74 protein-coding genes, 1 tRNA gene and 13 pseudogenes are annotated in these 89,251 nt (G+C 40.7%); 57 read left to right on the forward strand and 31 right to left on the reverse strand.

Features of this window, described 5'->3' with window-relative positions; translation table 11 throughout:
- Positions 1-78: 78 nt before the first annotated feature.
- The 12 genes and pseudogenes from DXA05_RS15315 to DXA05_RS15370 all read right to left on the reverse strand — a co-directional run bounded on the left by DXA05_RS15315 (position 79) and on the right by DXA05_RS15370 (position 16,274).
- The gene (locus tag DXA05_RS15315; RefSeq protein WP_128859350.1) at positions 79-756 is read right to left on the reverse strand and encodes a vitamin B12 dependent-methionine synthase activation domain-containing protein; all 678 of its coding nucleotides are present in this window, start codon (positions 754-756) and stop codon (positions 79-81) included.
- The gene (locus DXA05_RS15320) at positions 749-1,759 is read right to left on the reverse strand and encodes a uroporphyrinogen decarboxylase family protein (protein ID WP_128859351.1); all 1,011 of its coding nucleotides are present in this window, start codon (positions 1,757-1,759) and stop codon (positions 749-751) included. Before DXA05_RS15320 ends, DXA05_RS15315 begins: the two co-directional genes overlap by 8 nt.
- 151 nt (positions 1,760-1,910) lie before the next feature.
- Positions 1,911-2,345 (reverse strand): ribose 5-phosphate isomerase B, encoded by a 435-nt coding sequence (gene rpiB / locus DXA05_RS15325; protein WP_004297448.1) that lies wholly within the window; start codon positions 2,343-2,345, stop codon positions 1,911-1,913.
- Positions 2,345-4,354: a transketolase gene (locus tag DXA05_RS15330; RefSeq protein ID WP_128859352.1), complete on the reverse strand. Its 2,010-nt coding sequence runs from the start codon at positions 4,352-4,354 to the stop codon at positions 2,345-2,347. Before DXA05_RS15330 ends, rpiB begins: the two co-directional genes overlap by 1 nt.
- A 142-nt stretch (positions 4,355-4,496) precedes the next feature.
- Positions 4,497-6,041 carry an alpha-L-arabinofuranosidase C-terminal domain-containing protein gene (locus DXA05_RS15335; protein WP_128859353.1) on the reverse strand — a complete coding sequence of 515 codons (1,545 nt, stop codon included), beginning with the start codon at positions 6,039-6,041 and terminating at the stop codon, positions 4,497-4,499.
- A gap of 20 nt (positions 6,042-6,061) precedes the next feature.
- The gene (locus DXA05_RS15340) at positions 6,062-8,464 is read right to left on the reverse strand and encodes a glycoside hydrolase family 127 protein (RefSeq protein WP_128859354.1); all 2,403 of its coding nucleotides are present in this window, start codon (positions 8,462-8,464) and stop codon (positions 6,062-6,064) included.
- 141 nt (positions 8,465-8,605) lie between these two features.
- Positions 8,606-10,200: pseudogene (locus DXA05_RS15345) on the reverse strand (FGGY-family carbohydrate kinase).
- A gap of 106 nt (positions 10,201-10,306) precedes the next feature.
- A complete protein-coding gene (araA, locus tag DXA05_RS15350) occupies positions 10,307-11,836 on the reverse strand; it encodes an L-arabinose isomerase (protein WP_120070904.1) in 1,530 nt (509 codons plus the stop codon).
- 41 nt (positions 11,837-11,877) lie between these two features.
- The gene (locus tag DXA05_RS15355; RefSeq protein ID WP_004309172.1) at positions 11,878-12,561 is read right to left on the reverse strand and encodes an L-ribulose-5-phosphate 4-epimerase; all 684 of its coding nucleotides are present in this window, start codon (positions 12,559-12,561) and stop codon (positions 11,878-11,880) included.
- 5 nt (positions 12,562-12,566) lie between these two features.
- Positions 12,567-13,281 (reverse strand): annotated as a pseudogene (locus DXA05_RS15360) (NUDIX domain-containing protein).
- A 133-nt stretch (positions 13,282-13,414) separates the two neighbouring features.
- Positions 13,415-15,109: a sodium:solute symporter gene (locus DXA05_RS15365; protein WP_004314122.1), complete on the reverse strand. Its 1,695-nt coding sequence runs from the start codon at positions 15,107-15,109 to the stop codon at positions 13,415-13,417.
- Positions 15,110-15,134: 25 nt separating this feature from the next.
- Positions 15,135-16,274: an aldose epimerase family protein gene (locus DXA05_RS15370; protein ID WP_004309169.1), complete on the reverse strand. Its 1,140-nt coding sequence runs from the start codon at positions 16,272-16,274 to the stop codon at positions 15,135-15,137.
- A gap of 377 nt (positions 16,275-16,651) precedes the next feature.
- Here DXA05_RS15370 and DXA05_RS15375 point away from each other — a divergent pair, with 377 nt between their 5' ends.
- Positions 16,652-18,634, forward strand: a complete 1,983-nt coding sequence (locus DXA05_RS15375; protein WP_032855884.1) for an alpha-L-arabinofuranosidase C-terminal domain-containing protein — start codon at positions 16,652-16,654, stop codon at positions 18,632-18,634.
- 119 nt (positions 18,635-18,753) lie between these two features.
- Here the strand turns inward: DXA05_RS15375 and galK are convergent.
- From galK to DXA05_RS15390, 3 genes and pseudogenes are all read right to left on the reverse strand, one after another.
- Positions 18,754-19,907: pseudogene (gene galK, locus DXA05_RS15380) on the reverse strand (galactokinase).
- A gap of 57 nt (positions 19,908-19,964) precedes the next feature.
- On the reverse strand, positions 19,965-21,305 hold the full coding sequence (locus DXA05_RS15385) for an MFS transporter (protein ID WP_004309167.1): 1,341 nt from the start codon (positions 21,303-21,305) through the stop codon (positions 19,965-19,967).
- Positions 21,306-21,356: 51 nt separating this feature from the next.
- Positions 21,357-22,453: pseudogene (locus DXA05_RS15390) on the reverse strand (aldose epimerase family protein).
- Between the two features lie 259 nt (positions 22,454-22,712).
- Between DXA05_RS15390 and DXA05_RS15395 the strand changes: the two are divergent.
- The 4 genes and pseudogenes from DXA05_RS15395 to DXA05_RS15410 all read left to right on the forward strand — a co-directional run bounded on the left by DXA05_RS15395 (position 22,713) and on the right by DXA05_RS15410 (position 26,546).
- On the forward strand, positions 22,713-23,684 hold the full coding sequence (locus DXA05_RS15395) for a type I phosphomannose isomerase catalytic subunit (protein ID WP_004309166.1): 972 nt from the start codon (positions 22,713-22,715) through the stop codon (positions 23,682-23,684).
- A gap of 207 nt (positions 23,685-23,891) precedes the next feature.
- Positions 23,892-24,856: pseudogene (locus DXA05_RS15400) on the forward strand (tyrosine-type DNA invertase cluster 3b).
- Between the two features lie 334 nt (positions 24,857-25,190).
- Entirely contained in the window at positions 25,191-25,769 is a 579-nt protein-coding gene (locus DXA05_RS15405) for a UpxY family transcription antiterminator (protein WP_022199872.1), read from the forward strand.
- Positions 25,770-25,796: 27 nt separating this feature from the next.
- Positions 25,797-26,546, forward strand: coding sequence for a polysaccharide biosynthesis/export family protein (locus DXA05_RS15410; RefSeq protein ID WP_004309163.1), 750 nt, complete (start codon positions 25,797-25,799; stop codon positions 26,544-26,546).
- On the opposite strand, the gene DXA05_RS15415 is transcribed toward DXA05_RS15410, so the two are convergent.
- Genes DXA05_RS15415 through DXA05_RS15420 form a run of 3 tightly spaced genes read right to left on the reverse strand, consistent with a single transcriptional unit; the run spans position 26,539 to position 27,605 of the window.
- A complete protein-coding gene (locus DXA05_RS15415) occupies positions 26,539-26,964 on the reverse strand; it encodes an N-acetylmuramoyl-L-alanine amidase (protein WP_004309162.1) in 426 nt (141 codons plus the stop codon). The genes DXA05_RS15410 and DXA05_RS15415 overlap by 8 nt on opposite strands.
- 4 nt (positions 26,965-26,968) lie before the next feature.
- A complete protein-coding gene (locus tag DXA05_RS26530) occupies positions 26,969-27,076 on the reverse strand; it encodes a smalltalk protein (protein WP_004297473.1) in 108 nt (35 codons plus the stop codon).
- Between the two features lie 40 nt (positions 27,077-27,116).
- Complete coding sequence (locus tag DXA05_RS15420; RefSeq protein ID WP_004307288.1) at positions 27,117-27,605, reverse strand: DNA-binding protein; 489 nt, start codon at positions 27,603-27,605, stop codon at positions 27,117-27,119.
- 220 nt (positions 27,606-27,825) lie between these two features.
- Between DXA05_RS15420 and DXA05_RS15425 the strand changes: the two genes are divergently transcribed.
- Positions 27,826-28,044 carry a DUF4248 domain-containing protein gene (locus DXA05_RS15425; RefSeq protein WP_004297475.1) on the forward strand — a complete coding sequence of 73 codons (219 nt, stop codon included), beginning with the start codon at positions 27,826-27,828 and terminating at the stop codon, positions 28,042-28,044.
- Positions 28,045-28,177: 133 nt separating this feature from the next.
- On the opposite strand, the gene DXA05_RS15430 is transcribed toward DXA05_RS15425, so the two are convergent.
- Both DXA05_RS15430 and DXA05_RS15435 read right to left on the reverse strand, forming a co-directional pair.
- On the reverse strand, positions 28,178-30,010 hold the full coding sequence (locus DXA05_RS15430) for a DUF3987 domain-containing protein (protein ID WP_004309159.1): 1,833 nt from the start codon (positions 30,008-30,010) through the stop codon (positions 28,178-28,180).
- 29 nt (positions 30,011-30,039) lie between these two features.
- On the reverse strand, positions 30,040-30,669 hold the full coding sequence (locus DXA05_RS15435; protein WP_004307286.1) for a BT4734/BF3469 family protein: 630 nt from the start codon (positions 30,667-30,669) through the stop codon (positions 30,040-30,042).
- Positions 30,670-30,822: 153 nt separating this feature from the next.
- On the opposite strand from DXA05_RS15435, the gene DXA05_RS26535 reads away from it, so the two are divergent.
- From DXA05_RS26535 to DXA05_RS15575, 31 genes and pseudogenes are all read left to right on the forward strand, one after another.
- A complete protein-coding gene (locus DXA05_RS26535) occupies positions 30,823-30,969 on the forward strand; it encodes a hypothetical protein (RefSeq protein WP_162487412.1) in 147 nt (48 codons plus the stop codon).
- A 146-nt stretch (positions 30,970-31,115) separates the two neighbouring features.
- Positions 31,116-32,522, forward strand: a complete 1,407-nt coding sequence (locus DXA05_RS15440) for an undecaprenyl-phosphate glucose phosphotransferase (RefSeq protein WP_004309158.1) — start codon at positions 31,116-31,118, stop codon at positions 32,520-32,522.
- A gap of 62 nt (positions 32,523-32,584) precedes the next feature.
- Positions 32,585-33,393, forward strand: a pseudogene (locus DXA05_RS15445) (polysaccharide biosynthesis/export family protein).
- 6 nt (positions 33,394-33,399) lie between these two features.
- Positions 33,400-35,823, forward strand: a complete 2,424-nt coding sequence (locus DXA05_RS15450; RefSeq protein WP_004309156.1) for a polysaccharide biosynthesis tyrosine autokinase — start codon at positions 33,400-33,402, stop codon at positions 35,821-35,823.
- A gap of 122 nt (positions 35,824-35,945) precedes the next feature.
- Positions 35,946-36,947 carry a glycosyltransferase family 2 protein gene (locus DXA05_RS15455; protein WP_128859355.1) on the forward strand — a complete coding sequence of 334 codons (1,002 nt, stop codon included), beginning with the start codon at positions 35,946-35,948 and terminating at the stop codon, positions 36,945-36,947.
- Positions 36,948-36,966: 19 nt separating this feature from the next.
- Positions 36,967-37,308, forward strand: a complete 342-nt coding sequence (locus tag DXA05_RS27745) for a hypothetical protein (protein ID WP_224262794.1) — start codon at positions 36,967-36,969, stop codon at positions 37,306-37,308.
- 559 nt (positions 37,309-37,867) lie between these two features.
- Positions 37,868-38,701 (forward strand): hypothetical protein, encoded by an 834-nt coding sequence (locus DXA05_RS15465; RefSeq protein WP_128859356.1) that lies wholly within the window; start codon positions 37,868-37,870, stop codon positions 38,699-38,701.
- A 20-nt stretch (positions 38,702-38,721) separates the two neighbouring features.
- Positions 38,722-39,420 carry a hypothetical protein gene (locus DXA05_RS15470; RefSeq protein ID WP_128859357.1) on the forward strand — a complete coding sequence of 233 codons (699 nt, stop codon included), beginning with the start codon at positions 38,722-38,724 and terminating at the stop codon, positions 39,418-39,420.
- Complete coding sequence (locus DXA05_RS15475; protein WP_004309154.1) at positions 39,410-40,222, forward strand: glycosyltransferase; 813 nt, start codon at positions 39,410-39,412, stop codon at positions 40,220-40,222. Before DXA05_RS15470 ends, DXA05_RS15475 begins: the two co-directional genes overlap by 11 nt.
- On the forward strand, positions 40,219-41,373 hold the full coding sequence (locus DXA05_RS15480) for a glycosyltransferase family 4 protein (protein ID WP_004309153.1): 1,155 nt from the start codon (positions 40,219-40,221) through the stop codon (positions 41,371-41,373). The genes DXA05_RS15475 and DXA05_RS15480 overlap by 4 nt, the downstream gene beginning before the upstream one ends.
- On the forward strand, positions 41,333-42,370 hold the full coding sequence (locus DXA05_RS15485) for a glycosyltransferase (protein WP_074911503.1): 1,038 nt from the start codon (positions 41,333-41,335) through the stop codon (positions 42,368-42,370). Before DXA05_RS15480 ends, DXA05_RS15485 begins: the two co-directional genes overlap by 41 nt.
- On the forward strand, positions 42,360-43,202 hold the full coding sequence (locus DXA05_RS27750; RefSeq protein ID WP_284515580.1) for a hypothetical protein: 843 nt from the start codon (positions 42,360-42,362) through the stop codon (positions 43,200-43,202). The genes DXA05_RS15485 and DXA05_RS27750 overlap by 11 nt, the downstream gene beginning before the upstream one ends.
- Positions 43,199-43,894, forward strand: coding sequence for a hypothetical protein (locus DXA05_RS27755; protein ID WP_284515581.1), 696 nt, complete (start codon positions 43,199-43,201; stop codon positions 43,892-43,894). Before DXA05_RS27750 ends, DXA05_RS27755 begins: the two co-directional genes overlap by 4 nt.
- Before the next feature lie 49 nt (positions 43,895-43,943).
- Positions 43,944-44,984, forward strand: coding sequence for a dehydrogenase (locus DXA05_RS15495; RefSeq protein ID WP_004309150.1), 1,041 nt, complete (start codon positions 43,944-43,946; stop codon positions 44,982-44,984).
- 2 nt (positions 44,985-44,986) lie between these two features.
- Positions 44,987-45,619 (forward strand): SIS domain-containing protein, encoded by a 633-nt coding sequence (locus DXA05_RS15500; protein WP_004309149.1) that lies wholly within the window; start codon positions 44,987-44,989, stop codon positions 45,617-45,619.
- Between the two features lie 11 nt (positions 45,620-45,630).
- Entirely contained in the window at positions 45,631-46,335 is a 705-nt protein-coding gene (locus DXA05_RS15505) for a nucleotidyltransferase family protein (protein WP_004309148.1), read from the forward strand.
- A 4-nt stretch (positions 46,336-46,339) separates the two neighbouring features.
- Entirely contained in the window at positions 46,340-46,846 is a 507-nt protein-coding gene (locus tag DXA05_RS15510) for an HAD-IIIA family hydrolase (protein ID WP_128859358.1), read from the forward strand.
- A gap of 1 nt (position 46,847) precedes the next feature.
- Positions 46,848-47,843 carry a glycosyltransferase gene (locus DXA05_RS15515; RefSeq protein ID WP_004309146.1) on the forward strand — a complete coding sequence of 332 codons (996 nt, stop codon included), beginning with the start codon at positions 46,848-46,850 and terminating at the stop codon, positions 47,841-47,843.
- On the forward strand, positions 47,840-49,366 hold the full coding sequence (locus DXA05_RS15520; RefSeq protein WP_004309145.1) for an aldolase catalytic domain-containing protein: 1,527 nt from the start codon (positions 47,840-47,842) through the stop codon (positions 49,364-49,366). Before DXA05_RS15515 ends, DXA05_RS15520 begins: the two co-directional genes overlap by 4 nt.
- Positions 49,367-49,444: 78 nt before the next feature.
- Positions 49,445-49,861, forward strand: coding sequence for a hypothetical protein (locus DXA05_RS27760; protein WP_284515582.1), 417 nt, complete (start codon positions 49,445-49,447; stop codon positions 49,859-49,861).
- 20 nt (positions 49,862-49,881) lie between these two features.
- A complete protein-coding gene (locus DXA05_RS27765; RefSeq protein WP_284515583.1) occupies positions 49,882-50,130 on the forward strand; it encodes a hypothetical protein in 249 nt (82 codons plus the stop codon).
- Positions 50,127-51,167, forward strand: a complete 1,041-nt coding sequence (locus tag DXA05_RS15530; RefSeq protein WP_004309143.1) for a sugar kinase — start codon at positions 50,127-50,129, stop codon at positions 51,165-51,167. The genes DXA05_RS27765 and DXA05_RS15530 overlap by 4 nt, the downstream gene beginning before the upstream one ends.
- 5 nt (positions 51,168-51,172) lie before the next feature.
- Positions 51,173-51,955 (forward strand): hypothetical protein, encoded by a 783-nt coding sequence (locus DXA05_RS15535; protein WP_004309142.1) that lies wholly within the window; start codon positions 51,173-51,175, stop codon positions 51,953-51,955.
- A gap of 49 nt (positions 51,956-52,004) precedes the next feature.
- Positions 52,005-53,018, forward strand: a complete 1,014-nt coding sequence (locus DXA05_RS15540) for an acyltransferase family protein (RefSeq protein ID WP_347812607.1) — start codon at positions 52,005-52,007, stop codon at positions 53,016-53,018.
- A 29-nt stretch (positions 53,019-53,047) separates the two neighbouring features.
- A complete protein-coding gene (locus DXA05_RS15545; RefSeq protein ID WP_128859360.1) occupies positions 53,048-54,139 on the forward strand; it encodes a glycosyltransferase in 1,092 nt (363 codons plus the stop codon).
- An 11-nt stretch (positions 54,140-54,150) separates the two neighbouring features.
- Positions 54,151-54,680, forward strand: a pseudogene (locus DXA05_RS15550) (putative colanic acid biosynthesis acetyltransferase).
- Positions 54,677-55,666, forward strand: a complete 990-nt coding sequence (locus tag DXA05_RS15555; RefSeq protein WP_224262793.1) for an acyltransferase — start codon at positions 54,677-54,679, stop codon at positions 55,664-55,666. Before DXA05_RS15550 ends, DXA05_RS15555 begins: the two are co-directional and overlap by 4 nt.
- 12 nt (positions 55,667-55,678) lie before the next feature.
- A complete protein-coding gene (locus DXA05_RS15560) occupies positions 55,679-56,578 on the forward strand; it encodes a glycosyltransferase family 2 protein (protein WP_004311441.1) in 900 nt (299 codons plus the stop codon).
- Between the two features lie 42 nt (positions 56,579-56,620).
- Positions 56,621-57,376, forward strand: coding sequence for a glycosyltransferase family 2 protein (locus DXA05_RS15565; protein WP_004311442.1), 756 nt, complete (start codon positions 56,621-56,623; stop codon positions 57,374-57,376).
- A gap of 359 nt (positions 57,377-57,735) precedes the next feature.
- Positions 57,736-58,053 carry a nucleotidyltransferase domain-containing protein gene (locus tag DXA05_RS15570; RefSeq protein WP_117515099.1) on the forward strand — a complete coding sequence of 106 codons (318 nt, stop codon included), beginning with the start codon at positions 57,736-57,738 and terminating at the stop codon, positions 58,051-58,053.
- Complete coding sequence (locus DXA05_RS15575) at positions 58,047-58,445, forward strand: HEPN domain-containing protein (protein WP_004297509.1); 399 nt, start codon at positions 58,047-58,049, stop codon at positions 58,443-58,445. Before DXA05_RS15570 ends, DXA05_RS15575 begins: the two co-directional genes overlap by 7 nt.
- A gap of 21 nt (positions 58,446-58,466) precedes the next feature.
- On the opposite strand, the pseudogene DXA05_RS15580 reads toward DXA05_RS15575, so the two are convergent.
- The 3 genes and pseudogenes from DXA05_RS15580 to DXA05_RS15590 form a co-directional block, all read right to left on the reverse strand.
- Positions 58,467-58,723: pseudogene (locus tag DXA05_RS15580) on the reverse strand (hypothetical protein).
- 3 nt (positions 58,724-58,726) lie between these two features.
- A complete protein-coding gene (locus DXA05_RS15585) occupies positions 58,727-59,089 on the reverse strand; it encodes a phage holin family protein (RefSeq protein ID WP_004297511.1) in 363 nt (120 codons plus the stop codon).
- A 32-nt stretch (positions 59,090-59,121) separates the two neighbouring features.
- Positions 59,122-59,331 carry a YtxH domain-containing protein gene (locus DXA05_RS15590; protein WP_004297513.1) on the reverse strand — a complete coding sequence of 70 codons (210 nt, stop codon included), beginning with the start codon at positions 59,329-59,331 and terminating at the stop codon, positions 59,122-59,124.
- A 200-nt stretch (positions 59,332-59,531) separates the two neighbouring features.
- On the opposite strand from DXA05_RS15590, the gene DXA05_RS15595 reads away from it, so the two are divergent.
- The 18 genes and pseudogenes from DXA05_RS15595 (at position 59,532) to DXA05_RS15680 (ending at position 77,952) form a co-directional block, all read left to right on the forward strand.
- Positions 59,532-60,302 carry an SDR family oxidoreductase gene (locus tag DXA05_RS15595; protein WP_009039349.1) on the forward strand — a complete coding sequence of 257 codons (771 nt, stop codon included), beginning with the start codon at positions 59,532-59,534 and terminating at the stop codon, positions 60,300-60,302.
- 115 nt (positions 60,303-60,417) lie between these two features.
- Positions 60,418-60,912, forward strand: a complete 495-nt coding sequence (locus tag DXA05_RS15600; RefSeq protein WP_004311445.1) for an SPOR domain-containing protein — start codon at positions 60,418-60,420, stop codon at positions 60,910-60,912.
- Positions 60,913-61,163: 251 nt separating this feature from the next.
- A complete protein-coding gene (gene cysQ / locus DXA05_RS15605) occupies positions 61,164-61,988 on the forward strand; it encodes a 3'(2'),5'-bisphosphate nucleotidase CysQ (protein ID WP_008644080.1) in 825 nt (274 codons plus the stop codon).
- A gap of 11 nt (positions 61,989-61,999) precedes the next feature.
- Entirely contained in the window at positions 62,000-63,553 is a 1,554-nt protein-coding gene (locus DXA05_RS15610; protein WP_009039350.1) for an SLC13 family permease, read from the forward strand.
- Between the two features lie 12 nt (positions 63,554-63,565).
- Positions 63,566-64,174 (forward strand): adenylyl-sulfate kinase, encoded by a 609-nt coding sequence (gene cysC / locus DXA05_RS15615; RefSeq protein WP_004297522.1) that lies wholly within the window; start codon positions 63,566-63,568, stop codon positions 64,172-64,174.
- Between the two features lie 7 nt (positions 64,175-64,181).
- Positions 64,182-65,090 (forward strand): sulfate adenylyltransferase subunit CysD, encoded by a 909-nt coding sequence (gene cysD, locus DXA05_RS15620; RefSeq protein ID WP_004297523.1) that lies wholly within the window; start codon positions 64,182-64,184, stop codon positions 65,088-65,090.
- A gap of 12 nt (positions 65,091-65,102) precedes the next feature.
- Positions 65,103-66,563, forward strand: coding sequence for a sulfate adenylyltransferase subunit CysN (gene cysN / locus DXA05_RS15625; protein ID WP_128859361.1), 1,461 nt, complete (start codon positions 65,103-65,105; stop codon positions 66,561-66,563).
- An 82-nt stretch (positions 66,564-66,645) separates the two neighbouring features.
- Positions 66,646-67,751, forward strand: a pseudogene (locus tag DXA05_RS15630) (sulfotransferase).
- 25 nt (positions 67,752-67,776) lie between these two features.
- On the forward strand, positions 67,777-68,745 hold the full coding sequence (locus tag DXA05_RS15635; RefSeq protein ID WP_055235430.1) for a PCMD domain-containing protein: 969 nt from the start codon (positions 67,777-67,779) through the stop codon (positions 68,743-68,745).
- A 317-nt stretch (positions 68,746-69,062) separates the two neighbouring features.
- Positions 69,063-70,201 (forward strand): annotated as a pseudogene (locus tag DXA05_RS15640) (OmpA family protein).
- Positions 70,202-70,275: 74 nt separating this feature from the next.
- Positions 70,276-70,692 (forward strand): Holliday junction resolvase RuvX, encoded by a 417-nt coding sequence (gene ruvX, locus DXA05_RS15645; protein WP_022199530.1) that lies wholly within the window; start codon positions 70,276-70,278, stop codon positions 70,690-70,692.
- Between the two features lie 44 nt (positions 70,693-70,736).
- On the forward strand, positions 70,737-71,291 hold the full coding sequence (gene def / locus DXA05_RS15650; RefSeq protein ID WP_004297529.1) for a peptide deformylase: 555 nt from the start codon (positions 70,737-70,739) through the stop codon (positions 71,289-71,291).
- A 76-nt stretch (positions 71,292-71,367) separates the two neighbouring features.
- Positions 71,368-73,396 (forward strand): annotated as a pseudogene (locus tag DXA05_RS15655) (tetratricopeptide repeat protein).
- 82 nt (positions 73,397-73,478) lie between these two features.
- Positions 73,479-75,419, forward strand: a complete 1,941-nt coding sequence (gene thrS, locus DXA05_RS15660; RefSeq protein WP_004297531.1) for a threonine--tRNA ligase — start codon at positions 73,479-73,481, stop codon at positions 75,417-75,419.
- Positions 75,420-75,491: 72 nt separating this feature from the next.
- Complete coding sequence (gene infC / locus DXA05_RS15665) at positions 75,492-76,103, forward strand: translation initiation factor IF-3 (protein ID WP_128859362.1); 612 nt, start codon at positions 75,492-75,494, stop codon at positions 76,101-76,103.
- Positions 76,104-76,171: 68 nt separating this feature from the next.
- Positions 76,172-76,369, forward strand: coding sequence for a 50S ribosomal protein L35 (gene rpmI, locus DXA05_RS15670; RefSeq protein ID WP_004326827.1), 198 nt, complete (start codon positions 76,172-76,174; stop codon positions 76,367-76,369).
- A 98-nt stretch (positions 76,370-76,467) separates the two neighbouring features.
- Positions 76,468-76,818, forward strand: a complete 351-nt coding sequence (gene rplT / locus DXA05_RS15675; protein ID WP_004297540.1) for a 50S ribosomal protein L20 — start codon at positions 76,468-76,470, stop codon at positions 76,816-76,818.
- A gap of 357 nt (positions 76,819-77,175) precedes the next feature.
- Positions 77,176-77,952 carry an EFR1 family ferrodoxin gene (locus DXA05_RS15680; protein WP_128859363.1) on the forward strand — a complete coding sequence of 259 codons (777 nt, stop codon included), beginning with the start codon at positions 77,176-77,178 and terminating at the stop codon, positions 77,950-77,952.
- On the opposite strand, the gene xpt is transcribed toward DXA05_RS15680, so the two are convergent.
- From xpt to DXA05_RS15715, 7 genes and pseudogenes are all read right to left on the reverse strand, one after another.
- Positions 77,939-78,511, reverse strand: a complete 573-nt coding sequence (xpt, locus tag DXA05_RS15685; protein WP_004307242.1) for a xanthine phosphoribosyltransferase — start codon at positions 78,509-78,511, stop codon at positions 77,939-77,941. The genes DXA05_RS15680 and xpt overlap by 14 nt on opposite strands.
- An 89-nt stretch (positions 78,512-78,600) precedes the next feature.
- Entirely contained in the window at positions 78,601-79,908 is a 1,308-nt protein-coding gene (locus DXA05_RS15690) for a phenylacetate--CoA ligase (protein WP_004297543.1), read from the reverse strand.
- Positions 79,909-79,922: 14 nt separating this feature from the next.
- Complete coding sequence (locus tag DXA05_RS15695; protein ID WP_004307241.1) at positions 79,923-80,504, reverse strand: indolepyruvate oxidoreductase subunit beta; 582 nt, start codon at positions 80,502-80,504, stop codon at positions 79,923-79,925.
- Between the two features lie 3 nt (positions 80,505-80,507).
- Positions 80,508-82,098: pseudogene (locus tag DXA05_RS15700) on the reverse strand (thiamine pyrophosphate-dependent enzyme).
- Positions 82,099-82,181: 83 nt separating this feature from the next.
- Positions 82,182-83,219 (reverse strand): endolytic transglycosylase MltG, encoded by a 1,038-nt coding sequence (mltG, locus tag DXA05_RS15705; protein WP_004297546.1) that lies wholly within the window; start codon positions 83,217-83,219, stop codon positions 82,182-82,184.
- A gap of 458 nt (positions 83,220-83,677) precedes the next feature.
- Complete coding sequence (locus DXA05_RS15710) at positions 83,678-84,556, reverse strand: DNA/RNA non-specific endonuclease (RefSeq protein WP_004311464.1); 879 nt, start codon at positions 84,554-84,556, stop codon at positions 83,678-83,680.
- A gap of 27 nt (positions 84,557-84,583) precedes the next feature.
- A complete protein-coding gene (locus DXA05_RS15715; RefSeq protein ID WP_004297549.1) occupies positions 84,584-85,165 on the reverse strand; it encodes an epoxyqueuosine reductase QueH in 582 nt (193 codons plus the stop codon).
- 212 nt (positions 85,166-85,377) lie between these two features.
- On the opposite strand from DXA05_RS15715, the gene DXA05_RS15720 reads away from it, so the two are divergent.
- Both DXA05_RS15720 and DXA05_RS15725 read left to right on the forward strand, forming a co-directional pair.
- Entirely contained in the window at positions 85,378-87,420 is a 2,043-nt protein-coding gene (locus tag DXA05_RS15720; RefSeq protein WP_004311467.1) for a DUF3352 domain-containing protein, read from the forward strand.
- A gap of 108 nt (positions 87,421-87,528) precedes the next feature.
- Positions 87,529-87,601, forward strand: a tRNA-Thr gene (locus tag DXA05_RS15725).
- A gap of 221 nt (positions 87,602-87,822) precedes the next feature.
- Here DXA05_RS15725 and DXA05_RS15730 read toward each other — a convergent pair.
- A pseudogene (locus DXA05_RS15730) lies at positions 87,823-89,030 on the reverse strand (ROK family transcriptional regulator).
- Positions 89,031-89,251: the final 221 nt, after the last annotated feature.

Below are 89,251 nucleotides of genomic sequence, written 5' to 3' on the forward strand. Positions count from 1 at the left end.
CCACAGAGACGCAGAGGACGCAGAGATTATTATCTAATAATAAAAAGACTCCGTGTCTCTGCGTCCTCTGTGGTGAAACTATTTTCTACGAAAGCAATTTTCGTACGTACACAGCCCGCAAGTATATTCCAGCTTACGGACATGAGAACCCACTCCAATAATACCACTTACAGATTTGATGGGAATCATCAGGCTGGAATCTGTCAACTGAATACCACAGGGCGAAGCGACCGGAAATAAGGAGAATAGTTTTTGTTGTTCCGATACGTGCCATCCGCAATAACCGGGGCTGTATCTGTTAGTGTGCTTCCAACCTCTCTTTTCGATAAATGTAGCCAACTCCTCTTCCATGCAATCAGCAGTCTTTTCTGCAATGATGCTCCCCAATGAGTCTGCTATATATACTTTCACCATGTCGTCCTCTTGCTGAAGCAGATGTTGAAACTTCTCAAATTCAACTCCCGCAGTGGCGGTAAAAAAGGCAAAGGCTTCCGAACCCCGTAGTTGGCGGGCAATGGTTTTACCGATTGTGAGAACCGTATCTTTTACAGTCAGTGTTGCTTTTTCAATGTTAAGCAGTCCGTCAGTGAGGAAAAAGAAAAAACGGGGACGAAGAAGGGGAGTGATACGGTCAAGTAACGTATTTATTTCTTCTATGACCATTCCATCCGGCATAGAATCTTTATATCCCATCGCCTCGTAAATATCGGACGATGGGATTTGCAGTTTCTGGTAAGTAAGTTCCTGTTCAACCATTATTGAACTCTTCCAATGCGGTATAAAGTGCGTCTATATTAACAGAAGGCGTATGTGGCGGAATATCACAACCACTTGACAATACGAAGTTCGGATATGCACGGGTAGCCTCCAATAGTTGCAAAGTCGCTTCCTTCATAGTCTCCGGACCTGCCATCTTGAAAAGGCTCACCGGGTCCAGATTTCCCATTGCCAGTGCATCGGCCGGAACCTCTTTCAACGCTTCCTCCATCTTAATTTTATTCCCGAAGTGATAAGCAGCTGCACCGGTATAAACCATCGCTTGCGTGCAATTCCCTGTGTTTCCGCAATTATGAAGTACTACGGCAAAGTGATTATCCTGTACCTTCTCTATTATTTCTTTCACGAATAAAGAAGAATATTGCAGGCAATCTTCGTTGGATAACAGTCCTGCAGCAGGTTCAGCCATGACTACACCGTTCACACCAGTTGCTTTCAATGCCATGCAATAGCGGGTGATGAAGTCACTGCATTTTCTTAATAACGTATTGGCTGCATCGGGATTAATATAAATCAGCATCATGATCTCCGACATATCATACAAACGTCCGGCCAGCGAATAAGGACCGATGCAACCGGCAAAAACCGGACGGTCTGTAACATTTCTGGCTGTCAGCATATTTGCTTTAAGGTATTCAGGGATTCTTCCTTTATTCAATGCCGGAACTTCCAGCTTTTCAATAGCAGCTTCATCCGCCAGTAAACGGCCGGACACACTGGGCACCTCATTTTCCGGAAAGATAATCTCTGCCCCGAAAGCTTCCGCTTCTACCGTCAGATCCATGATAACGGTTGCTGCCGCAGCCGGATACTTGTCACAAAGAGCTTTGATAGCCTCATAATGAACCTGTCCGTTTGTTACCGCATCATGCACCGTTTTCCCGATAAATTCGATACCCGGATGTGTCATGATCGGAATTGCAATCGTTTCCTTACGCTGGATCGTTTGGCTGATCCATTCTTTCATATTCAGTTTACCCATAATTTCAGTTTTTTAATATCGTCTTGTAATAAAGACGAAGTTGCCCTTCTTTTGTAATCTCGTATATGATAAAATCTGATACCGGTATAAAAATAAAGCTGCTCTTCTTTCTGAAGGGCAGCTTTACACCTATTTGATTTATCTTCGAGCTTTATTTTACCGGAATCTTATCAATACGATTCTGATGACGGCCACCGTCAAATTTGGTAGAGAAGAACTCTGTCAAAATCATGTCCGCTTCTTCAGTGCTGATGAAGCGTCCCGGCATAACCAGTACATTAGCGTCATTGTGCTGACGAGCTAGGTGTGCGATTTCTGCATTCCAGCAGAGAGCAGCACGAACCCCTTGGTGCTTGTTCAGCGTCATATTGATTCCGTTTCCACTGCCGCAGATAGCGATACCGGGATAACATTCTCCCGATTCCACTGCAAGAGCCAGCGGATGAGCATAATCCGGATAGTCTACGCTTGCGGTAGAGTTAGTTCCGAAATCCTTGTAAGCCCAGCCTTTTGCTTCCAGCCAGCCGCGAACATATTCTTTCAGTTCAAAACCGGCATGGTCGCATGCTAATCCGATTGTTTTCATTAGAGCATTGCTTTTACTTGGTTATATACGTTCTCGGCAGTAAATCCAAGTTTCTCATCCAATACTTTATAAGGAGCAGAGAAACCGAAAGATTCCAATCCCCAAACTTTACCGTGGCAACCTACCAGACCTTGAAGAGTGACAGGCAGGCCGGCAGTCATACCGAAAATCTTCGCATCTGCCGGAAGGATAGCTTCCTGATATTCTTTCGGTTGGTTGCGGAACAGACCTTCAGACGGAGCAGATACAATGCGTACCTTCACGCCATCTTTGCGAAGCAACTCTGTGCCGGCTACCAATGTAGACACTTCAGAACCTGAAGCTACCAGGATAACATCCGGATTTTCGTCGGAACCTGCTACGATATAAGCACCCTTGGCTGCTTGTTCGTAATCTGTTCCTGCCGGTAAATTGACAATATTCTGGCGAGAGAAGATCAATCCTGTCGGAGTAGACATATTTTCCATAGCAAGTTTCCAAGCGATGGTTGTCTCTTCTGCATCAGCCGGACGAAGTACCAACATAGAGTTGTGTCCCTTATGATTTTTCAGTTTTTCCATCAGGCGGATTTGTGCTTCCTGTTCTACCGGTTCGTGAGTAGGACCGTCTTCACCTACGCGGAATGCGTCGTGTGTCCAGATGAATTTCACCGGTTGTTCCATCAAAGCAGCCATACGTACGGCAGGTTTCATGTAATCGGAGAATACGAAGAATGTACCGCAAGCAGCGATCACACCACCGTGGAGAGACATACCGATACAGATACAAGCCATTGACAATTCAGATACACCTGCTTGGAAGAATGCTCCGCTGAAATCACCTTTCTTGAAAGAATGAGTCTTTTTCAGGAAACCGTCAGTCTTGTCAGAGTTAGAAAGGTCGGCCGAAGCAACGATCATGTTTTCTACCTGTGTAGCAAGTGCGCCCAATACGGTTGCAGATGCAGCACGAGTAGCGCTACCTGCTTTCTGTTCGATAGCAGCCCAGTCCACTTTCGGAGCTTTGCCCGAGAAGAAGAGTTCCAGTTTTGCTGCCAGTTCCGGGTTTGCTTTCGCCCATGCAGCTTTCTTTGCATACTTTTCAGCAACGATCTTCTTCAGTTCTTCTGCACGTTTTGCATACAGTTCGGCTACTTCCGGGAATATAACAAACGGGTTAGTAGGATCACCACCCAGATTCTTGATTGTATTTACATAAGCGTCGCCACCGAGAGGAGCACCGTGTGTAGCGCAGTTAGCTTCATAGCTGCTGCCGTCTGCCTTGCGTGCACCTTTACCCATTACGGTTTTACCGATAATCAGTGTCGGACGTTCTTTTTCAGCTTGTGCTTCTTTGATTGCCACACGGATTTCGTCAGGATCATTACCGTTGATATTAAGTACGTTCCATCCCCATGCTTCATATTTCATGGCAGTGTCTTCAACGGTTACGTCTTTCGTTTCTGTAGAAAGCTGAATATCGTTGGAGTCATAGAACATAATCAGGTTGTCCAATCCCAGTGCACCGGCAATACGTCCGGAACCTTGAGAGATTTCTTCCTGAATACCACCGTCAGAGATGTAAGCGTAAATGGTCTGATTCATCACCTCGTCGAAACGGGCTTTCAAGAATTTGGCAGCGATAGCAGCACCTACTGCAAAAGTGTGTCCCTGTCCCAGCGGACCGGAAGTATTTTCGATGCCACGCATGATGTCCACTTCAGGATGTCCCGGAGTAGGGCTTCCCCATTGACGGAATTCTTTCAGCTCGTCCAGCGTGAATTTTCCTGTCAATGCCAACGTAGAATAAAGCATCGGAGACATGTGGCCCGGGTCGAGGAAGAAGCGGTCACGTCCTTCCCAACGGGGATTTTCAGGATCGTATACTAGAAACTCAGAGAAGAGTACATTTACAAAATCAGCACCACCCATGGCGCCACCCGGGTGACCGGAATTGGCTTTCTCAACCATTGAAGCAGCAAGAATACGGATGTTATCCGCTGCACGATTCATAAGTTTGTTATCGTTCATATCATTAAAATTTAATTGATTTCTGTCAGATTGTTCGCAAAGATAACTCTTTATGTGGATTTAACAATCCAAAAGAGCTATCTTTTTTATCGACAATTTTACGGTCTTCTTGTTTGTGATACAATAAGTAATTGCTCTAAAATTACTGTAACTCTAAAGTAACAATGGACTTAGCAGGAAGTTTTACCTTCATTGTACCTTTATTGATTTTTACCTCTTTGAAAGGTGCCGGTTTTACAATATTAGGTTTTTCAAAAGAATTGTAATCGGTCAGTTTGGAAGCGGTCAGAATCTCTCCAATAGCTTTCTTGGCTTTCGTATCACTCAGATTGATGGTGATTTCCTGCGCTTCATCAGCATCTACATTGGAAAGAGAAATATGGATCACCCCATCTTTGTTTTTGGAAGCTGTGGCGCTCACCATCGGTACAGTGCGGTTATCACGTACACTTATCTTTTCGCAAGTCAGGTCGATAGGAAGATAAGTGGCATCCTGGTGTACTTTATACATCTTGAAGACATAATAAGTAGGCGTTAACACCATTTCTTTGTCTTTCGTCAGAATCATCGATTGAAGTACGTTGACAATTTGTGCGATATTTGCCATCTTCAGGCGGTCTGTATATTTGTGGAATACATCAAGACTTAAAGAAGCCACGAAAGCATCACGCAACGTGTTCTGCTGATACAGATGTCCTTTGATGGTTCCGGGTTCCTCATCCCACCAGGTTCCCCATTCGTCCAGTAAAAGAGCGATTTTCTTGTCCTTGTCATATTTGTCCATGATGGTACAATGTTTCTTGAGTACATCTTCCACTTCCAGACATTTGCCCATCGTCCAGTAATAATCATCCTTGTTGAATTGAGTGGCTGATCCTTTGCTGCCACTCCATCCGGTTACGGTATAATAGTGCAGAGAAAGACCGTCCATCCGGTGTCCTACGCGATTCATCAATACATCTGTCCATTTGTAATCATAGTCACTTGCGCCACTGGCAATCTTGAACAGACGGTTGCCGTCATAATTGCGGCAATAAGTAGAATAACGACGATATAAGTCTGCGTAATATTCCGGACGCATACTGCCACCGCATCCCCAGCTTTCATTTCCTACGCCGAGATATTTCAATTTCCATGCTTTGTCGCGACCATTCTTACGGCGAAGGTTGGCCATAGGCGAGTCTCCATCAGAAGTCATATATTCTACCCATTTGGCAAGCTCTTCCACTGTGCCGCTACCTACATTTCCACTCACGTATGGTTCGCAACCCAGCATTTCGCAAAGATTCAAAAACTCGTGCGTTCCGAAACTGTTGTCTTCAATGGTTCCGCCCCAGTTGTTGTTCACCATCTTCGGACGGTTCTCTTTCGGACCAATGCCGTCCATCCAGTGGTATTCATCGGCAAAGCATCCGCCCGGCCAGCGAAGAACGGGAACGGACAAGTCTTTCAGTGCATTGAATACGTCTGTGCGATATCCCTTGATATTAGGAATATCCGAGTTTTCGCCTACCCAAAGACCGCCGTAGATACATGAACCCAGGTGTTCGGCAAACTGGCCGTAAATTTCCTTCGGTATGATTTCTTTGCCTTGGTCGGCATGTACGGTTATGGTAGCACTCTTTTGTGCAGAAAGAGATACAGATGCTGCCAGAAAAGCCGTGCTGACTAATAGTTTTGCTTTCATAAATGGTATTTGTTTAATGATTATTTTAGTAAACGAACTTCATAAACGGCAGAGGTCCATTCCGTCCCGTCAGGGATAAAACGTATCGGACAACTACCCGTATTCAGTTTTTGAGGCAGAACATAAGAAAGAGTAATGAAACCGTCTTTATCTGCTTCACTGATAGTCGGATGAACAGCCAACTTTTCGTTATTCAAAAGAATAGCCACTTTATTGCGGTCATCTTTCCGTATTGTAATCAGTATGCGGCTTGCTTCCTCTTTCACTTTCAGCTGATAGCCGAACCAACCTTTGGCGCGACGGAAATGCCGGTCTTTATTCGTTCCTGTTTCTGCCTGCTCATACTGGATGCCATGGTCAGACTCCGGTTGCTGTTCACCGGGGAAGATAAGGTCAATGGTTTGATTAGCCAATTCCGTTGCTTTTCGTTCAGCCGTTGCCATCTCTTCCTGGATCGCTTTAAACTGCTCTTCGCTTGCCTGCCGGAAATAAACGGCATAACGGGAATTGTGCAGGCGGAAGAACGGAACGAGTTCCAATGCCTTGTCTTGTGCAGGATAAACCTCTCCGTTATAGCTGAAAGTAATCCGGCTATTCTGTTCTTTCTGAAGAGACTTGCAGATTGAATCTGGATTTCCTATCAGCATCGGAACTTCTTGCAAAGGAATTTGTTTGCCATGAGCGATATGTCCGCCACGGCTGTCATCGGCATATAAACCATCAAGATGTTCAGTGCCTGTGGAAGCTGCAAGAACGATTGGACCATATAAGAAAGCATAATAATCTTTCTTGTCGGGAATCTGTTCCACGCTGACTTTCATAGGCAAGTGGAAAGTAATGACATCCCCTTTTTTCCATTTGCGGGAGAGAGGAAGATATTGGTTACCTTTTGCCATAACGAATATTTTTCTTTTTCCATTGATGTTGACGCTATATCCTTTGGATTGGTTCGCCCATTCCGGAATACGTATCATTAAAGTACGTTTTTTCTTAGGCGCTTCATCTATTCGCAAAGTTACCTTGTCGTCATCGGGGAAACGGGTTTCCTGTGTCAAAATAATGCCTTGCTCTTTCCAGGTCAGTTGTGAAGGAATGAAGAGATTGACATAAAGAGTGTCTTTCCGATACGCATAGATAAATTCGCCGTATTTGGTATGGTTCTCCAAGCCTGAACCTACACAGCACCACATGGATGTTTCCGGTTGTGAGTACACACGATAGTGTCCCGGACGCATAGGAGTGAAGTAGACAAATCCACCTTTATCCGGCTCTTGTGACGCTAGAATATGATTGTAAAGCGCACGTTCGTAATAGTTTACGTAGTTGGGATCAGGTTCGTTTGTTTGATTCGGATTGTGAGAATTCTGATAAAGCATTTTAGTAAGACGGAGCATGTTGTAAGTATTACAGGTCTCCGGTCCTTGAACGTCGTTCAGCATGGACGTGAAGTTATCCGACGGATGGAAATGTTCGCGGACGCTATTTCCTCCGATGCAGACAGAACGGTGATTGACTACCGTGTTCCAGAAAAAGCGGGCGGCATGATCCCATTCTGCAGCATGATTCCAAGTCTTGTCGTCTTGTGACACTTCGGCTATTCGCTTGTAGCCGATCACTTTTGGAATCTGTGTGTTGGCGTGCATTCCCGTCAATTTGTCTTCCTCTTTGATAAGCGGGTCTAAGATAAGCTTGTGAGAGAAACGGCGTGCCAGTTCCAGATACTTCTTGTCGCCTGTGATTTCGGCCACGTCAGCGAACGTTTCGTTTAATCCGCCATGTTCGCTACGAAGCATATCCTGCATTTGTTCGTCGCTCAAGCCGGAAGTGATATCGATCATCCAATCTGTAAAAGCGATAAGCATTTGGCGTGCAAGGTCGCTTCCTGCATAGAGGTATGCATCCCGCAATCCGGCGTAAGTCTTATGTATGTTGTATAGAGGCACCCATTTGCCGTTAAGGTCGAAACCTCCGGCACGGATCTTTCCTGCTTTTATATCTTTCCAAAGTTGAAGGCTTCCCGGAGTTCCTCCGATGAATCCTGTGCCGACAGTTTGCTGTGCCCGGTTCAACTCATTCAGCATGTAGTTGAGGCGATTATAGACTGCGGTATCTCCGGTGGCGGCATACATCATGGAAAGTGCGGATAAATAATGTCCGCCGATATGTCCGTCCAATCCGGTATTTTCCCAATTGGTGTAGCTGGGGGCTTTAGGCTGTAACCCTGCTTCGCGGAGAAAAGGAGCGAGCAGACGGTCGGGATCTAATGCAAGTATGTAATGTAAATCAGTCTGTTGAGCTTGCAGAAACGGACTATCCAATAGTTTCACATTCTGTAAAGGGAAGTAAGACACTTGTGGGGCGTTTTGAGCTTTGCCCAGTAAGGTGGACAGGACAAGTGCAAGTATGAACGAGGTGGTTTTCATGATAATAGTCTCCCCATCTCCCTCTCCAAAAGAGGAGAGGGGTGGAGATAATTAATGTTTGTACTTAGTTAGAATTGACTCTTGATAAACAGCGATTTATCGACAATCTTTGATGAACAACAATGGATTGCCGACTGTCAATTATTTAAATTTGACTGCTGCCTCTTCGATAGGCAATCCTGCCTTATAGTTTTCGATGTATGTATTGAAGCCGGCTACATCTTCGGGCGTAGGTGATACCTCGATACCCGCGTCACCGACAAATACACTTTCATCCAGAAAATCGGCAAGAGATTGTTTCTTTTCATTGTTCACGAGGTAAGAACCTAACAGGGCAATACCCCAGGCACCACCTTCGCCGGCTGTTTCCATCACAGAAATAGGCGAGTTGATAGCTGCAGCAAGTATTCTTTGACCTACTCCTTTGGTTCTGAATAATCCTCCGTGACCAGTAATTCTGTCCACTTTGATTTTTTCTTCGTTGAACAGGATATCGTTGCCAATCTTGAGTACTCCTACTGAAGCATACAGGTGAGTCCGCATAAAGTTTGCCAGGTTGAATTTGTCATTTGCCGAACGTACAAACAACGGTCTTCCGTCAGCAAATCCAGTTACAGGTTCGCCTGAAATATAATTGTATGAAAGCAAACCTCCGCAATCGGTATCACCGGTGAGCGCAATATTGTAAAGTTTGCTATAGATTTCATCCATATTTACAGGTATGCCCAGAAGCTCCTGATATTCCTTGAACAGGTTGACCCATGCGTTGAGATCAGAAGTACAGTTGTTGCAATGCACCATGCTACCAGACTTCCGTCAGGAGTGGTCACCATGTCAATCATTTCGTATGGCTTCGACAAATCTTTCTCCAATACGATCATAGAGAATGAAGAAGTACCTGCCGATACATTTCCGGTGCGTTGTTTGACTGCATTGGTTGCCACCATTCCGGTACCTGCGTCTCCTTCCGGCGGACAAACCGGTATTCCTGCCTTCAAATGACCCGATACATCGAGCTTTTTACTTCCTTCCGGAGTAAGGACACCAGCATTTTCACCTGCCGACAATACTTTAGGCAGAATATCTTCCAGTTTCCAGCTATATTCTTTCGGAGCAATCAATTTATCGAACTTAGCCACCATTTCAGCCGAATAGTTGTGGGTTGTCGGATCGATAGGGAGCATACCCGATGCGTCACCGATACCCAATACCTTTTCGCCAGTTATCTGCCAATGCACATAACCTGCCAGAGTAGTCAGGAAATCAATGTCATTCACATGTGCTTCATTGTCCAGGATAGCCTGGTACAAATGAGAAATGCTCCATCGCAGCGGAATGTTGTAGACAAACAGTTCTGATAAGGCTGCTGCTGCCCGACCTGTATTCGTATTTCTCCAAGTGCGGAAAGGCACGAGGATTTCTTCTTTTTTATTGAACGGCATATAACCATGCATCATGGCGCTGACACCGATAGCAGCCAGCGTCTCAATCTCTATGCCATATAAGTTCTTTACGTTAGCGCGAAGGTCAGCATAGCAATCTTGCAGTCCCGACCAGATAGCTTCAATATTATAAGTCCAAAGTCCGTCAACTAACTGGTTTTCCCAAGTGTGGCTACCTTGAGCAATAGGCTTGTTTTCTTGGTCAATCAAAACTGCTTTAATTCGTGTTGACCCCAGTTCTATACCAAGAATGGCTTTGCCTGCTTCGATGGTTGATTTTGCATCTAATTTCATGTTGAAATCAATATTTTAAGGTATAACGATAATGATAGAAAAAATCAAGTTTCGCAGGTACTTAATAATTGGATTAAGCTCTTGCGAAACTTGAGAGATCGGCTTTTTAGCAAAGCGCTTTATTCAACATGTAATACACTTCGTTCATGCGCAGTTCTTTCTTGAAGCAGCTGATCGTAGTATCCTTGTTGATATGTACCATTTCGATACCTGCGATTTCAGCATAATCTTCCCAATATTCTGCTGTCAGGTCGTAAGAGAAGCAAGAGTGGTGAGTTCCACCAGCCAGGATCCATGCACCTGCACCTACTTCGAGGTTAGGCATCGGAATCCAGAGAGCAGAAGCAACCGGCAACTTAGGCAGCGGTTTCGGTTCGATACATTCCACATCGTTCACAATCAGACGGAAGCGGTTACCCATATCTACTACTGTAGCAGTGCATCCTGCGCCTGTCTTTGAAGTAAATACCAATCTTGCTGTCTGGCTTTTGCGGATACCTATACCGAGGAAGTGTACTTCCAGGCGAGGTTTGTTGGCTGCGATAAGCGGGCAGATTTCCAACATGTGTGACTGCAGGATAGAGCTGTTGGCACCGTCGAAGTTCAGTGTATAGTCTTCCAAGAATGAACAACCTTTGGGAAGTCCCTGATTCATTACCCATACCGTACGGTAAAGAGCAGCCGATTTCCAGTCTCCTTCAGCGCCGAATCCGTAACCTTCCGCCATCAGACGTTGTGAAGCAAGCCCCGGGATCTGATCGAAACCATTGTATTCGATGTCGCCCAAATCGTCGAAGTTGGTCGTAAATCCTTTAGCACCTTTAGCTTTCAGGATAGCACGCATGGCAAGTTCTGCTTTAGCGGCATTCCATACTTTTTGATAAGCTTCAGTCGATTTGTCTTCCAAAGAAGCATCGTGGTCGTATTCTTTGAAGTAGGTAGCTACCAACGTATCTACATCTTCATTCTTGATTTCTTTGTGGTATTCCATCAATTCGCTTACCGGGCAATAATCTACATGGTAACCCATACGTTGTTCAGCTTCCACTTTATCACCGTCGGTTACAGCTACATTGTTCATCTGGTCGCCGAAACGGATAATCAGCATATCTTGTGAGTCTGCCCAACCGGCACAAACACGCATCCAGACAGCGATCTTGTGCAAAGTGTCTTCCTCTTTCCAGTAACCTACCACTACTTTACGACGGATGCGCATACGGGTACAGATATGTCCGAATTCGCGGTCACCGTGAGCAGACTGGTTCAGGTTCATGAAGTCCATGTCCATTGTATCCCAAGGAATTTCCTTGTTGAACTGTGTGTGCAGGTGTAACAATGGTTTCTTCAACTGTTGCAGACCATGAATCCACATCTTAGCAGGAGAGAAAGTATGCATCCAAGTGATTACACCGATACATTTTTCATCGTTATTGGCTGCTTTGAATACAGTTTCCACTTCTTTAGAAGAGTTGGCAGTACCTTTGTATACCACCTTGACAGGGAGTTTACCGGATTCATTCAGTCCGTTTACCATTTCATTAGAATGTGCGTCTACTGCGATTACTGCGTCACCTCCGTACAGAAGCTGTGCTCCTGTTACGAACCATACTTCATATTGATCAAATACGTTATTCATAATGTTATTGCTTTAATTTTTAATATTTGTTTTTTTAATTGTTACTGTCCATAATAAGCATTCGGACCATGCTTGCGGCTGAAATGTTTTTCTACCAGCAATGGGTTCATTGTTAAATTCGGGTTTACCGCATAAGCGATACTTGCCATTTTGGCTACCTGTTCCATTACCACGGCGTTGTGTACAGCATCGTGCGCATCTTTTCCCCAAGAGAAAGGACCGTGATTCTTCACCAATACTCCCGGTGTATGTACAGGATTCAATCCTTCAAAACGTTTCACTATCACATTACCGGTTTCCAGTTCGTAAGCGCCTTTCACTTCCGCTTCCGTCATATCTGCCGTGCAGGGAATGGCGTCATGGAAATAATCCGCGTGAGTCGTTCCGATGTTCGGAATGTCGCATCCCGCCTGTGCCCAGGCAGTCGCATAAGTAGAGTGGGTGTGTACCACTCCGCCAATCTCCGGAAATGCTTTGTAAAGTACTACGTGAGTAGGAGTATCCGAGGATGGCTTCAGTCGTCCTTCAACGACCTTGCCATCCAAATCCACTACTACCATATCTTCGGCTTTCATATCATCATAACTTACACCACTGGGTTTGATTACTACCAATCCGCTTTCACGGTCGATAGCAGAGACATTGCCCCAGGTAAAGATGACTAATCCATGCTTTACCAATTCAAGATTGGCATGAAATACTTTTTCTTTTAGTTCTTCCAGCATAATGATTATATTTTAAATTTCGGGTCTTTGCGGTAAGCCTTGCCGTTGAACTTATACAAGGCAGCGCCCCGTTTGGAACCCAGTTTATCAATTTTATCAGTCTTTTCTATATATCCATTTCAGCCACTCTTTTACGGAAGTTCCGTTTATCCATTGTTTCACCGTAAATGGCCTCATATAACTTTGTAATTGGGATAATGTAAAGAGTTTCGGAAGCAGATTGAATCCGATAGGTTCTACGGATGCTTTCTGTTTCATCAGTTCCCGTGCTTTTTCTACCATTTCAGGATGGTCGAAGATAAGCGGGGGAAGTTCGTTCATATTCACCCAGTAAGCATTGTGCTTCTGAACCAGTTTTCGGTCATACTCATTGATGTTAATCAATGCATAGTAAGCCACGGAGATAACCCGTTCACCCGGATCGCGGTCGATTGCTCCGAAAGTTCCTACCTGTTCCATGTAAACGTTTTCCAGTCCGGTAAGCTCATGCAATACACGTTTGGCGGCATCATCCACACTTTCATTGTTTTGCACAAATCCTCCCATCAGTGACCATTCACCCATTGCCGGCTCGAAGTTTCTCTTCAACAATAGCAAGCTGATTTCCCCTTCGTTGAAACCAAAGATGATACAGTCGATGCCGACATAAAAGGTGGGATTCGAGCTATAATAAGCCTCCCCCCGGTTCTTTCCAAAAGAGAGGGAGTTTGAGCTTATCATTGACTCTTGTGAATTATCTTTATCCATTTAGATTGTGATTTTAGTTATAATAAACCAGTCTTTCCGTTGGCAAGACTATTTTTAGCTTCCTTCAACCTTTCCCAAAGAGAAGATTGAAGGAAGGGCTTATTTTTTACCAGAAATACCAGTAGAAAGCACCTGTAATAGCCAGGATAATTACAGTATGAATAATATCCCAGTGATTCCAGCTAGCACGTGTAGCAGCTTTTTGTTCTTTGGTAGCCGTACCGAATACCAGTCCCTGAATCTTTTCTGCAGTCGGAGCTTTGGTTGCCAGGCTGACTACGATTACTACAATAATGCAGAACAAGAACATCCATCCACAGAAGAATAACCAATTCATATCATAGAACAAATATTTGAATGTAGAATCTGCTACTTCACCTGCATTGCTATAATATACTTTTGCACCGAGGCGAGTTAAACCGATTACCATACCAGCAATCAATCCCCACATACCACCCTGGGCGGAAGTACGTTTCCAACAGATACCCAGTAAGAAAGCCGCAGCGATACCTGGTGCCAGTACGGATTGAACGTCCTGCAAATAAGTATAAAGTACATCGCCTACACTACGCATGATAGGAATCCAGAGAATACCTAAAATAACGATTACAACCGTTGCAACCTGACCGATACCTACCAGTTTCTTCTCCGGAGTTTCCGGTCTGAAACGTTTGTAGAAGTCGATAGTAAACAGCATGGCTGACGAGTTAAACAGAGATGCAAGAGAACTCATCAAGGCGGCAAGAATACCACATACTACCAAACCTTTCACACCGGCAGGAAGTAATTTGGCTACTAATGTCGGGAAAGCGGCATCAGCATTTGCTGTTCCGTTGGCCAGCATCGGCAAGAAACCTTCGCCACCGGCACCGATATATTTTTGATGTAATGCAAATGCGATCATACCAGGAATCAAGAAAAGGAATACAGGCAACAATTTCAGATAAGCACCGAAAATAGTACCACGACGAGCTTCCATTTCATTTTTACCTGAAAGTACACGTTGAACGATGAACTGGTCGGTACACCAGTACCAGAAACCGATAATAGCCGAACCGATCAAAGCGCCCAACCAAGGGAAGTTTGCATCATCATTGCTACGGATCAGGTTAGTCATTGTATCACCGTAATCATTTACGGTAACAGCCCCACAGACTCTCATCATTTCGTCCCATCCACCTAATTCTTTGAAGCCGAGTACCAGAATTATTAATGATCCTAGCAGTAGGATAGGGGTTTGAAGAACAGAAGTGTAAAGAACTGATTTCATACCACCGAAGATCGTATAAAGTGCAGTTAACACTACCAGACCGATAGCTGCAATCCAGAAGAAATCAATTCCCCAAAGCTCTTTGATACCGAATACTTGTTGGAATACAAGACCACCGGCATATACAGTCACAGCTACTTTGGTTAACACATAACTTACCAAAGAGATGACCGACAGGATGGTACGTGATTGAGGATTATAGCGGCGTTCCAGAAATTCCGGCATTGTATATACCATGCTTCGTGTGTAGAAGGGTACAAACACCCATCCCAGAATCAAGATCATCCATCCCTGAATTTCCCAGTGTGCCATAGCCATACCACTGGATGCACCGGCTCCTGCCAGTCCGATCAAGTGTTCCGAACCGATGTTGGATGCGAAAATAGAGGCACCGATCGCAAGCCATGTTGCGTCGCGTCCGCCCAAGAAATAATCTGCCGAGTCATTTTGTTTTTGTCTGACTACCCAAACAATAATACCGATCAGAGCCAGAAAAAAGACTCCGATTACTAGCCAATCTAATGCTTCCACAATAAATATGATTTATGAGTTAATATTATTTCTCTACAGAGAATTTGAAAATACATTCACTATTATAAGTTTGTCCCGGTTCCAGTACAACAGAAGGCCAGTCTGCCTTGTTAGGGCTGTCAGGATAATGTTGTGTCTCCAGACACACAGAAGCACGTTGGTTGTAAACGATGCCTTTCTTTCCGGTTACGGTTCCGTCGAGGAAGTTTCCTGTGTAAACCTGTACACCCGGTTCGTTGGTATATACTTCCAGAGTAATACCGCTTTCAGGTGAGGTGAGTTTTGCAGCAACTTGCGAAAGATCTCCCTTTGTGTTGAGTACCCAGTTGTGGTCATATCCTTTTCCGTTCTTCAGTTGAACGAAATCGTAGTTGTCGATCTCTTTACCTACAGCTTTCGGAGTGGTGAAGTCCATCGGAGTGTCTTTCACCGGAGCGATTTCGCCTGTAGTCATAAAGGTACTGTCTACCGGAGTATAATAGTCTGCGTTCACATACAATATATTGTCGGTTGAAGCTTTTGACGGATCACCTGCCAGGTTGAAGTAAGAGTGGTTGGTCATATTGATGATCGTCTTTTTATCGGTAGTTGCGCTATATTTGATGTCGATAGCGTTGTCTTCAGTCAGTTTGTAAGTCACTTTAGCTGTCACATTACCCGGGAAGTTTTCGTCTCCGTCCGGTGAGACAAGTGTCAGTTCCAGCGTTGTCGGATCAATCAAATTAGCTTCATAAACTTTGTATTGCCAACCTTTCGGACCTCCGTGCAGGCAGTGGCCGAAATTGTTTTGCGGCAGTTGGATCGTGTCACCGTCCAATGCGAAACGTCCTTGGTTGATACGGTTTGCATAGCGTCCGATAGAAGCACCGAAGTCGCTGGGTACATTAATATAGTCAGCAATGCTGTCAAAGCCTAAAACTACATCTTGCATCTTACCGTTCTTGTCGGGTACCATGACAGACACGATACGTCCTCCGAAGTTAGTGATACATACTTCCATGCCTGCCTTGTTCTTTAAGGTGTAAAGAGCTGTTTTGGCATTGTTCACTTCTGTTTGAAATTTTACCGGGTCAAGACCGGACAAGGTCAGCTCGGAAGCCGGCTTGTTATTGCACGCAACCAGCATCAGCGCGGCAAATCCTGCAAGTAGAAAATGTTTTTTCATGGTTTTATTTTTAATGTAAATGAGATATTTATCTTATTTTGGGTGTAAAAGTAACACTTTTGTTTGGTGTATCAAATACACTCTTGTATGTTATGCAGCATAAACGGTATATTTTATGATTTCCCATACACCTTATTATATATATAAATGTACGCTTTCCATCCGTTTATTTTTCATATAATAGAGCGGGTTAATAGGTGTTTTTTGATCTGGTTTCGTATTATAAATATCAGATACGGATGGAAAATTGTGCAAATGAATGGAATTTGATCCTTTTTGACCGATATACACCTGTTAATGATAAAATCGGGTACGGGGAAAATAGAGAATCTGATTATCTTTGCATTTTAACTATATATAATTTTTTATTGAGAACCATGAGAAGATACGCAAATTTATTGGCAGTATTAGCCTTGTCTACTAACCTTGCGCTTCATGCGCAAACTAATGAGTTGGTGATACAGACGAAGAAGCTGGGTGCAGAAATCCAACCTACTATGTACGGACTCTTTTTTGAGGACATCAACTATGCTGCCGACGGCGGACTTTATGCCGAACTGGTGAAGAATCGTTCCTTTGAATTTCCACAACACCTGATGGGATGGAAAACGTACGGAAAAGTATCCTTAATGAATGATGGCCCTTTTGAACGCAATCCACATTACGTACGTCTTTCTAACCCCGGACATGCACATAAGCATACCGGATTGGATAACGAAGGTTTCTTCGGTATCGGTGTCAAGAAGGGGGAGGAATATCGCTTCTCCGTTTGGGCGCGTTTGCCGCAAGGAAGTACGAAAGAAACATTGAGGATCGAACTTGTAGATACCCAATCAATGGGCGAACGCCAAGCACTTGTTGCAGGGAATCTTACGATTGATTCTAAGGACTGGAAAAAATACCAGATAATCTTGAAGCCCGGCAGTACTCATCCGAAATCCGTACTTCGTATTTTTCTTACTTCCAAAGGAACAGTAGATCTGGAGCATATCTCTCTTTTCCCGGTTGATACTTGGAAGGGACACGAAAATGGTCTTCGTAAAGATTTGGCACAAGCATTGGCGGATATTCATCCTGGAGTCTTCCGCTTTCCCGGTGGTTGCATTGTAGAAGGTACCGACCTGGAGACTCGTTACGACTGGAAAAAATCAGTTGGCCCGGTAGAGAACCGTCCCTTAAATGAAAATCGTTGGCAGTATACTTTTACTCACCGATTCTTCCCTGATTATTATCAAAGCTATGGATTGGGATTCTACGAATATTTCCTGCTGTCTGAAGAAATGGGTGCGGCACCTCTGCCGATTCTGAATTGCGGACTTTCCTGCCAATATCAGAATAATGATCCGAAAGCTCACGTAGCCGTTTGTGATTTGGATAACTATATTCAGGATGCACTCGACCTGATTGAGTTTGCTAATGGAGACGTGAATACCAAATGGGGAAAGGTACGTGCCGATATGGGACATCCTGCTCCGTTTAACCTGAAGTTTATCGGTATCGGTAACGAACAATGGGGAAAAGAATATCCCGAACGTCTCGAACCGTTTATCAAAGCCATTCGTAAAGCTCACCCGGAGATTAAAATAGTAGGTAGCTCCGGTCCGAATTCCGAAGGAAAAGAATTTGATTACTTGTGGCCTGAAATGAAACGTCTGAAAGCCGATTTGGTGGACGAACATTTCTATCGTCCCGAAAGTTGGTTCCTGGCACAAGGTGCCCGCTATGACAACTACGATCGTAAAGGTCCGAAAGTCTTTGCCGGCGAATATGCCTGCCATGGAAAAGGAAAGAAATGGAACCATTATCATGCTGCTTTGCTCGAAGCTGCTTTCATGACCGGATTGGAACGTAATGCTGACATCGTTCACATGGCTACCTATGCTCCGCTTTTCGCTCATGTGGAAGGATGGCAATGGCGTCCTGATATGATTTGGTTCGATAACCTGAACTCTGTGCGTACCACTAGCTATTATGTACAACAACTGTATGCGCAAAACAAAGGAACAAATGTACTTCCCCTTACCATGAACAAGAAAAATGTAACGGGAGCCGAAGGACAGAACGGACTCTTTGCCAGTGCTGTTTACGATAAGGATAAGAATGAACTGATTGTAAAGGTTGCCAATACCTCCGCCACAGCTCAACCGATTTCCTTGAATTTTGAAGGATTGAAGAAACAAGATGTACTGTCTAATGGTCGTTGTATCAAACTTCGTTCGCTTGATTTGGATAAGGATAATACACTTGAACAACCTTTTGCCATCGTTCCGCAGGAAACTCCGGTATCTATTGAAGGCAATGTGTTTACTACCGAATTGGAACCCACTACGTTTGCAGTATATAAATTTACGAAGAAATAAGTAGAACTAATTAGATGTTATTAGATTAATAGATTTTAGATTTTTGTTAATTGTAAAAAGTAAGGGCGGCTCCCATCACGGAAGCCGCCCTTCTTAATTATTTAATAACGAATAAATTCTTATTCCAGTCTACGAGAACCGTCACCGATTACTACGTCATACACTTTCGGGCTTCTGCCGAATTTAGCTTTGAAAGCAGCTTTTGTTTTTTCAACGAAGTTATCGTACAACTCATCCTTAACAAGTTGATAGTACAACCACCGAAGCCGCCACCCATAACGCGTGAACCGGTTACACCGTACTCTTTAGCGCAGTCATTCAGGAAGTCGAGTTCTTCGCAGCTTACTTCGTACAACTTGCTCATGCCGTGATGAGTTTCGTACATCTTCTTACCTACAGTTTCGTAATCATCCTTTTCCAATGCCTCGCAAACATCGAGTACACGTTGGATTTCTTCGATTACATATTCTGCACGCATATAGTCTTCAGCGCTGATATCAGCTTTCGCTTCTTCTAGCATAGCCATTGTACAGTCGCGCAGGAATTCTACGTGCGGATGTTTTTTCTGGATAGCGGCAACAGCAGCTTCACAGCTTTGGCGACGCTTGTTATAAGCAGAAGAAGCCAATTCGTGCTTAACCACTGAATCCATCAGAACCAGACGATAACCTTCCGGATGGAATGGGAAATACTGATACTCCAGTGAACGGCAATCCAGACGGATCAAACTACCTGCTTTACCGAATACGGAAGCAAACTGGTCCATAATACCGCAGTTCACACCACAATAGTTATGTTCTGTAGCCTGGCCAACTTTAGCCAATTCGAACTTATCTATCTTGTTTTCACCAAACAGTTCGTTCAGTGCGAAAGCATACGTACTTTCCAAAGCAGCAGAAGAAGACATACCTGCACCCAGAGGCACATCACCTGCGAAAGCAGTATTGAATCCCTTCACATCAACGCCACGTTTAATCATTTCACGGCATACACCGAAAATATATCTTGCCCAGCTGGCGCGTGGAGCATCTTCTTCATTCAAACCAAATTCTACATAATCCTTCAAGTCGATAGAGTAAGCCTTTACTTTGTCAGTACCGTTAGGTTTGATTTCAGCAATCATCCCTTTGTCTACCGCTCCCGGAAAAACGAATCCACCGTTGTAGTCAGTGTGTTCACCGATCAGGTTGATACGGCCCGGAGAAGCATATAAAAATCCAGTAGTTCCGTCAAAGTGTTTAATGAATCGACTTCTTACGTATTCTGTATCCATGATATTTATATTTTAAAGGTGAATAAATTGAATTCTATTCTATTCTATTCTATGTGATTATTCCACAGGAATATCCTTATTTACATTCTTGCAACCTACCAAACCGTAGAACAACAGGTAAGCCAGAGCAGCGATAATCAACCAGTAGCTAGCCATATAACCTACAGAGTCAGAGATGCTTTGTTGGATCAACGGCAATACACCACCACCAACAACCATCATCATAAAGATTCCGGAAGCCTGTGCTGTATATTTTCCTAAGCCTTCTACTGCAAGGTTGAAGATACCACCCCACATTACAGAAGTACAAAGACCGCAAAGTACAAGGAACAAGGCGCTTACAGGAACCTGTGCCATCATAAAGCCTTCGCCTACAGTGTAACCCGGCATTGAAACCGTTACATCTTTCGGAGTGAAGATAGCGATCAATACGAAAATGATAGCAGTAGCAGAAACAGCGATCAACTGTGCACGGCTGGAAACCTTACCACTGATAGCACTACTTGCAGTACGCCCCACAAGCATCAGCAACCAATAGATAGCAGCGATAGCACCACCGATAGCAGCACCGTTCATCATGATACCGGCACCTTTATCGCTTGAATCGGCAAGATAGAAGTTCAGTGTACCCGGGATACCAATTTCAATACCTACATAAATAAAGATACCGATTACACCCAGTAAAGTGTGACGGAAGCTCCATGGACTGTGAGAGAATTTTTCTTTCTTCACTCCACCTTTCTGAAGGTGTGGTTCAGGAATAGCAACAAATGAGATAACGATAAATGCAGCAACGAATACACCCATAGCAACGAAGAGCAGAGGAGCAACGTCAGACATAGCAGTACTTGAAGTAACAGTACCGATCAAAGCACCTACGAAAAGCGGAGTCAATGTACCAGACAAAGAATTAAGAGCTCCACCAGTCTGAATCAACTGGTTACCTTTGTTACCACCGCCACCGAGAAGGTTCAACATCGGGTTTACCACTGTGTTAAGCATACAAACGCAGAAACCGCAGATAAATGCACCAAGCAGATAGATTACAAAGTTTAATTTGATAACATACTCACCGAATGCGAATACTTCAGCACCTGCTCCGAATAAGCTGGAAAGATACTGTGTGAACAAACCGAGGAAACCTACTGCCATTGCAATCAAAGCAGTCTTCTTGTAACCGATCTTAACGAGCATGTTACCGGCAGGAATTCCCATAAACAGGTAAGCCAGGAAGTTCATCATATTTCCCATCATACCTAAAGTGTTCGAACCCGCATATTCATTTCTCCAGATTGTTCCGAATGGAGCAGCGAGGTTTGTTACGAAAGAGATCATCGCAAAGATGAAGAACATCGTGATAATTGCGACGAGATTACCGTTCTTTTTTTCTTGTGTCATGGTTCAAAAAAAATGTTAGTTTATAAAATTAGGTTAGTTATTTTTCAAGTCTTATTCTTCTACCGTAAATTTGTAGACAGTGATCTGTTGGTATTCATCACCCGGCAGCAAAGTGGCCGATGGGAAATGCGGTTTGTTCGGAGTATCCGGGAAACACTGTGCTTCAAAGCAGATAGCGCTTCTGGCAGGGAATGTAGCTCCGTGTGCACCTTCAAATCCGTTGAGCCAGTTGCCCGTATAGAGTTGTACACCCGCTTCGGTGGTATATACTTCCATGATACGTCCGCTTTCCGGATCCTTGCAAGTGGCAGCCAGGTCGAGCGAACCGCTTTCCATCTTGTTCAGTACATAACAGTGGTCATATCCTGCACCGAAAATCAGTTGCTGGAATTTGTCGTCGATACGTTCGCCTACAGTGTGTGGAGCACGGAAATCCATCGGAGTACCCTCTACTTTGGCAATTTCACCGGTAGGGATGGAACTTCGTCGATAGGCGTATAGAAATCAGCGTTGATCGTAACGATGTGGTTGTTAACGGTAGGAGTAGGGTTGGAAATACCGGCGAGGTTGAAGAAACCGTGGTTAGTCAAGTTAACGACTGTAGCTTTGTCGGTGGTAGCGCGGTATTCGATAGTCAGTGCATTTACTTCATTTTCCAGGCGGTAAGTCATTTCCACTTCCAGATTGCCGGGGAATCCCTCTTCACCGTCAGCAGAAACATAGTTGAATTGCACTGTGCTTTCATCAATCTGGACAGCATCCCAAACACGGGCGTGGAAACCGGTAGGTCCACCATGCAGAGAGTTAGGTCCGTTGTTAATCGTGAGTTCATGTTCTTCGCCGAACAAGGTGAATTTTCCTTTCGCGATACGGTTGCCGTAGCGTCCGATAGTAGTGCTTAGGAAAGGTTCCGGGCTGTTGATGACGTGGTCGATGCTGTCGTGTCCGAGGATTACATTAGCATACTTACCGTTTTTGTCCGGTACCATGATAGAAAGAATGGCGCATCCGTAATTGGTTACAGCTACTTCCATTCCCTTTGTGTTTTTGAGGATAAATAAATCAGTTTTCTTATCATTTATATCCTTTTGGAAATCTTTCCGGCTGAGCCCTGATAGATTCCCTTCTGTTGGGAATGTGTTATTCATGTCTGGTATTATTAAAAATTTCCTGCAAATAAAGGGAAATTCTTTCTTACTCACAAATTATTCCGACTAAATATGACAGGTGCTTTAGGAAAGTTTAGCTTTATTACTTCATCTTCTTTGGATGCAAGGACAAAAGATGATTTCTTAAATGAATTTTCATCCTCCTTTTCTTAAAAACTGAACTATTTTTTGTATGTTTGTTCCCGGATTGTAACAATCCGAGCGAATTTAATCTAAGTTTATAACAAGAAAAACAAAAATGTATCCATTAAAATTCGAACCTATTCTGAAGCAGACGCTTTGGGGGGGCGACAAAATTATTCCGTTCAAGCATTTGAATTCAGACTTGAAAGGAGTAGGAGAAAGCTGGGAGATTTCCGGTGTTGAGAACAATGAATCCGTAGTGGCTAATGGCCCGGATAAAGGTTTAACCTTGGCCGATATGGTAAGAAAGTATCGTGAGGAACTGGTTGGTGAAGCGAATTATGCCCGTTTCGGCAATAAATTCCCACTGCTCATTAAGTTCATCGACGCCAAACAGGATTTGTCAATCCAGGTACACCCAACAGATGAGTTGGCGAAGAAACGCCACAATTCGATGGGAAAAACCGAGATGTGGTATGTGGTAGATGCCGACAAAGGAGCTAAATTGCGTTCAGGATTCTCTGAACAGATTACCCCGAAAGAATATAAAGAACGCGTGTTGAACAATACGATTACCGACGTATTGCAGGAATATGAAATTCATCCGGGTGATGTATTCTTCCTTCCTGCCGGACGTGTGCACAGCATCGGGGCAGGTTCTTTCATCGCCGAGATTCAGCAAACTTCTGATATAACTTATCGTATCTACGATTTCAACCGTAAAGATGCGAATGGTAAAACCCGCGAACTTCACACCGATTTAGCCCGTGAAGCCATCAACTACGAAGTATTGGATGACTATCGTACTAAATACGAACCGTTGAAGGACGAACCGGTAGAACTGGTTGCCTGCACTTACTTCACGACTTCTCTGTATGACATGACTGAAGAAATCAGTTGTGACTATTCCGAACTCGATTCATTCGTGATCTTTATCTGTATGGAAGGATCATGTACAATGAGAGACAATGAAGGTAATGAACTGACTGTTAGTGCAGGAGAATCTATCCTGTTGCCTGCTACCACGCAAGATGTCACTATCACTCCCGAAGGAGGAAGTGTGAAATTGCTGGAAACATACGTATAAGATAATAGCGTACAAAATGAAAGTCATCCGACTTTGTTTCATCCTCATGATGGGCAAAGCCGGATGACTTTTTTTATTACTAATAGAATAAAAACGGCAAAAAACTCTTTAACTATATTTATTAAAAAGTTTATCTGGAACACACAAAAAGATTCGTTCTTTTGCCGCTTGCCAAATGGCATAATATATAAAATAACTAGTGATGTAATGAGGAACAAAAATGGATTTAGCCGATGTGCAGAGTTCTACATCGGCCGTTTGCGAAAGGAGGGACGCTATTCTACGGCGCATGTCTACAAGAATGCCCTCTTCTCTTTCAGCAAGTTTTGCGGCACGCTCAATGTGTCGTTCAGACAAGTCACCCGGGAAAGTTTACGACGCTACGGGCAGTATCTTTACGAGTGTGGCTTGAAACCCAACACGATCTCTACGTATATGCGTATGCTTCGTAGTATTTATAACCGGGGAGTAGAAGCGGGCATTGCGCCTTATGTGCCGCGACTGTTTCATGATGTTTATACCGGTGTCGATGTTCGCCAGAAGAAGGCCCTGCCTGCTGTCGAATTGCATAAGCTTCTGTATGAGGACCCCAAGTCGGAGCGTTTGCGTCGTACACAGGCTATTGCTGCCTGATGTTCCAGTTTTGTGGAATGTCGTTCGCTGATCTGGCTCACCTGGAGAAATCAGCTTTAGAACAGAATGTGTTGCGATACAACCGTATCAAAACTAAAACCCCGATGAGTGTGGAAGTACTTGATACAGCCAGAGAAATGATTAACCAGCTTCGCAATAGGGAAGATGCACAACCCGATTGTCCGGATTATCTGTTTGACATCCTTAGCGGCGATCAAAAACGTCTGGATGAAAGAGGGTACCGGGAATATCAGTCCGCTCTTCGCCAATTCAATAATTGTTTGAAGGACTTGGCAAGAGCCTTGCATTTGCAATCTCCAGTCACTTCCTATACACTTCGCCATTCTTGGGCAACGACAGCGAAGTATCGGGGAGTACCTATTGAAATGATTAGTGAATCATTGGGCCATAAATCTATAAAAACCACACAAATCTATTTGAAAGGCTTTGGACTTAAAGAACGTACAGAGGTAAATAAAGGGAATTTATCTTACATTAAAAACTGTTGTGTAGGCAGGGTGAAAAGTGCAAAGTATTAGTATTCAGAACTAAAGTATGTGTGTTACTTCTTAGGTAACGGAACTTAAATTTGACGCAAAGATAGACAAAAACATAAATAGTAAGCAAATATTCTTCCACTTTTTTTCGTTTTATCTGAAATATAGGAAAAAAACTATCCGAACATGAAATAACTTTATTTTCATGTTCTAAACTTTTTATTGCCTAATCTCTGGATTTTTCCTGTTGAGTATTAGGCAGTTCCTTTCTTGTGCCCTATTCCTATATGTGATTTCCATTTTTATAGAGACGCGCGCCTTGTGTGTGTATTGTCCGTTACCTAAGAAGTAACGGAATAACATGGGGTAAAAAAACATGATTTTAACAAAACCAAAATCACTTAGTGCTGGGCCTAGCGATGGGACAGGGGAAGGCGTAGCACACTCTAAACGCTGGTATGTTGCTCTGGTTCGTATGCACCACGAGAAGAAGGTAGCCGAACGTTTAGACAAAATGGGGATCGAGAATTTCGTCCCTGTCCAACAAGAAATTCATCAGTGGAGTGACCGGCGCAAGGTAGTTGAGTCTGTCCTTCTTCCAATGATGGTGTTTGTGCACGTAAATCCGAAAGAACGCAAAGAAGTTCTGGGTTTTTCTACAGTGAGCCGTTATATGGTGATGCGTGGTGAGAGCTCTCCGGCGGTGATTCCAGATGAGCAGATGGCTCGTTTCCGTTTCATGCTCGACTATTCCGAGGAAGCTATTTGTATGAACAGCTCTCCTTTGGCACGTGGTGAGAAGGTCCGTGTTGTGAAAGGACCTCTGACCGGGCTGGTTGGTGAACTGGTCAATGTCGATGGCAAAAGCAAGATTGCCGTCCGGCTGAATATGCTGGGATGCGCTTGCGTTAATATGCCTATTGGTTATGTCGAGGCTATCTGCGAGAAAAACTAATCCCGTCATCATTTATCCACCATTTACATGAATACGAAATTATCCGGTGCTTTTGCACTGATATTCTTTTTCTTCTTTCTCTCGGCTTGCCAGTCCTATAAGAAAGTGCCTTACTTGCAGGATGCGGAGATTTTGAAACAGGCGAATACGCAAGTTGCGCCTGTTCAGGACGCAAGACTGATACCGGGTGATGAAGTTTCCATTCTTGTTTCCACTTCCGATCCGGTTGTTTCGCAGCCTTTCAATGCGCAAGGCAGTACGTTTCTATTGGACGATCAGGGAAATATCAATTATCCGGTTTTAGGTAAACTTCCTTTGAACGGTTTAACAAGTCGTGAAGCTGAAAACCTGATAACGGATAGACTGAAATCTTACGTGAAAGAAAGACCTACGGTAGTAGTCCGTATGTCCGGTTTTAAAGTTTCCGTTTTGGGCGAAGTGGCCTCTCCCGGTGTTTATCCGGTAGTGAATGAGCAGATCAATGTGCTCGAGGCCCTTGCCATGGCAGGAGATTTGACTATTTATGGTGTTCGTGATAATGTAAAACTAATCCGCGAAGACAGGAATGGGCATAAACAGTTTGTTACACTCAATCTGAACGACGCGGATTTGTTATTATCTCCTTACTATCAGTTGCAACAGAATGACATCCTGTATGTCACTCCTAATAAAACCAAAGCGCAGAGCGCAGACATCGGAACAAGTACGACGATGTGGGTTTCGGGATTTTCCATTCTGGTATCTATTGCCAGTTTGCTGGTCAATATACTTAGATAATACCATCTAATTCTCGGTACTCCTCCGTACAATTAAAACACGGACACTCCTTCATCGGATTCAAATCATGATGGCCTACAATCAACGTCTTAGGAAATATTTTCCTCAATTCGCGGAGCAGACCGAGCAAAGAAGCCCGTTGTGCCAATGTACGCGTGTCTTTGGGACGTCCCGCCATATCCAGCCCTCCTTCGTAACAAATACCTATCGAATGGGTGTTATGGTCACGGCAGTGTGCCCCGACCTTTTCCAGAGGACGGCCTTGGTAGATTTCTCCATCCCGGGTGATGTAGAAATGATAGCCGATGTCACGGAATCTCCGGTGAAGGATATGATCTTGACGGCAAGCCTCCGCCGAAAGGGACTTTCCTTCCGGCGTGGCACTGCAATGAATGATAATCAGAGTGATGGTACGCATAAGGCTACATACAGCTCTGTACTCCGATCAGACCTCCGATAGCGGTGGCAACGGTGATAATCACTTTGATGATGAAGCTCCATACGGAGCGGGGAGAAGATGAATTACTCATGATGTTACTTTTTTAAAGATTAAAAATAAAGGATTTAGGATTAAGCAGCCGGATCAGGCGCTTCACCGCCACCATCCGGTTTCGGATCAGGGGTATCACCCGAATCAGAACCTCCTCCGGCAGTTGTTGGTTTCTGATATTCGGCCTGCTGTTTCAACTGGCTGTCGAGTTTCAGGTTGGTGGTTGACAAATTACCGGTAGCACGGGCTTTCAGACGCATACCAGTGATGTTTTTCTCCAATGAGAAATCTTCCAGCGTATCAGCTGCCTTACTGCGGATGCCCACACCAAAGATGGCAAGGTCGTCGATTTTCACACATTTGCCGTCGAGCAGCAGTTCCTTGATGCAGTCTACCATGTCGGAAAGCACACCTTTGATGACACCACCGGAATACGGTGAATTGTGTTTTGACATGTGTTCGGCAAGCTTAGCCAAATCAAACGTCTCGTCGCTTACCGCACGGGCGAACCACTTGCCTGCATTCAGGCCTTTTTGCTGTTGGTTTTGATAAATTTTGTAACGAATCATAAAACAATAAATTAAAGGGTTAAACATTGTGTCCGGGGGATTCTTTTCCCTTTCGACGATACAAAGATACAACCCTGAAACCCGCAGAAATCAATAGTCTACAGTTGCACGCGATTGTTGTCAATTATGCGCAGTAACGGTCGGTTATTCAATGGAAAAACGTAGGATATGTGAATATGTTTTGTTATTTTTGTAATTGTAAATCAGAAACTTATTCATCATGAACGAATTCAAAATACGCGCCTACGGTCGCATGGAACTGGCTCAACTTTATTCTCCGGAACTAACTGACATTGCTGCATATCGAAAGATGAAGAAATGGATCTCTTTATGTCCCGGACTTCTGCAACGCCTGTACGACTTAGGTTACGAATCAAAGCGCCGCTCATTCACCCCGTTGGAGGTGAGAGTGATTGTAGATGCCTTGGGAGAACCTTAGAAGAGCGGAAAAGTAAAGCACCGCTTTAGCAATCGTAAAGCTATGCTTTACCACTTCTAAAGCGCCGCTTTAGGATTCATGAAACGTCCTGTTGTTATATAAATGCAAAAAATGCACTTTTTCCGAGGGTTCCCTAACACACGCACACATGCGTACGCGTATAAACGCCTTTATCGTCTGTATTGATAAGCAATCCTTTTTTTATCAGACGGTTCAGCCAGCTAAGAGCAGTGTTAGGTTTGATTTTCATCTTTTCAGCCTGCTCCAACAACTGTGCGCGGGTGAACTGGTTGCCCATTATTTCAAAAAGTGCATCCCGGTCGGCATTGGCTCTATGTTTGACCTCTGTGGAAGGAAGAAAAGATAAGATATGTGTGGCATGACGATAGAGCGGAGTTACAAGTTCCAGCACCGCATGGAAATCTTCAGCGGTGATTGTCACATCCCAACGGGTGATAATGCCGTCTTTGATATTATCGGCGGCAATCTCCTTGTCAGGAGTCAGCAGAGGGGTGGAAGAACCCTTGAACTGATAAGGCTGGTCGCATTCCAATGCACGAATCATAGCTATTTCTGCCATGATACGGCATGTATTGACAGCCAGTCGGGCTATGGAACTGCTCATTTCGTTATCGTTGGCAAGTCCCGAGCGGAAAAACAGATCGGCAAAGAGGGCATTGAACTCTTGCTTTTGCTCATCAGTGAGCCGGAGCGTATGAAGCCCGTGTGCTTTCATCAGGTCCAGTTGCTTTTTCCATTCCAGGCCTATGCCTGTGAAGATGGCTTCCAGATCGGTTTCGCCACTTTCAAACTGGTTGATCCATGTCCATATACCGTGCATATAATAAAACAGCTGGCGCGAGAAAAGACCGTTCTCTGTCGAGGGAATGAGTGGTTTTACTTGTGCGGGCGTGCCGGAAAGCAGGAGGGAGAGATAGCTTTTCTTTACTTCCCGGTATTCCTGGTCGGTGCGCCGGTTGTACGACAGGCGGTCGTGGTCGAATGCTTTGCGGAGTGTATCGCTCCAGTGTCCGTATTCAGAACCGATAGCAGCGGAGATGGTATCCGCTTCGGTTTCGCAGATAAGTCCTGTGCCGTTGGCATCCATGATATTTTGCAGAATACCTGTTCCGGTGTTATTGCCCGAGATGAGAAACATTTTATTCTTGGGCATTTGAGGAGCTTCCACTTTGCAGCGCTCCTTTCCCATAGTATCATAGGCGGCTTTCTCTTTTTTGTAGGCCTTGACCTCTTCCGCTACTTTTTGGCGGATCTCGTCATGAATAGGCTCTACAAGCAGCCGGATGAACGAAAGAATTCCCTTACCCGAGGCGGAAGGGGCTACAATAAAACTTTGCAGGCAAGGAGACTGGAGTTTGCCGGCGTATGGACATCTCACATATCGCTCCATGCTGGCACCTATGGCGGTCAATGCTCCGAGCAGCATGACATCGCGTTGTGTGGGGCTGGTGGCATAACTCATGATGAGCAACAGGATTTTCGGCCAGTCCGCTTCGGTGAAAGAGGGCAATGGCTGGTTCGGGTCACTCCCGTCCTGCAGTTCTTCGGATTCGTCCGGTTCTTCATTGTCCACCTTATTATATACATGCGTGTGTGTGAGATTTTGGGACGGTGCATTTCCTGCATTTTTTGCATTTTTCCGGTGGTTCATCACTCCCTCTTTGCAGAGAGTTACACCCGCCCTTTCAGCAAGATGGAATGCAGTGCCCAGATGGACATCTCCATGCCGGGTAGTAAGTGCATTGGAGAATATCCGTTCGGCATGTTCCCGTTCGTACTTGGCAGACACCCGGCACAACCGATGGAAAAACTCGCGTCCCGCTTCTCCGCAATCCGTTGCGATGGCGAACGCCAGTTGTACATATTCAGCATACGTAGGGGCAATATCCGCTCCTGCAGTTTCAACCGCCTCACAGAGGCGGCATAACGATTCAATTTCGTCCATAATTTTAATTTATAGTTTTTAATATCTAATTATTTGTTGTTTCTAAACAACGCTCCCGGATCATGACTAAGAAAACAAGACCTTACAATGTCCTTACCGGAAAAGTCTACCCCTTTGCGTTTTTCTCCGAATGGAGGAGGTGTTTCAGTACCATAGAGCAACACAGTGAACATCATTGCCAGCTTCATATTTTCGATGATACTGTTTGTGTCGTTAGCCATGGGTAAATGATCGTAGGGTACGAATGCTTTTACACCCCGTCCGCTGGGACTGATAAACGTGAGTACAGGATGCAGAAGGTGGTCATTAAACAATGTACTGCGCATTTCCACTGCCTCCTGATAGGAGTCGAGATGGTCGATATCTACCACCACCAGATGTGAAGAAGCTACGAAACATTTGCTGTTGCGACGCGAGAACGTACCACAGGGAGTCACGTATGGCAATAGTGATGCTTTTGCTGTCCGTATATCTCCGGAATTGCGTACTTGTTCGGTCAGAATTTTGAGATTCTCGTTGCAGGTTATCATTTGAAAAACTTGTTCTACGGAGACTTCGCAGGAGGGAATAAGTGTTGCAGGAGTAACAATCCGCCCCAGTTCATTTTTGATGGGAGCAATGGGAGGCATGAAATAAGACATTCTGAAATCGTTTGTCATAACATTTATATTTTTTGATTATCGTCTTGAATTTTCAAAACGCGGTGCGAAGGTAGAAATAGCTTTTAAATATATCGTTCAGACATGTCTGAACAGATATGCATAAAATTAACATATAATACAATGTATTTAACAACTAATAAAATTATAAACATGAAAAAATTTAATCATCCCGTACTGGGCCATTTTATCGCAGAGCAGTTTGAACGTGCTCACTTGTCAATAGAGGCTATGCGTAAAGAAATCCACATGGGAAAACCCACTTATTACAAGATGACATCTGGGGAGATTTACGTCTAAGTGATTTTACCCGTCTTTTTTCCTATTACTATGACAATCTCACAAAAGAAGAGTTTCGAGCCAAAATGGTAGATGGGGAGAACTTTATATTGAGTATAGGGAGAAAAATGAGGATATGGATGAAAATCTAAATCAAGAATAAAGTAATGCAGGAAGTCCAACGTTTTAATAAAGTCCTAAAATCTTTTGTCCTTTCAGGGGACATCATCTTACTGAACTTACTGTTGTGGGTGTTTGGTTCTCTTTGGGGAAACCGTTCTCCTTTTGAGTTTTCCATGCCTCTTTTCCAGAATATGGCTTTGATGACTTTATGTTATCTGGTTTGCAACATTCGTTCTGGAGTGATTCTTCATCGTCCGGTGGTTCGTCCGGAGCAAATAATGCTTCGGGTGGCACGGAACATGATTCCTTTTGTATTGATGGTGCTGGGCCTTTCGTACATATTCCATTTTGAATGTGTTAACCTGCGTCAGCTGGGGGCATTTTATGTAGTTCTCATTATCGTTATTATTTCTTATCGCCTGACGTTTCGTTATATTCTGGAGCTTTATCGTAAAAGTGGGGAAAATGTCCGAAAGGTAGTACTGGTGGGTAGCCATGAAAATATGCAGGAACTTTATCATTCCATGACGGATGATCCGACATCCGGATATCGTGTACTAGGATATTTTGAAGATTTTCCATCAGACCGCTATCCTATGAATATAGCTTATTTGGGACAGCCGTGCGAAGCTGTTGATTATTTGACCCGTAATGCGGGAAAGGTAGATCAGCTTTATTGCAGTCTTCCTTCCGCCCGTAGTACTGAAATTATGCCGATTATCAACTATTGTGAGAACCATCTGATTCGTTTTTTCAGTGTTCCCAATGTCCGGAACTATTTGAAACGGAGAATGTATTTTGAAATGCTGGGTAATGTTCCGGTACTTTCTATCCGTCGTGAGCCACTTGAGTTATTGGAAAATCGTATTGTGAAACGTGGCTTTGATATTATTTGCTCGCTACTGTTCCTTTGTACCCTTTTCCCGATTATATATATCATTGTGGGGCTGGCAATAAAGATAAGTTCTCCCGGACCTGTCCTTTTCAAACAGAAACGAAGCGGTGAAGATGGTCGTGAATTCTGGTGCTATAAGTTCCGTTCGATGCGGGTGAATGCTCTAAGTGATACACTTCAGGCTACAGAACATGATCCTCGTAAAACCCGAATAGGCGATCTGATTCGCAAGACGAATGTGGATGAACTTCCTCAATTTATTAATGTACTGAAAGGGGATATGTCTTTAGTGGGTCCCCGTCCGCACATGTTGAAGCACACAGAAGAATATTCTCATTTGATAAATAAATATATGGTTCGTCATTTTGTTAAACCGGGTATTACAGGCTGGGCACAGGTGACAGGTTTCCGTGGAGAAACGAAAGAGCTTTGGCAGATGGAAGGACGTGTGCAACGTGACATCTGGTATATCGAGCATTGGACGTTTCTTTTGGATCTGTATATCATGTATAAGACTGTGTATAACGTAATCCGTGGGGATAAAGAGGCGTATTAGGTCAGAATTGGAATTTGAATAAAAATTAAATCAATAGTTGTAATTTACATGAGTAGGTGGTTATGAGAAAATTGAAACGATTGACTTTGGGTGCGTTACTTGCTTTTTTGCTGGTATCCTGCCAATCATATAAGAAAGTGCCTTATTTGCAGGATACGGCTTTTGTGAATGATACAGAACAGAGTATTCATCAGACAGGTGTGAAGGTTATGCCCAAGGATTTGTTGACGATTGCCGTGTCTTGTTCTACTCCGGAACTGGCTGCACCTTTCAATCTGGCAAATTCGGGTACTGCTAGTGGAACGGAGGGAAAGACAGTGGGACAAGGAATCGAGTCAACTGCTCTACAGCAATATTTGGTAGATAATCAGGGGAATATCAACTTTCCAGTGTTGGGTGAGATTCATGTAGGTGGATTGACAAAGCTGGAAATAGAAAACCTGATTGTAGATAAGTTGAGGTTTATTTGAAAGAAGCACCGCTTGTAACTGTACGTATTGTAAATTATCGGATTTCGGTATTAGGGGAGGTCACCAAGCCAGGCAGCTTTGTAGTCTCTAACGAGAAGATTAATTTGCTGGAGGCGCTTGCCATGGCAGGTGATTTGACTATTTATGGCATGCGTGATAATGTGAAATTGATCCGGACAGGGCAAGATAACAAGCAGGAAATTATTACTATGGATTTGAATAAGGCTGAAACGGTACTGTCTCCTTATTATCAGTTACAGCAGAATGATATAATTTATGTGACACCTAATAAGACTAAGGCTAAGAATTCGGATATAGGAACCAATACGGGATTATGGCTGTCTAGTACCTCTATTCTGGTTTCACTAGCAAATATATTGGTAATTTTATTAAATAAGTGATTAGTAATGAAAGAGAATTCGTATAACAATAATATGAGTGATTTAGATGAAGAGAAAGTAAATTATCAGGAAATTCTCTTTAAGTATATTATTCATTGGCCTTGGTTTGTTGCTTCCGTTTTAGCTTGTTTGGTTGGTGCTTGGATGTATTTACATTTTCAGACTCCTGTTTATCAGGTTTCTGCTTCCATCATGATAAAAGATGATAAAAAGAGTGGGAGCGGAAATGCTGCTGATATTGAAAGTTTGGGATTAGGTGGAATGATTACTTCTGCGCAGAGTATCGATAACGAGATAGAAGTGCTACGCTCCAAGACAATCTTGAAAGAAGTTATTAATAATCTCGAACTTTATATTACTTATTATGATGAGGATGAGTTTCCTAAAAAGGAATTATATAAGACTTCTCCAGTAGTCGTAAATCTGACGGCACAGGAGGCCGATAATTTGTCGGATGTAGCTTTTGTTAATATGAAACTTGCACCAGAAGGTGGTTTGGATGTAAATCTAAGGGTAGGTGTATATGACTATAATAAACATTTTGATAAACTTCCAGCAGTGTTGCCTACAGATGCGGGTACATTTGGGTTTACCTTGAGAGATTCCTTGTCGAATGGGAGGGTAGAAGGACAAAATACGATACGGAATATCAGTGCTATTGTTAGTCAGCCATTTGTGGTAGCAAAAGGATATCAGGGGGTATTGAATATAGCACCTACCTCTAAAACAACGTCTGTTGCAGTTGTTTCACTAATGAATACAAATATACAGCGTGGTCAGGATTTTATCAATAAACTGATGGAGATGTATAACCGTAATACGAATAATGATAAGAATGAGGTTGCGGAGAAAACAAAGGAATTTATCAATGAGCGTATTAAGATTATTGATGAAGAACTTGGAAGTACAGAAGATAAGCTGGAAGCATTTAAAAGAAATGCCGGATTAACTAATATCGGTAGTGATGCCCAATTAGCTGTTGAAGGAAATGCAGAATATGAAAGGAAACGTGTAGAAAATGGAACTCAAATTAATTTGATTCGTGATCTTACTAAATACATCAATAACCCGTCAAATGAATATGAAGTATTACCTGCTAACATTGGTTTGTCTGATAATGGTTTGACTACTCAGATAGATCGTTACAATGAATTAATTTTCGAACGTAAGCGTTTGCTACGTACTTCTACGGAGAATAATCCGATGATTGTAAATCTAGATACGAGTATTCGTGCTATGAAAGCGAATGTACAAGCTGCTATTGATGGTACTTTGCAAGGTTTACTTATTGTAAAGGCTGATCTGGATCGTGAGGCTAGTCGCTTTTCTCGTCGTATCAGTGATGCTCCGGGCCAAGAACGTCAGTATGTAAGTATTGCGCGTCAGCAGGAAATCAAAGCAGGACTTTATCTAATGCTTTTGCAGAAACGTGAAGAGAACGCTATAACTCTAGCAGCTACCGCAAATAATGCTAAGATTATAGATGAACCGGTAGCTGAAGGTGGACCGGTTTCTCCAAAGCCTAAAATGATTTATATGATTGCTTTAGTGGTAGGAGTGGGATTGCCTGTTGGTGTTATTTTCTTACTTGGTCTGACTAAGTTCAAAATAGAAGGGCGTGGTGATGTTGAGAAATTAACAAGTCTACCTATTGTGGGTGATGTACCTTTGACTGATGAAAAAACAGGCTCTATTGCAGTGTTTGAGAATCAGAATACTTTAATGAGTGAGACTTTTCGTAATGTCCGTACTAATCTACAGTTTATACTTGAAAATGGTCAGAAAGTAATTCTGGTGACTTCAACAGTTAGTGGTGAAGGTAAGTCTTTTATTTCTTCAAATCTTGCGATTAGTCTATCTTTATTAGGAAAGAGGGTAGTAATTGTAGGGCTTGATATTCGTAAACCCGGTTTGAATAAAGTCTTTAATATCCCTCGAAAAGAGCAGGGGATTACTCAATATCTGTCAAATCCTGAAAAGAATCTAATGGATTTCGTTCAGCCTTCGGATGTTAGTAAGAATTTATATATTCTTCCTGGTGGAACAGTACCACCTAATCCTACGGAATTACTGGCTCGTGATGGTTTAGATAAAGCGATTGAAATATTGAAAAAGAACTTTGATTATGTAATTTTGGATACTGCCCCTGTTGGTATGGTGACTGATACTTTGCTTGTAGGGCGTGTAGCTGACTTATCCGTTTATGTATGTCGTGCTGATTATACTCGGAAAGCAGAGTTTACCTTGATTAATGAGTTGGCTGCTGATAATAAGCTTCCCAATATCTGTACCGTTATTAATGGTCTTGATCTTCAAAAAAATAAGTATGGCTATTACTATGGTTATGGTAAATATGGCAAGTACTATGGCTATGGTAAGCGTTATGGCTATGGATACGGTTATGGCGAGCATAAAATAAAGGAGGAGTAAATATCTAAAATGTAAATATTTAGCTTGTTAAGTTCTGATTTTCAAGTAAATCATATTTTTACATTAACTAGGGAATTATTCTCTGTTACTAATCTGATTATTAAAATTTTAAGAACGTAAATATGGAAGATAAATCTATTTCAATTATTATACCTATTTATAATGCAGAGTCCACTTTAAAAAGATGTATTGATAGTATTATTAAGCAATCATATAAGCAATGGACATTGATTCTGATTAATGATGGTAGCACTGATGATAGTCAAACCATTTGCCATAATTATGAAGTACGAGATAATCGTATATTACTATTGAACAAAGAGAATGGAGGCGTTAGTTCTGCTCGAAATCTAGGTATAAGAACTGTGCAAACGGATTATCTTATTTTTGTAGACTCTGATGATTTTCTTGAAAAGAATTGTATTGAGAATCTACTTGTTGGAGCAGATTGTGATATTAGCTTCATAAATACTGCAAGATATAGCCTAGATACTGGAACTGTATGTGGAATGATGACAAATATAGTTGAAAATAAATATTATAAAAGGTTAACGGGGGGGGTAAAATCCAATGATATTTTTTCTGCTGGTATTCCTTTTGCAAAGCTTTACAAAACAAGTATAATAAAAGGACATAATATCTGTTTCGATGAACGCATTAAGAATCATGAGGATCATCTGTTTTTCTTTGACTATTTACTTCATTGCGACTCTATGTATTTATGTTCAGAAATAGGCTATTATTGGACATTTCGCGAGAACTCTAACTCTTTATCACATACCATACCTACAAGTAGGAATATGCTTATAGCTGCAGAAGGGTTTATGCAAAGATATCCTGCCCTTTTTGAACATTTTAATGTCTATGATCAGGATTATATTAGTCGAGTTACTACAGAGTATGGAGTGGGGTCATATCGAGCAGCATGTTATAGTTTGTATTATTATAAAACACCTAAGATAGATCGTTTGACGTTTTTAAAGGAACAAGTGCCGGTTATGAGAAGGCTGTATAATAAGTATGGATATGCTCCCAATAATAAAAAGCATAAACTGATTTTTATCTTTCTCTGTTTACCCATTCCTGTTCATATTAAAGATGTTTTACTTTCTAGAGTCTGGTAACTACTAAAGTATATTTTATATGTTAAACATTTCCCCTTTCTTTGATAGACAATATAAGGTTTATAGTGAAAATGTAAAGAGTAGGAATAAGTTACATTACCTTATAGGACTTTATGTCCGTTGGAAACAGCATTTCAAGTATGAACGTGCTGTTCGTATAGCACGTAAGCATGGTGCGAAGGTTGGTGAAGGTGTTATTATGCCTTTGTCATTGGCTCGTTGTGCAAATTCTAATCTCACAATAGGTAATCACGTTAGCATTCAAACAGATAAGATAGATTTGCGTGCTCCGGTTACTATTGGCAGCCATGTTATTATAGGCTCGGAAACGGAAATCATCACAAATTCTCATAATTATTGACTCTGTTCTTTGGGAACATAAACATTATGGCATTCAGATTGATGATTATGTATGGATACCTACAAAAGTTCTTATCCTTCCCTCTTGTCGGCATATTGGTGAAGGTGCAGTTATTAGTTCGGGAAGTGTAGTGGCAAAAAATGTTGAACCGATGTCGGTAGTAAGTGGAAATCCTGCTAAAGAATTAAGGAAACGTAAGTGTGTGCACTCTGAATTGGTGGTGGAATCGCTGTTGGGAGGGGATTATTTAATATATAAAATGTCTCGCAATTATAAATGAAACAATCACATAATATTTGCACTGATATACGTTGTGATTATACCCGAATCATAGAAGTATCCGTAAGGGTTATCATTGAAATCTCTATAAAAAAAGATTCCCAATTGATAAAATCTAATGTTTTCAGCCGTTTCAAGCATGTAAGTACGTTGAGCATGAAGGGATCAAAATGACTATTTAATTTGGACATTTACTAATGTCGACTACAAAAACATCAAAGGTCTTATAGGTACATAGTGAGTACTCACATGAGTTGTAATCTTTTTAATTTTATGTTTTATGGGATTGATAGAGGGGGGGAATAAACGAATAGCTCAAAATACTCTTTTACTTTATTTTCGTATGCTATTCATGATGGTTATATCACTATATACCAGTAGAGTGATATTGCAGGTGCTGGGAGTAGAAGATTATGGTATCTATAGTGTAGTAGGGGGATTAGTGTCTATGTTTTCGTTAATATCCAACTCTCTTTCTAATTGTATTGGACGTTTTATTGCATTTGAAATAGGACGAAATGATCTGATGAAGTTAAAAAAAACTTTTTCAGTCGCTGTTTCAATATATATCATCTTGGCTTTAGTAACTTTTGTCGCTGTAGAAGCAGTGGCTGTATGGTTCTTGAATACAAAAATGAATATTGCTAAAGAAAATATGATAGCGGCTAATTGGGTTTTACAGTTTTCTTTATTGATTTTTATTGTGAATTTAATTAGTATACCGTATAATGCTACGATAATAGCTCATGAAAGAATGAGTATATTTGCCTATATAAGTATATTTGAGGCTATTTCTAAGTTAGTGGTTGTATATTTACTATTATTATCTTCCCATGATCGTTTGATATTATATGCATTTTTGCTTTTTCTTCTTTCATTGTTTATTCGTATTATATATGGAATATATTGCAAAAGACAATTTGAAGAGTGCTCCGTAAATTTTATCTGGGATAAGCCAATTGTACTGGAAATGTTTAATATGGCGGGATGGAATTTTTTAAGTAGTATGGCTGATATTTTTAAGTCACAAGCGTCGCCATTCTTATTAATTTATTTTTTGGAACATTTGTTAATGCAGCACAGGCTATTGCTCAACAAGTTAATAATGCTGTAAATCAGTTTTGTAATAATTTTATGACAGCAATAACACCGCAAATAACAAAATCTTATGCTCAAGAAAATTATATGCGAGTGGAGAAGTTATCTATGATTGGTAGCAGATTTTCTTTTTATCTTGTTATGTTGTTTTCGCTGCCTATTTTATATGAAACAAACTTCATTTTGGAGTTGTGGTTAGGCGTGGTACCCACTTATACTATAATATTCGTTCAATATGCTTTAATACAAACTGCATTTGAAGTTTTATCTAGAACTCTTATTAATATAATAATGGCTTCTGGCTATGTTCGTAAATATCAAATAGGAGTTAGTCTTTTGTTATTTGCAAATTTTCCCTTATCGTATTTCTTGTTGAAAATGGGTTTTGATGCAGACAGTGTATACATTGTAGCAATATTAATAACAATTTCTACTTTGTTATGGCGATTCTATATAGCACATACCTTGATGCATTTTAATGTTAAATATTATGTGAAAAATGTCTTTATATATCCGATATTAATTGCTGTTATTTGTTCCATTCCATATTCTATTATCGTCTATCATATGCCTATAGGAATATGGCGCTTTGGATTTTCCTTAATAATAGGTATAATTTTTACACTGCTTATTATTTATTTAATAGGAATAAATAGTAGAGAGAGGATGTTTGTAAATTCATTTATAGTTGGTTTACGTAATAAAATATATAGAAACAATAGATATGATACCTAAAATAATTCATTATTCATGGTTCAGTGATGCTCCTATTCCTGAACATATTCAAGAGTTAATGGTTACATGGAAAAAATACCTTCCAGATTATGAATTCCGTTTGTGGAATGGCAAAGCTTTGGCAGAGATTAATTGTCCCTACGCTAATGAAGCTGTTAGTGTAAAGAAATGGGCTTTTGCAGCTGATTTCTTACGTAATTACGTAGTTTATAAGTATGGTGGTATTTGGCTTGATACAGATATTGAAGTTTTTAAATCGTTTGATCCTTTCTTGAACAATAGAATGTTTATAGGAGCAGAGGCTAACTTTCATGGATTACCGAAGAAGCGTTATGTTACTTCTCACTGTTTTGGTGCGGAGGCTGGACACCCTTTTTTGAAGTTGTGTGTAGATTATTATATTAATCGCCATTTTATTCATTCTACGAATGAGGAATTACCTTTAACTTTTCGTTATGATATGCAATTGATTTTACCGGAGATTCATGGCAAAATATTAGTAGACAACTATGGTTATAATGCTGATGGTTATCAAGATCAAGATCAAGTACTAAAAGATGGTATTCATATATATCCGTCTGATTATTTTGATTCACCACGATATAATACTATGAAGAATGTAGTATGTATTCATCGGGCACAAGGGGGATGGAGACCTAACTCCAATGCTGGTGAGTTTGATTATTCATCAACAAATGCTGCAAAGAAGAATTTGTATTATTATATTTTTCAGTTATATGATAAGTTGAACGGTTTTAGTTACAAATATTTAGGATTTGGTATATCAAAAGGTAAGCGATGAAAACTAAGATTAATATACTATCACCAGGAAGATTCCATGTGCTTGATTTAGCTCGGGAGTTAGACAAAAATGGATTTGATGTAAAATTCTATTCTTTTGTGCCCACTAAGCGTGCTATGCGTTTTGGGCTACCTAAGCATTGTTCTGCATCTATTTTTGTATTGATGTTGCCTTTTTTAGCTTTATGTAGAATTTTTAATCGAAGTCAACAGATCAAGCGATTGCGTATCAATGTCCAAGATTACATAACCGCTTGGATCATGCGCAAATCAGATGTGGTAATTGCTATGAGTGGTGATTTTGTATATGCACCTAGAAGAGCGAAAAAAAAGGGAGCATTAGTCATTTATGAACGAGGCTCTAAACATATTCTAGAGCAAAAAAGAGTAATGGAATCTATACCTTCAAATAAAGGGGTGAAACCTATTCCAGATGTGAATGTTAAACGTGAGTTAGAAAGCTATGTGATTGCTGATTATATTGCTATTGCCTCTAAACATGTTTATGAGAGTTTCATGATACATAACTATCCCAAAGAAAAATTGTTCGTTAATCCTTATGGAGTTGAACTTTCAGATTTCTATCCAGATATGACTCGACAAAGAAACTATGACGTAATAATGATAGGAGGATGGAGTTATAGAAAAGGGTGTGATTTAATTATTGAAGCAATAAATAGAACTGGTTACTCCTTCCTTCATGTAGGTGGACTTGTTGATATGGAGTTTCCTAAGATGCCGAACTTTACACATCATGGTATAGTTGATCAAAAAGAGTTGATCAATTATTATCATCAAGCAAAAGTATTTGTTTTGCCTTCAAGGGAGGAGGGATTAGCTATGGTGCAAGCACAAGCTGTCGCTTGTAATCTTCCTGTTGTTGGCAGTAAGGATTCTGGTGCAGAGGATTTAAAAAGATTTGTTGAGCAGCCAGATAATATCATTATTGTAGAAGAATTTACTGCAGAGGCTGTTGTCCATGCTCTACATGAAGCTATGGAACAATATGACAAGCTCGGTCTCACTATATATGCAGGAACAGCCAAGGAACAGTTAACATGGTCTTCTTATGGTAAAAGATATACAGATTTTTTAAAAAAAATATTGAAACATGAGAATACTCTCAATAGGCCCGATGGACGGGTTGAGTAATACTTGTTTGCATCGGCATTGGGCATTGACAAAATATGCTGGCCTAATTGATGTAGTAAATACATCTGGTGTCAAAAGTTCATTATGGTATAAGATATCCTATCACCTATTTTTATATGGTATTCCTATAAGGGTACCGGAAAGTAATCATGAGAATGATAATATCCGTTTTTTAGTGGATAAGAATCTTTATGATCTAGTTTGGGTCGACAAAGGGATTACGATCTATCCTGAAACATTACACTATATTAAGCAGAAGCAACCTAATGCAAAGCTTGTTAGTTATTCCCCTGATAACATGGCGCTGCGTCATAACCAGACACAGCAATATTTAGAAAGTGTACCTTTATATGATTATATTATTACTAATAAATCGTATATTTTAGATGATATGCGGCAGTTGGGTGCTAAAAATATTTATTTTGTGAATAATAGTTATGAAACAACCTTTCACCACCCCCGTGCATTAACAGAAGAAGATTATAAAAACTATGGTGCTGATGTCGGATTTATAGGAGCTTGGGAACAAGAGCGTTGTACCTCTATTCTTTATTTGGTGAATCATGGAATAAAGGTCAGAGTGTTTGGTGGTGGTAAATGGAATGATTATAAAAATTATAACTCAAATTTGATTGTAGAAGGGGCTGGATTAAGAGGTGAGGATTATTGCAAGTCATTACAGGCGACTCGTATTAATCTTTGCTTTCTGCGGAAAATTAATTTTGATCAACAGACCACGCGTTCTGTTGAAATACCAGCTTGTGGTGGTTTTATGATGGCAGAACGAACAGCAGAACACTTGGCCATGTTTGAAGAAGGAAAAGAAGCTGCATTTTTCAGCAACAACGAAGAATTATTGGATAAATGTAGTTATTATTTGGCTCACGAACAAGAAAGAGCAGTTATAGCTGAACTTGGCTTAAAACGTTGTATAGCTTCTGATTATTCTAATAGAGGAATGATTCGTAATATTTTAAAGGCAATTTATGGCTCGTAAAAGTTCGGTACTTTTCATCAAGAAGTGGGGGAACAGGATTATTATTGTTGCCATTATTTTGGAAATGTTTTTTTGGCCTTCTTTGGAGAATCTAGCAGGATGTGGTATGACATGGATTTGTTGGAGTCTATTTAGAAAAATAGGACTCAATGAAACTATTATTAAAGAACACATTTTTGTTTGGCTGGTTTTTTTATCTATGAGTTTATATAGGATACTTCCCCTTTTGGCAACTTTGGTTGAGTTCAATTCTATTGGATATAATTTCAGAGTTCCATTTGATACTTATTTGGGGGAGACAGTATTGTACCTTTTTTCTGCTTTAGCATTTTATTGCGCTACACGATCTCACAATGCTTTGCGGAAGTTGAAAAGTCTTTTATATCGATATGGACTATATGATCGTGTGTCGAATAAGACTATTTGGATTTTAGGCTTGATGGGGTTAGCTATTCGTTTCTATTTGATGGGTACTCATGTACAGATTGGTGATGTGATTGGTAAAACATTAGCAGGTTTTTTATTTTTTCAATATGCTCCTTTAATATTATTTTTTCCTTCTTTATATAGTAATTCTCAAAAACAAAATGATATTGTTGTGAGAAACAGGTTGGCTACTTTTTATTTCATATTTATTATATTATTGGCTTTTTCGACGAATAGTCGCTATGCTATTCTTGAGCCATTTGGAACTTTTGCTCTTCTTTTTGTACTGTCTTATGTCCAACATAAAACTAGTACTCGGCAGTTAATAAATAAGAAATATATTATTTATGCACCTTGGCAATCATCTTTTTTGTTCCATTTGTTAGTGATGTTTCACTTGCAATGATTGCTAATCGAAATATTCGTAGTGAAGTATCTGCATCAGAATTATTAAAAAGCACGTTAAACACTTACCTTGATAGAGATAAAATGGAACTTTTGAGACGACTTAAGGAACAGAAGGGAGTTGAAGGTTTGAAAGAAGAAGAATGGACTGAAATATATGTTAGTAATTTTGCTTTAAATCGTTATTGTAATCTTAAGGTAACTGACAATACTTTATATCATGCAGAACGTGTAGGTTTTAATAATGAGGTAATGTATAATGATTATTGGAATAGGGTGTTGGGATTATTGCCTATGCCTATATTAAAGGAGTTGGGGATTAATTACAATAAAAATGAGATCTTCTCTCGTGGCGATTTGTTAAAATCATTGTCGTTGAATGTTCCAATATTTGCTTCTCTTCTGGTGACTAGTCATTTGGCTGATGGTCTTGCAACTTTTGGCTTCTTTTATTTTCCTCTTGAATGCCTTTTGATGTATTTAAGGTTTCTTTTTCTAGATACCTTTTTAATTATCAGAAATAATAGGGTTCAATATTCAATATTGGGTTTAATAACAATATTTTCTTTTTTGGCCATGTTCCGAAATGCTAGTGGTGGTTGTGATAGTTTGGGATATTTATTGAGGGGGTATTGGCAAGATGTTATTCTATTTATTATTTGTTTTTTTATTATAAAACGGATAAGTCGTTGATTTCTACTAATATTATTTACCATTTAACACAATCTAATAAAATCATAATATGATAGTAAGAAGTAAAGCACCCCTTCGCTTAGGTTTAGCAGGAGGAGGTAGTGATGTATCACCCTATAGTGATATGTATGGTGGACTGATTCTTAATGCTACGATTAATTTATATACTTATTGTACCATTGAAGAAACGAATGATGGGTTGATAACTATTGATAGTGATGATGCGCAGTGTCATGAGTCATATCCTTTAGAAAGATATTTGGAAATAGATGGTAATGCAAGTTTGATTAAAGGTGTGTATAACAGAGTTATAAGAGATTTTGATATTGTACCTCGTAGCTTTAAGATTACTACTTATAACGATGCTCCTGTTGGATCAGGTCTTGGTACCTCTTCTGCCATGGTAGTATGTATCCTTAAAGCGTTCATTGAATGGCTTACTTTACCGCTGGGTGACTATGAAGCTTCACGTTTAGCTTACGAGATAGAACGCAAAGATTTGGATCTTTCTGGAGGTAAGCAAGATCAGTATGCTGCCGCTTTCGGAGGATTTAATTTTATGGAATTTTTGAAGAATGATCTTGTGATTGTTAATCCATTGAAGATAAAACGATGGATAATAGATGAATTAGAGGCTTCTATGGTTCTTTATTTTATAGGTGCTTCACGAAGTAGTGCCGCTATCATTGACCAACAGAAGAAAAATACTTCTTCAGGTAATGAGAAGGCGATTGAGGCTATGCATAAGATTAAACAGAGTGCTATTGATATGAAGCAGGCATTATTGAAGGGGGATATGAAAGAGTTTTCTCGGATTCTGGGCGAAGGTTGGGAAAATAAGAAAAAGATGGCAGATAACATTACTAACTCTATGATTCAAGAGGTGTTTGATCTTGCTATTTCTGCTGGAGCAGTGGCTGGAAAAGTCAGTGGTGCAGGTGGAGGAGGATTTGTGATGTTGATGGTGGAACCAACTCGTAAAAAAGAGCTAATAAATGCATTGAAGAAGCTTAATGGGTTTGTGATGCCTTTTCATTTTACTGAAGGTGGTGCGCATGGATGGAAAATTTATTCAACCAATAAAGTTTAAATATGAGCAATCTTGATTTGTTAATAATGAGATATCCTCATTTGGAATGTTGCAAGGGTAATATTATAATAGCTTTCGAATTTATTAGAGATTGCTATAAAAATGGTGGTAAATTATTGGTTTGTGGTAATGGAGGAAGTGCTGCTGATGCTGAACATATTGTGGGGGAGTTGATGAAAGGATTTAAGAAAGCTCGTCATCTTGCTTCAATTGAGGTAGAAAAATTAGTGGAAATTGATAGCTTAATGGGGAGGACTCTAGCAGACAATCTTCAAGGTGCTCTTCCTGCAATAGCACTTGACGGTCATCCTGCTCTAACTACTGCCTATATGAATGATTGTGAACCAATAATTTGTTTTGCTCAACAAGTGTATGGATATGGTTGTAAGAATGATGTTCTATTTGCTATTTCTACATCAGGTAATAGCAGGAATGTGTTGTATGCAGTTGTTGCAGCAAAAGCAAAAGGAATGGTTGTAATAGGCCTTACAGGTGAGAATGATAGTAAGCTGTCTGCCATGTCTGATGTCTGTATTCGTGTGCCTAGTACAGAAACCTATCAAATTCAAGAACTCCATTTGCCAATTTATCACTGCCTCTGTCTAATGCTTGAAGACTATTTTTTTAATTCATAAATTACAATGTAATGGAAGTAATTATTTTAGCAGGGGGATTGGGGACACGTTTACGTTCAGCTATAGGCAATGAAATTCCCAAATGTATGGCTCCAATAGACAATAAACCATTTTTATGGTATTTACTTCGATATTTAACTCGTTATGATGTAAGTCGTGTGGTGCTTTCAGTGGGCTACTTACGAGAAGTGATATATAAATGGGTTGATGATGTGAGAGATGATTTCCCTTTTTTATTTGAATATGCTGTAGAAGAAACTCCTTTGGGTACTGGTGGAGGAATTAGAGAAGCACTGAAACATTGTTTGAATGATAATGTTGTAATTCTTAATGGCGACACATTTTTTGATGTTGACTTGGTTCGATTGATGAACGAGCATATACGCATGGATAGCTATTTAACTGTGGCGCTGAAATCTATGCGAAATTTTGAACGTTATGGAGCTGTGGAATTGGCAACTGATGGGCATATTATTGCTTTTCATGAGAAAACTTATTGTTCTGCAGGGCTAATCAATGGTGGAGTATACGTTATTGACCGTGTTAAGTTATCTATGAATGAATATCCGGAAAAGTTCTCTTTTGAGACTGAGGTTATGGAGAAACAGTGTGAGGTTGGTACACTCCATGGGATTACTTCTGATGGCTATTTTAAGGATATTGGTATCCCGTCTGACTATATTCAAGCCAATATTGATTTCAAATTATTGTTTTAAAATCATGTTATTAAAAGATATTGATATCACAGGCTATAGTACTATTTTGCTTGATCGTGATGGTACTCTTAACCGTCAACGTCAAGGTGATTATGTAAAGTGTTGGGAGGAATTTGAATTCCTTCCTGAAGTCTTAAATACATTAGCCCGATTTGCATTAACAGCCAAATATATTTTTGTAGTTACTAATCAGAGAGGGGTGGGCAAAGGGTACATGACAGAACAACAATTAAGTGATATTCACAGTCAAATGATATCTGAAATTGAGGCTGTTGGTGGGCGAATCGACAAAGTGTATTATTCAGATGGAGTGAGTGATGAAGATTTAACACGTAAGCCAAATGTTGGAATGTGGCAACAAATATGTTTAGATTACCCGGATATAAATGTTGCTACTACACTGATGATTGGAGATGGGGATTGCGATATGGCCTTTGCTCATAATTGTGGAATAGATTTTATAAAAGTAGACCGTCAACAAGTGGTATTTATTAAAGAAACAACAGATTGATATGAAAATTGTTTTTTTTACGCGTTCCAAGGATAGTGCGATAAGTATTGGTAAGGCTTTTGCTGTATTAATAGATGAGATAAGTAAATCACAGCAGGTTAAAAGCTATTATGTGCCTTATGCTTCTTATAGTCTATATAAGATGTGGAGGAACATCTTATATGTCTATCGAAATAGGACGAAAACTGGTATAAATCATATTACTGGGGAGATTCATTTTTGCATGTTTGCTTTGATAGGGGTAAAATCTGTACTTACGGTGCATGATTTAGGATTCTATACCAATAAGCCTATGTCAAAAATAAAGAAAGCTTATTTATATCTGTTCCAACTCTATTTCCCTTTTTGTTTGGCTGACAAGATTGTTGCTATTAGTGACTTTACACGAGATGAAATCATTCGTTTGGTACCTTCTGTTGCTAATAAAGTGGTGAGAGCCAACCATCATAGTGTAGATGAATATATCTATACTCCTAAAATAACCATCAATAAAGATAAACCTGTTATTCTTCAGATAGGTACGGGATCTAATAAGAATCTTGAGACAACTATGCGTGCTGTAAAAGGTTTGAATTGCCATTTACGTATAATACGGAAGATGACAGAAACACAGGTTCAACTTGCTCAAGAACTTGGCATAGATTATAGTAATGATTGGAATCTTTCAAATGAACAGTTGGTTGCTGAATATCAAAATTGTGATATTGTATGTTTTCCTTCTATATACGAAGGATTGGGGGCTATAACTATTGAAGCACAGGCAGTAGGGCGTGCTGTTATCTCAACAAATAAGGAACCAATGCGTTCAGTTGCGGGAGGTGCAGCCATCCTTGTAAATAATCCTAAAGATGCAGAAGAACTTAGAAGTGCAATTTTGTCGTTAATTAGCAATGATTCATTACGTAACGACATAGTAGCGAAAGGATTGAAGAATGTTGAAAATTATAAAGTGGCAAGTTGTGCCCAACAGTATATAAATATATATAAAAAACTATGAAGATATTAGATTGTACTCTCCGTGATGGTGGTTATTACACCAATTGGGATTTTGATTCAAAGATAGTTGACGTTTATATTCAAGCTATGAATGTTCTGCCTATTGATTATATTGAGTTAGGTTACCGTAGTATCCCCACTAAGGAGTATATGGGAAAGTTTGGTTATTCACCAGTTTCAGTTCTTCGTCATATCAAAACTACTTGTATTAAGAAGATTGCTGTAATGTTAAATGAAAAAAATACGCGTCCTGAAGATCTGGATACCTTGTTGGTTCCTATTCAGGGATTGGTAGATATGATTAGAATAGCTGTTGACCCTAATAACTTTGATAGAGCAGTTATTTTAGCTCAATCTATTAAGACTTTAGGCTTTGAAGTGGGATTCAATACCATGTATATGTCTAAGTGGGATGATTATGAAGGCTTTTTATCAAAGTTGAATAAGATAAATAAGGTTGCTGATTTGTTTTGTATGGTTGATTCATTTGGTGGCGTATCACCTGAAGAATTGAAAGCAATCTTTCAAACAGTTAAGCAGAATACAACTTGTCCAGTAGGTTTTCATGGGCATAACAACTTGCAGCTGGGATTGGTAAATACTCTGACAGCTATTGAATGCGGGATAGATTATGTGGATGCCACAATTTTGGGGATGGGACGTGGTGCAGGGAACTTGAACATGGAATTGTTACTTACTTACTTGAACAAAGGAGGGTTGGAAGTTGATTTTAATGTGTTAGGTGATGTGATTACAGCTTTCCAATCACTTCATGATAAATATCAATGGGGTACAAACTTGCCTTATATGTTGTCTGGTGCCAATTCTATTTCTCAAAAAGAAGTGATGGATTGGGTAGCCAATCGTACTTATAGTTTTAATAGTATTGTTAGAGCTTTGGACAATAAACGAAATAAGGTCAAGGATAATGCGCATTATTCAGTGTTAAGAGCTGATAAAGTAGAGAAAGTATTGATTATTGGAGGGGGGAATAGTGTACTGGAACATCAGGAAGCTATAAAGGAATATATTCATAATAATCCTGATATGCCGTTACTTTTTGTTACGGCTCGGCATGCAGCTTTATATAATGAAGTTGTTAATAAGAAATATTATTGTTTGGTGGGAAATGAAGCCAAACGACTGTCGCAAAATATAAGTGGAACTGATTTTAAGGGTGAGTGCCTTCTGTCTCCTTATCCTCGGACAATGGGTACTGAAGTACCAGTATATGCGGAAAAGTGTACACAAGAACTTTCGCAGATATCTTTTACAAATACATACATGGATTCGTGTACTGCAGTTGCTCTTCAGACCGCCATTGAACTCCAGGCTGATAAAATTTATCTCATAGGTTATGATGGTTATCAAGGACAAGTACTCTCTGAAAAGGAAATGGATCTAACAAATGAAAACCGTACTCTTTTTTTGAGTTTTACAAATGTAACGGGTAAAATCCTGACCTCTTTAACACCCTCTTTATACAAAGAATTAAATGTAGAATCTATTTATCAATATTTGTAGGCTTGTTGTAAATTTATTTTCACTACTAATATTATCTATCAGTTACATTTTTAATCGAATTAATAAAACCATAACAATATGGATAAAATAGCTTTTTTCCTCCCTGCTCGAAAGGGTAGTGAACGTGTGAAAAATAAAAATACCCGTTCGTTTGCAGGCATTGAGGGTGGTTTGGTCGAAAATAAAATTAGGCAATTGCTTAGTACTAAACATGTGGATGAAATTATTCTTTCTACCAATGATGAAGTTTGTATGGAAGTGGCGCAGAAATTTACTTTAGATAGTCGCCTTCGCATAGTTGCCCGTCCTGACAATCTCTGCCTTAGTTCAACCAATTTACAAGATTTAATATGCTATGTGCCTACTATTACTGATGCTGATCACATTCTTTGGGGGCATGTCACTACTCCTTTGGCTGGTGCAAACGAATATGATAAAGGTATTGAACTTTATTTATCCAACTTCATGAAGGTTATGATTCATTGGTTGGGGTAACTGAATTGAAGAATTTTCTATTGAATCGTGAGGGTAAACTTATTAATAATACTACGAACATTCCTTGGCCTAGAACGCAAGATTTGGAACCTTTATATGAAATTAATCATACCATGTTTCTGGCAAAACGAGAGGTGTATATAGAGCAGAAAAATCGTATTGGTGTGAATCCTATGCTACATGTGATGGATGAGATTCACTCCTTTGATATTGATTGGGAGGATGATTTTACTATTGCTGAAGTAATGTATAAAAATCTGTATCGATGAAGAAGGTAGTGACTTTTGGTGAAATTATGCTTCGTTTAGGAGCTCCTGATTATCTTAGGTTAACACAATGTCATCAGTTGGATATGACTTATGCGGGTGCTGAAGCGAATGTGGCGGTCTCATTGTCGAATTATGGCATAGCAGTGGATTATATTACCAGATTACCCGATAATCCTATTGCCGATAAATGTATTATGGAACTCCTCTCTCATCGTGTGGGTATAGATCATGTGATTCGTGGTGGTGAACGTATCGGAATTCTGTATCTAGAAACTGGATCAAATGCTCGTCCTTCACGCATATTTTACGATAGAGCAAATTCTTCTTTGGCTACTATTGAACTAGGAGTTATTGATTGGAAAGAAATTTTTAAAGATGCATGTTGGTTTCATTGGACAGGTATTACTCCTGCTTTGTCTGAAAATGCGGCTAAAGTATGTTTGGAAGCTATACAGGCTGCTAATGAAATGAATATTACAGTATCTTGTGATATTAATTACCGGGCTAACCTTTGGCATTATGGTAAAACTGCAGCTCAAATTATGACACGGTTAGTTGAAGGATGTGATGTTATTATTGGCAACGAAGAGGATTGTGAGAAGGTTTTTGGTATTAAACCTGAAAATTTTGATGCAGGCAAAACCAATGGCAAGGTGAATCAATCTGCTTTTGAATCAGTGTGTCATCAAATGATGAACAGGTTCACTCGTTGTAAAATAATGGCTGTAACACTTCGCGGTGCAATAAATGCAAATCATAATACTTGGCGTGGAATTCTTTGTGATGCAGGTACATTCTATCATTCTAAAATTTACGATATTACAGATGTTGTGGATAGAGTAGGGGGTGGTGATTCCTTTATGGGTGCTTTGATTTATGGTTTGCTAACTTATACTGACAATAAGCAGAAAGCACTTGATTTTGCTGTGGCTGCTTCATGTTTAAAGCATACCATTAAAGGAGATTATAATATAGTTACTAAACAAGAAGTTGAGAACTTGATGGATGGGGATGGTTCTGGACGTGTAAAAAGATAATTAGAATGGATTTTTGGTCTTTAATGATTATAAAGGATGATTGGATAATTTCCTTTGCTGAAGGGTTGCGCAATTTGAAAAGCAAAGTGAGTCCTGCTTTAAGTAAGGTAAGAAAACAAATGCAGGCATTGCCTTTGGAAGGTGAGGGCAAAGATATCTATGTGATATTGAATGCTCCTTCTTTGAATACTCAAGATTTGAGTATGTTGAAAGGTAAATGTACTATGTTTGTAAATCGTGGTTTTATGCATCCACTATATGAAGAATTACAGCCGACCTACCATGTTTTTGTTGATCCGAAAATGCTCAATGGAGTATGGCCGGTTTCATGGTTAGGTGAAATATTGAAAAAGAGTCCAAATACAAAAATATTAATGCCTTTATTGTGGAGCCAAAAGGAAATGTTTGAACCTTATAGAGCGCATATTATTTGGATAACTTGGAGGCTGCCATTTTACAATTTGGGCGTTTCTGGTGAGTGTTTTTCATTTGCTATCCAGCAGAAATATTCTCATATTTATTTCACAGGTTTTGATGCTACGGGTATTGGCCATGAGATGGTGAAAACTGCGGATAGTCATTTCTATGGTAACGATAAAGAGTTGGAAAATAAAACAACTACTCAATTTGTGATTGATTTGATGATGCATTCTCGCCATCTCCATGATTTGAATCGATTGTCTAATTATTGTAAAAAGCGTGGGATAAAGGTTATCAATATTACAAACGGTGGATTGTTGGATATGTTTCCACGTGAGTCGGTCTTACCTGTTTTTGAAAGCAAATAATGACACAATATCAAAGTGATAAATTAAGATAATCTCTTTTCTCTCGATTATCTTGGTGCTCTATATTCATTCTTCTTTTCATGATTATCCTCATGAAATACAAGGTATGCTGTTCAATCATTATCTGCAGGTAACTATATCGCAATGTTTGGGGCAGTGTGCAGTTCCTATGTTCTTTGCTATCTCGGGTTATCTGTTTTTTCTTGGTGTAAAAGGGGTAGATGATGTATGGAAAAAAATGAATAAACGAGTATGGACAATCTTAATGCCTTTTCTTATTGCTGCATGGTTCTTGCCATTGTTTTATATCGTTATAGAAAATATACCTGTTGCTGCTATTTTTATGAATGGTGGAGGTTTTACAGAACAATTCACTTGGAAGAATTGGGCGAATATAGTAGAAGCTGTATATATTGAGGCCCCATATTCACCTAGCCCATGGGGATTTCATCTCTGGTTTATGCAGGATTTGATTATTATAATAATTATAAGTCCTTTGCTTTTCTATCTTCGTAAAGCTTTATTTCTTAATAAGTTAGCAGGAGTGATGATTTTGCTTTTTGTTAGTGCGTTATCTTTATCATTTATTCCTTTGCGTAGCATTTGCTGGTTTATGTTAGGTGATTTATGTTTATCAAAAGAAGGCAAATCTTTGAATTTTAAAATGGATATTTGGGTAATTGTATTCTTATTTGTCATTCTTTGTACTTGTCAAGTTAGCTTTGTAATATCAAATAGTGTTTTTACAATTTTAACTACTGCCTGTGGATTAGTTGCTCTGTGGAAGTGCTATGACCTTGTTGTCTCTTCTTCGTTCATATTGAAAGAGCACAAGTGGCTATTATTGGCTTGTAACTATACGTTTTTTATTTATCTATATCATGAACCTACCTTGAATATTGTTAGAAAACTGTTGGTTGTTCCGTTTGGACATAATTGTTTGAGCTTTGCTATTTCTTATCTACTATCACCTTGGATATTTACAATTATATGGGTCGGGGTAGGTGTATGCCTTAAGCGAATGATTCCTAAAGTCTATGGAATCTGTGTCGGTGGGAGGTAATATGTTTTGTTAGTTAATATTATATTTTCATGAAAATAATTCATTATATTCCCAGCTTAGATCGGGCATCGGGGGGGACAGCTGCTTATATGCAATTACTTGCTAAGGAGTTAGGAAAACTTGTGGAACTTCATGTGGTGAGTCATACCAGTAACAATCCTATGAAAATGGAAAACTGTGAGGTGCACAATGTGGCATCCATGTGCCATCCTTTAGAAATGAATCGTCAATGGACATTTTTGCTGCACGAGATACAACCTGATGTAGTGCATGTGAATTGCTGTTGGATACCGGCTTGTGCTTTCATACAAAAGTGGGTGCAGGATCTAGGATATAAAGTGGTACTTACTCCGCATGGAATGTTGGAACCGTGGATTATGAAGCGACATTATTGGACTCGTAAGTTACCGGCATTGTGGTTTTATCAAAAGGCGGCAGTGATGAGGGCGGATGTATTGCACGCTACTGCAGAGAGCGAGAAGGAGAATTTACTGAAGTTGGGCTATAACGATAGGATTAAGATCATTGCTAACGGTATTGATGTGGAGGATATAGAGATGAAGTCATCATGGAAGCGGAATAAGGAGATTCTTTTCTTGAGTCGTGTACATGTGAAGAAGGGGATTAACTTTCTTCTTGAGGCAGTTGCTCAATTGAGGGAACAGATAGAGGGGTACGTGATACGTATTGCTGGTGAAGGAGATGCTAGCTACATTGATGAGTTAAAGCAATTAACAGAACGTCTTGGTATATCGAAACTAGTCATCTTTGAAGGTGGTGTATATGGCAAGCGTAAATGGGAACTATTCCTTCAAGCGGATCTTTTTATATTACCTACACACAGCGAGAATTTTGGTATTGTGGTGGCAGAGGCATTGGCTAGTGGTACACCTGTGATAACAACAACGGGCACACCATGGAGTGAGTTAGAAAGTCGGCGGTGTGGCTGGTGGACGAAAGTAGGTACAGAGGCAACCGTACAAGCACTTCGTAACTTTTTATCGCTTACTGAAAATGAGTTGGAGATGATGGGATGTAATGGTCGTAAACTGGTAGAGGAGAAGTATTCGGTACGTAAGGTGGCAGAGGAATTTGTGGAAATGTATAAATCAATTTTATGAAAAAGGATTTGATGGAATTTAAAACTCCATATTCTAAGAGGAATAAATTTCGCAGATTGGTATGGAGTATGGTTTGGACTTGTCTTGCCCGTCCGTTTCCTCGCTCTATGGCAATGGGATGGAAACGTATGTTGCTTCGTGCATTTGGCGCAAAGATCGCATCTACAGCGATGGTGTATGCCACCGCCCACGTGTTTCAGCGTGGCTGTTAATAATGGATGATTATGCTTGCTTGGCAGAGGGGGTAGATTGCTACAATACAGTATTGGTACGTATTGGACGTAATGCTACAGTTAGTCAACGGGCTTTCCTTTGCACGGCAGGGCACGATATTACCGACCCGCATCATCATCAAACAGATGCTCCGATAGTGATTGGGGATAGAGCTTGGGTGTGTGCCGAAGTTTTCGTTGGTCAAGGAGCAACGGTAGGGGAAGGGGCTGTATGCGCGGCCCGCGCAGTAGTGATTAAAGATGTAGAACCATGGACTATGGTGGGAGGAAATCCTGCCAAATTTATTAAAAAGAGAAAAATTAAGTGACTTTAATTGTAAATTATTATAACCAAATAGGGGGGGGTAAAAACAGGGGCGTTATTCTCTTGAAATTCTTAGCCGCCTTATTGATTACCTATTCCCACATGGGGCTGTTGTTTCCTCAATATGGTGGGTTAGTGACGGGGGGGGCCATAGGTGATGGCTTGTTCTTTTTTTGTTCCGGTTTTACATTGTTTTTAGGAAGAACTGATAATTTTCCTAATTGGTACAAACGTAGAATAAATCGTATTTATCCTACTATAATTATGTGGGCTTTGCTCTCTAGTCTCTTTTTTGATTGGAACTGGTATGTTGAGGAATTAATTATTCCTCCTCGTTATTGGTTTGTTCCTTGCATCATGGTTTATTATGTTATCTTTTATATAATACGGACTTTTTTTATGAATCATCTAAAGTGGGTTTTTACGATTTTCTTTGTTGTCATAGCCTTGAGTAGTATTTGGCTGTTGGACTATACAAAATCTGTTATGTATGCGGATGTTTCTTTTATGAGGGTTTATTATTTCCTTTTTATGTTGCTAGGGGCTATGACAGCTATTAGTAAAAGGAAAGAACGTACTCCTCTGCGTGCAGGAGTATATACCATAATTTCGGTAGGGCTATATTATGTATGTATGGGAAGTTACAAATTGGATTCTACGTTATGCAGGTTTCAACTGATATCATTAATGCCACTATTATCTACTATCTACTGGTTGTTTGTGTTCTGTGATGCGGCGAAAGTAGCTCGTATATTTGATAAATCATGGATGGGTAGACCTGTCTATTTTATTTCAACTTTGACGCTTGAAGTATATATGGTGCAATACGCACTATTTACTGATAGGTTTAATGACATTTTTCCTTGGAATATACTCCTTACTTATATTGTAATATTTCTAATAGCATATTTTCTAAAATGCTCTTCCAATTTGTTTTCCTTGCTTTTTAAGGAAGATCGAATAACATGGGAGAAAGTATGCCAAGTGTAATCATCCAGTTTTATGAATAATTCTATTGCTGCCATCATTCTTACTAAGAATGAGGCAAAACATATTGTGCGTTGCATAGAGTCATTACAAGATGTGTGTGATGAAGTGATTGTAGTGGATTCTTTGAGTACGGATAATACGTGTGAACTAGCTGAAAGTATGGGTGCACGGGTTTATAAGAATCCATGGAAAAACTATGCCACGCAGTTTAATTATGGGGTGTATGAATGTGATATTCAGTCGGAATGGATTTGGCGCATTGATGCTGACGAGTTCTTAGAAGGTAACTTAGGTGATTCCATGAAGAGAACATTGGCGCAGTGTGATGTGGATGTAAATGGTGTTTATGTGCGCAAACGTATAGACTTCATGGGGCGTCCGTTATTACATGGAGGATGGTATCCATCATATCACTTAAAGGTGTTTCGTAAGGGACATGGTGACTGTGAAAATCGATGGATGGATGAGCATATCCGCCTCTTTGATGGTAAAGCGATTACTGTGAATGAAGGTAATCAGGTGGATGCCAATCTTAATAATTTGACTTGGTGGACGGAAAAGCATAACGGGTATGCAACTCGTGAAATGGCTGATATGCTGATGATGGAGTATGCTATGGATGCTAAAGCACAGGAAGTAGTTCCTAAACTTTTTGGGATGGAGGAGCAACGCAAACGTTGGCTAAAAATAAAATACATTAAGTCACCTCTTTTCATACGACCTTTTGTCAACTTTACTATCCGTTATATTTTGAAAGGCGGGTTTCTTGATGGAAAAGAAGGTTTCATTTGGCACATCTTACAAGGTTTTTGGTACAGAATGCTGGTAGATGCAAAGGTGTATGAATTGAAGAAGCAATGTGGGTGGAATGAAGAAATGATAAAGACATATTTGAAAGAGAAATTCCTATGATCTTTTAATATGTGTAAGGTCTTTGATGTATAATAAAATTTTATGAAAGTATCTATAATAACGTCGTGCTTTAATCGTGCGGCGACGATTCGTGATGCCATAGAGAGCGTATTGGCACAGGACTATAATGACATAGAGTTTATTGTTGTAGATGGGGCGAGTACGGATGGTTCGTTAGAGATTATTAGAGAATATGAAGGTCGTATCTCAACTATTATCTCGGAGCCTGATCATGGAATGTATGAAGCCATTAATAAGGGAATTCGTGTGGCTACAGGTGATGTAATCGGATTACTACATTCGGATGATTTCTTCTATGATAATGGGGTCATAAGCCGCATTGTGGAACACATGAAGACTACTCGAGCAGATTTTCTGTATGGTGATGGACTTTTTGTGAATCCTGATAATACAGACAAGGTAGTACGTAACTGGATTGGCGGTGATTATCGTTTATGGAAGGTACGTCATGGCTGGCTTCCATTACATCCTACTTGTTATATTCGCCGCGAGGTAATGATGAGACTAGGTCTTTATAACGAAAGTTATAAGATTGCTGCGGATAGTGAACTGTTGGTGCGTTATCTGATGACGGGCGGACTTTCTGTTACTTATTTGAAAGAGTATGTTGTACGTATGCGCATGGGAGGGCTTTCTACCGATAGTGCTAAGCGTAAGAAAATGTGGGGAGAAGACATTAGAGTGTACTCCTCTCACGGTCTATGGCCTACTCTGACTAAATTAGAGAAGATGGCATGGAAAGTACCACAGTTTGTGTTGGCATTATTGAAAGGATAATGGTAATTAAATGAGATTGGTTGTTGATTTGTGCAGAGCAACTAGCTATTTTCTAAAAATAGCTCCTGAAGATTATTAGCTTATAATATAACGATACATGTAGGTCCCTAATTTCATGCTACACACATGAATCCCCTACATTTTGCAGGTTGGGAAAAATACAGCGGTATATTCCTGATCTGTCCCCCTCATATTAGCAAAATGCTGATATGTATTCTAAATATATCAACTGTCTGTGAAGATCGTTGATATATTGTTTTTAATAGCATGCTTATTGATTAAAAATAATCAGATTTGATTATATATTTTCGGATTTACTTGCTATCTTTGTAGTAAAGATACTATTTATTGTATTCAATATGCAAAAAGAAGAGATATTACGATTGATCAAAGAAACAATAGCTAAGACAATACCATCTGGCGCTAAAGTTATTTTATTCGGATCACAGGCTCGTGGAGATGCTAGGGAGGATTCGGATTGGGATATTCTTATTTTACTGAATAAAGATAAAGTAGAATTAGATGATCATGATTATATTTCTTATCCTTTTTTTGAACTTGGATGGAATATTGATGTACAAATTCACCCCATTCTTTATACTTTTAAAGACTGGATGGAAAGAAGTTTTTCACCATTTTATAAAAATGTGGAACGGGAGGGGATTGACTTATGTTAAGTGCTGAGGAAAAAATAGCAATTGTAAATTATCGTAGACAAAAGTCTCACGAAAGTTTGAATGAAGCGAAGGAAGTCATCAAATTGGGCTTTTGGAGTTTAGCTGGAAATAGACTTTACTATGCTGCTTTTCATATGGCTTCTGCTCTGTTGTTGGATAAAGGAATAACAGCACGTTCTCATAGTGGAGTTATCCATCTGATTGGTGCTCAATTTGTAACCAAGGGATTATTGGAAAAAGAATATGGACGTTTGTTTTCTCGGTTGTTTGAAATGCGTCAATCGGGTGATTATGATGATATGTATGACGCAACAGAAGAAGAAATTCTTCCTCTTATTGATAAAACTGTAATGTTTATTTCTAAAATGGAGGATTTGTTGACTTTTAAGTAGGGTACAGTGAAGTCCCTTATTTTATCTCAAATTTCTAAAATACGTCCGTATCTTCCGCATAATCTTGATTCCCATCACCACACCATCGAATATAGCCATACCGGTATTGAACGAACGCATGAGTGCATCCGCCTTGTTGGTTGCCGGAGCAAGTGGGGCAAATATTTCGCGTGTAGTAGCTGTCATGGCTTTTTTTGGGCATGGATCTCATTTAAAAGCTTCTTTTTACGTTCGGCAATCTCTTCTAATGTAAATTTCTGCGGGGTCTGCGCATTCATAATTTATTTATTTGAATCAGTTAAAAATAAATTAGCGAGGAAGTTCACCATCGGAGAAATGATGAGCTGCTTGCGGAAAATAATAACCAGGGCGATGAGAACAACATTGATGCCTGCTATGATGGCGAAACTCGACATCAGACCGCCCACTAAAGGCTCCAATATATAAGCAAGAGCAAAAAGCAGATAAAACAGGGCAACCATGCCAAGGATAATAAGTACTAATATCATAATTAACGTGGAAAAAAGTATGGTTAACTTCTCCGTCAATTCTAATTTGGTATATTCTTTTTGAAGCTCCAGATATTTCTTGAACTCGAAAAACAACTGCTGAAAATTCTCAATACTTTTATCGTCTGCAAACATGGTCGCTCTGTTTTTAGTCTTTGGTTACTCACTTATTCTGCTATTTCTCCCTTCATCTCGGCAGCGATCTCGTCAACGAGAGTTTCCATTTCACTGCGATTCAGCTTGATTCCTTTTTTACGAAGAATCTCTGCGATTTTATGACGGGTATCTTCTCCCTTTTCAGGAGCAAATAAAATACCAAGGGCTGCACCTACGGCTGCACCACCCAGAAAAGCTGCTAAAACATTCAATCCTTTCATAATGTATAATGTTTAAAATGATTATGATACAACAAATATAACATTTTTATGGAAAGGTTGTTCGTGAAAACTGAAATTTTTTGCTACGTTTTATAATTCTTTTTTTCTTTTATGGTTTAATCTTATTTAACTGACTTTCGTAGCTAACCTTTGAAGGTTAAGGCGTACTTTTGTTTTCGAATATTGTAAATCAAAACATAATGGAAGCTAAGATTGTTTTTATAACTGGCGCCAGTAGCGGAATTGGTGAGGGTTGTGCCCGTAAATTTGCGAGGGAGGGATGGAATCTGATTCTGAATGCCCGTACCGTATCGAAACTGGAAGAACTGAAAGCTGAACTGGAAGGGGCGTATGGTGTCCAGGTTTATATATTGCCTTTTGATGTGCGCGACCGGAAATTGGCTGCCGCCTCTTTGGAATCATTACCCGAAGAATGGAAGGCGATTGATGTGTTGGTGAACAACGCCGGACTGGTGATCGGTGTGGATAAGGAATTCGAGGGTAGCCTGGATGAATGGGATATCATGATCGATACGAATATAAGGGGACTGTTGGCTATGACGCGTTTGGTGGTGCCCGGTATGGTGGAACGCGGACGCGGACATATTATTAATATAGGATCTATTGCGGGGGATGCCGCTTATCCGGGCGGAAGTGTGTATTGCGCAACGAAAGCTGCCGTGAAGGCTCTTTCGGACGGACTCCGGATTGATCTGGTGGATACTCCATTGAGAGTGACGAATGTCAAACCGGGAATGGTGGAGACAAACTTTACAGTGGTGCGTTATCGGGGAGATAAGGAAGCTGCCGATAATTTTTATAAAGGGATTCGTCCGTTGACGGGAGATGACATTGCAGAAACGGTTTATTTTGCCGCGTCGGCTCCTGCACATATTCAGATTGCGGAGGTACTTTTGATGCCTACTTATCAGGCAACAGGCACTATTTCGTATAAGAAGAAGCCGGAATAGACGTTTTTTTGACGGATTTCTTTGCCGGATGATAAAATTTCTATTATTTTGTTGCCCGAAACTAAATATAATAGACGAGAATATTGAATTATTAATTAAAACAGAGTATAGGATTATGAAAAAATTAGTCGTATTAGGAATGGGAGTATGCTTGGTGCTAGCATTTGCATCTTGTAAATCCAGCGAAAGTGCCTATAAGAAAGCTTACGAAAAAGCAAAACAGCAAGAATTGGCAGAACCGCAGGTGGAAGCTCCGGTAGAGGTTACTCCGGTGGTTGCAGCTCCTGTGACAACTACTAAAGTGGCAGATACATCCGGCGTTCGTCAGGAAAAGGTTACAGTGGTTTCCGGTAACGAAGGATTGAAAGATTATAGCGTTGTAGCAGGTAGCTTTGGTGTGAAAGCGAATGCTGAAGGCCTGAAAGATTGGTTGGACGGACAGGGATATCACTCTACGATTGCATTTAATGCTGATAAGGCAATGTATCGTGTGATTGTGAACTCTTTTGCTGACAAGACTGCTGCTGCTGAAGCTCGCGATGCATTCAAGGCTAAATACCCGAACCGTTCGGATTTCCAGGGTGCTTGGTTGCTGTATCGTGTATATTGATTTCTTTTTGGTAATATATATTGGAAAGAACGAACGTTTTTTTCCGAATAAGAAGGCGGTAACTGGGAAGTTACTGCTTTTTTATTGAAAATGAGTGGCTTTTTCGTTTAGATATTTTTATCTTTCTACTAAAAGAAGTTATAAATCATAGTGGGGAAACTTTTATAGCAAAGAAAGTTTTTACTTTTGTCAACTCTTAATTTGGAGGATGTTTTGCCTGAATGTGAATAGGGCATTAATTTAGAGATTGAATGGAACAAAAATATGTAATGGCTGCTATCGACGCGGCTCTAAAAGCAGGTGGAAAGATTCTTTCTATTTATAATGATCCGGCATCGGACTTTGAAATAGAGAGGAAAGCTGACAACTCTCCGCTAACTATAGCAGACAGAAAAGCGCATGAAGCGATTGTGGCTATTCTGAACGATACTCCTTTTCCTGTTCTTAGTGAAGAAGGGAAGCATTTAGGGTATGAGATCCGTCGAGGATGGGATACTTTATGGATTGTAGATCCGCTGGATGGAACGAAGGAGTTTATTAAGCGCAATGGAGAATTTACGGTAAATATCGCTTTGGTGCAGAACTCTGTACCTGTATTCGGTGTTATTTATGTGCCTGTTAAAAAAGAACTTTATTTCGGGATCGAAGGTGTAGGGGCTTATAAATGTTCCGGTATTGTCAGTTTGGAAGATGACGGCGTGGCATTGGAACAACTGATTGGGAAGTCGGAACAGATACCTTTGAAAGAGGTGCACGATCATCTGATCGTGGTTGCTTCCCGTTCGCACCTGTCGCCTGAAACGGAATCATATATTGCAGATTTGAAGAAGAAACACGGCAGTGTGGAGTTGATTTCGAGCGGAAGTTCAATTAAAATCTGTCTGGTTGCTGAAGGTAAGGCTGATGTATATCCGCGTTTCGCTCCGACGATGGAGTGGGATACGGCTGCCGGGCATGCGATAGCCCGTGCTGCAGGGATGGAAGTATATCAGGCTGGAAAGGAAGAACCTCTACGATATAATAAGGAGGATTTATTGAATCCGTGGTTTATCGTTGAGCCAAAAAGAGAACACTAAATAATGTTTATATGACATTTGAAATTGTATTTGTACTATTATCCCTATTAGGAATGGTAGCGGCTTTGATAGCAGATAAGATGCGTCCGGGCATGATACTTTTTTCGGTAGTGGTTTTGTTTCTGTGTGCCGGCATTCTGACTCCTAAGGAGATGTTGGAAGGGTTTAGTAATAAAGGGATGATTACCGTTGCTCTGCTGTTTCTGGTGAGTGAGGGTATTCGTCAGTCGGGCACATTGGGACAAGTGATTAAGAAGTTGCTTCCGCAAGGAAAGACGACAGTATTTAAGGCACAGTTGCGTATATTACCTTCGGTGGCATTTATTTCTGCCTTTCTGAATAATACGCCTGTTGTGGTTATTTTTGCCCCGATTATCAAGCATTGGGCTAAGTCGGTGAATCTTCCGGCTACGAAGTTTCTGATTCCTCTTTCTTATGTGACTATTTTAGGAGGTATCTGTACCTTGATCGGTACTTCTACCAATCTGGTGGTGCACGGTATGATATTGGAGGCCGGATTTGAAGGCTTTTCTATGTTCGAGCTCGGAAAGGTGGGTATTTTTATAGCTATTGCCGGAATCATTTATATATTTCTTTTCTCCAAACGTCTTTTGCCGGATGCACGTCCGGATACGGCTGTGCCGGATGAAGAAGTAGAAGAAGGGGAGAAGTTGCATCGGGTAGAGGCTGTTTTGGGTGCCCGTTTTCCCGGTATCAATAAAAAACTGAAGGATTTTAATTTCCAGCGTCATTACGGTGCGGAGGTAAAAGAGATTAAAACACGTAACGGACAACGTTTTGTGTCGAATCTGGAGGAAGTGGTACTTCACGAAGGGGATACATTGGTGGTGATGGCGGATGATACGTTTATTCCGACATGGGGGGAATCTTCTGTGTTTGTCTTGTTGACGAATGGGAATGAGCCGGATACTACCGGGAAGAAGAAGCGTTGGTTTGCTTTGTTGTTGCTGGTGCTGATGATTGTGGGTGCAACGGTAGGGGAGCTTCCGGTAACGAAGGAGATGTTTCCGGATATCAAGTTGGATATGTTTTTCTTTGTGTCTATTACTACTATTATTATGGCATGGACGAATCTGTTCCCTGCCCGTAAATATACTAAATATATTTCGTGGGATATTCTGATTACGATTGCCTGTGCCTTTGCTATCAGTAAGGCGATGGTGAACTCCGGCGTGGCGGATAGCGTTGCGAAGTTTATTATCGGATTGAGTGATGATTACGGCCCGCATGTGTTGCTTGCAATGGTATTTATTATCACGAACTTGTTTACGGAATTGATTACTAATAATGCGGCAGCGGCTTTGGCGTTTCCTTTGGCACTGTCAATCTCTGCCCAATTAGGAGTGAGCCCTACGCCTTTCTTTGTGGTAATCTGTATGGCTGCATCTGCCAGCTTCTCGACACCGATTGGTTATCAGACAAATTTGATTGTGCAAGGTATCGGTAACTATAAGTTTACGGATTTTGTACGTATCGGGTTGCCGCTTAATATTATCACTTTCTTAATCTCTGTTATTCTGATCCCGTTGATCTGGAACTTTTAAATAAAATTGTAAATGGAAGAAAAGAACCATATATATCCGATATTTGACCGCATGATGACGCGGCAGGACAAAGAAGAGCTTTTGGGGCAACACAGTGTGATGATCTGGTTTACCGGATTGAGTGGTTCCGGAAAGAGCACGATTGCCATCGCATTGGAACGTGAACTTCATAAGCGTGGATTGCTTTGCCGTATCCTGGATGGGGATAATATCCGTAGTGGAATTAATAATAACCTGGGATTCTCCGAAACGGACCGGGTGGAAAATATCCGTCGCATAGCGGAAGTGTCGAAGTTGTTTCTGGATAGTGGTATCATTACGATTGCTGCATTTATCAGCCCTAATAATGATATTCGCGAAATGGCTGCAAACATTATTGGTAAGGATGATTTTCTGGAGGTTTTCGTTAGTACTCCGCTGGAGGAATGTGAGAAACGTGATGTGAAAGGATTGTATGCGAAGGCACGGAAAGGGGAAATTCAGAATTTTACAGGAATTTCCGCACCTTTCGAGGTTCCCGAACATCCGGCTTTGTCACTGGATACTTCCAAATTGACTTTGGAGGAGTCGGTGAACCGTTTGTTGGAGCTTGTTTTGCCAAAAGTGAAGTGTATAAAATGAAATAAATATGGAAGAATATAAATTAAGCCACTTGAAGGAGCTCGAAGCCGAGTCTATTCATATCATCCGCGAGGTGGCGGCGGAATTTGAGAATCCGGTGATGCTTTACAGTATCGGAAAGGATTCCTCGGTGATGGTACGCTTGGCTGAAAAAGCGTTTTATCCGGGTAAAGTGCCATTCCCGTTGATGCATATCGATTCGAAATGGAAGTTCAAGGAGATGATTCAGTTTCGTGATGAATATGCGAAGAAGTACGGATGGAATCTGATTGTTGAAAGTAATATGGAGGCTTTTCATGCAGGGGTAGGACCTTTTACGCATGGAAGCAAGGTGCATACGGACTTGATGAAGACGCAGGCTTTGCTTCATGCGTTGGATAAGTATAAGTTTGATGCTGCATTTGGTGGTGCCCGTCGTGACGAGGAGAAGTCACGTGCGAAGGAACGTATTTTCTCTTTCCGGGATAAGTTTCACCAATGGGACCCGAAGAATCAGCGTCCTGAATTGTGGGATATTTATAATGCCCGCGTGCATAAGGGGGAAAGTATTCGTGTATTCCCGATTAGCAACTGGACTGAATTGGATATTTGGCAGTATATTCGCTTGGAGAATATTCCGATCGTTCCGTTATATTATGCTAAGGAGCGTCCGGTAATTAATTTGGATGGCAATATTATTATGGCGGATGATGACCGTTTGCCTGAAAAGTACCGTGACCAGATTGAAATGAAGATGGTTCGTTTTCGTACGTTGGGCTGCTGGCCTCTGACAGGGGCAGTGGAAAGTGGAGCTGCTACGATTGAAGAGATTGTGGAGGAAATGATGACTACGACGAAGAGTGAACGTACTACCCGTGTGATTGACTTTGACCAGGAGGGTAGTATGGAACAAAAGAAGCGTGAGGGATACTTTTAATTGTAACTAGTTATGGCAGATAATAAATTAGATATAAAAGCTTTTCTGGACAAGGATGAACAGAAAGACTTGTTGAGACTGTTGACTGCGGGTTCGGTAGATGATGGAAAATCAACGTTGATCGGACGCTTGTTGTTTGACAGTAAGAAACTGTATGAGGATCAGTTGGATGCACTGGAGCGTGATAGTAAACGTGTGGGGAATGCGGGCGAGCATATTGACTATGCGTTATTGCTCGATGGATTGAAGGCTGAACGTGAACAGGGTATTACGATTGACGTGGCTTATCGCTATTTCTCAACGAATGGTCGTAAGTTTATCATCGCGGATACTCCGGGACACGAACAGTATACCCGTAATATGATTACCGGGGGATCTACGGCTAACTTGGCTATTATCTTGGTGGATGCTCGTACCGGAGTGATTACCCAGACTCGTCGCCATACTTTCCTGGTGTCTTTGCTAGGAATCAAGCATGTGGTGTTGGCTGTCAACAAGATGGACCTGGTGGGTTTCTCGGAAGAGCGTTTTAACGAGATTGTGGCTGACTATAAGAAGTTTGTTGCTCCATTAGGTATTCCTGACGTCAACTGTATTCCACTTTCTGCATTGGATGGGGATAATGTGGTGGATAAGTCTGAACGTACTCCGTGGTACAAGGGGATTTCTTTGCTCGATTTCCTTGAAACGGTTCATATTGATAATGACCATAATTTTACGGATTTCCGTTTCCCGGTTCAGTATGTGCTTCGTCCGAATCTGGATTTCAGAGGATTCTGTGGTAAAGTTGCATCCGGTATCGTTCGCAAAGGGGATACGGTGATGGCGCTTCCTTCCGGAAAAACATCTAAGGTGAAGAGTATCGTGACTTATGACGGGGAATTGGATTATGCTTTCCCACCGCAGTCTGTGACCTTGACATTGGAGGATGAGATCGATGTGTCGCGCGGCGAAATGTTGGTGCATCCTGACAATCTGCCAACGGTGGATCGTAACTTTGATGCTATGATGGTCTGGATGGATGAAGAACCGATGGATGTAAATAAGTCGTTCTTTATTAAGCAGACTACCAATTTGAGTCGTACGCGTATTGATACGATAAAGTATAAGGTGGACGTGAATACGATGGAGCATCTGTCTCTGGAGAATGGTCAGCTGACTAAAGAGACGTTGCCTTTGCAGTTGAATCAGATTGCCCGTGTGGTGCTGACTACGGCTAAGGAATTGTTCTTTGATCCTTATAAGAAGAATAAATCTTGTGGCTCATTTATCCTGATTGACCCGATCACTAATAATACTTCGGCAGTAGGTATGATTATTGACCGCGTGGAAATGAAAGATATGAGTGACACGGAAGATATTCCGGTATTGGATATGACAAAACTGGGAATTGCTCCGGAACATTATGAAGCGGTAGAGAAAGTTGTGAAGGAACTGGAACGTCAGGGTCTTGCAGTGCGACTAATAAAATAGATTGTTTAATAATAAATTGAAAACTGAAAATGACAGTATCCTGTCGTCTTTAATTTTTAATTTTTAATTTCGAATTAATAAAGTGGGATTACTCGAATTTAATAAACTTCCGATTAATACATTGGTAGGTGCCGACTGGAAGACATTCAAGGCTATCACCGCCGGTCGTGAAATTGATGCAGCCTACAAAGGTAAATACCGATTGACGAAGGCTGTGTGCCGATTGCTTTCTCCACTGGCGTCATTACAAGACAGGCGTTACGAGAAGTTGCTGGCTAATCAGACGTTGGAGCATGATCCGGTGTTCATTTTGGGACACTGGCGAAGTGGAACTACATTTGTACATAATGTGTTCTCTTGTGACAAGCATTTTGGGTATAACACTACTTATCAGACTGTATTTCCTCATCTGATGATGTGGGGACAGCCTTTCTTCAAAAAGAATATGAGTTGCTGATGCCGGATAAGCGTCCGACGGATAATATGGAACTGGCAGTGGATCTTCCCCAGGAAGAGGAGTTTGCTTTGTCGAACATGATGCCTTATACATATTATAATTTCTGGTTCTTGCCGAAATATCAGCAGGAGTATGCCGATAAGTATCTTTTGTTTGATGATATAACGGATGCCGAATTGAAGGTGTTTGAAGAGGTATTCACGAAGTTGATTAAGATTTCTTTGTGGAATACCCAGGGAACTCAATTCCTTAGCAAGAATCCTCCGCATACCGGAAGGGTGAAGGAACTGGTGAAGATGTTCCCGAATGCTAAGTTTATCTACCTGATGCGTAACCCGTATACCGTGTTCGAATCTACACGCAGTTTCTTTACCAATACGATTCAGCCGTTGAAATTACAGGATGTCAGCAATGAACAATTAGAGGAAAATGTCCTTTCTATCTATGCAAAACTTTATCATAAGTATGAATCGGATAAGAAATTTATTCCGGAAGGTAACTTGATGGAAGTGAAATTTGAAGATTTCGAAGCGGATGCGATGGGAATGACGGAGAATATTTATCAGTCTCTTTCTATCCCTGGATTTACCGAAGCACGTACTGATATAGAAAAATATGTGGGCGGAAAGAAGGGATATAAGAAGAATAAGTATAAATATGATGACCGTACGATTCGTTTGGTAGAAGAGAATTGGGATTTTGCTTTGAAACAATGGGATTATAATTTATAAGAAGAAAAAGAAAGGAAAAGTATTGATGATTCAGAAAAGCGTTCATCGCCTGTTGATGACAGGTTTCGTTGCATTTATTTCTTCCTTGTCTTTGATGGCGCAACATAAAGTTGAAATGCTTCCTTTTGGGGACATGGATCAATGGGTGGACCGTCAGATAAAGGAGTCGAGTATTATCGGTGGGAATACAAAGAATGTATATGCGATAGGGCCGACAACGGTAATTAAGGGGGATCAGGTTTATAAGAATATGGGCGGATCGCCTTGGGCTACTTCAAATGTGATGGCGAAAGTTGCCGGTATTACGAAAACTAATACTTCGGTATTCCCGGAGAAGCGGGGAGATGGATATTGCGCCCGTTTGGATACGCGCATGGAGAGTGTGAAAGTGTTGGGACTGGTTAATATTACGGTGTTGGCGGCTGGCTCTGTCTTTACCGGTTCGGTGCATGAACCGATTAAGGGTACTAAAAATCCACAGAAAATGTTGCAGACCGGTATTCCGTTTACCAAAAAGCCGGTGGCTCTTCAGTTTGACTATAAAGTGAAGATGTCCGACCGGGAGAATCGTATTCGCGCTACCGGTTTCAGTAAGATTACGGATGTTCCCGGAAAAGATTATCCGGCAGCTATTCTGCTTCTGCAAAAACGTTGGGAAGATGCCAATGGAAATGTGTATGCAAAACGGATAGGGACTATGGTGACTTATTACTATCATTCTACGGACTGGAAAAATAATGCGACCTATGAGATTATGTACGGTGACATCACGAATCGTCCGGAATATAAGTCGCACATGATGCGTTTGCAGGCGACTGAAAGTTATACGGTGAACAGTAAGGGTGAAAGCGTGCCTATTCATGAAGTGGCCTGGGGAAATGAAAATGATGTTCCGACTCATATGTGTCTTCAGTTCACGTCCAGTCATGGAGGAGCCTATATCGGTTCTCCGGGAAATACTCTGTGGATTGACAATGTAAAACTGGTATATTAACAAAGCATATAGACAAAGAATAGAAATAGTCAGTGATCTAATTTCATCACTGGCTATTTTTTTTGTTTTAATTCTTCCACAACAACCCCCTTCAGATGCCTTCTGAAGTTATATTACACTTTTATCGCTCTATAAAATTCTATGAATGAATGAAAATTTACGTGTTTTTTTGTTTGTGTTATATTAAATATCTATATTTGCACTAATTTTAGAAGAAAGGATGACGTTTATTGTCTCTTAATCAGGTGTGGAACATTTGGGTTGTGTATTTAGCCTGTAAGACAATTGAAATATATTATTTACTAAAATAAATTGAGATGAAAAAGGGTTTATTGTTTATTTTATTGGCAGCAGTCTCTGTATGTCTGCCTGCACAAGAAAAAGAAAATGCAGCAAAGAGTTATAGAGTGGAAACTAACCGCTTTGGTGCTAATTGGTTTATTAGTGGTGGCGTTGGTGCGCAAATGTATTTTGGCGACAATGATGGTAAAGCTGACTTCGGAAAACGTCTTGCTCCGGCACTTGACATTGCTGTAGGTAAATGGTTTACTCCAGGTATCGGATTACGTGTAGCTTACAACGGTCTTCAGGCTAAAGGTGCTACTCCTAATGCTAATGGTCCGCTTGTAGACGGAGGACAGTATTCTAATGGCTACTACAAAGAAAAGTGGAATGTGATGAACTTCCATGGAGATGTAATGCTGAATCTTTCTAATATGATTTGTGGTTATAGAGAAGATCGTCTGTATTCATTCATTCCTTATGTAGGAGCTGGATTCGTACATTCAGGAAAAGGCGCAGGTTATGACGAACTGGGTATCAATGCCGGTTTAATCAACCGTTTCCGTCTGTCTTCTGCTTTGGATCTTAACGTTGAATTGCGTGGACTTTTGATGAAAGGCTCATTCGGTAATTCAGGTCCTGAAGGATTGGCTGGTCTGACTGTAGGTGTTACTTACAAGTTTAAGAAACGTGGTTGGGATGCTGTTCCTACTGTACCAATGGTTCCGGAAAGCCAGTTGAACGACATGAGAGACAGAGTGAACGCTTTGAAGGGTGAAAACGAATCTTTGAAACGTGACTTGGTTGAAGCTCGTAACAAGAAACCTGAAGTGATCGTTAAGAAAGAAGCTGGATTCGTTCCACGTCTGGTTGTTGTATTCAATATTGGAAAGAGTAACATCAGCAAGAGAGAATACATGAATATCGAGCTATGGCTAAGGGCATCAAAGCAACTGATAAAGTATTTACTATAACAGGATATGCTGATAAGGGTACTGGTTCTGCTGAATACAACATGAAGTTGAGTAAGAAGAGAGCTGAAGCTGTTCGTGACCTGATGGTTAATGAATTCGGTGTTCCTGCTTCTCAATTGAAGGTTGATTACAAGGGTGGCGTAGGCAACATGTTCTATGATGATGCTAAGTTAAGCCGTGTAGCTATTGTTGAAGAATAATATACATTTGAAATAATAGAATAAAAGAGACGTTTCCTTTCACGGGAAGCGTCTTTTTTGTATTTTTGTACCCCATGAGCAGAATAGTAGCAATAGATTATGGTAGAAAGCGTACTGGGATAGCTGTGAGCGATACAATGCAGCTGATTGCAAATGGATTGACGACGGTGCCTACGCATGAACTTCTGAACTTTATCGGTGAATATATAGCTAAAGAACCGGTGGAGCGGATTATTATTGGATTGCCCAAGCAAATGAATAATGAGGTTTCGGAGAATATGAAGAATATAGAGCCTTTTGTTCGTTCGCTGAAAAAGTGTTATCCGGACCTTCCGGTCGAATATGTGGATGAACGTTTCACTTCTGTTCTTGCACACCGTACTATGCTGGAGGCAGGTTTGAAGAAAAAAGACCGCCAAAACAAGGCATTGGTGGACGAAATAAGTGCTACTATTATTTTGCAAACATATTTGGAGAGTAAACGTTTTTAGTATAGGACATAGAATAACTTAATTTTTTAGTAGAGTATAAAAGTATGATTTTACCTATTTATGTATATGGTCAACCTGTATTGAGAAAGGTTGCAGAGGACATAACACCGGATTATCCGAATCTGAAAGAGTTGATTGAGAACATGTTCGAAACAATGGTACATGCGGACGGCGTAGGATTGGCTGCTCCACAGATCGGTTTGCCTATTCGCGTGGTTACGATTACATTGGATCCGCTTTCGGAGGAATATCCTGAATTTAAAGACTTTAATAAGGCTTATATCAATCCCCACATTCTGGAAGTAGGGGGTGAAGAAGTGAGTATGGAAGAGGGATGCTTAAGCCTTCCCGGTATTCACGAAACAGTGAAAAGGGGTGATAAAATTCGCGTGAAATATATGGACGAGAATTTTGTGGAGCATGAAGAAGAGGTGGAAGGTTATCTGGCTCGGGTGATGCAACATGAGTTCGATCATTTGGATGGTAAGATGTTCATTGACCATATCTCACCGCTTCGTAAGCAGATGATTAAAGGAAAGCTGAATACGATGTTGAAGGGAAAAGCGCGCAGTTCATATAAGATGAAACAGGTGAAATAAAGATAAAAAACGTTTATATCCCTGTTAAGTAAGCGAAAAGCATTATTTTTGCTTCGTTTACAAGCATAAAATATCAATGGTAAAAAGAATCTTAACAGTTTTATTACTGTTCCCAACGCTGGTGTGTGCTCAAATAAATACGGATCGGGTGATGACTATTGCCCGAAACGCTCTTTATTTTGAGGACTATGTACTTTCTATTCAGTATTTTAACCAGGTTATTAACGCTAAGCCTTATCTGTATGAACCTTATTTCTTCAGGGCATTGGCCAAACTGAATCTGGAGGATTTTCAGGGTGCTGAAGCAGACTGTGATGCAGCTATCCAGCGTAATCCATTTGTGGTGGGTGCTTATCAGATTCGTGGTTTGGCAAGGATTCGTCAGAGTAAATTTGATGGAGCGATTGAGGATTATAAGAAAGCGTTGCATTATGATCCGGAGAATATTACCTTATGGCATAACCTGACATTATCTCATATCCAGAAGAAGGATTATGATGCTGCGAAAGAGGATTTGGAAAGTTTGTTGAAGGTGTCTCCACGTTATACCCGTGCTTATTTGATGAGGGGGAGGTGTCTTTGCAACAGAAAGATACGATTGCTGCCTTGAATGACTTCAATAAGGCGCTTGAACTGGATAAATATGATCCGGATGCTTGGGCTGCAAGAGCGATTGTTAAATTACAACAGGCTAAGTATGCGGAAGCGGAAGCGGATTTCAACCGTGCTATTCCGTTGAGTGCTAAGAATGCTGGAAATTATATAAACCGTGCATTGGCACGTTTTCATCAGAATAATTTAAGAGGTGCCATGAGCGATTATGATCTGGCATTGGATATTGACCCGAATAACTTTATCGGTCATTATAATCGCGGATTGTTACGTGCACAGGTAGGAGATGATAACCGGGCTATTGAAGACTTCGACTTTGTTATCAAGATGGAGCCGGATAATATGATGGCTGTCTTTAACCGTGGTTTACTTCGTGCGCAAACGGGTGATTATCGCGGGGCTATACAAGATTACACAACTGTTATCAATCAGTATCCGAACTTCCTGGCCGGATACTATCAGCGTTCGGAAGCTCGCAGAAAGATTGGAGATAAGAAGGGTGCGGAGCAGGATGAATTTAAAGTCATGAAGGCTCAGATCGACAAGCAGAACGGTGTGACGAACAAAGATGTAGCACAGAATAAGGATAAGGAGAATGATGAGGAAGGCGGAGAGAAGACCCGTAAGAAATCCGATAAGAATATGAATAACTATCGTAAGATAGTGATTGCGGATGATTCTGAAGCCGAACAACGCTATACAAGTGATTATCGGGGTCGTGTGCAGGATAAGAACGTAAATATAACGCTGGAACCGATGTTCGCTTTGACTTATTATGAGAAGATGAGTGACGTGAAACGTTCGGTGAACTTCCACAAATATATTGAAGACTTGAACCGTACGGGTATACTTCCGAAACGTCTTCGTATCACAAATATGGAAGCTCCGCTGACGGAAGAACAGGTGAAGGTGCATTTTGCCTTGATTGATACGCACACATCGGCGATTGTGGAAGATGACAAGAATGCTTCGAAACGTTTTGCCCGTGCGATTGATTTTTATCTGGTGCAGGACTTCTCGAGTGCGGTTTCCGATTTGACCCAGACGATCTTGCTGGATGGTGATTTCTTCCCGGCATATTTTATGCGTGCGCTGATCCGTTGTAAACAGTTGGAGTATCAGAAGGCTGAACAAGCTGTCGAAACAGATGTTGTTCCGGGTGATAACAAGCGTAAAGAGATTACCGCAGTAGATTATGAAGTGGTCAGAAAAGACTTGGATAAGGTGATTAATCTGGCTCCGGACTTTGTATACGCATATTATAATCGTGCTAATGTTTCTGCCATGTTGAAAGATTACCGTGCCGCAATTATTGACTACGATAAGGCGATCGAGCTAAATCCTGATTTTGCGGATGCTTATTTCAATCGTGGACTGACTCATATTTTCTTAGGAAATAATAAGCTGGCATTTCAGATTTGAGTAAAGCCGGTGAGTTGGGGATTGTTTCTGCTTATAATGTTATCAAACGTTTTACAGATCAATCGGAATAACATTTTTTTGATAAAAAATAGAAAACTCAAAAGATTTAGTTACTTTTGCGTTCAAATTATGAAAATATAACATCATCATATTATGATAAAGATAACATTTCCCGATGGCTCCGTTCGTGAGTATAACGAAGGAGTGAACGGTTTACAGATTGCTGAAAGTATCAGCTCGCGTCTGGCACAGGAAGTGCTGGCATGTGGCGTGAACGGCGAGACTTATGATTTAGGACGTCCTATTAATGAAGATGCTAATTTCGTTCTTTATAAATGGGATGATGAAGAAGGTAAGCATGCATTCTGGCATACAAGTGCACACTTGTTGGCGGAAGCTTTGCAGGAACTTTATCCGGGTATCCAGTTTGGTATCGGACCGGCTATTGAAAACGGATTCTACTATGATGTGGATCCGGGTGAAGCGGTAATTAAAGAAAGCGACCTTCCTGCCATTGAAGCTAAAATGTTGGAACTGGCTGCAAAGAAAGAAGACGTAGTCAGAAAAAGCATCGCAAAAACGGATGCTCTGAAAATGTTTGGTGATCGTGGCGAAACATATAAATGTGAATTGATTTCTGAACTGGAAGACGGACACATTACGACTTATACCCAGGGTGCATTTACTGACCTTTGTCGTGGTCCTCACTTGATGACGACTGCTCCGATCAAGGCTATTAAGTTGACTTCAGTGGCTGGTGCTTATTGGCGTGGTCATGAAGATCGTAAGATGCTGACTCGTATTTATGGTATCACGTTCCCGAAGAAGAAAATGCTGGATGAATATCTGGTGTTATTGGAAGAAGCGAAGAAGCGTGACCATCGTAAGATTGGTAAGGAGATGCAGTTGTTTATGTTCTCCGAAACTGTAGGTAAGGGACTTCCTATGTGGTTGCCGAAAGGTACTGCATTGCGTCTGCGTCTGCAGGAGTTCTTACGTCGTATCCAGACACGTTACGATTATCAGGAGGTGATTACTCCGCCAATCGGTAATAAGTTGCTGTATGTGACTTCGGGTCACTATGCAAAATATGGCAAGGATGCTTTCCAACCTATCCATACTCCGGAAGAGGGGGAAGAGTATTTCTTGAAACCAATGAACTGTCCTCACCACTGTGAGATTTACAAAAACTTCCCACGTTCTTATAAAGACCTTCCGTTGCGTATAGCTGAATTTGGTACGGTTTGTCGTTATGAACAAAGTGGAGAGTTACATGGTTTAACTCGTGTTCGTAGCTTTACGCAGGATGATGCGCATATCTTCTGTCGTCCGGAGCAGGTGAAAGATGAGTTCCTTCGTGTGATGGATATTATATCTATTGTGTTCCGTTCTATGGATTTCCAGAATTTTGAAGCACAGATATCTTTGCGTGATAAAGTGAACCGTGAAAAGTATATTGGTAGCGATGATAACTGGGAAAAAGCGGAACAGGCTATTATCGAGGCTTGTGCGGAGAAGGGCTTGCCTGCTAAGATTGAGTATGGAGAAGCTGCTTTTTATGGTCCTAAGCTTGACTTTATGGTGAAAGACGCTATCGGTCGTCGTTGGCAGCTGGGTACTATCCAGGTTGACTACAACTTGCCGGAACGCTTTGAACTTGAATATATGGGCTCTGATAATCAGAAGCATCGTCCGGTGATGATTCACCGTGCTCCGTTCGGATCAATGGAACGTTTTGTTGCTGTATTGATTGAGCACACTGCCGGTAAGTTCCCATTGTGGCTGACACCGGAACAGGTAGTTATTCTGCCGATCAGTGAGAAGTTCAATGAATATGCAGAACAGGTGAAGATGTATCTGAAAATACACGAAATCCGTGCGATTGTAGATGATCGTAACGAGAAGATCGGCCGCAAGATTCGTGATAATGAAATGAAGCGCATTCCTTATATGCTGATTGTCGGTGAAAAAGAGGCTGAAAATGGTGAAGTTTCTGTTCGTAGACAAGGCGAAGGTGACAAAGGAACCATGAAATTTGAAGAATTTGCTAAAATTTTGAACGAAGAAGTTCAGAATATGATAAATAAATGGTAACTTTGCAGCCGTTTCAAAATAAAATATTTAGTATAACAATAAAAAGATCAAACTAGGAAGTAAACGTTTTTAATGAAGAATGACACTCTAAAAGGGCAATACAGAATCAATGAACAGATTCGTGCCAAGGAAGTTCGCATAGTAAGCGATGATATTGAACCGAAAGTATATCCAATCTTTCAGGCTCTGAAAATGGCTGAAGAAAAAGAATTGGATTTAGTGGAAATTTCTCCTAATGCTCAACCCCCTGTTTGTCGTATTATTGATTATTCTAAATTTCTTTATCAATTAAAGAAACGTCAGAAGGAACAGAAAGCGAAGCAGGTGAAGGTTAATGTGAAGGAGATTCGTTTTGGTCCCCAGACAGATGACCATGATTACAACTTTAAGTTGAAACATGCTAAAGGATTCTTGGAAGACGGTGATAAGGTGAAGGCTTATGTATTCTTTAAAGGTCGTTCTATCCTTTTTAAGGAACAAGGTGAAGTATTGTTGCTTCGTTTTGCGAATGATTTGGAAGACTATGCAAAAGTGGATCAGATGCCGATATTGGAAGGTAAGCGTATGACTATCCAGCTTTCTCCGAAGAAGAAAGAAGCTCCTAAAAAGCCTGCAACGGCCGGAGCACCGAAACCTGCTGCTCCTGCACAAAAAGCAGAGAAGCCGGAAGCGGGCGAAGAATAAGAAAAGATGCGTAACGCGCAGGTATAGTGCGTTGCCATTATATATTTAATAATTTAAAAACAAGTAAGATGCCAAAGATGAAGACTAACTCCGGTTCTAAAAAAAGGTTTACCCTTACCGGAACAGGTAAAATCAAAAGAAAGCACGCTTTTCACAGTCACATTTTGACTAAGAAAACTAAGAAGAGAAAAAGAAATCTGTGCTACTCTACAACTGTTGATACAACAAATGTAAGCCAGGTTAAGGAACTCTTAGCAATGAAGTAATCAAAAGCGTAAAAGTATTATTAAAGTATTAACCGAATGCATTAGCCTGAAGTTCGCTGCGTGAAGTAGCGGCGCTAACATTCAAAAAAAGTAAAACTATGCCAAGATCAGTAAATCATGTTGCTTCAAAAGCAAGAAGAAAGAAAATTTTGAAATTAACCAGAGGTTACTTTGGTGCAAGAAAGAATGTATGGACCGTAGCTAAAAACACTTGGGAAAAGGGTTTGACTTACGCGTTCCGTGACCGTAGAAATAAGAAAAGAAACTTCCGCGCTCTTTGGATACAACGTATCAACGCTGCTGCACGTCTTGAAGGAATGTCTTATTCTAAATTGATGGGCGGTCTGCACAAAGCCGGTATTGAAATAAACCGTAAGGTTTTGGCTGATTTAGCTATGAATCACCCGGAAGCTTTCAAAGCTGTAGTTGCTAAAGCTAAAGCTGCTTAAGCATCAATAGTTTACGAGTTACAAAGTGTCAGTTACTAAGCTAGTAACTGACACTTTTCTTTGTTAGGTGGATAGAAGGGAGTGAAAAAAATGTTAGTAGGTAAACAAATTCCTTTTTTTTCTTGTTAGTCTCATAGATTCTTATTACATTTGTGATACAAAAATATTAGCCGTATCGACTGGATCGGGAAACTCTTCAAATTAATCTGATGCACCGAGAAAGCTTCGTTCTTCAATGGCGGGCCACATCCTTCGGGACAGCTTTAAGCCGGTGGATTACAAAGAGGGCGAGCGCTCAAATCTTGTTCTATCAGAGTTTCATCACATCGTCGATGCGGCTTTTTTATATACTTTTCTATGATATTTTATTTCTCCGGTACAGGTAATTCTAAGTGGATTGCAAATCAGCTTTCCAAAGAGCAAAAAGAAGAGTTGTTTTTTATTCCTGATGCGCTAAAGAATGGAGCATTGGAGTTTAGTTTGCAGGCAGATGAAAAGATCGGCTTTGTATTTCCTATCTATTCGTGGGGACCTCCTGAAATAGTATTGAACTTTGTTCGACAGCTCTCTTTAAGGGGGTATAAAAGACAATATTTGTTTTTTGTTTGTTCCTGTGGTGATGATACCGGGCTTACCCAGCAAGTACTGGCGAAGGCATTAAAGAATAAAGGTTGGGAATGTCACGCTGGTTTCTCGGTGACTATGCCTAATAATTATGTCTTGCTTCCCGGTTTCGACGTGGATAATAAAGAGTTGGAAGAGAAAAAACTAGCGGATGCTGTTTCGACTGTCAGTAAAATAAATGCTTCGATAAGTAAGAGGGAAGAGCTGTTTCTCTGTCATGAAGGGAGTATGCCTTTTATCAAGACGAGGATTATAAATCCGTTGTTTAATCGTTTTCAGATGTCTCCTAAGCATTTTTATGCTACCGATGCTTGTATTGGGTGTAAGCGTTGTGAGAAGAGTTGCCCGGTGGAGAATGTTACAGTTGTGGACGGAAGGCCTGTTTGGGGAATGGATTGCACCTCATGCCTGGCATGTTATCATGTTTGTCCGCAGCATGCGGTGCAATATGGAAAAAGGACGAAAGATAAGGGGCAGTATTTCAACCCCAATCAATCTACTCGTCTTTGATTTTAATACAGCAGTTGGATAAGTCTTCAATGATGGCCAGACTTTCTACTCTGACACCTTGTTCCTCAAGCATTTTGCGGCCATTCTGGAAGGCTTTTTCAATAATGAAGCCCATTCCTACCAAATTTGCTCCGGATTGCTTGACGAGGTCGATAATGCCCAATGCGGCATTTCCGTATGCGAGAAAGTCATCCACGAAAAGAACATTGTCGTTCGGGGTGAGGAAATCTGCACTGATAACGACTTCATAATCACGGTCTTTGGTGAATGAGTGCACGGTGGTGCTTAGTGCATTCTGGATGGTTTTAGGAGACTTTTTCTTTGCAAATACAACTGGTAAATCCATCAGGTAGCCTGTCATGATAGCAGGGGCGATGCCGCTGGCTTCGATCGTCATAATCTTATTTACGTTTGTGGCTGCAAAACGGCGGACAAACTCAACTCCGATTGATTTCATCAGGACAGGGTCCATTTGATGATTAATAAAACCGTCTACTTTCAGGATACCTCCTTCGTAGCACTTTCCGTCTTGCAGAATTCTTTTTTTAAGTAATTGCATGCTGTATGATATTAATTAAATAATGTGCTAATATTCCATTCCGCATGGTGAACAGCGGTTGGTATATTAGCACATGGAAATTTGAATTGTTACTTGTTGTCTCTTAAGTCTTTTACTCGGACGGCTTTTCCTTCGCTTTGCGGGAGAGAGCCTTTTTTTACCAGTTTAACTTTGGGAGTCACCAATATTTCATCCTTTAATTGGCGGGTTATATCCTTGCGGATCTTCTCCAGTTCAATATAATTGTCAGTGGAAAGGTCGCTTAATTCTACTTCGACGATCATCTCGTCTTGGTTGTTGACTGTTTCCAGTGTAATCAGGTAATTGCTGCCTAATTCGGGAAATTGTACGAGTATCTTTTCTACTTGCATCGGGAAGATATTTACTCCCTTGATAATGAACATATCATCACTGCGTCCCTTGATACGATCAATACGGATGTGCGTGCGGCCGCAGGGGCATTTTCCCGGAAGAATACGGGTTAAGTCACGGGTGCGATAGCGGATTAACGGCATCATCTCCCGGTCGAGAGTCGTAAGTACTAATTCTCCGATTTCTCCTTCCTGAACGGGTTCTCCTGTTTCCGGATCGATAATTTCTACCAGATAACAGTCTTCCCAGAAGTGCATTCCGTTTTGTTCCTGACATTCGAAAGCAACACCGGGACCGTTCATTTCTGTCATACCGAAGCTGTTGTATGCTTTTACGCCCAGCATCTTTTCTATTTTCCGGCGTTGTTCGTCGGTGTGAGGTTCAGCACCGATAACCAGCGTTTTCAGTGTGGTTCCTTTGGGATCAAGGCCTTCTTCCTGAAAGACTTCGGCAAGGCGGATGGCATAGCTGGGGATAGCATGTAAAGCGGTAGTCTTGAAGTCGTTGATGAATTTAATCTGTCGTTTACTGTTTCCGGCTGCGGCAGGGACTGTCAGACAGCCCAGGCGTTCTGCACCGTATTGGAAGCCTAACCCTCCTGTAAACATACCGTATCCGGAGCTGTTTTGGAAGACGTCGGTCTTGCGTATTCCTACTGCGTACAGGCAGCGGGCTACCAGGTTGGCCCAGGAGTCGAGATCGTGCTGTGAATGAACAATAACTGTCGGGTTTCCGGTAGTACCACTAGAAGAGTGAATACGTACACCATCATTGCTCATATCACCTGCTACCAGCCCGAAAGGATAGTGGGCACGCATATCGGCTTTGGTAGTAAAGGGCAATTTGCGGATATCGTCTAATGATTGTATGCTATCTGCAGTGATGCCATGTTTGCTGAAAACTTCTTTGTAATATGGGGAGTTTGCAGCTATATTGATTGTTTTCTTAAGCCGTCGAAGTTGTAATTCCTGCAACTTCTCCCGGCTCATGGTTTCTAGTTCTTCTTCCCAGTATTGTGTATTCATGATAATGCCTGTTATTACATTAGCTTTTCTGCAATTTCCTTGCCGGCAGCCAATGCTTTAAGATTCATTTCTACAATTGCTTCTCCCTTGCGCAGGAAGATTTCACGGATGCTGTCTTGTACTTTTCCGTAGTCGATGCCAAGGAATGGAATGGTTGCTCCCAGTAAGACTATGTTGGCAACGCGGGCGGAGCCTACTTCTTTGGCTACTTTGTCTACGTTCAACACAATTTTGTGAGGCAGCTTATTGATTTCTGCCATTACTTTGTCTGCTTCCGGATAATTGGGGATATTGACAAACGGAGTTTCGTTAGTCACTAACCAACCGTTAGGGCTAAGATAAGGGAGGTAGCGCAATCCTTCCATGGGTTCCAATGAAATGATAAGGTCGCATTTACCTGATGGGATCAAGTCTGAAGCAATCGGCTGGTCGCTGATACGGAGGTTGGATTGAACATCTCCTCCGCGTTGGCTCATTCCGTGCACTTCTGCTTGTTTCATATATAATCCTTCTTTCAAGGCAGCTTTGCCGATCACTGTAGCAATAGACAGAATTCCCTGTCCACCGACTCCTGATAATATAATGTCTTTCTTCATGGCTTACTTACTTCTTTTTTTGCGTGCTAATGTCTGGATACACTCTCTACGTGGAATAATGACAGATACACCACGGTATTCGATCTCTTCGCGAATGATTTGCTTCATCTCCTCATAGTTTTTCTTCAACGGAGTAACGACGCGGATATGAGCCGGATCTACTCCGATACCTGCACAGATCGCTTCGATACGTCCGGTTCCGGCAGAGTCCTGTCCGCCTGTCATGGCGGTAGTTTCATTGTCGGAGATGACGATGGTTACACTGGCATTCTCGTTCACACAATCTAATAGTCCGGTCATTCCGGAATGGGTGAATGTGGAGTCTCCGATGACAGCTACAGCCGGGAAAAGACCTCCGTCAGCCGCACCTTTCGCCATCGTGATGGAGGCGCCCATGTCTACGCATGAGTTGATTGCATTGAAAGGAGCATTCGCGCCTAATGTGTAACAGCCGATGTCGCTGAATACTTTATGAGATGGGTATTCTTCTTTCAGAACTTCGGTTAGTGTGATATACATATCGCGATGTCCGCAACCTTCGCAAAGTGCAGGCGGACGCATTTCTACGACAGAAGGAATGCCGAATTCCGATTTATTCTCTTTGCCTACGGCGCGGGCTACAGAGTCCGGATTTAATTCTCCATCCTGTGACAGAGTGCCGTCCAAGCGTCCTTTTACTTTAACGCCGATGCCCAGATAACCTTTCAATTGTTTTTCTACAAATGGTTGTCCGTCTTCCAGAACGAGGATTTCGTCACAGGAGTCAATCAATTGATGTAATTGCTTTTTAGGCAATGGATACTGGCCGATTTTAAGTACCGGATATTCGCAACCTCAGGATAGTTTTCCATCAGATAGTTGTAGCCGATGCCACAAGCGATAATTCCTAACTTTTTGTTAGGACCATCTGTATATTTATTATAAGGTGATTCTTCCGAGCTTTGATAAACTCGTCTTGGCGCGCAAGTAATACTTTGTAGCGTTTACGGGCATTTCCAGGTAACAAGATGAACTGACGAGGATCTTCGCTGAAAGAGATGCCATTCTGTGGTTTTTGTGCTTTGCGTTCTACTCCAGAGCGGGAGTGTGCAAGGCGGGTTACCATACGCATCAAGATAGGTTCGCCCAATTTTTCAGAGAATTCGAAACCACTGTATACCATATCATACGCTTCCTGCTGATTGCTGGGTTCGTACATGGGAATCAGTGAGAAATCTCCGTAGAAACGGCTGTCTTGTTCGTTCTGCGAAGAGTGCATACTGGGGTCGTCTGCTGCTATCACGATCAATCCACCTTTCACGCCTGTGATGGCAGAGTTGACAAAACAGTCGGCAGCTACATTCATACCTACGTGCTTCATACAAACTAATGCCCGTTTACCAACGAATGACATACCCAACGCAGCTTCCATCGCTGTTTTTTCATTGGCACACCAACGGTTGTGTATATTCTGTTCGGTCGTTATTGGGGCCATTTGAATATATTCCGTAATTTCAGTTGAAGGAGTACCAGGATAGGCATAAACACCTGAAAGTCCGGCATCCAGTGCAGCTTGTGCAATGGCTTCATCGCCAAGTAAGAGTTGCTTGCTCATATATATTTCTTTTATTTAGTGTTGATCACAGTTTGTTAATCTATCGGGCAAAGATAGGCTTTTCCGTTCGTTTTATCACAAATTTACTTGAAAATCTTTCTTTCATTCAGGGCTTTCCAGTATTTTCTTGCATTTGCCATGTGGTCGGCATAATTGGATGCAAAGTTGTGAGTTCCGGAAAAATCTTCTTTAGCACACATGTAGATATAGTTATGTTTGGTATAGTTCAATACGCTGTCTATTCCCTTTTTAGAAGGGATACGGATGGGGCCTGGAGGCAGACCGGTATTTATATAGGTGTTATAGGGGGAATTGACTTTTAAATTTTCGTTGGTGATTCGGCGCAGACCGAAATCCTGTAGTGCAAATTTGATGGTAGGATCTGCCTGCAAAGGCATATCTTGATGTAAACGGTTGATATACAATCCGGCTACCATTGGCTTTTCTTCATTGTTGTTGGTTTCTTCTTCAACGATGGAAGCAAGAGTGCTGACTTCTTCCGGTGTCATGCCGATAGCGGTGGCTTGTGCCAGACGTTCTTTGTTCCAGAAGCGTTCGTGCTCATTCTTCATTCGTTTAAAGAAGTCGTCTACGCTCATATCCCAATATACCTGATAGGTTTCAGGTATGAAAAGGCTGGGGAGTGTTATGGTTGTGTATCCCATTTGAGCCTGGAAAGTAGAGTCGAATAACTGGCTGGCGATTTCGGCAGAGTCTATCATGAGTTGTTTTCCAATGCTTCGTGCTAACCGGTCTAATGTCCGGACACTTCCTATGGTAAGGTTGATCGCTTCCTGATAGCCTCTGGAAAAGCGACTATATACGTGATAGATATTGTCATTTGGGCGAATGGCATAACGTCCGGTATGGATATTCTGATCGAAATCTTTATATTTTGCCATCCACTGGAATCCGGTGAACTTATTGACATGCCCGAATTTTTGTATTTTATGATAGATAGAGTCGGCTGTGTCATCCCGGTCTACATAAATATATACAGTTTTAGATGGATGAAATTGAGGAGCAAACAGATAGTAATAAAAGGTGCCTCCGGCAATTGCACAAAGGAGGAATGCTCCGATTAGAATTGATAGTAGAATATTTCTCTTTTTTCTCTTCATCTTTTGAGGTATATTTAAAAAGTTCGCCAAAGATAAAAAGAATTTGGATAGGATTGTTCTCTTTTTAGGATGAATCATAAGAAGACTATATCAAAAGTATGTTTTCTTTCGATGCGGTAATGAATCCATTCTTTCACGTTGCGTTTGCCTTGCTTGATTTATTCAGTTGCTTATTGTGCTGCTTGGCATTCATTGCAATTATCTTTTTGTTTCCAGCGTAGTTCCATTATTCCAATATATTGTGGGACTATTTTCTCGCAATATATGGGAATGTTTTCTCATAAAATAAGAGAATACTTTCCCACAATATGTGGGAATAAGACAATCTCTTGACGTTACAATGTGAAACCTTGAGAGTAATACAACAACTCCCTTTTATTGAAGTGCAAGTCTGTTTGTAACTAGAATGCCATTGGCATAGGGAAATGAATTCATTTCAGAGAAACGAGTTTTGCTACTTAGTTCGGCCAGAGGGAATAATTTGCATTTGCTTCTATTTTGTTTTCTATCTCATCGGGTAAAGGTGCGAAGAAATCCATATTAGTCAGGCTCTCGATGCTATCCACTGTGACTACATATGAAGATAGAGGTTCTACTGCCTGCTCATTGTTGAATAAGAAGCCGATAGCCCGTATCGGTTTGGCAAAAGGAGATAGGACTACTTTGAAAAACCGTTGAGGTACTACGACCTTATTTTTCCCAATCGTTTTAGGCTGTTTTTCAATAATAGGTCCACATATAATAATAATGGCACTATCTGCTATAGCCCAATTCCGGATTTTTTCTTCCAGATTTTTCCATCCTCTTCTATTTAACTGGGGATGTTGGGGACACATATTGCTGAAATAGAATGATTCTTTCATGGCTTCAGGACTCCATTTCATATCTGCAGCAGGCGCCATGTGTCCTTTGTCGTATCCTGAACGGGTGTAGTCAGTATTGGTTGCAATCGGGCCTGTCACTAATGGGTCGGCAATAAAACGATTGCCTCTTTTTTCTTTTCCTTTGGTTTCTTCCCGGGTTAATTCGTAAGAGACCCAGTTGGGTATTTTTAAATCTTTGTTATATGATACGGTATATCCGCTATGCCGGATTATTTGTTCTTGCCGGGGAACTAATGGTATGGGTGTCTCCAGATCTTTGCCAAGTGGAATTTGAAGGGAGATATCGGTTTGCGGTTCATTATTATTCTGGGTATTAATCTGTTGGCAATATAAATAGACGCCAAAAAGAATAGGAATGAGCACAATGATGGCGATGATACATCCTAATCTGTTATTGGAATGTGATTTCTTTTTGAATAGCTTTCTGTTTTTACCTTTTTTACTTCGATTCATTGGTTAGCTAGTAATGGCGGGTTTGTTTTATTCTTCTTTTCTCATGCTGAATTCACAACCGCAATATTGTTGGTTGTAGAAGTTATACTCTTTAATAATGGCGATACGTCGTTCGCTAAGTCCGCCTTTCCGCCAATTCTGTTCCCAGTATGTGACATCCGGGTATGAAGCGGTGGCATATTGTCCGGCTTCATTAATCTGCTCCAGACTTTTCCAACGACTGGAAGCAAGCGTTGTGGTTATTACGGAAAGGCCATGTTCATGCGCATAACGGGCGGTCTCCAATAAGCGTAGTTTAAAGCAACGTAGGCAGCGTCCTCCTCTTTCGGGTTCCTGCTCCATTCCTGCTATATGGCATCGCCAGTTTTCATGATCGTAATCAGCATCTATTATCTCCAATCCCAATGATTGGGCATAGCGTGTACATTCGTCTTTTCTTATCATATACTCTTCCAGCGGATAGATGTTAGGATTGCAATAATAGATAACAGGGGTGATGTGATGTTGCATCATACATTCAATAATGGCTGATGAACAAGGAGCACAACAGGTATGAAGTAAGACTTTATCGGCTCCTCCCGGAACTTCGAGTTGGAATTTCTTTTTCATGCTGTAAAGTTAATACATATTTACGATACGAGTCAATGGTTTATGCTTTATTCAGAATAGTTTTTTATAAAAATAGGAGGGAGGATATCTCCTTTATACTGTTTTTTATAAAATCTTGTTTATTGAACTAATTCACTAAATGAGTATGAATTAACTAATTAATCTCATCTTTTTTACTATTTTTGTCCATTCAAGTTTATAACAACTCAATAATGAATGAATTAAATTGCGGGCAAGGAGAGCAAAATGCAGGCCCGGAGAAGAAAAAAAGTACCTCGAAAATAGTGAAGAGAACTTTAGTTGTGGCTGCATTGGCTTTGGCGGTATATGTTGTATATTCCGTAGTTTATTTATTTGTCTCACCTGATCGTAATATTCAGCAGATCTATCTGGTTCCGGAAGATGCGGCATTTATTATTCAGTCATCGGCTCCGATTGAAGATTGGGAGAAGTTTAGTGGAAGCGAGACGTGGCAATGCCTGAAGAAAGCGAAATCTTTTGAGGAGGTGACGAAAAGTGTGGAGAAGCTGGATTCCGTTGTTAAAAGCAATAAGGTATTATTGTCGCTTGTCGGTGAACGGGATATGCTTATTTCGCTTCATAAGACTCGTGCCACAGAGTGGGATTTTTTGCTTATCTTGGATATGCAGAAGACATCAAAGATGGACTTATTGAAAGACCAGGTTGAAACCGTATTGGTTATGAGTGGTTTTACTGTGACTAATCGGATGCATAATAGCATTAATATCCTTGAAATGCGCGATTCCGAGACGAGGGATATTTTCTATATTGCTTTTGTCGATAATCATTTGGTTGGTTCATACACATCCGGACTTGTCGAGTCGGCTATTGATTCGCGTAATAAACCTAAAATCGGGCTTGATCAGTCTTTTATTGAAACAGAGAAGTTGGTTTCCGGTAAGGGACTTGTCAGAGTCTTTGTCAATTATGCGCGTGTACCTCAATTTATGTCTATTTATTTAGGTACAAGAAATGAGTACATTGATCTGTTTAGCAATTCCATGAATTTTGCCGGACTTTATTTAAATACGAATAAGGAGCGGATGGAAGTGAAAGGATATACATTGAAAAAAGATTCTGCCGATCCTTATGTCACTGCTTTGTTGAATTCGGGAAAACATAAAATGAAAGCACATGAGATTCTGTCCGGGCGGACAGCTCTTTATACGAATATAGGTTTCAATAGTCCGGTGACCTTTGTAAAGGAACTGGAGAATGCACTGTCGGTTCACAATAAACAGTTGTATGATTCTTATCAAAGTTCCCGGAAAAAGATAGAAGGGTTATTCGGTATATCTTTGGAAGAAAACTTTTTGAGTTGGATGTCAGGAGAGTTTGCTATTACCCAATCCGAACCAGGTTTGTTAGGACATGATCCCGAACTGATTCTGGCTATCAGGGCTAAAAGTATTAAAGATGCCCGTAAGAACATGGAATTCATTGAAAAGAAGATTAAGCGACGTACTCCAGTTAAGATTAAGACTGCTAATTATAAGGATTTCGAGATTAATTATGTCGAAATGAAAGGCTTTTTTCGCTTGTTCTTTGGAAAGCTATTTGATAAATTTGAGAAGCCATACTATACTTATGTTGACGATTATGTAGTTTTTAGTAATAAAGCTGCTTCTTTACTTTCCTTTGTAGAAGATTACGAGCAGAAGAATTTATTAAAAAATAATCCGGGTTTTGAAAATGCACTGTCATATTTAAAATCAAGTTCTACTATTTTCTTATATACAGATGTGCGCAAGTTTTATTCCCAGTTGAAACCGATGATGAATCCTGCTACATGGAATGAAATACAATCAAACAAAGACGTTTTGTATTCATTTCCTTACTGGACTATGCAGATTATAGGAGAGGATCAGTCGGCTTCTTTGCAGTATGTGATGGATTATAGCCCATATCAACTGGAAGAGGTTGACGTTGCTATTGCTACCGATGAAGATGATAAGGAAATGAACGAAGATGCAGAGACCGAAAAAGAGCAGATGAGCGAACTGAAACGTTTCTATATCGAAAAGTTTGAAGGAAACGTTTTACGGGAGTTTTATCCGGAGGGAGCATTGAAGAGTGAAGCGGAAGTAAAAGAAGGGAAACGCCATGGTCGTTACCGCGAATATTATGAAGATGGGACATTGAAACTTCGTGGAAAGTATGCAAATAATAAACCGAAGGGTACATGGAAGTACTATACCGAGGACGGAAAATTTGAACGCAAAGAAAAGTTTTAGATAACGTCAACAAAAGTTGATTTAAAAATTAAGCTCAAAAAATAATCGGATTCTTTTTGTTTTCTCAAATAAAGCTGTAATTTTGCACGCCGTAAACGAGAGACAAACGCCGCTATAGCTCAGTTGGTAGAGCAACGCATTCGTAACGCGTAGGTCGCCAGTTCAAGTCTGGCTAGCGGCTCTCAAATTAGAACGCTGATTATTAATTAATAATCAGCGTTCTAATTTTTACAGGATTCCCTATTCTTATTTTAAAAGGGAAATCCTGCGTATGTAATAGATGTGAAATATAAAAATGTAATCTATGTTGAGTCGTATTATTGTTTTAGTGGTTGCCGGAGTAGCCGTAGTCTATATCGTTCGCTTTATAGATAACTTTTTCTCCCAACGTAGAAGATAAAACTAGCTTTCAAACATTCTGCTGCGTGCGAGCATACAAGCGCCAACGATGCCGGCTTTGTCTTTCAGCTTAGATGTGATGATGGCTGAATCTTTATTAACCAGATTTAGAGAGTACTTGCGTACGGCTGTTTTTATGGGTTGGGTGATATAATCGCCGGTTAAAGATAAAGTTCCACCTATAATGACCAGTTCCGGGTTGAAGATATTGATTAGCCCGGCAATCTGTTTGCCTAGTTTCTGTCCGATTTCTTCTACAATTTCAATGCAAAGCAGGTCTTCTTTATTCACAGCGGCAATGATCTCATCAAGAGTGATCGGATTTTCCTCTGTGGCGATTCGTGTAGATAGAATGGAACTTTCCCCACTTTGAATACGCTCTAATAAGATACGATGAAGTGCCGATCCGGAAGCTTCCGTCTCCAAACAACCTTTTTTCCCGCAATGGCAGATTATCTCATTATCATAAGCACTCATGTGTCCAAATTCACCGGAGAATCCGGATTTCCCGGTATAAATCTTACCATCAATAATAATTCCGATACCTACTCCCCAGCTTACATTTACAAAAATGATATCCTTTTCTCCTTTTACGCAGCCTTGCATATATTCGCCATAAGTCATGGCACGCGTGTCATTATCAATGGTTACTTTATATCCCAATTTTTCGGATAATACATCCGCCAACGGCCTTTCCTCAAAATTGAATTGGCTGAAGCTATACCCTGATTCAGGATTTACACGCCCCGACACATTTACATTAATATTTAAGATCTTCTCTTTATTAATAGTGAGTTTCTTTATAAAATTGAGAATATGCTTGCATAACTCATTCATCCCTTCGATTGAGTTCTCAAACTTATAAGGTATATTCATTTTCAATTCTACCATATCGCCTTTGAAATTTATCAGTCCGATATTGACGGCGAATCTTTTGATGTCTACACCCAAAAAGTAACCGGATTCCGGATTAAGCCCATAGAGGTTGGGATGCGTCCGCCACTAGTTTCCAATTTGCCATAATCATTAATATATCCGTCATCACACATTTCACCGATAAATTTGGTGACAGTCGGTACACTTAAATCCAGCTCTTTTGAAAGATCGGGAATTGTAGAACTTCCATTATATATATAATGTGTAATAATCCTCTTTTTGACAAGAGCACTTTTAGAGCCTTTTTCTATTTCTTTCAAGAATTGTTGGTTCATAACTATGTATATTTGGTAATTCACACAAAGATAATTAATTTTTTTATTAATACGTGGTTTTGAGACCTTGAAAATTAGAATATCTTGAATGTTATATTCCCTATATACTATGTAATGGATTATATATAGGATAATGTAGCTATGGACGATTGTGGATATAATAAATGAAATAGACGATTTGTGAGGTAATTCCCCTCTATTAATTAATAATGCGAGGAATA

It is taken from the genome of Bacteroides sp. AM54-2NS, assembly GCF_003602935.1.
Taxonomy (GTDB): domain Bacteria; phylum Bacteroidota; class Bacteroidia; order Bacteroidales; family Bacteroidaceae; genus Bacteroides; species Bacteroides xylanisolvens.

Bases quoted from the DNA above. Each gene is read 5' to 3' on its own strand.
- thrS (WP_004297531.1), top strand. From the start codon at position 73,479: ATGATAAAGATAACATTTCCCGATGGCTCCGTTCGTGAGTATAACGAA.
- araA (WP_120070904.1), bottom strand. From the start codon at position 11,836: ATGAATAACGTATTTGATCAATATGAAGTATGGTTCGTAACAGGAGCA.
- DXA05_RS15405 (WP_022199872.1), top strand. From the start codon at position 25,191: ATGATTTTAACAAAACCAAAATCACTTAGTGCTGGGCCTAGCGATGGG.
- DXA05_RS15440 (WP_004309158.1), top strand. From the start codon at position 31,116: ATGCAGGAAGTCCAACGTTTTAATAAAGTCCTAAAATCTTTTGTCCTT.
- DXA05_RS15505 (WP_004309148.1), top strand. From the start codon at position 45,631: ATGGAAGTAATTATTTTAGCAGGGGGATTGGGGACACGTTTACGTTCA.
- def (WP_004297529.1), top strand. From the start codon at position 70,737: ATGATTTTACCTATTTATGTATATGGTCAACCTGTATTGAGAAAGGTT.
- DXA05_RS15560 (WP_004311441.1), top strand. From the start codon at position 55,679: ATGAATAATTCTATTGCTGCCATCATTCTTACTAAGAATGAGGCAAAA.
- DXA05_RS15530 (WP_004309143.1), top strand. From the start codon at position 50,127: ATGAAGAAGGTAGTGACTTTTGGTGAAATTATGCTTCGTTTAGGAGCT.
- DXA05_RS15370 (WP_004309169.1), bottom strand. From the start codon at position 16,274: ATGAAAAAACATTTTCTACTTGCAGGATTTGCCGCGCTGATGCTGGTT.
- DXA05_RS15415 (WP_004309162.1), bottom strand. From the start codon at position 26,964: ATGCGTACCATCACTCTGATTATCATTCATTGCAGTGCCACGCCGGAA.
- cysQ (WP_008644080.1), top strand. From the start codon at position 61,164: ATGGAACAAAAATATGTAATGGCTGCTATCGACGCGGCTCTAAAAGCA.
- DXA05_RS15695 (WP_004307241.1), bottom strand. From the start codon at position 80,504: ATGAAGAAAGACATTATATTATCAGGAGTCGGTGGACAGGGAATTCTG.
- rplT (WP_004297540.1), top strand. From the start codon at position 76,468: ATGCCAAGATCAGTAAATCATGTTGCTTCAAAAGCAAGAAGAAAGAAA.
- DXA05_RS15395 (WP_004309166.1), top strand. From the start codon at position 22,713: ATGTATCCATTAAAATTCGAACCTATTCTGAAGCAGACGCTTTGGGGG.
- DXA05_RS15720 (WP_004311467.1), top strand. From the start codon at position 85,378: ATGAATGAATTAAATTGCGGGCAAGGAGAGCAAAATGCAGGCCCGGAG.
- DXA05_RS15510 (WP_128859358.1), top strand. From the start codon at position 46,340: ATGTTATTAAAAGATATTGATATCACAGGCTATAGTACTATTTTGCTT.
- DXA05_RS15435 (WP_004307286.1), bottom strand. From the start codon at position 30,669: ATGACAAACGATTTCAGAATGTCTTATTTCATGCCTCCCATTGCTCCC.
- DXA05_RS15535 (WP_004309142.1), top strand. From the start codon at position 51,173: ATGGATTTTTGGTCTTTAATGATTATAAAGGATGATTGGATAATTTCC.
- DXA05_RS26530 (WP_004297473.1), bottom strand. From the start codon at position 27,076: ATGAGTAATTCATCTTCTCCCCGCTCCGTATGGAGCTTCATCATCAAA.
- DXA05_RS15470 (WP_128859357.1), top strand. From the start codon at position 38,722: ATGACAGCAATAACACCGCAAATAACAAAATCTTATGCTCAAGAAAAT.
- DXA05_RS15575 (WP_004297509.1), top strand. From the start codon at position 58,047: ATGTTAAGTGCTGAGGAAAAAATAGCAATTGTAAATTATCGTAGACAA.
- xpt (WP_004307242.1), bottom strand. From the start codon at position 78,511: ATGCAATTACTTAAAAAAAGAATTCTGCAAGACGGAAAGTGCTACGAA.
- DXA05_RS15635 (WP_055235430.1), top strand. From the start codon at position 67,777: ATGATTCAGAAAAGCGTTCATCGCCTGTTGATGACAGGTTTCGTTGCA.
- cysN (WP_128859361.1), top strand. From the start codon at position 65,103: ATGGCAGATAATAAATTAGATATAAAAGCTTTTCTGGACAAGGATGAA.
- DXA05_RS15595 (WP_009039349.1), top strand. From the start codon at position 59,532: ATGGAAGCTAAGATTGTTTTTATAACTGGCGCCAGTAGCGGAATTGGT.
- DXA05_RS15485 (WP_074911503.1), top strand. From the start codon at position 41,333: ATGAGAATACTCTCAATAGGCCCGATGGACGGGTTGAGTAATACTTGT.
- DXA05_RS15335 (WP_128859353.1), bottom strand. From the start codon at position 6,041: ATGAAAGCAAAACTATTAGTCAGCACGGCTTTTCTGGCAGCATCTGTA.
- DXA05_RS15545 (WP_128859360.1), top strand. From the start codon at position 53,048: ATGAAAATAATTCATTATATTCCCAGCTTAGATCGGGCATCGGGGGGG.
- rpiB (WP_004297448.1), bottom strand. From the start codon at position 2,345: ATGAAAACAATCGGATTAGCATGCGACCATGCCGGTTTTGAACTGAAA.
- infC (WP_128859362.1), top strand. From the start codon at position 75,492: ATGAAGAATGACACTCTAAAAGGGCAATACAGAATCAATGAACAGATT.
- DXA05_RS15715 (WP_004297549.1), bottom strand. From the start codon at position 85,165: ATGAAAAAGAAATTCCAACTCGAAGTTCCGGGAGGAGCCGATAAAGTC.
- DXA05_RS15465 (WP_128859356.1), top strand. From the start codon at position 37,868: ATGGGATTGATAGAGGGGGGGAATAAACGAATAGCTCAAAATACTCTT.
- DXA05_RS27760 (WP_284515582.1), top strand. From the start codon at position 49,445: ATGGATAAAATAGCTTTTTTCCTCCCTGCTCGAAAGGGTAGTGAACGT.
- rpmI (WP_004326827.1), top strand. From the start codon at position 76,172: ATGCCAAAGATGAAGACTAACTCCGGTTCTAAAAAAAGGTTTACCCTT.
- DXA05_RS27755 (WP_284515581.1), top strand. From the start codon at position 43,199: ATGATTGCTAATCGAAATATTCGTAGTGAAGTATCTGCATCAGAATTA.
- DXA05_RS15430 (WP_004309159.1), bottom strand. From the start codon at position 30,010: ATGGACGAAATTGAATCGTTATGCCGCCTCTGTGAGGCGGTTGAAACT.
- ruvX (WP_022199530.1), top strand. From the start codon at position 70,276: ATGAGCAGAATAGTAGCAATAGATTATGGTAGAAAGCGTACTGGGATA.
- DXA05_RS15420 (WP_004307288.1), bottom strand. From the start codon at position 27,605: ATGATTCGTTACAAAATTTATCAAAACCAACAGCAAAAAGGCCTGAAT.
- DXA05_RS26535 (WP_162487412.1), top strand. From the start codon at position 30,823: ATGAAAAAATTTAATCATCCCGTACTGGGCCATTTTATCGCAGAGCAG.
- DXA05_RS15500 (WP_004309149.1), top strand. From the start codon at position 44,987: ATGAGCAATCTTGATTTGTTAATAATGAGATATCCTCATTTGGAATGT.
- DXA05_RS15315 (WP_128859350.1), bottom strand. From the start codon at position 756: ATGGTTGAACAGGAACTTACTTACCAGAAACTGCAAATCCCATCGTCC.
- mltG (WP_004297546.1), bottom strand. From the start codon at position 83,219: ATGAAGAGAAAAAAGAGAAATATTCTACTATCAATTCTAATCGGAGCA.
- DXA05_RS15585 (WP_004297511.1), bottom strand. From the start codon at position 59,089: ATGTTTGCAGACGATAAAAGTATTGAGAATTTTCAGCAGTTGTTTTTC.
- DXA05_RS15690 (WP_004297543.1), bottom strand. From the start codon at position 79,908: ATGAATACACAATACTGGGAAGAAGAACTAGAAACCATGAGCCGGGAG.
- DXA05_RS15355 (WP_004309172.1), bottom strand. From the start codon at position 12,561: ATGCTGGAAGAACTAAAAGAAAAAGTATTTCATGCCAATCTTGAATTG.
- DXA05_RS15475 (WP_004309154.1), top strand. From the start codon at position 39,410: ATGATACCTAAAATAATTCATTATTCATGGTTCAGTGATGCTCCTATT.
- cysD (WP_004297523.1), top strand. From the start codon at position 64,182: ATGGAAGAATATAAATTAAGCCACTTGAAGGAGCTCGAAGCCGAGTCT.
- cysC (WP_004297522.1), top strand. From the start codon at position 63,566: ATGGAAGAAAAGAACCATATATATCCGATATTTGACCGCATGATGACG.
- DXA05_RS15375 (WP_032855884.1), top strand. From the start codon at position 16,652: ATGAGAAGATACGCAAATTTATTGGCAGTATTAGCCTTGTCTACTAAC.
- DXA05_RS15515 (WP_004309146.1), top strand. From the start codon at position 46,848: ATGAAAATTGTTTTTTTTACGCGTTCCAAGGATAGTGCGATAAGTATT.
- DXA05_RS15610 (WP_009039350.1), top strand. From the start codon at position 62,000: ATGACATTTGAAATTGTATTTGTACTATTATCCCTATTAGGAATGGTA.
- DXA05_RS15710 (WP_004311464.1), bottom strand. From the start codon at position 84,556: ATGAATCGAAGTAAAAAAGGTAAAAACAGAAAGCTATTCAAAAAGAAA.
- DXA05_RS15385 (WP_004309167.1), bottom strand. From the start codon at position 21,305: ATGACACAAGAAAAAAAGAACGGTAATCTCGTCGCAATTATCACGATG.
- DXA05_RS15570 (WP_117515099.1), top strand. From the start codon at position 57,736: ATGCAAAAAGAAGAGATATTACGATTGATCAAAGAAACAATAGCTAAG.
- DXA05_RS15480 (WP_004309153.1), top strand. From the start codon at position 40,219: ATGAAAACTAAGATTAATATACTATCACCAGGAAGATTCCATGTGCTT.
- DXA05_RS15680 (WP_128859363.1), top strand. From the start codon at position 77,176: ATGATATTTTATTTCTCCGGTACAGGTAATTCTAAGTGGATTGCAAAT.
- DXA05_RS15600 (WP_004311445.1), top strand. From the start codon at position 60,418: ATGAAAAAATTAGTCGTATTAGGAATGGGAGTATGCTTGGTGCTAGCA.
- DXA05_RS15425 (WP_004297475.1), top strand. From the start codon at position 27,826: ATGAACGAATTCAAAATACGCGCCTACGGTCGCATGGAACTGGCTCAA.
- DXA05_RS27750 (WP_284515580.1), top strand. From the start codon at position 42,360: ATGGCTCGTAAAAGTTCGGTACTTTTCATCAAGAAGTGGGGGAACAGG.
- DXA05_RS15495 (WP_004309150.1), top strand. From the start codon at position 43,944: ATGATAGTAAGAAGTAAAGCACCCCTTCGCTTAGGTTTAGCAGGAGGA.
- DXA05_RS15340 (WP_128859354.1), bottom strand. From the start codon at position 8,464: ATGAAAACCACCTCGTTCATACTTGCACTTGTCCTGTCCACCTTACTG.
- DXA05_RS27745 (WP_224262794.1), top strand. From the start codon at position 36,967: ATGTTAAACATTTCCCCTTTCTTTGATAGACAATATAAGGTTTATAGT.
- DXA05_RS15565 (WP_004311442.1), top strand. From the start codon at position 56,621: ATGAAAGTATCTATAATAACGTCGTGCTTTAATCGTGCGGCGACGATT.
- DXA05_RS15450 (WP_004309156.1), top strand. From the start codon at position 33,400: ATGAAAGAGAATTCGTATAACAATAATATGAGTGATTTAGATGAAGAG.
- DXA05_RS15330 (WP_128859352.1), bottom strand. From the start codon at position 4,354: ATGAACGATAACAAACTTATGAATCGTGCAGCGGATAACATCCGTATT.
- DXA05_RS15455 (WP_128859355.1), top strand. From the start codon at position 35,946: ATGGAAGATAAATCTATTTCAATTATTATACCTATTTATAATGCAGAG.
- DXA05_RS15320 (WP_128859351.1), bottom strand. From the start codon at position 1,759: ATGGGTAAACTGAATATGAAAGAATGGATCAGCCAAACGATCCAGCGT.
- DXA05_RS15520 (WP_004309145.1), top strand. From the start codon at position 47,840: ATGAAGATATTAGATTGTACTCTCCGTGATGGTGGTTATTACACCAAT.
- DXA05_RS15590 (WP_004297513.1), bottom strand. From the start codon at position 59,331: ATGAAAGGATTGAATGTTTTAGCAGCTTTTCTGGGTGGTGCAGCCGTA.
- DXA05_RS15410 (WP_004309163.1), top strand. From the start codon at position 25,797: ATGAATACGAAATTATCCGGTGCTTTTGCACTGATATTCTTTTTCTTC.